The 114736-nt window shown below is 53.1% G+C and carries 106 protein-coding genes, 1 tRNA gene, 1 pseudogene and 2 riboswitches (2 of these 110 cut by a window edge); of the genes and pseudogenes, 58 read left to right on the forward strand and 50 right to left on the reverse strand.

The features are described 5' to 3' along the window. A protein-coding gene (gene repC / locus BSK21_RS01485; RefSeq protein ID WP_067550412.1) for a replication protein C, IncQ-type crosses the window boundary here: on the forward strand, positions 1-210 show its end. Its footprint begins 669 nt before the window's first position; only the last 210 of its 879 coding nucleotides appear in the window; its start codon lies off the left edge, out of view; its stop codon occupies positions 208-210. A gap of 290 nt (positions 211-500) precedes the next feature. On the opposite strand, the gene BSK21_RS01490 is transcribed toward repC, so the two are convergent. Next, positions 501-1427: a DNA-primase RepB domain-containing protein gene (locus BSK21_RS01490; protein WP_067550410.1), complete on the reverse strand. Its 927-nt coding sequence runs from the start codon at positions 1425-1427 to the stop codon at positions 501-503. A 122-nt stretch (positions 1428-1549) separates the two neighbouring features. Between BSK21_RS01490 and BSK21_RS01495 the strand changes: the two genes are divergently transcribed. Continuing rightward, on the forward strand, positions 1550-2416 hold the full coding sequence (locus tag BSK21_RS01495) for a hypothetical protein (protein ID WP_067550408.1): 867 nt from the start codon (positions 1550-1552) through the stop codon (positions 2414-2416). Between the two features lie 26 nt (positions 2417-2442). Here BSK21_RS01495 and BSK21_RS01500 read toward each other — a convergent pair whose 3' ends face one another. Beyond that, positions 2443-3723 (reverse strand): hypothetical protein, encoded by a 1281-nt coding sequence (locus tag BSK21_RS01500; RefSeq protein WP_067550406.1) that lies wholly within the window; start codon positions 3721-3723, stop codon positions 2443-2445. Further along, a complete protein-coding gene (mobC, locus tag BSK21_RS01505; RefSeq protein ID WP_156529584.1) occupies positions 3720-4055 on the reverse strand; it encodes a plasmid mobilization relaxosome protein MobC in 336 nt (111 codons plus the stop codon). Before mobC ends, BSK21_RS01500 begins: the two co-directional genes overlap by 4 nt. 225 nt (positions 4056-4280) lie before the next feature. On the opposite strand from mobC, the gene BSK21_RS01510 reads away from it, so the two are divergent. After that, positions 4281-5000: a hypothetical protein gene (locus BSK21_RS01510; RefSeq protein WP_067550402.1), complete on the forward strand. Its 720-nt coding sequence runs from the start codon at positions 4281-4283 to the stop codon at positions 4998-5000. A gap of 24 nt (positions 5001-5024) precedes the next feature. On the opposite strand, the gene BSK21_RS15810 is transcribed toward BSK21_RS01510, so the two are convergent. Together BSK21_RS15810 and BSK21_RS01520 are read right to left on the reverse strand one after the other, a co-directional pair. Next, on the reverse strand, positions 5025-5408 hold the full coding sequence (locus BSK21_RS15810; protein WP_156529583.1) for a hypothetical protein: 384 nt from the start codon (positions 5406-5408) through the stop codon (positions 5025-5027). Between the two features lie 216 nt (positions 5409-5624). Next, positions 5625-6581 carry a hypothetical protein gene (locus tag BSK21_RS01520; RefSeq protein ID WP_067550398.1) on the reverse strand — a complete coding sequence of 319 codons (957 nt, stop codon included), beginning with the start codon at positions 6579-6581 and terminating at the stop codon, positions 5625-5627. A gap of 363 nt (positions 6582-6944) precedes the next feature. On the opposite strand from BSK21_RS01520, the gene BSK21_RS01525 reads away from it, so the two are divergent. Beyond that, a complete protein-coding gene (locus BSK21_RS01525) occupies positions 6945-7919 on the forward strand; it encodes a tetratricopeptide repeat protein (RefSeq protein ID WP_074038940.1) in 975 nt (324 codons plus the stop codon). A gap of 59 nt (positions 7920-7978) precedes the next feature. Beyond that, positions 7979-8527, forward strand: coding sequence for a hypothetical protein (locus BSK21_RS01530; protein ID WP_067550392.1), 549 nt, complete (start codon positions 7979-7981; stop codon positions 8525-8527). Between the two features lie 42 nt (positions 8528-8569). On the opposite strand, the gene BSK21_RS01535 is transcribed toward BSK21_RS01530, so the two are convergent. The 5 genes from BSK21_RS01535 to BSK21_RS01555 all read right to left on the reverse strand — a co-directional run bounded on the left by BSK21_RS01535 (position 8570) and on the right by BSK21_RS01555 (position 13369). Then, positions 8570-9907, reverse strand: a complete 1338-nt coding sequence (locus BSK21_RS01535) for a VCBS repeat-containing protein (RefSeq protein WP_067550390.1) — start codon at positions 9905-9907, stop codon at positions 8570-8572. A gap of 140 nt (positions 9908-10047) precedes the next feature. Further along, positions 10048-10365, reverse strand: coding sequence for a hypothetical protein (locus BSK21_RS15815; RefSeq protein ID WP_067550388.1), 318 nt, complete (start codon positions 10363-10365; stop codon positions 10048-10050). Beyond that, complete coding sequence (locus BSK21_RS15760) at positions 10366-11775, reverse strand: ADP-ribosylglycohydrolase family protein (protein ID WP_197498181.1); 1410 nt, start codon at positions 11773-11775, stop codon at positions 10366-10368. Next, a complete protein-coding gene (locus BSK21_RS01550) occupies positions 11772-12344 on the reverse strand; it encodes a hypothetical protein (protein WP_067550386.1) in 573 nt (190 codons plus the stop codon). Before BSK21_RS01550 ends, BSK21_RS15760 begins: the two co-directional genes overlap by 4 nt. Next, on the reverse strand, positions 12341-13369 hold the full coding sequence (locus tag BSK21_RS01555; protein WP_067550384.1) for a hypothetical protein: 1029 nt from the start codon (positions 13367-13369) through the stop codon (positions 12341-12343). The genes BSK21_RS01550 and BSK21_RS01555 overlap by 4 nt, the downstream gene beginning before the upstream one ends. Positions 13370-13587: 218 nt before the next feature. After that, a riboswitch (SAM-I-IV-variant riboswitch) is annotated at positions 13588-13688 on the forward strand. A gap of 61 nt (positions 13689-13749) precedes the next feature. On the opposite strand from BSK21_RS01555, the gene BSK21_RS01560 reads away from it, so the two are divergent. Then, the gene (locus BSK21_RS01560) at positions 13750-14358 is read left to right on the forward strand and encodes a hypothetical protein (protein WP_156529580.1); all 609 of its coding nucleotides are present in this window, start codon (positions 13750-13752) and stop codon (positions 14356-14358) included. A gap of 87 nt (positions 14359-14445) precedes the next feature. Then, positions 14446-14811: a hypothetical protein gene (locus tag BSK21_RS01565; protein WP_067550380.1), complete on the forward strand. Its 366-nt coding sequence runs from the start codon at positions 14446-14448 to the stop codon at positions 14809-14811. Here BSK21_RS01565 and BSK21_RS01570 read toward each other — a convergent pair. From BSK21_RS01570 to BSK21_RS01635, 13 genes are all read right to left on the reverse strand, one after another. Continuing rightward, the gene (locus BSK21_RS01570) at positions 14808-15284 is read right to left on the reverse strand and encodes a hypothetical protein (protein WP_067550378.1); all 477 of its coding nucleotides are present in this window, start codon (positions 15282-15284) and stop codon (positions 14808-14810) included. The genes BSK21_RS01565 and BSK21_RS01570 overlap by 4 nt on opposite strands. Positions 15285-15345: 61 nt before the next feature. Beyond that, the gene (locus BSK21_RS01575) at positions 15346-15912 is read right to left on the reverse strand and encodes a hypothetical protein (protein WP_067550376.1); all 567 of its coding nucleotides are present in this window, start codon (positions 15910-15912) and stop codon (positions 15346-15348) included. A gap of 57 nt (positions 15913-15969) precedes the next feature. Then, the gene (locus BSK21_RS01580; protein ID WP_067550374.1) at positions 15970-16854 is read right to left on the reverse strand and encodes a hypothetical protein; all 885 of its coding nucleotides are present in this window, start codon (positions 16852-16854) and stop codon (positions 15970-15972) included. Between the two features lie 211 nt (positions 16855-17065). Continuing rightward, the gene (locus BSK21_RS01585) at positions 17066-17581 is read right to left on the reverse strand and encodes a hypothetical protein (protein ID WP_067550372.1); all 516 of its coding nucleotides are present in this window, start codon (positions 17579-17581) and stop codon (positions 17066-17068) included. After that, the gene (locus BSK21_RS01590; RefSeq protein ID WP_067550370.1) at positions 17578-17835 is read right to left on the reverse strand and encodes a hypothetical protein; all 258 of its coding nucleotides are present in this window, start codon (positions 17833-17835) and stop codon (positions 17578-17580) included. Before BSK21_RS01590 ends, BSK21_RS01585 begins: the two co-directional genes overlap by 4 nt. Before the next feature lie 17 nt (positions 17836-17852). Further along, positions 17853-23291: a DUF4011 domain-containing protein gene (locus BSK21_RS01595; protein ID WP_067550368.1), complete on the reverse strand. Its 5439-nt coding sequence runs from the start codon at positions 23289-23291 to the stop codon at positions 17853-17855. A 216-nt stretch (positions 23292-23507) separates the two neighbouring features. Continuing rightward, on the reverse strand, positions 23508-25595 hold the full coding sequence (gene brxL / locus BSK21_RS01605) for a BREX system Lon protease-like protein BrxL (protein ID WP_067550364.1): 2088 nt from the start codon (positions 25593-25595) through the stop codon (positions 23508-23510). An 11-nt stretch (positions 25596-25606) separates the two neighbouring features. Further along, a complete protein-coding gene (gene pglZ / locus BSK21_RS01610) occupies positions 25607-28108 on the reverse strand; it encodes a BREX-1 system phosphatase PglZ type A (protein ID WP_067550362.1) in 2502 nt (833 codons plus the stop codon). Positions 28109-28116: 8 nt separating this feature from the next. Next, complete coding sequence (gene pglX, locus BSK21_RS01615) at positions 28117-31578, reverse strand: BREX-1 system adenine-specific DNA-methyltransferase PglX (protein ID WP_067550360.1); 3462 nt, start codon at positions 31576-31578, stop codon at positions 28117-28119. After that, the gene (gene brxC / locus BSK21_RS01620) at positions 31578-35084 is read right to left on the reverse strand and encodes a BREX system P-loop protein BrxC (RefSeq protein ID WP_197498179.1); all 3507 of its coding nucleotides are present in this window, start codon (positions 35082-35084) and stop codon (positions 31578-31580) included. The genes pglX and brxC overlap by 1 nt, the downstream gene beginning before the upstream one ends. Continuing rightward, positions 35081-35713 (reverse strand): DUF1788 domain-containing protein, encoded by a 633-nt coding sequence (locus BSK21_RS01625; protein ID WP_067550358.1) that lies wholly within the window; start codon positions 35711-35713, stop codon positions 35081-35083. Before BSK21_RS01625 ends, brxC begins: the two co-directional genes overlap by 4 nt. Further along, positions 35710-36351, reverse strand: a complete 642-nt coding sequence (locus BSK21_RS01630; RefSeq protein ID WP_082959430.1) for a DUF1819 family protein — start codon at positions 36349-36351, stop codon at positions 35710-35712. The genes BSK21_RS01625 and BSK21_RS01630 overlap by 4 nt, the downstream gene beginning before the upstream one ends. Then, on the reverse strand, positions 36352-37212 hold the full coding sequence (locus BSK21_RS01635) for a WYL domain-containing protein (protein WP_082959429.1): 861 nt from the start codon (positions 37210-37212) through the stop codon (positions 36352-36354). A gap of 158 nt (positions 37213-37370) precedes the next feature. Between BSK21_RS01635 and BSK21_RS01640 the strand changes: the two genes are divergently transcribed. Continuing rightward, positions 37371-38456 (forward strand): hypothetical protein, encoded by a 1086-nt coding sequence (locus BSK21_RS01640; RefSeq protein WP_156529579.1) that lies wholly within the window; start codon positions 37371-37373, stop codon positions 38454-38456. A 502-nt stretch (positions 38457-38958) separates the two neighbouring features. On the opposite strand, the gene BSK21_RS01645 is transcribed toward BSK21_RS01640, so the two are convergent. After that, on the reverse strand, positions 38959-39945 hold the full coding sequence (locus BSK21_RS01645; protein WP_067550354.1) for an AAA family ATPase: 987 nt from the start codon (positions 39943-39945) through the stop codon (positions 38959-38961). Positions 39946-40397: 452 nt separating this feature from the next. Here BSK21_RS01645 and BSK21_RS01650 point away from each other — a divergent pair. Beyond that, positions 40398-41360: pseudogene (locus BSK21_RS01650) on the forward strand (SLAC1 anion channel family protein). Here the strand turns inward: BSK21_RS01650 and BSK21_RS01655 are convergent. Then, positions 41361-41437, reverse strand: a tRNA-Arg gene (locus BSK21_RS01655). Between the two features lie 135 nt (positions 41438-41572). After that, positions 41573-41702: riboswitch (FMN riboswitch) on the forward strand. 76 nt (positions 41703-41778) lie between these two features. On the opposite strand from BSK21_RS01655, the gene BSK21_RS01660 reads away from it, so the two are divergent. From BSK21_RS01660 to BSK21_RS01705, 10 genes are all read left to right on the forward strand, one after another. Beyond that, entirely contained in the window at positions 41779-42216 is a 438-nt protein-coding gene (locus tag BSK21_RS01660) for a 6,7-dimethyl-8-ribityllumazine synthase (RefSeq protein WP_067550352.1), read from the forward strand. A 378-nt stretch (positions 42217-42594) separates the two neighbouring features. Beyond that, the gene (locus BSK21_RS01665; protein WP_067550350.1) at positions 42595-42894 is read left to right on the forward strand and encodes an STAS domain-containing protein; all 300 of its coding nucleotides are present in this window, start codon (positions 42595-42597) and stop codon (positions 42892-42894) included. Positions 42895-42907: 13 nt separating this feature from the next. Next, positions 42908-43273: a response regulator gene (locus BSK21_RS01670; protein WP_067550348.1), complete on the forward strand. Its 366-nt coding sequence runs from the start codon at positions 42908-42910 to the stop codon at positions 43271-43273. Continuing rightward, positions 43273-45255 carry a chemotaxis protein CheA gene (locus BSK21_RS01675; RefSeq protein ID WP_231924793.1) on the forward strand — a complete coding sequence of 661 codons (1983 nt, stop codon included), beginning with the start codon at positions 43273-43275 and terminating at the stop codon, positions 45253-45255. Before BSK21_RS01670 ends, BSK21_RS01675 begins: the two co-directional genes overlap by 1 nt. Next, positions 45252-45734, forward strand: coding sequence for a chemotaxis protein CheW (locus BSK21_RS01680; RefSeq protein ID WP_067550344.1), 483 nt, complete (start codon positions 45252-45254; stop codon positions 45732-45734). The genes BSK21_RS01675 and BSK21_RS01680 overlap by 4 nt, the downstream gene beginning before the upstream one ends. Before the next feature lie 15 nt (positions 45735-45749). Then, the gene (locus tag BSK21_RS01685) at positions 45750-47420 is read left to right on the forward strand and encodes a methyl-accepting chemotaxis protein (protein WP_067550342.1); all 1671 of its coding nucleotides are present in this window, start codon (positions 45750-45752) and stop codon (positions 47418-47420) included. Positions 47421-47434: 14 nt separating this feature from the next. Beyond that, entirely contained in the window at positions 47435-47923 is a 489-nt protein-coding gene (locus BSK21_RS01690; RefSeq protein WP_067550340.1) for a chemotaxis protein CheW, read from the forward strand. Between the two features lie 16 nt (positions 47924-47939). Then, positions 47940-48779: a protein-glutamate O-methyltransferase CheR gene (locus tag BSK21_RS01695; RefSeq protein WP_067550338.1), complete on the forward strand. Its 840-nt coding sequence runs from the start codon at positions 47940-47942 to the stop codon at positions 48777-48779. Next, positions 48776-49900, forward strand: coding sequence for a chemotaxis response regulator protein-glutamate methylesterase (locus BSK21_RS01700; protein WP_067550336.1), 1125 nt, complete (start codon positions 48776-48778; stop codon positions 49898-49900). Before BSK21_RS01695 ends, BSK21_RS01700 begins: the two co-directional genes overlap by 4 nt. Then, the gene (locus BSK21_RS01705) at positions 49897-51597 is read left to right on the forward strand and encodes a hypothetical protein (RefSeq protein ID WP_067550334.1); all 1701 of its coding nucleotides are present in this window, start codon (positions 49897-49899) and stop codon (positions 51595-51597) included. Before BSK21_RS01700 ends, BSK21_RS01705 begins: the two co-directional genes overlap by 4 nt. Here the strand turns inward: BSK21_RS01705 and BSK21_RS01710 are convergent. Beyond that, entirely contained in the window at positions 51594-52757 is a 1164-nt protein-coding gene (locus BSK21_RS01710) for an acetate/propionate family kinase (protein ID WP_067550332.1), read from the reverse strand. The genes BSK21_RS01705 and BSK21_RS01710 overlap by 4 nt on opposite strands. After that, the gene (locus BSK21_RS01715) at positions 52754-54151 is read right to left on the reverse strand and encodes a bifunctional enoyl-CoA hydratase/phosphate acetyltransferase (protein WP_067550330.1); all 1398 of its coding nucleotides are present in this window, start codon (positions 54149-54151) and stop codon (positions 52754-52756) included. Before BSK21_RS01715 ends, BSK21_RS01710 begins: the two co-directional genes overlap by 4 nt. Before the next feature lie 429 nt (positions 54152-54580). Between BSK21_RS01715 and BSK21_RS01720 the strand changes: the two genes are divergently transcribed. Then, positions 54581-55159: a TRAP transporter small permease gene (locus tag BSK21_RS01720; protein WP_067550577.1), complete on the forward strand. Its 579-nt coding sequence runs from the start codon at positions 54581-54583 to the stop codon at positions 55157-55159. Continuing rightward, a complete protein-coding gene (locus BSK21_RS01725; protein WP_067550328.1) occupies positions 55156-56466 on the forward strand; it encodes a TRAP transporter large permease in 1311 nt (436 codons plus the stop codon). The genes BSK21_RS01720 and BSK21_RS01725 overlap by 4 nt, the downstream gene beginning before the upstream one ends. A gap of 48 nt (positions 56467-56514) precedes the next feature. Here the strand turns inward: BSK21_RS01725 and ilvD are convergent, their stop codons facing one another. Then, on the reverse strand, positions 56515-58350 hold the full coding sequence (gene ilvD, locus BSK21_RS01730; RefSeq protein ID WP_067550576.1) for a dihydroxy-acid dehydratase: 1836 nt from the start codon (positions 58348-58350) through the stop codon (positions 56515-56517). A gap of 128 nt (positions 58351-58478) precedes the next feature. Between ilvD and BSK21_RS01735 the strand changes: the two genes are divergently transcribed. The 15 genes from BSK21_RS01735 to BSK21_RS01805 all read left to right on the forward strand — a co-directional run bounded on the left by BSK21_RS01735 (position 58479) and on the right by BSK21_RS01805 (position 72050). Further along, entirely contained in the window at positions 58479-59156 is a 678-nt protein-coding gene (locus BSK21_RS01735; RefSeq protein WP_156529578.1) for a DUF882 domain-containing protein, read from the forward strand. Between the two features lie 74 nt (positions 59157-59230). Further along, a complete protein-coding gene (gene trpA, locus BSK21_RS01740) occupies positions 59231-60061 on the forward strand; it encodes a tryptophan synthase subunit alpha (protein ID WP_067550324.1) in 831 nt (276 codons plus the stop codon). Between the two features lie 83 nt (positions 60062-60144). Then, the gene (locus BSK21_RS01745) at positions 60145-61077 is read left to right on the forward strand and encodes an ABC transporter ATP-binding protein (RefSeq protein WP_067550322.1); all 933 of its coding nucleotides are present in this window, start codon (positions 60145-60147) and stop codon (positions 61075-61077) included. After that, positions 61074-61835, forward strand: a complete 762-nt coding sequence (locus BSK21_RS01750) for an ABC transporter permease (RefSeq protein WP_067550320.1) — start codon at positions 61074-61076, stop codon at positions 61833-61835. The genes BSK21_RS01745 and BSK21_RS01750 overlap by 4 nt, the downstream gene beginning before the upstream one ends. A gap of 43 nt (positions 61836-61878) precedes the next feature. Further along, a complete protein-coding gene (locus BSK21_RS01755) occupies positions 61879-62670 on the forward strand; it encodes a S49 family peptidase (protein ID WP_067550318.1) in 792 nt (263 codons plus the stop codon). Positions 62671-62838: 168 nt separating this feature from the next. Continuing rightward, positions 62839-63774, forward strand: coding sequence for a calcium/sodium antiporter (locus tag BSK21_RS01760; RefSeq protein WP_067550316.1), 936 nt, complete (start codon positions 62839-62841; stop codon positions 63772-63774). 13 nt (positions 63775-63787) lie between these two features. After that, entirely contained in the window at positions 63788-64567 is a 780-nt protein-coding gene (locus BSK21_RS01765; RefSeq protein ID WP_067550574.1) for an SDR family oxidoreductase, read from the forward strand. A 296-nt stretch (positions 64568-64863) separates the two neighbouring features. Further along, positions 64864-66726, forward strand: coding sequence for an excinuclease ABC subunit UvrC (gene uvrC / locus BSK21_RS01770; protein ID WP_067550314.1), 1863 nt, complete (start codon positions 64864-64866; stop codon positions 66724-66726). A gap of 83 nt (positions 66727-66809) precedes the next feature. Beyond that, positions 66810-67397, forward strand: coding sequence for a CDP-diacylglycerol--glycerol-3-phosphate 3-phosphatidyltransferase (gene pgsA / locus BSK21_RS01775; protein ID WP_067550312.1), 588 nt, complete (start codon positions 66810-66812; stop codon positions 67395-67397). A 4-nt stretch (positions 67398-67401) separates the two neighbouring features. Then, positions 67402-67650: a molybdopterin converting factor subunit 1 gene (gene moaD, locus BSK21_RS01780; RefSeq protein WP_067550310.1), complete on the forward strand. Its 249-nt coding sequence runs from the start codon at positions 67402-67404 to the stop codon at positions 67648-67650. Next, a complete protein-coding gene (locus tag BSK21_RS01785; RefSeq protein ID WP_067550308.1) occupies positions 67650-68090 on the forward strand; it encodes a molybdenum cofactor biosynthesis protein MoaE in 441 nt (146 codons plus the stop codon). Before moaD ends, BSK21_RS01785 begins: the two co-directional genes overlap by 1 nt. A gap of 91 nt (positions 68091-68181) precedes the next feature. After that, positions 68182-68958 carry an EAL domain-containing protein gene (locus tag BSK21_RS01790; RefSeq protein WP_231924792.1) on the forward strand — a complete coding sequence of 259 codons (777 nt, stop codon included), beginning with the start codon at positions 68182-68184 and terminating at the stop codon, positions 68956-68958. Between the two features lie 124 nt (positions 68959-69082). Then, positions 69083-70258 (forward strand): acetyl-CoA C-acetyltransferase, encoded by a 1176-nt coding sequence (locus tag BSK21_RS01795; protein WP_067550304.1) that lies wholly within the window; start codon positions 69083-69085, stop codon positions 70256-70258. Positions 70259-70403: 145 nt separating this feature from the next. Beyond that, complete coding sequence (gene phbB, locus BSK21_RS01800) at positions 70404-71126, forward strand: acetoacetyl-CoA reductase (protein WP_067550302.1); 723 nt, start codon at positions 70404-70406, stop codon at positions 71124-71126. 60 nt (positions 71127-71186) lie between these two features. After that, positions 71187-72050: a DMT family transporter gene (locus BSK21_RS01805; RefSeq protein ID WP_067550300.1), complete on the forward strand. Its 864-nt coding sequence runs from the start codon at positions 71187-71189 to the stop codon at positions 72048-72050. Here BSK21_RS01805 and BSK21_RS01810 read toward each other — a convergent pair. The 3 genes from BSK21_RS01810 to BSK21_RS01820 form a co-directional block, all read right to left on the reverse strand. Then, entirely contained in the window at positions 72047-72214 is a 168-nt protein-coding gene (locus BSK21_RS01810; RefSeq protein ID WP_067550298.1) for a YdcH family protein, read from the reverse strand. The genes BSK21_RS01805 and BSK21_RS01810 overlap by 4 nt on opposite strands. A 119-nt stretch (positions 72215-72333) precedes the next feature. Then, the gene (locus BSK21_RS01815; RefSeq protein ID WP_074038941.1) at positions 72334-73086 is read right to left on the reverse strand and encodes a tRNA1(Val) (adenine(37)-N6)-methyltransferase; all 753 of its coding nucleotides are present in this window, start codon (positions 73084-73086) and stop codon (positions 72334-72336) included. Continuing rightward, complete coding sequence (locus BSK21_RS01820) at positions 73083-73298, reverse strand: DUF2007 domain-containing protein (RefSeq protein ID WP_074038942.1); 216 nt, start codon at positions 73296-73298, stop codon at positions 73083-73085. The genes BSK21_RS01815 and BSK21_RS01820 overlap by 4 nt, the downstream gene beginning before the upstream one ends. Before the next feature lie 55 nt (positions 73299-73353). Between BSK21_RS01820 and BSK21_RS01825 the strand changes: the two genes are divergently transcribed. Then, positions 73354-74352, forward strand: a complete 999-nt coding sequence (locus BSK21_RS01825; RefSeq protein ID WP_067550570.1) for a polyprenyl synthetase family protein — start codon at positions 73354-73356, stop codon at positions 74350-74352. Here the strand turns inward: BSK21_RS01825 and BSK21_RS01830 are convergent. The 3 genes from BSK21_RS01830 to BSK21_RS01840 form a co-directional block, all read right to left on the reverse strand. Beyond that, positions 74345-75205 (reverse strand): 4-(cytidine 5'-diphospho)-2-C-methyl-D-erythritol kinase, encoded by an 861-nt coding sequence (locus BSK21_RS01830; protein ID WP_067550296.1) that lies wholly within the window; start codon positions 75203-75205, stop codon positions 74345-74347. The genes BSK21_RS01825 and BSK21_RS01830 overlap by 8 nt on opposite strands. After that, positions 75192-76931 carry a tetratricopeptide repeat protein gene (locus BSK21_RS01835; protein WP_067550294.1) on the reverse strand — a complete coding sequence of 580 codons (1740 nt, stop codon included), beginning with the start codon at positions 76929-76931 and terminating at the stop codon, positions 75192-75194. Before BSK21_RS01835 ends, BSK21_RS01830 begins: the two co-directional genes overlap by 14 nt. A gap of 69 nt (positions 76932-77000) precedes the next feature. Beyond that, entirely contained in the window at positions 77001-78647 is a 1647-nt protein-coding gene (locus BSK21_RS01840; protein WP_067550292.1) for an electron transfer flavoprotein-ubiquinone oxidoreductase, read from the reverse strand. Positions 78648-78968: 321 nt separating this feature from the next. Between BSK21_RS01840 and greA the strand changes: the two genes are divergently transcribed. The 4 genes from greA (at position 78969) to BSK21_RS01860 (ending at position 81579) form a co-directional block, all read left to right on the forward strand. Then, complete coding sequence (greA, locus tag BSK21_RS01845) at positions 78969-79439, forward strand: transcription elongation factor GreA (protein ID WP_067550290.1); 471 nt, start codon at positions 78969-78971, stop codon at positions 79437-79439. 19 nt (positions 79440-79458) lie between these two features. Then, a complete protein-coding gene (locus BSK21_RS01850; RefSeq protein WP_067550288.1) occupies positions 79459-80448 on the forward strand; it encodes a hypothetical protein in 990 nt (329 codons plus the stop codon). 85 nt (positions 80449-80533) lie between these two features. After that, positions 80534-81253 carry an AzlC family ABC transporter permease gene (locus BSK21_RS01855; RefSeq protein WP_067550286.1) on the forward strand — a complete coding sequence of 240 codons (720 nt, stop codon included), beginning with the start codon at positions 80534-80536 and terminating at the stop codon, positions 81251-81253. Beyond that, entirely contained in the window at positions 81244-81579 is a 336-nt protein-coding gene (locus BSK21_RS01860) for an AzlD domain-containing protein (protein ID WP_067550284.1), read from the forward strand. Before BSK21_RS01855 ends, BSK21_RS01860 begins: the two co-directional genes overlap by 10 nt. On the opposite strand, the gene BSK21_RS01865 is transcribed toward BSK21_RS01860, so the two are convergent. The 5 genes from BSK21_RS01865 to BSK21_RS01885 form a co-directional block, all read right to left on the reverse strand. Beyond that, positions 81563-82171: a hypothetical protein gene (locus BSK21_RS01865; RefSeq protein WP_067550282.1), complete on the reverse strand. Its 609-nt coding sequence runs from the start codon at positions 82169-82171 to the stop codon at positions 81563-81565. The genes BSK21_RS01860 and BSK21_RS01865 overlap by 17 nt on opposite strands. A gap of 39 nt (positions 82172-82210) precedes the next feature. Next, positions 82211-82345, reverse strand: coding sequence for an aa3-type cytochrome c oxidase subunit IV (locus tag BSK21_RS01870; protein ID WP_067550280.1), 135 nt, complete (start codon positions 82343-82345; stop codon positions 82211-82213). A gap of 81 nt (positions 82346-82426) precedes the next feature. After that, complete coding sequence (locus BSK21_RS01875) at positions 82427-82894, reverse strand: DUF6173 family protein (protein WP_067550278.1); 468 nt, start codon at positions 82892-82894, stop codon at positions 82427-82429. Positions 82895-82942: 48 nt separating this feature from the next. Beyond that, the gene (locus BSK21_RS01880) at positions 82943-83980 is read right to left on the reverse strand and encodes an MBL fold metallo-hydrolase (protein ID WP_067550277.1); all 1038 of its coding nucleotides are present in this window, start codon (positions 83978-83980) and stop codon (positions 82943-82945) included. Next, the gene (locus BSK21_RS01885) at positions 83980-85680 is read right to left on the reverse strand and encodes an acyl-CoA dehydrogenase (protein ID WP_067550275.1); all 1701 of its coding nucleotides are present in this window, start codon (positions 85678-85680) and stop codon (positions 83980-83982) included. The genes BSK21_RS01880 and BSK21_RS01885 overlap by 1 nt, the downstream gene beginning before the upstream one ends. Before the next feature lie 108 nt (positions 85681-85788). Between BSK21_RS01885 and BSK21_RS01890 the strand changes: the two genes are divergently transcribed. Beyond that, a complete protein-coding gene (locus BSK21_RS01890) occupies positions 85789-86736 on the forward strand; it encodes an L-threonylcarbamoyladenylate synthase (protein WP_067550273.1) in 948 nt (315 codons plus the stop codon). 7 nt (positions 86737-86743) lie between these two features. Here BSK21_RS01890 and BSK21_RS01895 read toward each other — a convergent pair whose 3' ends face one another. From BSK21_RS01895 to ubiA, 3 genes are read right to left on the reverse strand one after another with little or no spacing between them, the layout of a single operon-like run. Further along, the gene (locus BSK21_RS01895; RefSeq protein ID WP_067550271.1) at positions 86744-87070 is read right to left on the reverse strand and encodes a hypothetical protein; all 327 of its coding nucleotides are present in this window, start codon (positions 87068-87070) and stop codon (positions 86744-86746) included. A 10-nt stretch (positions 87071-87080) separates the two neighbouring features. Further along, positions 87081-88994, reverse strand: a complete 1914-nt coding sequence (locus BSK21_RS01900) for an OmpA family protein (RefSeq protein WP_067550269.1) — start codon at positions 88992-88994, stop codon at positions 87081-87083. Between the two features lie 60 nt (positions 88995-89054). Beyond that, positions 89055-90014: a 4-hydroxybenzoate octaprenyltransferase gene (ubiA, locus tag BSK21_RS01905; RefSeq protein ID WP_067550267.1), complete on the reverse strand. Its 960-nt coding sequence runs from the start codon at positions 90012-90014 to the stop codon at positions 89055-89057. Positions 90015-90026: 12 nt separating this feature from the next. On the opposite strand from ubiA, the gene BSK21_RS01910 reads away from it, so the two are divergent. The 3 genes from BSK21_RS01910 to BSK21_RS01920 all read left to right on the forward strand — a co-directional run bounded on the left by BSK21_RS01910 (position 90027) and on the right by BSK21_RS01920 (position 92728). After that, positions 90027-90746: a 16S rRNA (uracil(1498)-N(3))-methyltransferase gene (locus BSK21_RS01910; protein ID WP_067550265.1), complete on the forward strand. Its 720-nt coding sequence runs from the start codon at positions 90027-90029 to the stop codon at positions 90744-90746. 3 nt (positions 90747-90749) lie between these two features. Then, the gene (locus tag BSK21_RS01915) at positions 90750-91283 is read left to right on the forward strand and encodes a hypothetical protein (RefSeq protein WP_067550263.1); all 534 of its coding nucleotides are present in this window, start codon (positions 90750-90752) and stop codon (positions 91281-91283) included. Between the two features lie 74 nt (positions 91284-91357). Further along, positions 91358-92728, forward strand: a complete 1371-nt coding sequence (locus BSK21_RS01920; RefSeq protein ID WP_067550261.1) for a glutamate--cysteine ligase — start codon at positions 91358-91360, stop codon at positions 92726-92728. Here the strand turns inward: BSK21_RS01920 and plsY are convergent, their stop codons facing one another. The 4 genes from plsY to BSK21_RS01940 form a co-directional block, all read right to left on the reverse strand. Continuing rightward, positions 92729-93337, reverse strand: a complete 609-nt coding sequence (gene plsY / locus BSK21_RS01925; RefSeq protein ID WP_067550259.1) for a glycerol-3-phosphate 1-O-acyltransferase PlsY — start codon at positions 93335-93337, stop codon at positions 92729-92731. 3 nt (positions 93338-93340) lie between these two features. Next, entirely contained in the window at positions 93341-94618 is a 1278-nt protein-coding gene (pyrC, locus tag BSK21_RS01930) for a dihydroorotase (RefSeq protein WP_067550257.1), read from the reverse strand. 64 nt (positions 94619-94682) lie between these two features. After that, a complete protein-coding gene (locus BSK21_RS01935; RefSeq protein WP_082959426.1) occupies positions 94683-95162 on the reverse strand; it encodes a hypothetical protein in 480 nt (159 codons plus the stop codon). Positions 95163-95328: 166 nt separating this feature from the next. Continuing rightward, positions 95329-96288 (reverse strand): aspartate carbamoyltransferase catalytic subunit, encoded by a 960-nt coding sequence (locus BSK21_RS01940; protein WP_067550255.1) that lies wholly within the window; start codon positions 96286-96288, stop codon positions 95329-95331. Positions 96289-96407: 119 nt separating this feature from the next. Here BSK21_RS01940 and BSK21_RS01945 point away from each other — a divergent pair, with 119 nt between their 5' ends. From BSK21_RS01945 to BSK21_RS01960, 4 genes are all read left to right on the forward strand, one after another. After that, entirely contained in the window at positions 96408-97196 is a 789-nt protein-coding gene (locus tag BSK21_RS01945) for a uracil-DNA glycosylase family protein (RefSeq protein WP_067550253.1), read from the forward strand. After that, a complete protein-coding gene (moaB, locus tag BSK21_RS01950; RefSeq protein WP_067550251.1) occupies positions 97193-97732 on the forward strand; it encodes a molybdenum cofactor biosynthesis protein B in 540 nt (179 codons plus the stop codon). Before BSK21_RS01945 ends, moaB begins: the two co-directional genes overlap by 4 nt. 81 nt (positions 97733-97813) lie before the next feature. After that, on the forward strand, positions 97814-99265 hold the full coding sequence (locus BSK21_RS01955; RefSeq protein ID WP_067550249.1) for an efflux RND transporter periplasmic adaptor subunit: 1452 nt from the start codon (positions 97814-97816) through the stop codon (positions 99263-99265). A gap of 3 nt (positions 99266-99268) precedes the next feature. After that, on the forward strand, positions 99269-102637 hold the full coding sequence (locus BSK21_RS01960; protein WP_067550247.1) for an efflux RND transporter permease subunit: 3369 nt from the start codon (positions 99269-99271) through the stop codon (positions 102635-102637). Here BSK21_RS01960 and BSK21_RS01965 read toward each other — a convergent pair. Then, a complete protein-coding gene (locus BSK21_RS01965) occupies positions 102634-103413 on the reverse strand; it encodes a protein-disulfide reductase DsbD domain-containing protein (RefSeq protein WP_067550245.1) in 780 nt (259 codons plus the stop codon). The two genes, BSK21_RS01960 and BSK21_RS01965, sit on opposite strands and share 4 nt — an antisense overlap. A gap of 103 nt (positions 103414-103516) precedes the next feature. Here BSK21_RS01965 and BSK21_RS01970 point away from each other — a divergent pair, with 103 nt between their 5' ends. Further along, a complete protein-coding gene (locus tag BSK21_RS01970) occupies positions 103517-104086 on the forward strand; it encodes a YqgE/AlgH family protein (protein WP_067550243.1) in 570 nt (189 codons plus the stop codon). On the opposite strand, the gene BSK21_RS01975 is transcribed toward BSK21_RS01970, so the two are convergent. Then, positions 104087-104617: a TlpA disulfide reductase family protein gene (locus BSK21_RS01975; protein ID WP_067550241.1), complete on the reverse strand. Its 531-nt coding sequence runs from the start codon at positions 104615-104617 to the stop codon at positions 104087-104089. Between the two features lie 12 nt (positions 104618-104629). Between BSK21_RS01975 and argH the strand changes: the two genes are divergently transcribed. The 4 genes from argH to BSK21_RS01995 all read left to right on the forward strand — a co-directional run bounded on the left by argH (position 104630) and on the right by BSK21_RS01995 (position 110399). Then, on the forward strand, positions 104630-106018 hold the full coding sequence (gene argH, locus BSK21_RS01980; RefSeq protein WP_074038943.1) for an argininosuccinate lyase: 1389 nt from the start codon (positions 104630-104632) through the stop codon (positions 106016-106018). Positions 106019-106187: 169 nt separating this feature from the next. After that, the gene (locus BSK21_RS01985) at positions 106188-106505 is read left to right on the forward strand and encodes a DUF2834 domain-containing protein (RefSeq protein WP_067550239.1); all 318 of its coding nucleotides are present in this window, start codon (positions 106188-106190) and stop codon (positions 106503-106505) included. Positions 106506-106574: 69 nt separating this feature from the next. Continuing rightward, positions 106575-107840 carry a diaminopimelate decarboxylase gene (gene lysA, locus BSK21_RS01990; RefSeq protein WP_067550237.1) on the forward strand — a complete coding sequence of 422 codons (1266 nt, stop codon included), beginning with the start codon at positions 106575-106577 and terminating at the stop codon, positions 107838-107840. 48 nt (positions 107841-107888) lie between these two features. Then, positions 107889-110399, forward strand: coding sequence for a TIGR02302 family protein (locus tag BSK21_RS01995; RefSeq protein WP_231924791.1), 2511 nt, complete (start codon positions 107889-107891; stop codon positions 110397-110399). Positions 110400-110403: 4 nt separating this feature from the next. Here the strand turns inward: BSK21_RS01995 and BSK21_RS02000 are convergent, their stop codons facing one another. After that, positions 110404-111261 carry a zinc-ribbon domain-containing protein gene (locus tag BSK21_RS02000; protein ID WP_067550235.1) on the reverse strand — a complete coding sequence of 286 codons (858 nt, stop codon included), beginning with the start codon at positions 111259-111261 and terminating at the stop codon, positions 110404-110406. 171 nt (positions 111262-111432) lie between these two features. On the opposite strand from BSK21_RS02000, the gene BSK21_RS02005 reads away from it, so the two are divergent. Genes BSK21_RS02005 through BSK21_RS02020 form a run of 4 tightly spaced genes read left to right on the forward strand, consistent with a single transcriptional unit; the run spans position 111433 to position 114348 of the window. Further along, entirely contained in the window at positions 111433-112107 is a 675-nt protein-coding gene (locus BSK21_RS02005; protein WP_067550232.1) for a cell division ATP-binding protein FtsE, read from the forward strand. After that, a complete protein-coding gene (locus BSK21_RS02010; protein ID WP_067550230.1) occupies positions 112104-113009 on the forward strand; it encodes an ABC transporter permease in 906 nt (301 codons plus the stop codon). Before BSK21_RS02005 ends, BSK21_RS02010 begins: the two co-directional genes overlap by 4 nt. Beyond that, positions 113006-113743: a 1-acyl-sn-glycerol-3-phosphate acyltransferase gene (locus BSK21_RS02015; protein WP_067550228.1), complete on the forward strand. Its 738-nt coding sequence runs from the start codon at positions 113006-113008 to the stop codon at positions 113741-113743. Before BSK21_RS02010 ends, BSK21_RS02015 begins: the two co-directional genes overlap by 4 nt. Beyond that, a complete protein-coding gene (locus BSK21_RS02020) occupies positions 113740-114348 on the forward strand; it encodes a hypothetical protein (RefSeq protein WP_067550226.1) in 609 nt (202 codons plus the stop codon). Before BSK21_RS02015 ends, BSK21_RS02020 begins: the two co-directional genes overlap by 4 nt. Positions 114349-114409: 61 nt before the next feature. On the opposite strand, the gene BSK21_RS02025 is transcribed toward BSK21_RS02020, so the two are convergent. Continuing rightward, positions 114410-114736 carry the 3' end of an acetyl-CoA carboxylase carboxyltransferase subunit alpha gene (locus BSK21_RS02025; RefSeq protein WP_067550224.1) on the reverse strand. It continues 636 nt past the right edge of the window, so 327 of the gene's 963 nt are visible here — the last part of the coding sequence; its start codon lies off the right edge, out of view — the gene reads right to left on this strand; it ends in the stop codon at positions 114410-114412.

Below are 114736 nucleotides of genomic sequence, written 5' to 3' on the forward strand. Positions count from 1 at the left end.
GCTGAGATAGCCTTTGGTCCGTCAGAGACGCTCACAGTGGCCCGCAAACGAGTGCAGCTAATCCGTCCAGCAGTGCATGAGCTAGACCAAGCGGGCTGGGCTGTGTTTGAAGACCTCACAGGCAATCGTGCGGTTTCAATCATGCATCTTGATAAAGTAGATCCGAATAAATGGATCGAAATCGAAGCAAGACGGGCGAAAGTAGCGTGATTTCGACATATCGTTCACGATGTCAGACATATCGTTCACGCTGAGACACTGACAAAACCCCAAAAAAGTCAATAAAAATTGGGGTTTTGATACACTTCTGAAAATCCGTAATAAGATATTTACTATGAATAACATCACTCTGAAGAGTGACGGAGGTTATTCTAACACGCTCCTCCTCCCTGAGGAGGGGGGGATTGAATTGGTAATGTTTTCCCTTGGGGATACTTGCTGTGTTCAGGTTTCCGGGAAACTTGTTCTGGTGATGTTTTTAGCCTGACGGCTATCGTGGGTCATCTATAAGATTTATGGTGTTTATGGAACTCAACAAAGGCTTTCTGAGCTGTGTAGAAAGCATACTGTTCGGCTCCTTCTGTGCTTCCTTTGCGTTCCGAGATGTCTGGTGAAAACTGCATGATGCCTTGTGTGACCTGCATCACATCATATCCATGACGGAAAGCATGAAAACAGAAGTGCCAGTCGATTTCAGACTGACTTGTTCTTCCCGAACTCTGCACGGTCGAATAAATCGAAACCAAGTCTAAGTTGGAAGTTCTCGAACATTTCTCGAAGTTTAGATTTCGAACTCGAACATTCTCGAACTGTGTCGATTTCTGGTAGTTCGAGATTTCGGTGATGTTGAGTGTTACAGGGTTCTCGTAAGCATGAACAAGCTTTGCGTAAATCTTCTGATGTGCATATGAAGACTTAACATTGCGGTAGCCTGCCAAGCGTCCATTTTGCGTTGCTCCGTGTGCTCCAGAATCCAGCCCATATTTGCTGGAAAGATATCTCTGTGCGTTCAGAATATCGGATGCAGATAATCTATCAGCATCAAGTTGAACCCAGCCCTGCATGTTGCCTGGTGAGCTTTCAAGGAGGATAGCTGGCAAACAGTTATCTGCTGTCATCTGCTGCAATGTTTGCTGTGAGATGTCATCTACAAACACCAACGGGGAATAGCTACCATCTTTTTGTGGGGCTGGAGCAATGAAGACATTGAAACCTTCCATGTTACGTGCCCACCAAAATCCTAAGTGCTTTTCGACCTCATCCAGCGATAAAACTTTAGGCGGCATAGTCTTCGTGGACTTGGGTTCCCGCTTTGCATCTGCGGGTATGGCACCAAAGACCAACTGAGTCTTAAAGTGACTTACGCCAACTTCTTGCATTACTTTTAACTGCTTAAGCGCCTTTTCTTTATAAGTTTCTTTATTCATATGCCTGCTTTCCTTGTGGAAAACCATATAGCAAATATTTTTATACATTTAAAGAATTATTTATTGACATTTTAAAAGTATTTAATTATTAGGTTGATTTATAGATATGGAGAATATTTTAAATGACAAAAAGTAGCTATGAAGAACTTAAAGAAGCTGGGCGCATTGTGAAGAAATCCTACCGGCGGTGGAAGAATAAGCTCACCGTCAATGAACAGGCAGGCTATGATCTGTTCCTAAAACTCATTTTTACGGTTGCGGATTCAGAACGGTTTTTGATTGGAGCCAAGGCGTTAGAGGGTCAAATGCTTGAGACTTGGCAGAACCCAACTGACCCAGTGTTTGAAAGAAACCTCCAAGAGCTCGACTTTGATGCCTGTGCGGCATTTAGTGCTCAGGTCATTGAGCAGCCTTATTTTGAAATGTTCATGCACTTCGTGCCTAACATCGGAAGCTGTCCGGAAGTTCGAGTTTATGCACTGGACAGGGCTATTTTGACGAAGTCTATGACCTGTTTGGCATTCAAAAAATTCATGAGTGATTTTCAGCTCAACTACAGTGTTCTTAAGTCACGGGACAACAAAATCACTCTGACTTACTACGATATTGAAGAATCTGAACAGGAAGACCGGTTAGACTTTTTGGTGGATGCAGCGGCGGTAGTGTCTTCTATTATTCTGGAGAAACCGGACGCCAAGGAAGCGCAGCGGCGTGCACGGATTTCAGACTGTGACTATGTAAAAGGGCCGAACGGTCGCTACGAAGCGCAAAACTATTACACATACATCTGTGATCAGGCGGATGCTCAAAACTATCGCAATTCAGTACGTGAAAAGCGCCGAGCTTATGGTTTCACTGGGACGGGTGGCACCAAAGCATTTCACTATCGGCAAGCGCACTGGCGATACTATCGAGAGCTTGGCAAAGAAGTATTCGTAAGAGGCTTCTACGCAGGGCGAAAGAAGCCGGAAGTGAACGTTGTGAGATGATAAAGGCGGGCAATGCCCGCCTTTCCTTATGTTTGGTGGATCCCCAGATATCGGTTCTGTTCTGCCAAAATTCTAAACAGTTCAGGGTGGTCTAGCGGTGGGATGGCAAACACGAGGTTCACCGTATCCCTGTAGCCCTGAACAACCCTATCAAAATTCACGTCGACTTGGTGTTCGTGAACTTTTCGAGCTTGTCTGAGAATTCTCGCATTGCTGTGGCGAGATGGAACACTGACTCTTTCGTCTTGAAGCTGTCGTCTGTGATAGCTTGCAGCAACTCTTGATACTTGACCATATGATTGACGATTTCTCTGTGTGTATCCACGTGAGAAGTCTCCAGCTCTGCTATCGCCTCCACGAGCTTGTTGAACGGATGCTCTTCTGGTGGCGTGTCGTCCGGACTGTTCAAGTCTATCAGATTGTCTAAAATTCTGCTCAGCATCTCGCTGACCATTATCTTGAACTCTGCATCGTTCAGTTCTGTGTTTCGTGATATGTTTGTTGATGTATTCATGATTTAAATCCTTATTTTTGAATATTTTTCTAAGGTCAGCAATAATCTGGCCTTCTTTTTCGATGATGAGCACCTTGCGTGTGTCGCCTAATCGGACAGTGACTTCGTGCTCTTCCTCGATGTTTGCTAGCGCTTCTGCCAGCTGCTCAGGGTCTGAAATATCTCGTATTTGGTAGTAGATCCCCGGCAGGTCTACTTTCATGCGCTCTGCTCTTCTGAGCTGCTTGCTGCTGAATGCAGCTAAAGCTGGTGACCCATTAGTGAGGTCACGCAAGGCATCTGCTTCTGCAAGATAGCCGTTTTCTTCGAGATGCTTCACAACTGCTTTGTTGTGCTTACCTTTCGTCAGCGGATGCCCAAATTCGAGCTCACAAAGACGGGCGATTTTCTCGTTCTTGAGATACATCATCTGCTGATTGAGCTGATGACCTGCAGTGGTGCTCTCGTTGATAACCAGATGATAATGAGGCGCATCATGCAGCCCATCGTGGCGACGCTTATTATGCTGTATCAGTAAGTGATCATCACCGATGCCGCCCTGTGGATCCAACTCATCAAAAATCAGCGCAAGAACGAAATTTAGCTGTTCATCTGTGAGTGCGAACTGAGGGCTGATGACAATGTGTCTGTTGCCGTATTTGCGGTTATTCATGCGTGCGATGATGTCCCCATCCCTGGGGGCGCTGTCATTCCCGTGTAGGATGGTAACGAGATCATTGTCTGCCTCATTGGTGATGTGCGTCAACAAGCTGGCAGAACCGCCAACCTGCACTCTAGTTTGTTTCAGGATCACAGCTTCACAGCCTTTGCTATGTAGTCACGAACAGCTTGGATGTTCTGCTGAATCCGCTGAAAATCTTTCTCAGGCAGGTGCGCTGTCATCGGGCTCAAATTATATGCTCGTGCGATCTGATTGACGTTTGAGCCAATTTTGCCGAGCTCTCCCAACATGGCAGCCAGTGCTTTTCTGTCAGGGAACTTGTGTGCTGCTTCGGGCCCAATCATAGTAAAGCGAGCATAGTCAGTGAATGACAACCCGTGTTCATCTTTTCGCTGACGGATTTCTTCATATTCTTCTTCCGTGACCCGAATTTTTATATCTCTAAGCTTTTTCTTTTCTTCCATAATTTTCTCCAATTTATTTTTAAAAAGGGGTTTGCGGGATTTCCCCAACAAGTTTCATTCAGACAAAACCAAATGGTTGCAGTCGTGAAATGAACGGCTTGCTTAAATACTGCCAACTTTGGGGTGGTCGTATTTTGCCTTTCTGAGACCTTTAACTTTTTTGAAATCTACCCCCACTAAATCACTTTGTAACCGTTGGTTAAAATTAAGTTAAAGGATAAAAATATGGAGACAAAAGTAATGACAAACATGCTGCATGCCCTTGGAGGATACGACCCTGAACAGCTAGATAAAGAATTCTTCAATAAAGAAGTCCCCGAAAGAAATTGCTGGGATGATGACGAGGAGGATGAAGAACTTTTCGATCTCCCCAGCTTTGCGAAACGAGGTCGTAAATCGCAGTCAGATGATGACATTGAAATTTTGGTTTTACGACCAGGGCGTAATCAGGCGGAAAACAGCATGGACGTAAATGCACAAGATACGACCCTTGAAGTAGAGGACACTTTACGACCATCAGAGAAAAATAACTCATCCGAAAAGGATGACGTGGATGCTGTAGATCAGTTTCTGAAGAGTCTGACAGACGATGACGATGCTGGGTTTGAATTCGATGAAGACGACGAGGAAGAAGATCCTCTGATGTTTCGGTTATCTGGTATCGATGATGATGATTATTTCGCTGATGGCCCCTTCAAAGGGAACAGAACACTTGAGCTGATAGATCTCTTAGTTCGTATTGCTCTGTCATATGCGTCCAAGCATGGGCCTGTAGACCAAGAAGACTTCAAGAGACTTTATTATCGTATCGACTTTTTGAAGTTCAGCATGTTCAATGAAGTCACGCCGGATGACTTGTTGGGGTTCAAGTTCTTATCAGGGCTGATTTCTTACGACGAATATGATGAGCGGTTGAAGGATTGGGAACGCCTTCATAGAGAATGATACCAAATTTAAGCTTATACCATCTCAACTGCGCCCCAATGACCACACTTCTATTCTTTTTATTTCTTGTTCACAGTGCATCATTCTTGATTTTATAAAGCTTATCCTGTCTTGTGATAGTGAGTATTGTTTTATGAGCTTTTCATATTCTGCTCTGAGGTCTTCAACATATTCGTTAATCTCATCATCTGGCGCTACCTCAAGGTCAATGTTTTTTATCTGCATGTAAGAGATTATACTTTCTAGAAATTCTTGCTCACGGTTCATTTTTTCTAAGTCACAGTGTGGTGCTTCAGAAGCTTCTCCTTGTTTTAGCTGTGCTAGATGCGCAAGGCGATTGTTCGCATATTTTATTATGTGCAATGAGCTAAATTCTCGATCAAAGCAGCTACAACTTTCATTATTCACTTAAATTCTCCATATTAGATAAATCTATCTATATCAGAAAGTCTGCCATGATTTGGTAAATCTAGAGTTAAAATTTTCATTCGCTTTTACATCGATACTAACTGTTGTAATGTGAAATTTTAAAAATGAAAAAGGATGTGATTCTTTAGCTTTAGGGAGAATTCGTATTATCTTTCACAATATTAGACGAAGTTTAGTGTGTGTGATCAAAAGTACTTAAGTTACATCCCAATCGATTTTGCGGGGATTGAATGGCTCTTCAGCTGCTTTGTCCAGCTGTTTAAGGATGTAGCTGACAGGGGCGTCACTAAGAGGGGTCACAGGTCGTGACGGCTTCTCGTAGGGGTCATAATAGTGCTTGACCCGTTTCTTCTTGGGTTGGCTCCCTTTGGTCTTGCCCTCAGCAAGTACGCCGTCTTTTGGCTTCTTTTGTTTTTTTGCTTTCTTCTTGAGTGGTTTTGATTTCTCTCTCGCAGGTGGTACGCTCTTGGAATGTGTTGCGAGATAACGGGCTTTGAAGAATGTCCTGTAGTCAGGCTGGTTTTGTAGCCACTGTAGAGGGCTTCCTGCTGCCTTAATCTCATTGAGTAGTCGGCTATCGAGTATCGGAATTGTAATATTGCCGTTCCGAGCAATCATCTGATCAACGAGTGACCTCATTAGGTTGAAGCGCTTAGCCTCGTAAACGTCATCTTCTGTGAGTTCGTGTTTTTTTGGTTTCACGACTACAGCTGGTGGTTCTTTTTTCGTCGAGGTTCTTTCAGAGAACCCCATTGCTTCAGCTGACCTGCGGCGCTCTTTGCGCTTTAGTTTTTTGAGTTTTTGAGCCGTTAAGGCCTCATATTCAACTTGGTTTTCTGCCCAAGCAATCGGTCCCTTGGCTGTTGTGATAGCGTCTGCAAGTTGTTTGGAGAGGTTGCGAGGTATCTTAATGTGAACTCGTCCAGCCAACATTTGGTCGATAATAAGGTTCAGAAAGTTTTTTCGAGCAATCTCGTTAATGTCGGGAGATCTTTTAATTCGTCTACTTTTCTGCTGGGTTGGAGGTGTTGCGGGTTTCTCAGTTAGTTTGGCTTTTTTGCTACGGGTATGCTCAGCACTGTTGTCAGCAGGGTCGTAGGAAGGAAACCTCCCACCCTGGATTACTGTACTGCCACCGTAGAAATTACCCATCGTAGCTCTTTTACATTGAATGTGCTCTGCATGTTGAATGTCATAGACCTCGACGATCTATCTTCTCATACTGAGAGCCAGGAAAAGGTTGTGAAGACCTTGAGTCAAGAGAATATTCTGCTACTCGGCCTGATGGATGTGAGTGATTTCAAATGCGTATTTTGCAATTTCTGTCGCAAGCGACCTTGCTACTTTTGATTGTTGTTTTTGTCGCCTTTGGGGTCTTTGATCTCTTATTTTCAGATGAGTGCGATAGTGAAATGGGCTATCGAGAGGCTGGGGTTTGCATCTATGAATAGGCCTCTTTCAGAAGCGTTACGGGCTGTGTTAACAACAGCTTTCCTTATTTTGGGAGGTCCATCGATGGCACAGGAGACCACTTTAGATGCTTATCAAGCACTGCGTGCCGGTGATGTGGATAGAGCAACCTCGATATTACTCGTGCGAGTGGCTCAGAATGACCCGCAAGCGATGATGCTGCTGTCTGATATGTATATGTTTGGACAAGGGGTCGAGAGGGATATCAATCAAGCTGTGACACTCATCCAAGATAGCGCCAAGCTAGGTTACATCCCCGCTCAACATTCGATGGCATGGTTCTTTATTAAGGGTCAATTTTTTGATCAAAACTTGGAGCGGGGTCTCGAAATCCTGACTTATACTGCCGATGCAGGATATCCGCCGGCACAACATGATGTCGGGATGATGTATGCCTTTGGCGATTATTTTCCTGAAGATATATCACGTGGATTGGAATACCTGGAGAAAGCCGCCGAACAAGGTGTTTCAAATGCTTTGCTAACCTTAGCTGTGTTATATTCACAGGACTCCCGTGTTGGATCCGACGGCAACAAAGCACTGTTGTATAATCGAAGAGCCGCTGAAGGTGGTAATCCACGAGGATATTTCAATATCGGTGTAATGTACGACAAAGCTCAATCTGTTCCTATGGATTTAGGCGCTGCGGCCTACTGGTATGAAAAAGCTGCTGAGCTGGGCGTATTAGAAGCTGCGGTCAATTTAGGAGCGCTTTACTTCAATGGGCGAGGAGTGCCTCGTGACTTGGAAAAAACAAAGCACTGGTATCAGTTTGCCGCTGAGCGTGGAGATCCCATGGCGCTGAGTAATCTTGGACAAATGCACGCAAATGGTGACGGGTTTGAGAAAAACCTGAACGTTGCTCTGAAGCTCTACTTTCTTTCGCAAGCATCTGGTGGAACGGGTGTTGAAGGTGCAATTGAGAACCTTGTCGCTTCGCTACCTGCAGAAGCTGTGGAAAGAGCAAGAGAACAGGCGACTGAATGCCTAGAACGAAATTATCAGGGTTGCTTGAACTAGATTGGGGTGAGCGATTAACGCTATAATCTTCAAAATTAATAATCAAAAAGAAGAAATTAATGCCTGATTATTTTATATTTATAATAATTTTTCTCATTCTCGGGGTCATTGGCTTCCTGAACTTTCGGAGTAATGTATTAGCCGAGGAAGTTCGCAAAAAGCACATCATTGAAGAGCTGCCTCTGACGAAGCAGGACGTGAGTAGGCTTTTTTCAAAAAAGCAGTCGTCTCGATCTAAGTATAGAAACTCCTACCATCATCGGGGTGGAGGGATCGATTTTGCCAGTTTTGATGAGGTTTCTCCTCTAAAAATAATGGGCTACACTGTAGGCGCAAAAGGTCTCGGATTAGATGAGCGCACAAAGGTTTTAAACTATGCGCTCTTCGGTGACTTCCAGAGATACATGCCCGCAGGTATTCAATATGATTATCGATGGGGTGAGCCAGGGAGCCGCAAAAGATTTGGTGCGGTATTCAACCACATTCGTCGAGTGAAGGATCTTCGGAACAATCGATCAGGGATGGAGTTGGCTCGTCGGGATTGGAATGCAGACCTTCACTATATTCGGACACAGCAAGGTCTCATTTATCGGTTCCGTCTCTATTAATCAAAAAACGGAACCGAACCTGCTGCAGAAACTTCAGAGATGTCAGCGAATAAACGCCCCCGATGAAATCCGCTTAACTTGGTTGCCGGGTGCTCCGTAAGGTAGGTGTGAGAAGGTAAAGCCTCCTTCGTTTCTCAAGATAGCTCCTGCAACTTTATTCCCAGAGTTTCCTGTTTCATTGGCGATCAGCAGGATATCTAAGTCTGCATCGTTATCTTGGTCCAGAAAACGGATTGCTTGAACGAAGTTATTCCATTCATTGCCTTCTGAAACTGGACGATACCCTTCGGGGCCATCAAATAGCACAAAGAGCTGAGACCCAAATTGCCCATTACCAAGGTTTTCTTTGATCTCGATAGCCGTGCCAACATAGAGTTCACGGGACCTTGAGAGGACAATGTCCTGGTCTCCATCACCATCAAGGTCTGCTACCGAAAGCTCAGGCACTGTTCCCCATTCTGGGATTTCTGCGAGACGTTTCGTGCGTCCAAAGCTTCCTCGGCCGTTATTATAACTTATACCAGTTGCGGAGTTCGGTCCTCCCTCGAATTCATGTGCTGCGTGCACGATATCGAGCGCCCCATCGCCATTCATATCCGCAAGTTCAATAGCAAAGGCAAAGATATTCCCACAGCTGCGCTTCGTCATGTGCCCTGAACCTTGGTTCATCCAGCATGTGAGAGATCCGTCGAGGTTGGTATTCACGATGTCAATATCACCATCATTGTCGATATCGCCTGCCGTGCTTCCGTGGTCAAAGATGACATAATTGTCTTGGCTGAGGTGAGTGTTAGAACTCTCGACCCAGCTACCGTTGGGGTGGCTTAAAAAATAGCTATCTCTGAATCCGTTATGGGTTCCGACGCCATGGTCAGCGATAAAAAAGTCGTCTCGGCCGTCTTCATTAAAGTCGGCAACAAGAACTTGCCGTGCGGATGAGTGTCCTGAGGTGGGCCTATTATCTACAAGGAGGTTGCTGGCATCTCGTAAGGATCCATCTGCTCGCCCCAAGAAGAGAATTGGCTGAGCTAGTTCACCCTGGCAGGGACCACCGCCACAGATGCCCCCGGTGTTTTCAGCGATAACCGTATACTCTGCTTTCATTGTGCCAACGTACAAGGCGTCTAAGAAACCATCGCCATTAAAGTCGCCTTGGAAGGGCGCAAGGTTCCACCAGAAATCGTTTTGAACTTTGGAGTTTTGAAAAGGCACGAGCCTAAGGTTGTGAGTTCCACCTTCTTTGGCCACAAAACTAAAGGTCGGAAGAGTTTTTACAGCAGGCGCTTGCTCGGGCGTGTTTGAGATATTTTCTATTGTTGGTGTGCAAGCGAGTAAGCTGATGGAAGAGACAGAAATAAAGGCTAAAGATCTTGGACCCATGATGAACTCCGAGGTGATTAATCTGTCCGTTTTTTTAAGTGACTCTGATGCTAGAGGGTGGTTTGTAATCCGAGTACCTCTACGAAAGTATAAAACTGAGACAGATCCCTTGGCCTTTCTATGACAAAGGACGTGGCGCATTATTTTACGGTCATGCGATAGACGGACAATCCGTTCCATGTTTCGAGCTTTTGGATCCCGCACAAATAATCCCCTCTGACAATACTGGGATCACTGTAGAGACGTGCTTGTGAGGAGACCCAAGCTCGGCAGTCATCGACAGTTTGCAAGTCTTCCAAGAAAACGTAGCGACCTAACCGGTAACGGTCAGGATAATAATAAGCGTCTACTGTTTCCCATGGAGCGGCTTCAGTTTTCCATAGGATATTTGCGATATCTTTGAGGGGGCTTCCAATCACAGCCCAAGCAATGATTGCGATGACAATGATGAACGGCATCTATTGTAATGCTCTGTTATGGCGGGGAGCATAGCTTGGACATAAGAGTTGTGAGGTTACATAGATCCTGCGTTCGTCTACTAGGCCGGTCTTCAGTGGCTCAGGAACACCAGAATAGCCAAACATCGCCCCTGCAATTTGACCCGTAACGGCACCTGTCGTGTCAGCGTCGTCTCCCAAGTTAACGGCCCGTAAGACAGCTTCTTCGAACGTTTTGCTATTCTCAATGGACCACAAAGCGGCACGCAATGTGTCCAGAACAAAACCTCCAGAGCGGATAAGGCTTTCATCAACCTGGGCCAGGTCAACGTCTATCGCTTCCCGCAAATCGTATGACCATTCTGCCTGCAGAGCCTCAGACTTTGCGCCGTGATAAGTCTGACCGTTTAAGATTTTGCAGAGGAGCGAGGCTGTAAACTTACAACATTCTTCAGCGATGGGCGACGCATGGGTGGTTTTCGACTGTTGAGCGGCAAGCGAGATCGAATTGATTTCATCATCGCATGCGATGGAAGCAGCCGGTGACAGTCTCATCAATGAGCCGTTTCCATCCGACTTCGCACCAAAGGCTTCAGCTTCTAACCTACCGTGTCTGCGGTAATCACCGAGGGTACGCAACGTATTCTGTCCGATACCAACGGCGATGCCGGTGCTTGAGTTGTGACCGAACTCGGCCCAATTGCAGAACTTGGTAAGCAGGTCGGCAGCATCAAATGCTTCAGTCTCAATGAGACTGTCGGCGAGGCAAAGTGCCATAGCGGTATCATCAGTCCACGCCCCGGCGGGAAGGTTAAATCTTCCGCCTTCTCGATAGCATGTAACTAACGGGAAAGAGCCTCGTGGCGAAAACTCAACAGGTGCACCCAGGGCATCACCAATAGCGAGGCCAATTAGTGTCCCTGCAATTTTGTCATTCCGAGACGAAATCTGATGATCCCAAAATCCTCTCGCTTTCTCCATGAGGTCGTAACTTTGGCCTGCAAGGTCACGAACCTGGCCGTGAACCCAATTAGACAATTCAAGACTGTGAAGGATCCGCAAGCTATGAAGAATGCGAGTTATTCTGAGGTGGTTATGGTTGTAGCGTGCTTTCCAAGCGTCGGTATTCTTTAGAAATGTCAGAAATCTTACCGACATTTGTTCTAAGAATTCTTGTGTTTTGAGGTCTTGTGACAGCCACACGGCACTTCCAAGGTCGAGCAGTGGCGCACTGAAATTATGGTATGATTTTTCGGGCGTTGGAAATGCCCACTGGATGAACCCGTGATGTCGTTCAAACTCGGCATCGGACATAGTCAGTAAGCCGTTGCGGTCGTAACCGTTGGCGAGCTTTGTTCTTTCGCTATGAAAATCCTTTAAGCGAGGATCAACAGGCAATGCATCAGGCTTCGAGGTCGTCATCATTGTCATGGCATATCCGGATACCATTCCTGAATGGAACCGTCTGGCGAGATAAAAGTCGAAAGGCGTTCATTCCACATGAAAAGCGAATAACAAGAATCTGACCCCGATAAACTTTGGTCAGAAGCTGTGTCGCACGATCCACCGTGTTGAGGGTATATGATGACCACTTCTTCGTCTGTGTATGTGGGGATCGTAATCGAGCGAGGCTCATGGCTCACCCACTTTCGGTATGGGATGCCATCGACGATAATAAAGAAGCCGCATCCTCCTGTTCCGCACCAAGCGTAGCCGATATTTGTGCAGCGGAACTCAGGTACCAAAACGGTTGCGAGTTTTCCGTCTGTTGTAATCGGGATTTGATATATTTTGCTCTCACCCAATGTTAACTCGCCCCGGAGTGGAGCGTTCATATCGGCGTCGATATCACGGAAATGCCCTTGCTCTGCATCACACTGCTTTTGGAATTCAGCAGTGATTGCATCAATGGCAAGTTGATCTTCTGGAGGGATTGAAGCCGCTAGAACCTGTGACGTCGCAAAAAATATTGAAAAAAGTGAGATGAAGAGATGTTTCATTGGATGGGCCTCAAGCCTGCTTGCGCAACCGTTGTTTCGCAAAGTGAGCAAAAATAACCAAAGATGATCAGTGCTCGCACGATAGGATCTGATGTTGTGCGATCTGCATCAAAATCTCCGTAATGTTCGTTGAGAGCCTTAATAATAAGTGGTCGCTCATCAACGTCACTTTTGAAGGCGGGAAACAACGAAGTATTCTCGTAAGTCGCCGTTACTTCGATAATTTTATCGTAGAACGCTTGGAAGAATGCTTTGGCTCGATCATAACACCAGTTCATGAAATCGTAGATCGGCATCGCTTCAACTCCGGGGATAGGAAGCTGGTCTTTGAAGAGGATCCAAGACTGATAATACCAGCACAGCTGCCCAAACTCGCTGGGAGTGCCATTTAGAAAGACTTGCAACGGTATCTGTGTCGCAAGGTATCCTTCGCCATAAGCGTCTGGGTTGTATGATATGAAATCTGCTGCGTGAAATATCAGCGGCAGTTTTTTCCGGATATGCGCAACACTCCAGCGACTGGCCTCCACATCATACTGGCAACGTATATTTGCGAGGCACATTCCAGACTTGAACGCTTGAACCGGTCCAAATTCGGCCGCCTCCATGACAAGTCCGAACTGTCTCATGGCCTCAGAAAACAGATATTCACTGTCCCCTAGCTTCACGATTTTCTGGTCGTCATCGTCTAATAGATGGTAGTTTTTGAAATTGAACTCTGAAAGTTCAACGCCTTCGATGTTTGATATGTTTCTCGCCGTTATGTCTGTGTCGAGACGCCATACAAGTTCATCGTAAATATTGTGAACTCTCGCAAAGTCGATTTGCTCCAATAACCCCCGATATTCATTGTTAATATCGCAGTGAGGGTAGAGGTTGAGCCGCTTAATGATGTTGTCATGTGTCTCTTCTGGTCGGCCTACCAAAGAACTCCAACCTAAGAATAGAAAAAAACCCAGTCTCGTTGGCTTATCATAGCCAAAGCGAATGAGAATTCGGTCCACTTTCTCCATGACAGGGGTCATCAGAATTCATCTCCTACACATGGTGCGATGGACGGTTGCAGACATAAGTCGATGCTAATCCTTATGCTCCAGTGTGTGCACTATAAGTGGACAAAAACAAGTCATGGATATCTAACTTGGAGGGATATGAAGATGGCTCCGAGGGCAGAGGTTCTGTGGCTGTCATAGTAGAGCAAGAGTTGGTGTTGACGGCTCTGCTAAATGTCGTAACCTAAGGGCCTTAACATCAAGAGCCGGGCGAATGCCCGCACCAACCTGCTCACTCGGCAAGGTGGTTTCCAAAATGGGATGTGGCCAATGGGCAAAAATGAGTATTACCCCAGAAGTCTGTCGGTTTTGTTTGGATCCGGATTGCCGTTTCTGCTTTCGGAGTTCTGACAATGAAACGACGTTCTTTTCTTGCTGCCCCAGTTGCTATGGCAACTATGACTGAGGCTTTCGGAGAGCCCGCTTATGACGGGTGGATTGACCCAACCCCTAAGGTAAATGTGAAACGCACTCTGCATTTAGAGCAGAGCCACAAGGGGATGGTGCTGATTAAAACGGATGCGCCTGACAAGCCTCGGCACCTCATAAAGCCAGAGGTCATTGATAGTATTTGGGGTAGGGGTGCTTATGAAATAATGCCTCAGTCGCTACACTGGAAAATGATTGATAGTGGCTGGTTTGGTGAAGAGGATTTGTGGTTTCCTTTCGAGAAAAACTCACCGGAATACGAAGTTTGGTTTGGGTATTTTCAGCCCGCATGTGAGGCACACGACCTCATATCGAACCTACTTGGGGTCAATAATTTTTGGTTCATCGATCCCAAAGATGTAGGATACGGGCTAGAGTTCATGCTGCATCCTTCCACGCCGAGGTATGCCACCGTAAAACTTGAGGGACCGCAGTGGATCTCTGGTTTTAAAGAGTTGGTAGAGAGCAAGGCAGCGCATCTGACGGTGGAGACAGAAGTGCATCCTCAGCTCCATGCTAGGGAAGATAAGTAAACTACTTATATCCGTGATGTTTGTCTAAGATCTGCTTGGGACATTAAAACAGATAGCAGATTTTAGATCTCAGAAAGCGTATTTGAAATGTGTGAACCAACGACATTTATTCAGCTCTGCACCTGCTCAGAGGTAGGTGAAAATGAAACCAATATTTGGACGTTAGAGCGTCAAATCGATCCCGATTGCGACCTCGTCGGTTTGGTCATTTGCCCAGAGCAGCCCCTCGTGATTGAGCACTATCTGAGAGAGCATCTTTTAAATGACCTCAATAGTGGCAAGGCATTTGATCAGCCGCATCAGTTTCGTGAGAAAGATGTGCTGACTATTCGCCTGCATGACTTCGAGTTTGTCTTCACCTTCTTGGATGGCAAGTTCAGTTGGGAAGACTATCCGTGGCTTGGCCCATCAGAGGTTATTCTCAGGGGCCGCTTGGAGCCTCGAAACCGCTAGGAGCGACCCTCAGAGTTGATCGCAATGAGGTCCTCAATGTAGGCTTCAACTTCTTTGGTACTCTTGAAGCTTTCCTTGTCGCACCAATAGAAATTAGGCGATTTGTAGACTTCATATCCTTTATACTGGTAGTCGAGTTCACGTGATGTGAACTCAGCCTTTGCGGCTTTTGTGTTCATATCTGTCGAGCTCTTACTGAAGAGAAGCGTGTAAGCTCCTGCCGCCATGAAAGCAGCAACAAAGTAAAGCCATGTGCCCAGACCTACCAAGGCCAGCCCACCAAACATAATGGTGGAAAATAGGTAAAACGCACCGCCAAGTTTGAGCGACCAGTTCAGTGTGTAGTAGGCAATCACAAATCCAAAGATGACCCTTACTAGAGGGGTCATGGAGAAGCTCATTGCAAAATTGAACGCATCAATGATTGGGAATGCCCAAAGTGCATAAACGAATATCTTGACGGGCAGTGACATCGAAAATCTCCTACTGCGCTAGTTGTGTTTTTGGTATCAAAAATTGGCGGTTCTATCGCCGTTACGGCAATGCTTTACCGATAAATCGTGCTTTGAAGTCTTGGGACTGGTCGGAGCAGTTATCTACAATGCCGAAAGACGCTATGAGATTATCGCCATACAGCTGATAGCTGATGATTTGCGATTGATCTCCATGCCCCGCCCATTTGCTCCAGATGATTAGGTCCCCCTCGATGTCCCATGGCCAAAGGCCTGGTGCTAGTTCATCGACATTTTCTCTGTCGATAACGAGACCACCAATGCTCGACTGTATATCGAACGAAACATAGCTATTGATCATGACGGGGAAGTCCGAACCGCAGATTTCGGGAACGAGCTCCAGATCGGGTATTATAAATACTGTGGATCTTCTGGCGGTGCCGTTACAGATTTCAATAGTTAAACGGGACTGATAGGCGAGGCCTTCATTACCGATGAGTGCTTGAACGGTCATTTCATTCTTGAAGTCATAGAGCTCGATGAAATCATGAGTGTCATCCGCCTGAGCTCCGCCGCAAGAATACGAGTAAGCCTGTGCGCTAACTGGCAATGTCGTTATAAGTAAAGCTGATAAAAATATATTACGCACAGCGTGTTTCCTGTCTGGATTACTCTGTCGCTGGAGTGGCTTCAGTAGATGAAGGCATCAACGACAGCTACTTGAATGGGATTGAATATCGGCCAGAACCCGGCTCTGGGTGTGATACAAATACTTGATAGTAGCGCCTGCGTTGATCGCATCTGTATAGGTGATGCAATTGCCCGCTTGGACATTCGAAGTCCATTCTGGGTTGAGGCCTGTGATAGAGTTGTCGTTTATCGTGAAGTCATACGTTAAAACGCCATTCTGCGCAGTAATACTGGAGAGATCTGTGACGCCATCAATTGGCCCTACGCTATCCAAAGATGCCAAGTATTGTAGTCCACCATCCAGACCGTCTCTTTTTAGGTAAAACTCGAAATAAGCCTTTCCGATATCTGTAGCGGTTTGGGTGCCAGCGAACTCATTGACCTTTTGGAGGACCGCTTGTTCGAGCCCTGGAGCAGATCCTCGACCAATTCCAAAAGCAATGAGACCTATCACGACGGCGGGTGCTCCGACTGTTAGACCTGATCCAGATGTCTGAAAGACAGTGTCTTTGGGTCCTTTGAACAGAAGAACAAAGTTAGCAAGTGGGATGAAGGCAAGAGCGGCGTATCGAGAGTGACCAAAGGCATCATTAGAGCGAGCTTTACCAAACATGACCAGGAAATATCCTGCCGCTGCCCAACTTAAGAAATCGATAAGGGCGAGGATCCAAACGTAACCTCCCGCAGTCGCTTCTAGAGAAAAAAGCCAGATCGCTTGGATCAATCCGGACCCAAATGTCACCAAAGAGATGTTCAAGAAGTAAGTTGAACGAGGGAGGCGATATTCAGTCTTGTGCACAAGTCCAGTAATCAGGGCTGCCACCAAAACAATGAGGTATGCGTAGTAACCGCTCTCCGCCCAATCCACGTAGAGCATTCCAAAATATTGAAGAGTATTCATGTGCTTAGCCTCGAACTTGAGCTGTCAAAGAGATGAAATCCAAAAAGGGATCGAACGGCGTTTTTGGAGGTGTTCTTGTAAGTATTACCCTGAGACTTTCGTTCGAGAGACGTAAAGTCGTCAACTCTTAAACTTCATGCTTATGGAACAATCGAATTACCGCTTCTGCGCCCCGATGTGGCCTCTTTCGCAGAAGCGAGTGGAGTCTATCTTAACCAATGAGCGTAAAACGCCGATACATTTTGTGGTCGATTTCAATTGTGGTGCCGTTCCATATGCCCTCAGCATCAACGGCAGGTCCGACTGAATACCAGAAACTTTGTGCTACTATATCTTCTATCAGGTCTTCTATGTAGACCCTGTCGCCTGGTTGTATGCCTAAGGGCAAAATATATGCGCCCCAACCTTCCGACGCTGGTCTGTTGCGGGCATATCCGTTCACCTCATGGATCGTTTCCCAATCGTCTTCTGGATACTCAACGACGTTTGAGTACTGAACAAACATGGTGCGGTCTGAAACAAGAGAATATACGCCGGATGTACGGTTGCGGAGCAATAGACCCCGTAATTTTAGTTCCGGGCTTTCTTTGATTTGTAGAACAGAGACCTTATGGCCTTCTTGGATAGCTTCGTTGAGCTCATGGGCCTTGTAACAGGTCTTAACAACAGGAAGCCTAGAGTTGTTATTAAGGCGACATTCTTCGCCTGGATACAGGCCATCTGTCATGTTTGAACCTCAAATATTGGGTTTAGAATGCTGATTTTTAGACATGCTTGGGGATCGCCCTTCAGTAGAGCCACAATATCATTTTCTGACATAAAATCAGTGTTATGAATGACATGATCACACAGGCTGCACTGAAAAGTTTCGTCGGACACAACTTGCATATCCACCAGTCGTGCAGCTTTTGGGCAGTCGATTTTCTTTAGCCATTCGCCATTGTCAGCGTAAATGTGACCATCTCGGATTTTGAGTGTCATGTCGCATTTCCACCTGATCAATGCTGAGCGTGCTGCATATCGATGATTTGGACACGTATTTCATCGTCTCTAATGTTGAAGGATACGATATCATCCACTTGAGCCCCTTCGAGGGCCTCTCCCAGAGGACTGTCTGTTCCCACAGATTTGTATCCGTTAACCTCAAAATTGCGGTCATTTGTGGTCTTCTGGAACCAGAACTTAGCGACAACGCCTGCTCTAGGACCATTGAGATAACGGATTGATAGTTTGGTCCCGATGCGTACACCAGGAGCTTCTGCTTGTCGTACCGGTGTGTCACGCCTGACTTCTGTTCTGACGGGCGCAGCACTGGGTTGTGGTGCTCGTGTGGGTGCAGTGGTGGTGACTGACCTGCGTTCCGTCTGTGGTGTTGGAGCAATGACCCGCTTAGGTTCAACCACGGAGGGCTGAACAATTTTGGGCATCGACTTCACCATGGTTTCTAATCGTTGCGCCAAGTAACCTTTGAGAACTTCTCTGCAGCCGAGTGGGTCACGGAACCAGTCGGTGGACCAGATACGGTAGAGATCCCATCCAAGACGGTTAAGGACTTCTTCTCTCAAGCGATCACGGTCACGGGCACTCTTTGAGCTGTGATATGTCGCCCCATCACATTCGATACCGCAGATGTATCCCAGAGGGTATTTTGGATGCTTCACACCAATGTCGATGAAGTAGGAAGAAACGCCGACTTGTGGGACAGCCTCATAACCCAGTGACTTAACCGCTTCGATGACGTGTTCCTCGAATGGGCTATCAGTGTAGCCTGCACGGTCATGATTATGGGCAACTTCACCCAACCGTTTCGTGGCGGAGAATTCGAGCCATCTTCTCAGAAGCGTTGCACCCTCATTCGTGGGAGATGGATTGAATTCGCCCAGTGGTATCGAAGAGAAGGTAACGATTTGTTCCTTGGCTCGTGAGAAGAGCACGTTCAAACGGCGCTTACCTGCGGGCCCATTGATGGGACCAAAGCGTTGGTAAAACTTACCCAAGGGGTCACGACCGTAAACGGTGCCAACAAAGATCACATCACGCTCATCCCCCTGAACGTTTTCGAGGTTCTTTACGAAGAAGCGCTCAAGGCCCTGACGTGCCGTTGCCCAGTGGTCGAGGTATTTTGCGACTGCCTTGTTCGAGTCCGCTTCCCTCAAAACCAGGGCTTCAAGCTGTTCCATCTGGCTTTGGTTCATAACAGCAACGCCCAATGAACGGTTTGGAGTGTCCGTCATAAATTGAACAATTGCGTCCAGCATCACTTGAGCTTCAGCTGGGTTCACGCCTCGTTGGAATGTTCCATTTACCTCTACAAGACTAATCCCAAGACCTTTTGTGGTCGGGGTAGGCGAAGGGAAGATAACCAGCTCGTTGTCGTAGACATAGTGGTTGGAGAAGGCGATGAGATCTTCATGCTTTGAACGGTAGTGCCAAAGCAAACGGTGCTTGGGGTGAAACTGAATGTTCGCCAGTTCCAAAATCGACTCTTCGGTTGTACTCACATCCTCATCTTCTTCTTCGTCAACGGATAAGCCTTTGAAGAAGTTTGTTGGAGGAAGCTGGTTTGTGTCACCAGCGATGAAAGCATTCTTTGCACGCATCAGCGCACTAATGGAATTCTCCGGTGTCATCTGCGAGGCTTCGTCGATGATTACCAGATCAAAGTCTGTGCTCTTAGGGAGATGCTGTGCCACGGCAGATGGAACCATCATCCAGCAGGGGAAGAGTTCCATCAATGCTTTCTGAGAGCGCTTCAATATCTTGCGAGGTGGCGTTCTACGTTGCTTCTGTAGCTCATGCGCCAGCAGAGCAAGCTCAGTCCATTCTGACTTCTTGCCATAGGCGTTTCCGTAAGGCGGTTTGGCTCTTCCAATTGCGTTATTGGCAACCTCATGGCGTGAGATTTCGATAATCTTCCGATCTAGTTTTTGAATCCGAGACCGAGCTGCATTGAGTGATGTGCCATCGAATTGCATCAAGACTGAACCGAACTCATGTTGGATCTGGTCTTTGAGAGAGGCAGCTAAAGCGGCCTTTGCAATTTCTTTATAATCTTCTGAGACTTTCGCCTCTTCCATCTTGGTGACAAGATGAGCAAGACCTGCATTTTCGGCTTCTGCGAAGACCGAGCGTCGAGCGATTAGGCTATTTAAACCTGGTTGGTCAGACCGGTGTTGGTCGAGAGTGTCCAAGATTTTCGCTACGCTTATCGATGCTGCGACAACAGATTTATTCTTCGCCGCCATGAGCGTTGAGAAGCTCCTTTGGGCTGAATCTAGCGTAGGAAGGAGGTCTTTTATGACCGCCAGGGCTTGTTGCCCCTCTTCTTTAAAGATCAGATCTATAACATCGTCATGCAGTTCTGAGTAATCTTGATGAGCTTCAAGAAGTCGCTTGGCGAATGCCTCGTCTTTGAAATCAGTACCGAGTGTGTTGATGCATGTTTGTTTCTGTTCAGCCAGACGCAAAATATCGGCGCTTTGCGAAAGCAGAACGGGTAACTTGGTAGGTGAGACCTGCCCAATTCCAACCAAGAACCGTTCAGCTTCATTTAAGGCTGATAGTGACTCCTGAATTCTATTAATTCTTGCATCTATCAACGACGCTTCTGAGGCAATTTCGGACCAGCCGAGATTACCGGCCTCCAGATCCTTGATCAGCGAAATTATGGATTCCAGGTCATCGAGTGTCACGATTTGAAGTGCTGAATAGAGCGTTGTTCCAGCCCTGCTCACAACGACTTCAAGTTCGTCTAAGATAGATAATAGGGATGAGACTTCGTCTGCGGACGAGGATGCCGTGAGTTCAATGTGACCAGAGAGTTCAAGGCTCGTCCAATCCTTGATAAAGTCTTGCCCCTCGACAAGTTTGCTTAAAATCGTCGGTTTTGTGTTGGCTGTCACAAGGATGCGACTTGCGTCACGCATGGCCGCTTTAAAGTTCGACGATAAAAACGAGAATATACCGCTATTTTGAATGGTGGTTTGGAGTGCGCTCAGCTGGCTCGCTGACGGTAAGTCTTTAGTCGAAAAGATTTGTGTTCGATTGCGGATGAGTTGTTTGGCTTTACGCAGCTCACTCCGAGCGCCCTCAACCCCTACCTCTCGCAGATAGGATTTTGATTTCTGGAGCTGCTCTCGATATTGCAAGAGAGGCTCAAAGGCTAAGATTTGCTCCGTAGTAATGTGTGGAGATACTGGGGTGAGCGTGTCCGACTTGAATGACTGTAATTTCTGAAGGCTGGTTTTACGGCTAAGTAGCTCGTCTTTCTTTGATGTGACCGTGCCATGGCTGATATCTTGGATTTTATATTCTGTAATAAAATCTTTCAGAGGGACGAGCTTATCTTTGTTTTCAGCAACCTTCAGGAGCTTATCAGTTGGAAGACCAAGCTGCGTCTGCAAATCAGACAGTTTTCGATTGGTCTCGACAAGTTCGTTCAGAATTCGACCCGCTTCATCTTGGCCGAGCTCCATTGTAAGGTCGTGAGCCAGGATGAGGTCTTCGTCTTGGGCTAACTCTTCAACTTGATTTTCGATAACATTTAAAGGGTTTTTAAGGCAGTCATCGTATAGTTTTTTAGAGGCGGTGTTGAGTTTGGACACCGCCGTTTGGATTTCAATATTTGCACGTCCAGCATCTAGGAGTGCTGTGTTTACCATGTTGGTATCTAGGGTTTCAGCGAGCGCATCTGACCATGGGCTAGAGCTTGCTATTTTGCTGTTTTTCAGCCGTCCACACCAATCAGCAACCTGCGTAGCCATCGCTTCGATGTCTGATGGACCAAAGTCCTTCACAAGCCGCTCCGGATAAACTCGGATGCTTTGAAGTTCTAAAGGCAAACTCTTGATAAGTTCACTATTTGCGACAGCAACACCCAGAACCTGATGAACGGTCATACCAGTTCCGGTAACCGGCCGTGTCAGAATGTCGATGTAATCGGACAGTTTGTCCCTATCGCTTTCATACTGTGCCTTGAGATTGTCGAGGTCTCTGGATGAGGACGACGACTGCATCTCTAACCGTTCTTTCACAGCCTCATAGAATTCGTCTGTGCTGCCATGCCCACCCATCAGTGGAAGGACGAACTGATGAAGCCCAAGCGATTGCAAACGTGAGAGCACGACCTCAAGTGCTGTTACCTTCTGGGCAACGAACAGCACCTTTTTTCCAGAATAAATCGCATTTGCGATGGCGTTTACGATGGTTTGGCTCTTCCCGGAGCCAGGAGGACCTTCAAGGGCAACGTTTTCGTTATTTGCCACCTTTAGCAGCGAAATGAACTGTGACGAGTCCGCATCAAGAACGATATGCGGAACAAGGTTTTGACCCACGTGTGAGTCAACGTCCTCTTCAGAAAAGTCTGATGTGCGATGGCTGGGGTCTGAGCCCTTACCGACCATCAGCTCGGACACAATCGGAAACTCTGAAAAGTCCGCTCGCTGAGTGTCAAGGTCGTGGTAGAGTTCAATGCCTTGGAAGGGGTAGATACCGAAGGAAGCTTCTCGCAAAACGTTCCACTGCATGCTCCTCGGATTCAGTTCCTTAAATGCGTCAAATAGCTCCTCCACATCCAGGGTATCAGCGCTCAAGAGCGACTTCACACCTGACAAGTCGAGTTTGGCTTCAGTCGTTAATTTATGATCCAATGAAGGGTTTAGAATTGGATCTGAAAGTTTCGTAATAGAATAGGTTTCGCCGCCTGAAGACTTTTGCTTGGTCAGTGAAACTGGCAACAGGAGAATGGGTGATTTGAATTCATCAAGCTTCTCGGCGTTGGGAAGTGTCCATTTCAGATAACCCAGAACGATGTAGACAACATCAAGACCACGCTCTTCCTGATACATCCGAGCTTTACTCAGGATGCGAGAGAGCCTCGATTGAAATGTCTTGGGAAGCAGTAAGGTTTGAAGCTGGTTGTCATCATGGCGGTCATCACCTGCCACAGCAGATGGTAAGGGTAGGGTGCTTGAGGGGTTAATCCCGTGCGACTTGGCATGGTTGATGAGATCAGAGAACTGCTCTGACTTTGGGCGGGGTGGCATCTCCAAGGATTCACGCACACGATCCTTCAAAGCCCGGTCAGCATTTTCCTGTTTATCAAGAGCCTTCTCGTCATATTCGAAATCAATTTTCTCGATAGCCTTGATGTAGGCTTCATCGGTCGATTGAGCGTTCAAGAAGGCGTTTTTGAACTCCGTCGTATCTTCATCTGGCGGATCCATATCCACCGAAGGAAGCGGAGCCAGAACCATTTTCTGCTCTTTAACCACGATAAGATCGAAAATGCTTTGCGGCTTCTCATCAACGATGCGCAGGAAAGATGCTGACTTAGCGTTCAGCACATTATTGATGAGCGGGTTCCTTCGAGACGTATCCTGCAGTTTGCGGCGCATCGCCTCAATGCGTTCATTGATTAGGTTCGAAAACTGGTTCACTGAAATTACCTCATCCACCAAAAGTCATAATAAGCATCCACAAAAAACCGCCCCCACCTAAGATGACGGCTGCAACAGTTGTCATTGTGTTTACAATTTTCTGGGCTTTTTGATCTCGCTCGATTTCATAGCTTGTCTGCCAAGCGTGCTGAGATCGGTTGTAGTAACGTATTTGACCGTCTGACCCAATTTGGCCTCTAGTTTGATTTTTCGCCATTATTTTTCAGCTTTTACATATGTCACTTCGAATGCCTTACAGGCACGCTGTTCTTGAATCCGGTTTGCCAAACTGAAGGCATCGTTCATCTCGAAGCGTTGGAAAATATCCAGTCCACGGTCGAGTAGGATTTTCCAGCCTGTGTTCGTGATGATGTGGCGTGCATGTATGGTTCCGGTTCCATCAAACTCCCATGTGACACGGACCCCTGCAGCCTCAGCACTCTGCTGGACTTGTTCAAGATACTGAACTTGCTGCTCCATCCGTGTGTCATCGGGAGAAGTCAGGATATGGATGTTCACATCATCTTCCGGTGCCTTGAACTTGACTACGGTTTCGATGAATTCCATCAGGTTCCTCATCTGATGGAAGACCCGCAGATAGGGGTCTGTCAGCTTAATCTCCGTGGCACCTCTAAGATAGCTACCGAAGAGTTTGTCGAAGCTGATACCCTTCTGGTTTTCAGAAACCACAACGTGATCTTCGCTCGGAGTTGGCTCTGCTGGGGTGTTTACCTTTGGAGCTGCTCTGACGGTGTTATGAACGGAAGGTGAAGAAGTGGTTTCCGTTTGGGGCTGTTCTTCCAATACCGCCCCGTCATCTTCATCATCACTGAGCGACTTGTGATAGAAGGCTGGGAACTGGATCTCTTCAAGGGTCTGAACGCTGGTCTTCATCCCGCCTTTTGTCATGTAAGAGAACTCGACAACGGGATAGGTGGCATCAATGCGTTTCAGCTGGTCCTTCACCCGCTTCCGGCATTCGATGGCAAGCTTCAGAAGCTCCTCCACCTCTTCTTGGGTTTCTCCACCAGCAGGGAAGAGAAGCTTCATCAACCCAGACATGGTTTTATTGATAGCATCCCGGTCACGAGTTGAGATGCTGTCAGAGAGTGAAAAGAAGGCTTGGTGGCGGTTGGAAAGGTCATCTGACCGCAGATGGCGCAGGATTTCTGCCAGGTAGTCCACGATGAAGCCATAGCCGCTCGTGAACATCTCACCACGGATGACATCAACTTCCCACCCAGGCAGGTAAGCATGAATGCGGTCGATGAAGGCTGAATCGTGGAACTGGACAGGGAGTGCCTCGAAGAGGTCACTGTTCTTCAGCATGTAGGGCACGTTGTGGTCTGTGTTGCCCACGAAAGCGAAACTGGCCTCTGCGCCCATGGTTTGCACACCACGGGAGAAGGTCTTGTTCGCCATATAGTTCTTCATGATATCGACGAGGGCACGGTTGGCTGTCTTGTCTCGTCCTGCGAACTCATCGAAGGCCACCACATCCCAGAACCCGACCAGACCGATGCGACCGTTACTGTTGTTCACAAAGAGCTTTGCAACGGTGATTTCCCCACCAGAAATCAGCTGACCATGGGGGGAGAATTCTGAATAGATGTGGGATTTACCTGTACCTTTGGGTCCAAGTTCGATGATGTTGTAGTTGCGTTCCACATAGGGAATGAGACGCATCAACTGGAGCAGTTTGCTACGCCGACCGAAGGCTTCTGGGTTGAAGCCAATGGTCTGCATCAAGACATCAATCCACTCATCGAGCGTGAACTCTGCTCGTGCAGTCAAGAAAGCGTCGAAGTCATAGTTGGCGATCTGGATCGGTTTGAGATGTTCAAGGATCCAGGGCGAAATCCTGCTGTCTTCGGAAAACTCATACTGAACATCAGCAATGCACCAGATACCCGTTACCAAAAGCTTCGGATTTTCTTTCACCGTGACGCTATCGACGGCGACCTTCTTGATGCCGAGGTTCTCAAAAACTGCCTCATAGGCATCTGTTTTCTCGTTCAGGACCACACTGATGCGGTCGATAACCTTGTAACGGCCACGTTCCTTGATGTCTGACTGAATCTTGTTGGCTTCATTGCGATGCACATAATGCTTGCGCAGGATTTCCTTGACGGTCTCGATACCGCTTTCAATCGACGCTTCATCATCTGTCGCACAATATTGCCCAAGGAGATATTCAAGCACGTAGGTGGGAACGATGGCGTTGCCCTTGACCTGCTTTACGAGGTCTTTGCGCACCACAAGTCCAGGGAACTGGGAGTTAATCTTATCATCTAGTGCTGTCATATCCCGCTCCCTTAAAAGTCAAAATCGTTCGAGAACGACCGCTTAATTGTGTAACGAACGCTTCTGTATTCTTTGAAATGGCTCGTGCCTGCGTGCTGCTCATCAAGCCGTAGGACCACTTCCTTGTTGTTGTAGGCATCCGCCGTCTTACTCAGAAGGATCTGGGCCTTCTGCTCACGGTCACGGGGATTGCTTGAGGTCATGTCAAACATCAGCTCATGCGTGTCGGACAGCAGTGTGCCATCCAAAGCGTAGAGACCCAGACGAAGCTTTCTTGGGTGAACCTTTTCAGTGATGGCTTCTTCCTGATAGAGGCGCACGCTGAGCTGACCTGTCGTGATGGTCTTGGTCGCCCCTGTCAGGATGGTCACATCCACCTGTGCCGTATCGTTTTGACGACCCTTGTTGATGCGCAGAACGGGAATGACCACTTCCTGAAGGCTTGCGCCTCCATGAACATATTTTGCCCCAGAACCCTTGCGACGAAGCCTGTTGATCGATTTTGGAATAAGAACTTCGATATCGCCATCCAGCCCAAGGTCTGATGCCGTGAACTTCTTGAAGCTGGAATGTTCGACGAGTCCTCGACCCAAGATGAAACGGCGGTCTTCAAAGGCGATTTCTGCCCCTTCAGGCTTGGCATTCAGATAATCACTCTCCTGAAGGTCACGGTTTTGGTAAATGAACCCGTGGTCTGCCGTCACAAAAATGTGGCTCGCATTTGCCGAGGTGAGCTTGCGCACAAGGGACACAAGTTCCTCTAAGACCGTTTCTGCAGCCTCGAACACCTTTTCATCAGATTTATGTCCAACAGCATCGATTACATTATGGTAGATGTAGATAACGTCGTGATCTCGGATGATCTCTTTCGCATCTGAGGATCTCAGTTCCATGAAATCAACCGCCTGCCAAGCAACTGTCCTATCGCCCTGCGGATTGCTTGCCAGAACCTTCTTCCGGTTTTCCAAGCCAGCAGTGGGGTTCCCGTTGATGGAGACAACCGCCTTCTCCGCATCAGAGATCGCCAGCTGTGCATGCGGCAGGAGCGATGCCATGCCTAACTGAGTGTAGCTGGGCAAGCTTGAAAGCATGGGTTCGATTTGTGCATCAAACCTGTCCTGCTCACGGATCCTGCGCAGCAGTTCTTCACCAACCTCGTAGCGCATGGCATCCGAGATAACGACAACGGCTTTTGTGTCCTTATCCCGCAACTGCCTCACAAAACGACTGTAGAAATCCTTTTGGGATGGGACAACCCCGCTCCTCCAGGTGGTGGTGCGGTCAACATGGGTTTGCCACGCATCGTTCAGTCTCAGGAGGTAGTCGTTCTCGTAACGGTTCTCGATCACCTCGGCGATGTCACCCAAGAGGGTGGGCTGGTTGGATTTGCGCAGATGGTGGATGAACTTGCGATAAAGCTGGTCGATTTTGAACCATGTCTTCGAGTAGCGAGAGATCGCATCATCAAACCCGTCCATGCCAAGGCTAACTTGCGAGATTTCGTTCAAGAATTCTGACGCATAGAACAGCGCTTCATAAACATGGCGGTAAGTATCATACCAATGGTGCTTGCGGCGGGTTCTGACCCAGTTTTCAACATCGGCACGCTTGAGATGTTGTCCGGCAAGCTCGTTTGCCATGGAGCGCAAAATGAACCTGTCGATCTGCTCAAAGTGGTCAACATCGATGATTTTCCGGAAATCGATATCAGCCAAAGCGGACTTGATATCGAGGACCTCTTCGAACTCCTTGGAAAGGCTCTCGAATGTCTCTGAGTTATTCTTGTCGTTCTTCCAACGGCGGAAGAGAACCTGAGCTTCGCTGTTCAGCTTGGCTGTTCCACCCAGTGCCATCAGGAAGCAGGATTTGAAGAGTTCGAGGGCAAAATCACTGACCGAGGGCTTATCCGTCTGATAGCCATAGCGCCGTTCCAACTGGTCCCAGAGGAACTCTTCGAGATTACACCGCTTCAGGAGGCGTTGGATTTCATCCTGTTGGGTTGCACGCTCCTCAAAGAGCGCCCCGATGACGCCTTCAATGTCTTGGTCTGATCCTGTGCAGATAAGGAGCATTTTGAACCTGAGAGCCAAGCGGTCATCTTCAGGTTTCAGGATAGCTTTCAGGTCTTCTGTCCGCTTCTTCGAGCGGAAGAATTCTTCATGAGCAGCAAGGGTATCCGCAAAGCCAAGATCCAGCCCAAGGTCAGCCAGCAACATCTGCGTTTGCGTTGCCTGGAACACGCCATGGGCCAGCTGAACATCCAACAGCCAGTTATCGGTCAGCTTTTCAGGTTCGGGCCCATGCTTATAGATCAGGAACTTCTGTTCAGGTTCCTGCCGCAAAACACGGTGCTTGATTGAGAACTCATCATTCTGGATCTCGATCTTGGTCACATCAGGCAGTGCGACCTCAGTAAACGCCTCTCTCAGCTCCTGCTTGGCATCATACCAAAACACGATGCGGTGTCGTTCAAACTGTGCCTGTAGGCCCCGTGAGATATGTTCTTCAGTCAAACCACACCTCAAATACCGATAGATTTCAGGGCGGTGCCGAACTTGGGATAGTTGGCTTTCACACCATCATCCAAGTCGATCTCGATACGCTGACTGGCCAGTGGGAAGATCACATCACGCTCCCAAGCATCCAGTTCCTCGATGATGCTGTTGATCTTCTGGATTTCCTTGATGGCCTTGGTCTTCTCCCCCTGTGAGGCATCTGAGCTGATCTCAACACGTTCATAGGCGGATTTCTGAGCGCTCAGCTTCACCTTGAATTCACGCACATAACGGTCAAGGAGCACGGAAACTGTGTCCCGATTATAGCGGTGCAGATAGATGAGGGCGTTAAAGCTGCCCTTGGGGCTGGAGAACATCCAGTAGATCGGGCGCTTTTTGTAACGCTTCACATGATCGCCGTAGAAATCCTTGGTGAAGTATTTTCGGATATCTTTTCCAAGAGCCGTCTCGATGAAGCGCAGGTTTTCTTGGAACTTTTCTTCGCCAAAGGTGACCCTTAGGAACTTCCGGAAACGCTCTGTGATGTCATCAGAGAACCAGTCCCCATCCAGCATGGGGATGACATTATCCTCGTCAGGTTCAAATGTGGGCTCTGGCACCTGCGCCAGATAGTCCGCAAGTGTTTCACCTTGGTTGGCAAGCACAAGACCGGGTTTATCGAGGCTATAGCGCCCGAACATGCACCCAACGGCATAAGACAAGAATTCTGCCATCGTGTCTGACAGAAGGCGTGCCTCACGCTCTTCATTGGTCATGTTCCCGCCATAGCGATAATGCGGGTTACAGGTCAGAGTGATCTCATCAATCGGAACCTCTGGTGTCAGCTCGTCCTGCAAACCATAGGCATCGATAAAGATCTTGTTATTCTCTTCCTCCAACCGCTGCATCTCGTCGGTCATTGACTGCCAATGCGAACGCAGTTTGGCATAGGTCTCAGCTATGTTTGCGCCACGATGGTCAGATGACAACAGGGGAAGCGTTGTGAACTCCCAAGAGGTTTCGTAGGCGTCCCAGTCTGATTTTGAGAGATTGACAGATTGTTGACTGGATATGTTGCTCTCTAAGCACGCCGGAAGAAACAGTGCTGTGCCAATATCTCCAGGTTGAAAATTAAGTGTTGGTGATAGAAACTCCAAGTAGCGTGACATTACGGTAGAATTAAGAAACGCACCGAGTTTTAAAAGGTTTTGGTCGGCAAATAACGTGCATCCACCGTTATCAAAAAGCGAGTCTGCGGGGGTGTATCTTGCAGAGAACCCCCCCGATGAAATGGTTGTCCAAGTAAAGCCTTCTCGACGAAAAAAGGCTTCATTTCTTATAGTTGGCTTCCTTGACTTCCAGCCAAGTCTCGCCTTTATTTCTTGCCCCTCATTTTCCCAATCAACTACCCATTCTCTATTGCCATACCAACGACGGAATTCTCCACCTTTGTTATATGGGGTCCACTTCTCCCCACCAAAAGACGTAAACCTATGAATCGGCGTCTCAAACCATAACCGCAGAAATTGTGCATTTTCACCCGTGTCTATTCCCTTACGGGGCATCGCTGTTTTGGCCAGTAGGTGTCCACTACTGTATAGTTGGCGTTCATTTTGACTCACCCAATAAGCAATCGGACTCCCTGGAATCTTCTCAAAATCATTTGCAGAGGCCCGATAGAACCAGCCGCAGTTTGGATTTTGGACCGCTTCCAAGGTTTTTGGTGCTTGGTTTTTTGCACCACGGAAATCTGACAAGCGCACATAACCACCCCTGAACTCAGGGCAGTGTTTGTTTTCAATGGTGAACGTGCAGATCGGGACTGTTGCACCATCAAAGCCAGAATATTCGAGCTGGATAAGGCTAGTGATCGTTTTCTGTTCTAGCAGGAAGATGCGTAGCTTTTCGTAAGATGAAATGAACATCCAAACGAAGGGTGTCATAAATCCAAGCTGACCACCTTTCACCGCAAGGTATGTATTGCGAACCATGAAGGCTGAAAACACATCTGACTTAACGTCTTTGTATTCGTTCTTAAGAAAGTCTCCGAGTTGCCCGTTGAGTCCCTTGCCACCCATGTAAGGCGGGTTCGCTACCACAACATGATACTTGGACGAGAGTGCCTCAGACATCCGAAGAACTGTCAGCAACCGTTCCCGCAACTTTGCACGGAACATGTCACCACCAAGATCCTGTGCCTCGATAACACGCAGGCATTCCTGAGGGTCTTTAAGTTTCGGGATGATGAGAGAGCCGAAGTTCTTGGCTTGCTCGAACTGGGTTAGGGTTGCCCGTAGGTCCGCTGTGAACAGGCTACGCCCAACCATGGCTTCGATGTCTTGCAACTCTGATGGCTCAAAGCTGACATTCTGCAACACGCAGATTTCGGGCTTGGTTTCCATCCGCAGGAAACGACGACGACCAAGCTTTTCTGCTGCCTTCATGGCGAGAGCAAAGGAGGCAAGCGAACCTGCACGTTCATCAATCTCGATGCCCGTCAGGTTATGCTCAAGGATGAATTCCGGAATATCCTTGGGGTCGAACCCTTCTTCTTCATAGATCGCATGCAGCAGGTCGAAGGCATAGGTCAGCATGTGACCAGACCCACAGGCGGGGTCACATATCTTCAACTCTTGGGGCTTACCGATCTTAATGAAATCCGTCTCAGGCTCTTCGGGCTTGATGTAATATTCCATCTGTTCCGCCAGCTTGGACTGCGGGCGGTTCAGCATCCAAAGGCGACCCAAAGAATTCTCAACGAGGTAGCGCACAATCCAATGTGGCGTGAACAGCTGGGTGGCAGCAGGAATGTTCTCAGGCGTGATCTTCTGGTTCTTCTTTAGACCAGCAAAGACATCATCTTTCTTTTCCGAGATGTAGAACTGATAGAGCCAGCCAATCACCTCAACATCTTTGCACACATCCTCTGTCATCACCTCCCGCAGGCTGGTCAGGATAGAGGTGGCAGACAGAAGGTCTTCCGGCATCAAGAGTTCGGTGAAGTCGAGGATTTTTTCGAACATGTAAGGCATGGATTTATGCCAGTAGTTACATGCGGAAACCACAAGATGACGGTAGGCTTCATTCTCAGGGTCGTTGCTGGCTGAACGCCCATCCAGAAGACCAGAGACCACGTTCTTTGTGTTCTCGGATACGAGATCTTCGTTGAAAATGCCGGCCGTGGCTTCTGATAGGATTTCAGGACGGGTTTGCCCCTCAGCGGGTGCAATGACACGCACACGGTTGTAGCCGTTCATGTCCATGTATTGCAGAGCGGTAAAACGGTTGAACCAGGTATAAGCAACCTGTTCGATGACCTGTGCCTTGCCCAACTCACGGATCTTGTTTTCCAGATCACGCACAGCGGCAGGCCGTTCACGGCGTGCGGCACTATCCTCGGCCAAGACCAGATCGAGCTTGGTCTTAACCCGTCCCATCAGAACACGACGAGCTTCTTGGGCGAACTTCTTGAGCTTATTCGTGTCCATTACACAGTGATCCTCTTACCGTCTTTGAGTTCTTTTACGAGTGCATCCCGCAAGGCCGAGAGATACGCATCCACGTCTTCTTCGGTATTCAGAACAGACTTCGCAGATGTGACCGAAACGCTCTTAGCAGAGACAAAAGAGGGCTTCGGAGTAGGGGGGGGAGTGCTGTCATCCCCTGTCTGGGTAGGCTGCGGTGCAGGTGTGAGACCACCAAGGACGCTTGGATATTGATCAGACGTAAAGCGATCTACGGAGACCTGAATAAGGGCGATGATGCTCTGGTTCTGGATCTCTTGGCGGATGCTTTCAAATGCCTGGTCGGCCCGTGATTGATGTGCCGCATCGGCAGACTGATACTCAGAAAGTTGCTGCATATCTGATTGAATCTTTTCCAAGCGTTCCGTTGCAGCCTGTCTGGCTTCCATCAAGGCTTGGTCGATCTGCAGTCTCAGCTCATGCAAGAGACGGTTGGCGTCTTGCATCTTGTTGCCTTTGTAGCATTCCTCATCAATGAGGATCGCATTTACGTCTTTGGCTCTATCAGCCCCTGCATGGCTAAGATTGTTCTGGTTATCCTTTAGATACTGATTTGCCTTCTCAAAGATCTGACGCTGTGGCCCTTCCATGAAGGTGAAGATCGGATCCAAAACATCATCTTTCTGGTCAAGTAGGTCATCTGCCATCTTGGGCAGCTCCTCGATGAACCAATCCACATCCTTCTTGGCGTAGCCTTCGAGCGCCACCTGGATAGCGGGCAGCTGTTCGAGGAAGGGGAACGTGGCGACAGACCGATGAAGGTCAGCGAGCTTACTTGCCAGCCTTTCGAACTCAGTTGCCGTTTCTTTGCTGAGTCCACGTGCATCATTTGCTGCAGGCTGATGGGTGAAGAATTCCGTGTAGAATTCTCTCAGTTCTTTGATCTTGGAGGCAGAGTATTCGACCTGCGGTTCCAGAACGATATTCTGATGGTCCCGATTGCTCTTGAAGGTCTTAATCAGTGTATCGTTTTCAAGGATGGTCCCGTCAGCCCGTGCTTCGATTTTACCTGCACCACAGAGTGCTGAAGTGTTTGCAAGCACGGCATAACTAGGCCAACCAAAGGGCTTACGCTCAAACTTCTCTTCGACTGACTTCAGGGTTACCCGCAGGCTCTGACGGGTCTGGCTCTGCACGTAGTTGAAGATCTGCTGTTGTGCCTCTGTAAGAGGTGCAGCTTCCCCACCCATAATGCCGTCCTTGGCATCGGTGTGGTATTTGGCGATGTCAGTCTCAGAATAGGTGATGTTCCGCAACATCTGCAGGTTGCTGTAAACCTTATCGATCAAGAGCTGGAACGCACGCTCGATACGAGCTTTTGCATTCGCCTCACGAAGCTCAAGGTCATCCCCACGCATAAGAAGCTTGGCTTCTGCCAGCATCATATCGATGCGGGTTTTCAGTGTCTTGAAGCGTTCAGAGTTCTGGGTGCCTTTTTCCTGAAGGATGCGGGCCTTAACCTCTTCACTGCTGGAACGCTGGTTCTGACGGACATATTTTTCCGTTTTCTTGAACAAAAGCAGGTCAGACATGAAGCGTGCGTTCTGCGGAAGCACCACCATAAGCTCATCGCTGTTCATGGACGCAAGCGACAGGGATGAAAGATTTTCCGAATGCTCGTGGAATGGTGTGATCACATTGATTGCAAGTTCGGCATCTCTTCCTTGTAGCTCATCATCGATCTTGCAGGCAAAGCTGTAGTCTGTCTTCGTCTGATTATGACGGATCTTTGTGGAACCGATTACCTGCTGGAAGATGATACCGTTGATTTCCTTTGAAATCTCGGTGCGGTCCACCTCCGTATTCTTGATTTCTTCCTCGATGTCTTTTTCTTCATCGGTCAGGAAATCGTAAACATCGCCGTTTCGCTGGATGTAGGTCTCACTCTCCAAGCGGTTCAGCGCCCCTTCTACCCGCTTACGAAGACCAGTCAGATCCTGATGGAAATGTTCCAGCATCAGAACGCTGAGGTTATGCAGCGTGGGCTTGAACTGGCGGTAGTATTTGACGAGGAACAGCGCCTTGAGAACCCTGACGGCGAATTCATCATCAAGGTTGCCTTCAGCCACCTGTATCGAGGTCTGCACAGAGCCTTTCAGAGCGGTGCGGATGCCTTCGAACATACGGTCGAAGGTTGCAAGCTGACCCACTTCTAGGTCAGCAATCCCGATAGCCACTTCACGGAACACGCCCAACATGGAGCGTTCCCCGACAGAGCTATGGCGACCTTCAAAGACGTTGTGTTCAGACAGCCCTTTGATGCACTGGCGGAACAGTTCGTACTGATAGGGGACAAAGGGGTAGCTTGCGATGAAATGGTCCTTGTCCCTGAAGTTCTTCAAGGTCACGGAACCATCTGAGAAGTTGAATAGCGTGCCGAAGTTGCTGTTCTCGCTTTCATAGAGATTGGCGAGTGTGCCTTCAGCCTCAGCTTTCTTTTTCAGAAGGCGCTTCTGGATGACCTCAGCAACGTTTTGGCTGGTGAGCGGCATGCGAGTGCCGAAACGAGCCATGATCTTTGAAAAGTCGTTTGCTTGACGGGCATTAATGTCGCCCACGACTTTATCGAGAGCCTCCTGGGCAGTCACGACAAGCCACGCCTGACCTTTACAGATGGTGTTCAGGCTTTCCGCAATCGTCTGAAGGTTGGTCATCAGCTTGACGTTATCAGCGATATACTGACCGACTTCATCGACGAAGAACGTCAGACGGAAGCCTTTTTCCTGCTTGTCGATGTAGCGTTTGACCTGTTGAGCAAAGCTCTCAATGGAAACATTATAGGTCTTGGCATATTGGTCGAGGATGTTCTGGCTGGCGACGTCACTTTGACCTGTTGCTACAGCAAAGGCTTTTGCAATCGCATCCGCTTCGAAGTTCGCCTGTTCACGACCTTCTTCCCAAGAAATATTTCCGAAGGAGTGTTTCTGGAATTCTTCTTTGAAGCTTACAAACTGACCTCGCTCATCAAGGTCTCGCTCAAGTTTGGCGATATAGCCTTCACGATAGTAGCCACAGCTCTCATCAAAAACTGACTGGAACACTGCCAGCAGGGCATCAATCTGATCCTTGCTGATAATGGTGGCTTTCTGGTCGATATTGAACAGAATGCTTTTGGAGGGGATGCGAACAGCCTTATCCAGCTCCCCCTTCAAAATGGCATCATGAGCGCATTTCTCACTGAAAATGTCAGCTGCATACTTCCCCTCGATCTCTCGGTTTTCGAGAACGAGTGAGAGCATTTTAAGGAGGTGAGATTTACCCGAACCGAAGAAACCAGAAATCCACACGCCGTTGATATGTGAATAATTATTATATTCGTGCAGGAACCTGCTGAGGTTTTTCTCAACCTCATTCGTGACCACATATTCTTCCAGCTCCATCAGGAGGCTGGCTTCATCGTCTGCCTTGATAACCCCATCAATGGGTCGGTCTACGGGCTTAACAAAAAGGGATTTTAATTGCATGGTCATGCGGCAGCTTTCATCGTGAGAATATTGTAGGCACGGTAATATTTGTCGTCCTGGAGCTTTCCAAAGAGATCTAGGGATGCCCCTGTTGCCAGCTGGTGCTGGTAGCTTCCTGGGAAGAACATCACTGTAGGCTGGTCTTTGGCAGCGCTCTGAAGATTATTCAGGACGTTATGCGAGCGAATGTATGGAAAAACCTCACCCACACCGGAGAGGAACATTACATCAAAGGATGCATCCTTTGCACGCTCTGCGATGGCAGGAATGAGGTGGCGCTCTGGATCCAGAACACCTTGTAGGGTTTCCTTGATCTTCGACTTGGGCATGCTGCCTTCGGCTTGCAGTATACGACCGAGCAGCTTGCGTCCCTCCAGAAGTTCGAGAGCAAGGTCGTAGAGATTGATTTCGAGAATTCTTACAGACTTCTGCGCTAGGCGTTTGACGAGCTGGGCCCGTAACACCTCCATCTCCACCGCATCTTCTGGTCGGTAGGGACAAATGAAGAAGGGAACCTCGTTGTTCAGACCCTGCTTCTCGATAAAGCGCTGATTTGAGATTACGCTTTCAAGATGTTCAAGCAGTTCACGAGACTGCGGACCTCGGAGTTCGGCACATGCGGTGTTAATCGTCATAGAGAGGCTCCCGGCACAAAAAGGGGCAGATCACGTTCACCGTGTTCGTTGATATCCTTCAGAGATTGTGAGGCGATGCCTGCAATGATGCGGTTGTCATCGCTGAGAATTCCAGCTTCACGCATCATGCGAAACAGGATTTGCCGAAGCTTCTTGCGAGTGCTTTCGGTCACTTCTTCAAGCTCAGGGTGAAACTGTGCTTGTTCCTCACAGAAGAAATCGAAGGCAGCATAATCAAGATCGAGCTTGTAGCTGGCAAAGTTTTCCAGAAGCACCTGGGTCGCAAAATCACCGATAAACTCATAGGTCCGACAGCAAGCCAGCCAGCAAATGAGTGACTGGTCATAAGGATCTGCAGTTTGGAAGAAATCCATCTCCTGAGGCGTCAGGTTTTTCAAACGAGTGCAGATTTCTCTCACAGCACGGCGAGTTGACTGTGTGGATTTGAACTGGAGGAGATTATCCTCAACCGCTTTTTCGATCACTTCAGCCCAGTCATCGAGTTCGCTAAACGACTGGATGAGTTGGGTGCTTTCCGTAACATAGAGACCACCCGTGCCGAAGGAGAGGCGATAATCGTCTGTGGGCACGATAGGTGAATGTTTGTTGGTCATCTGAGTTACGTCTTCTTGGATCATTTACATAATTTCTTCTCGATTCAGGAGCACAATCTGCTGATCTTGCGGTCTGCGTGCAGCTGGGTCTGTATCGAGACCTAACCGTTTCAACGCATAATAAAGCATTGCCCTGCGAACTTTGATTTCGGTCACTCCCTCTTCCATCCCGTAATCAAGGCCAATCACATATTTTTGGGCATCTGAGAGGTCAGGATGTGGCCCGATTTTTAGAGTGACCTCAGTGTTCCATGCATCATCATTCTCGATAGAATTCGTGGCTTCATCAAAAGCCTCGATGCCGATAATTCGGCTCAAGAGGAAATCCTTGAACATGTTATCGTTTCGGCAGAACGCACGAGCATGCCAACGGAACCCGTCAAATGCGAAACTATGTGGCTCAATCCAACGCCAGCCCGGCTCAGGTCTGCTGAAAGATTGATAGGAGACATGAAGAGCTAAGCGGTCTCTGATTGCGACGTAAGTATCCCTAAGAACTTCCGCCGATACACCCCTTACAGGAGTAGGGGGCGCTCCATAGCTCGGCAAAGGATTTACCCAGCTCTTCCCTTCATCGAGCAGCCCCTGATCGACCGCTTGGAGTTGCGAGAAGAATTCGTTCGCATCAGGGGTCAAGAAGCGTGGCCGAAAGTTCTTGCCACGCACGTAAGTCCGCAAGCTCTTGTCATAGGTGAGATTGCTCTTGCGACCCTCGATGTAGCTCGCAAGATCATTTGAGGCTTGCTGTTTTGAGATGCCAAACACTTCGATCAGATCGCTCCGATTGATGTATCCTGACCAAAAAAGGCGAAACTCTATAAACTGATACCGCTGCTCGACGGTCCAGTTTTTTTTGCGTTTCTGCGATGTTCGAGTCATGCTCATGAGCACACTCTAGACCGGAAAAATATGCGGGTCTACTTTTTAGAACGTCTTAGAAGTTGTTTTATTAAGTGATTTGTGGGCAGGATGGAGGCGAGCGTTACTGGAGCTGCGAAATAATGTACCAAAATGATAATAGACTTGGCCAGTATGCGCTCTCAATGCTGACATTGATTGCGTTCTTCGTCTGGACCGAGACTGCTCTAGCGGAAGACCGTATGGCAACGGAGGAAATCCGGACCTCAGAATGTATGCTGCGTATCGATGGTGTTATTTATGACGCCAATCCGTGCAACCTTGATGAGGTCGCTGAGGGTGTCATTCGCTTCGGACATTTTGATGAAGATAAGGCTGAAGGGTTTTGGGCTTATCTCATTGAGCGAGAGCGGGGCGGTTTTGATGCCTATTGGAATGAAGAATATGGAGCATCTCACGCACACACCCGCCTTGGGGTTTTAACCAAATCAGAGTTCAGCTCAGCGGATTGCTACTCAAGAGACAAGACGGTTCTGTGTCGCAATATTCAGCCAGATGTCCCTGTTTACTATATCGATTATCGGAATGCGGATGCTGGAAACAACGCTCTGATGGCGTATCTGAACGGCGTTGAATATGAGTTACCACATCCAAATTGGGAATACGTCTATCCCTACTCGGTTGATGATAGTGCTGACTTCGACGGCGATGGCCAGCTTGAGACCATTATTCGAGTTGGTCACGGGGGCAACTGTTGTCCCGCTGATATTTCGATTGTGTCATATAGAGGGGATGGATTTTTCAACTATTTAGATGAAGCTCCAATTCCTGGAGGCTGGGGTGGTCCAGAAATTGTTGAAGAACAGGGGCAAAAGTTAATACGCATCTACGACATACCTGCTGGAGCTGGATCAACTGACTGGCAACGGTCTCAGCGAGATTACGTGATACATAACGGAAGACCTGAAGAGGTCGTTGAGCGCATCGAAGTTGGAGTTCCGACTGCAATCCTTGGTTTTACCCAAGAGGATATTCGTAACACCGATAATCAGGAGGCCAGCATCGACTTTGATATTGATAATGATGGCGCACTTGACGAGCTGTATTGCACATATTGGGAACGGTGGGGGGTGCTAAATTGTGAAGCAAACATCTCCAGCCTTACGGATCCACTAGAACTGCAGTGCAGGCAGGTGTCGATTTCACCGATTGTGTATGGCCCTATGCAATCTCATAGGCTGATTTGTGACGGTAAACTGGTGGACTACTGAGGTGTCATTGATACTTTTGAAGGAAAAAGTATCTGGTCTGGTTGCAATTGAACTCTCGGAAAGTCGAGGTTTAACGATTTGTTAATCTTCTCCGACAATATACGAGATATCTCCTTTGAGGGATTATTTCTGAATCCAGCCCCCATCAGCAATGGTGGGGGTTGTTGCCTGCATGGGCACAACGAAACCCTTAAACTTGTGTTACCCATGGCCACTTACATATAAGTCACGGAAACATTCTTCTGTTTTGATGAGTTTCCGTTGAAGAGGGGGCTATCACGGGGGTGGCTCCCTTTTTATATGTAACGCACAAATGAAAAAAGAGGGGCGTTATGCTCCCCTCTCTTCATCCGCCTGAGCGGTTGCTTGCATGTGTAACTTTAAATATTAAGTACTCGTCATAATTTTTAAATATCATATTAAAAATATCAGGTCAAGTGTTAATTTAAGTATTTTGCAATTATTTTTAAAAACATTTATCTGCATGCGTAAACCCCTTTATTTACTGCAATGTAAGCTCTCGAAGTGACAAGATCTCTTTCACTTGTCTTTTAAGTACTCGGATGGATTTGTGCTGTGCGTAGCTGTTGATGAGTGCAGTCCTTTCGGCTTCATCGAAGCTTGGGATAAATCTTGGATCCAATCCATCATCGAGAGCTAAGTCTGTTCGGATAGTATTCAAAATTTGCGGGATGTGTTCGACTGCAGGTGTGGGCATGCGCATGATGTGACAACGACTTTTCAGGGGCTCATTAATGGTGCTCAGCGTGTTTGCAGTCATCAGCCAGCCGACATAGTAGAGGTTTACCGGAGCTTGCAGATACGGCTCATGCCAGTTCATTGCTTCGTCTTTTTCCAGTAAGCCGAGGAGCTTGTGCTGAACGTTCGCAAACTTACTCTCTTGCGCTTTGTCGATTTCATCCAAGATGAACACAGGGTTGCCGATTTCTTTGTCATGAATGACAGTTGACATGATTGAGGGCATGGCTGTGGCATAGCCCTTAGGGACGCCAAAAATCTGATCATCCTGCATGCCTGCGACAGAGATCTTGCGATGATAGATATCGAGCTCTTCCAGAAGACGTGACAGCAGCCTTGTTTTACCAAGGCCTGGTTCCCCCACGAGGATGGTGGGCTCGAAAACGATGCCTTCTTTGCCGGCACTCATTCGACGAAAAGTGGGCTTCAACAAGTTGTCGATGATATGGACTGCGTAGGGGAACTCTTTGACGAGCGCTCGTCTCACTTCAACGAGCTCGTCTCGATGAAAGAGGGGAATGCCCACACCTTGTAGGCGTGCAAATTTATCGTGGGCAGTTTTGCTTTCTTTGTTGAAGCTTTCAGGTAGCTTCTCTAAAAAGATCACTTTGTTAAACGGGATGTCAGGGTTCAGAAGTTCATCGTCTGAACTCTTGAAAAGCTCTTCTACGATTTCTTCAACCGATTCTTGGGATGCTGGGGCGGGCTGCTTTGTGGATGCTTTGGGCATGCGAATTCATATCCTTAGAGAGATTTACAGAGATGTTGCGGGTCATCTCGAAGGATATGAAAAAGAGATTGTTCATAGATTCTGACTATCACGAATTGGTATAAGGTCCAAGCGTCTGAGGCGTGCTTTCCGCAGAGAAGGAAGGCGTTACTTAAGCCAATATTGAATTGTCCGAAAGAGTATTGGGACTGGACTGATGGTAGAGCTTTCCGAGTTGCTGTATTTTGCTACACATTTTGCTACACAGGGCCGAAGTGTTATGCCTTATAAATATATGATAAATAATAATAAAATTTTTTCCATTTTGCTTTGTGGCGCTTCCCCAGTCCGCCATTAACTCCCCTTACATAAAACAAGTTTCAGCGTGAAATCCGCTGCGGCGGTTCTGTTTTGTTTGCTGGTCAAAACATTTTATTTTATTTATGTTTTGACATCACATTTCAGAGGCTGACATGACCGATACTGCTTCCCCACAACTCCGTCATTATCCGGTAACGCTCTTTGCTATTGGCATGGGGATGCTTGGTCTAACCTTGGCCATTCACGCAGCTGAGCTTACCTACGCGACCGAGGCACACTATTCGGCCTATGTTCTCTGGGTGAGCGTCGCCTTGCTGGCGGTCGTTAGCATTGGGTATCTGGCAAAAATCATCCGTCATCCTGATGCGGTAAAAGCCGAGTGGAACCACCCCGTTCGAATCGCCTTTTTCCCAGCGATTTCAATTTCTCTTCTGCTCTTGTCCGCAGCGCTACTCACGGACCACAAGGCCATTGCGGGTCCTCTGTGGTGGATCGGAATGGCATTGCAGGGTGTGCTTGCGCTCTCAGTGATTTCGGCGTGGATTGGGCATCGTAGTTTCGCGCCAGTTCACGTCAGCCCCGCATGGTTCATCCCTGCGGTTGGTAACGTAATTGTTCCTCTCGCTGGTGTGCCATTGGGGCACACAGAACTTTCGTGGCTGTTCTTTTCCGCCGGTGTGATGTTCTGGATCGTATTGCTGACGCTGGTGATCAATAGGCTCATGTTCCATGATCCCTTGCCGGGTCGCCTCGTGCCAACCCTCGTCATCCTCATTGCGCCGCCATCGGTCGCGTTTATCGCATAGACGCGACTATCTGGAGGTGTCGATTCCTTCGGCCATATTCTGTTGAGCCTCGCCTACGTCTTTACCCTGATCGTCTTGACCCAAGCGCCAAAATTTATGCGCTTACCATTCGCATTGTCGTGGTGGGCGCTTTCGTTCCCGATTGCAGCGCTGTCGACCGCATCGTTCCTCTATGGTCGAGAGTTGCAATCACAGAGCCACATTGTGATCGGCACAGGGCTATTGGTGCTTTTGCTGATCATTGTGGGGGGATTGCTCGCTCGAACGGCCTTAGCCGTGCGACGAGGTCAAATCTGTCAGCCAGAGTGATGGCGATCCCACGAGGACTCGAACCCCGAACCTGCTGATTAGAAGTCAGCTGCTCTATCCAGTTGAGCTATGGGACCGCTGGATGCTCTTTAACTTTGGCGCGCCATGACGTGCAAGCGAAACTCTAAGGCCGTTTTGGCTTTGGTGACGTAATGGTTAAGTGATCTGTCGCAGTCGGCCCTTGAAAAGCGTGGGGAAGGCGGGCATTAAAACTGTGTTCTCAGGGCGGGGTGAAATTCCCCACCGGCGGTTAAAGCCCGCGAGCGCCCATCAAAAGTGGGGTCAGCAGATCCGGTGAAATTCCGGGGCCGACGGTTAAAGTCCGGATGAAAGAGAACGTTCGGGGCAGCGCAGCAGTGCGTCTGTTTTCGGGCGGCTGCGCCTTGGGACCATTTTGGTAAGACAAAGGAATGGTTCCATGACTGACAAACTAAACATCGCCTTCATTAAGGCCCGCTGGCATGCGGAAATCGTCGATCAGGCTTTGGTCGGCTTTGAAAAAGGTATGGCTGACGCTGGCCGTGCCGTAGACATCACATCCTTCGATGTTCCAGGGGCATTTGAAATGCCACTTCTGGCGAAAAAGCTGGGCGCGTCGGGGAAATACGACGCAATCGTCTGCGCCGCGCTGGTTGTTGATGGTGGCATATACCGGCACGATTTCGTCGCGTCGGCAGTTGTTGATGGCCTGATGCAAGCGCAGATGGAAACAGGTGTGCCGACTTATTCGGTGTCCCTGACACCACATCATTTCCAGCCGACCGAAGAGCACATCGGGTTCTATCACGCACACTTCGTCAAAAAGGGCGAAGAGGCTGCATCGGCAGTTCGAATGATCGCTGATCTCGATATCTGATTTTTGAAAACGGGCCGCCATAGTGCGGCCCGTTCTGCTTTGCTAAGCAAAGATCTTAACCAATTGAGACTGTTGGTTTTCAAAACCCGTAAAGTCTCGTTCGGCTTTATTTTCCTCTGATGTCCAGCAGTTCACAACGCGGCAGTTCCTGTCGTGCGCTCTCCTTTGTCCAGGTGGCACGAAACTTGCGACTAATCCCCGCCTGATACCTTCGCATTTTGGCAGTTCGGCGACGGACCCTAATGGGCGTCTGCCAATACGAAAGAGATGCGCTGGCCCGTCAGGGAGAAGTAAAGTTTTTGCCTCGTCGACCGTTACCGACACATGAGCCAACTAAAATCAGTCCGTTTCGGGGCGTGTTGAGGAGAAGAATTGTACATGTCTGACGTCGAGATTTCTTTGTCAGGAGAACTGTTCCACTCGGACGCAGCTGAGCTGCTCGAGTGTCTCAAGGATGCCTTGGACGAAGGCGGATGCATCGTTGACGTGGCTGAGCTGGAAAAGATCGAATTCGGTCCGCTTCAGGTTCTTGTCGCAACAGCGGCAGCGGCACGCGCGCGTCAGATCGGTTTTGAGGTTCGTATGTCACCTGACAACACAACAGTCCTCAATGCTTTGGCGGCCCATGCGCTCAGCGCTGAAATGATTGCCGGCTCCATGTCTGGCGCACAAGAATAACTCGGATATCGATATGACTAAAACTGTACTGACCGTTGATGATAGCCCGTCGATCCGCCGGATGATCGCCCTGACGCTGCGCGAAGCGGGGTATAGCGTCCTTGAGGCGTCCGATGGTCAAGACGGTTTGGAAAAAGCGACCACCACGCGCGTCGATGCCATCATTACCGACCAGAACATGCCGCGCATGGATGGGATATCCATGATCAAGGCGCTGCGCCAGCACCCGAACGGGCGTGGCGTGCCGATCGTCGTTCTATCGACAGATTCCGCGGACACGCTGAAATCTCAAGCACGCGAAGCGGGCGCTCTGGGTTGGATGGTTAAGCCCTTCACCCAAGACAAACTCCTCGCAGTTGTGAAAAAGGTATTGGGCTGATGTCTGATGATCTGATTGCAGTCTTTCAGGAAGAGCTCGCAGAGCTGCTTGAGAGCCTCGAAAGGGGCTTGGTCGATCTTCAGGAGAGCCCTGAGGATGCGGGACTGATCAATCAGGTCTTCCGTGATCTTCATACCGTTAAGGGAAGCGGCGCGATGTTCGGGTTCACCGAACTTGCGGCGTTTATCCATGATTTTGAAACCGCCTTTGAAAAAGTCCGCGCTGGCGCAGTTCCTGTAACGCCTGAGTTGGTGCGTCTTGGTCTTGCGGCACGTGACCAAATTCCGGGTCTGGTGAACGGTGACGCTGATCCAGACGGTGATCGCGTTGCGATTTTGAATGCCTTGCGTGATCTGACATCGGGCGGCGGTGTTGAGATTGTCGATATCGAGGAGGAGATCGAGGCTGAGGTGGTTACATCCAATTCGCCCGCGACCCTACGGTTCAAGTTGTCCGAGGATGCCCTCGCGCTGGGCGCACGCCCCGATATTTTGCTGTCGGAGTTGAAAGACCTTGGCGCAACCCAAATTATTGCCGATCTATCGGACATTCCAGCACTGGACGACCTGAATGCGGATCAGTGTTATGTGGCGTGGCAGATGCAGCTGCCTGCGGGCGTTTCAGAAGGCGACGTTGAAGACGTATTCATGTTTGCGGACGCTGAATGGACGCTGACAGCTTCTGAGGTCAACGAGGTTATTGAACGGGACGAGATTGATGATCTCTTGTCCGATGCGCCCGCCCTCGACACCCCAGCCCCGCAACAGCAAGCGCCCTCTGAAAAAGCGCCTGCCGCATCTGAACCTGCGGCTTCTATTCGTGTGCCTGCTGCTCGTCTCGACGCTCTGATGGACTCGGTTGGGGAATTGGTGACCGTTGAGGCGCGTTTGACCGAACTCGCGCGTCACAGCCGTGATCCCGCTCTTCTTTCGACCGCAGAAGAAGTCACACGCCTTGCCGCGCGTTTGCGGGATGCGACGATGACTATGCGCATGGTTCCGATGCGGACCTTGGTGTCGCGCTTCCGCCGTTTGATCCTAGGCCTTTCGTCTGATTTGGGCAAACCCGTTGAATTTGTAGTCGACGGTGAAGATACCGAACTCGATAAAACGGTGATTGAAAAGCTCGCTGATCCGCTAGTGCATATCCTACGAAATGCCATTGACCATGGCATGGAAGACCCCGCTGCCAGAGCGCAGACGAATAAGGATCAGGTTGGGCGTATTGAACTGTCCGCCACCCATGTCGGCGGCGAAGTGCATATCGTTGTTCGCGACGATGGGCGTGGCATGAGCGCCGACAAAATCCGCGCGAAGGCGATTGAGCGTGGCTTGATCACCGCTGAAGCGCAACTGACAGCAGGTCAGGTGTTCGCGCTGGTTCTCGAACCTGGGTTCTCGACCGCCGAAACGATCACAGAGCTGTCCGGTCGTGGCGTCGGCATGGATGTTGTCCGCCGCACCATCGAAGGACTGCGTGGTGTCATCGAAATCGACAGCAAACTCGGTCAAGGGACGACAGTTACTCTGCGCCTTCCACTGACCCTCGCGATCATCGACGGTTTGCTGATTGAGATTGCCGATGAGCGCTACACGTTGCCGATGTCGTCTGTGAAAGAGATTTTCGAACTGCCGTTGGACAAACGCATTGCATCACGCAACGGCGATTACCTCGATATTCGGGGGCAGTTCGTGCCATTCGTTCGGTTGCGTCATCTGTTTGACTGCGAAGGTGAACCGCCGACTGAACAGAACGTCGTGGTGGTGGAGTCTGGAGATGCCCGAATGGGGGTTGTTGTCGATCGGATTATCGGCACGAACCAAACGGTGATCAAGCAGGTCTCTAAACTCCAGCAAGGTGCACGCGCGATTTCTGGTGCGACCATTCTCGGGGATGGCACCGTGTCTCTCATAGTCGATGTAGCACAACTTCTCGCGATGTCGGGGCCATTAATCGAACCTAAGAAAGAGGTGGCCGCATGACACTCGCTGCATCTCATCAAATCGTAATCACCTTTTCGATTGGTCCTCAGCGCCTCGCTATCCCAGCGACCGATCTGCGCGAGATCATCGACCCGCTTCCGACGACCCGTGTTCCGGGTGCAGGTGATTTTGCGCCATGGGTGGTTAATGTCCGTGGAGCTGTTTTGCCACTGGGCGACCTGCGTTTACCTTTGGGGATTAATGACCCCAATCCAGCCGAACGTCCCGAGGATGCACGTCGTTTCCTCGTCCTGGAAGCCGTCATCGGCGGTGAACCGACAACAGTCGCTGTGATGGCCGACATCGTCCATGAGGTCGCGACCATCCCATCGACATCCATCGAACCACTACCCGCCACGTCAATGTGGCCCTCTGAATTTGTCGAAGGCCTTTTCAAAGGCCCAGAGGGCGAATTCGTCCTCATCCCCGACCTATCCGCAATCTTTTCAGCAATGGCGCAGCGCGCCGCTGTTGCCTAACTTGGGAACTGTGACATGCGTCTGAGCATCAAAGTCAAACTCGCCGCCACCTTTTTGTTCGTGTTTATCCTCTCGTCGATTTCGATGTGGATAGCTATTCGTGATCTCGACAAAGTTAACCACAACTATGACGCCGTTGTCGCTGAAGAAGTGCCGGTTTTGCTTCTGCTCGAAGATCTGACCCGTATTAAATTGATGGTCCGTACGACCGTTGCCGAAATTCTAATCGGCCTTCCAGATGCGCCACCTAACCACATTCCGGACCTTCGTGCGCGCCTGAATGAATTGAACGAGTCAGCTAGGCAGTTTTCGGGCGAAATTCGCGCTGTTGCGATGCCAGAGATGATCCCAATGCTCGACAAATTTGATGAATTGGATGCCGAAGCGCTTTCGACGGCCCAGCGCGTTATCGCTTTTGAACTCTCTGGTCAGGGCGACCCTGCCAATACAATTTTCCACGGCAAATTGCTCGACGAAACGGTGGAGTTGCAAAACATCCTTGAAGAGATGCACGAACTTATCCATGGGCGCCTTGAGGCCAATGTGGCGGCAGACGCTGCACAGTTTGTCGCTGACCGTCGCAATTTGATCATCATCGTTGCTGCTACGATGGTTTTGGGTGCAATTTCTGCGATTGTTATCGTCTTGAGCATTTCGCGTCGCTTGGCTGTTGCATCTGCGATGGCGCGCAGCGTCGCCAAAGGTGATCTTCGTAAAACGATCGACGTTCAGGGTCGTGACGAGATCGGTAATCTGCAGACTGCAATCAATGACATGGTGGTTAAGCTGCGTGATATCGTCGGTGAAGTGACGCATTCGGTGCGCAACGTGAACAACGGTGCAACCCAGATGGCTGCGACGTCCGAAGAGCTGTCGCAGGGCGCAACTGAGCAGGCGTCGTCGACCGAAGAAGCGTCGGCTGCTGTTGAGCAGATGGCTGCGAACATCAAACAGACCGCTGAAAACGCGAGCATCACTGAACAGATGGCGACCAAGTCTGCGGAAGATGCGCGCAATAGTGGCAAGGCTGTGACCCAAGCGGTCGATGCGATGCAGACCATTGCTGAACGCATCATGATCGTTCAGGAAATCGCACGTCAGACTGACCTTCTAGCGCTGAACGCCGCTGTTGAGGCGGCACGTGCGGGTGAACATGGACGTGGCTTTGCGGTTGTTGCGGCTGAAGTTCGTAAACTCGCAGAACGTAGCCAGACTGCAGCGACTGAAATTTCGTCGCTCTCTGCGTCGACTGTTCAGACGGCGGCAAGCGCTGGTGAAATGCTTCAGGGTCTGGTCCCTGACATCGAACGCACATCGTCGCTGGTCACTGAAATTTCGGTGGCTGCGCGTGAACTGGCAACAGGCTCGTCCCAGATCAACATGTCGATCCAGCAGCTCGACCGCGTGACCCAAGAGAACACCTCGGCGTCCGAGCAACTGTCGGCAAGCGCTGTTGAACTGGCTGATATGTCCTCTGAGTTGGAGCGTATCGTTGGGTTCTTTGAGATGGATGGCGCTACGGCCGAAAAGCCTGCACCGCGCAAATCGGCTCCTGCTGCGAATGCTGCCAAGAAACCGATGCGCCCGTCGCGTCCACAGAAAGCTGATGGTGGGTTCGATTTCGATCTGGGAGATGACGATCTGGACTCGCTCGACGATCAGTTTGCTCGCAGCAAATCCTACTGATCCGGAGCGGATGTATGTCGACTTGCACTGACATCGTCACCTTCACAATCGACCGCGCCATTTATGGTGTCGCGGTCGATCGGGTTCGAGAGATTCTAGACATTCGTCCTGTCGCACCGTTGCCGAAGGCGCCGAAATATCTGATGGGCATCATTGATTTGCGCGGAGAAAACATCCCCGTCGTCGATCTACGGAGTTTGCTGAACCTAGAGCCGTTAGAGGACACACCCAATACCCGTATCCTCGTGACATTGATGGACTATGGCACTGGGTCGGGCGTCGTTGGCGTGCGGACAGACCGCGTCATCGAGGTCACCCGTATGGACGACGACGAAATGCGTCCGCTGACCGAAGCTGAACTGCTGCGTTGGGACGGTGCTGCCATCGCGGGGATCGGGCGCCGCAACGGTGAAATCGTCAGCGTTCTCGACCTCGATCATCTGTTTGGTGATCCTGCAATCCTTGCAGGGGTATCGAACTCTGCTGCGTTTGACGCGGCCTGAGGACTCCACCGTGGTCATGACATCATTGCAAACTGATACCAGCGAAAGGTTCCGGCATATCATCCGGACCCTCACTGGCATCAGCTTGCCGGCGTCAAAGGCCCCAATGATCGAACAGCGCCTACGTAAACGAATGGTCATGTGGCAGCTTCCCGATGTGAACAGCTACCTTCAGGCTCTCGTCAACGGACAGTTGCCCGAAGATGAACTGCGTCAGGTCATTGATCTCATCACCACAAATACGACGAGCTTTTTCCGCGAAAAGGAACACTTCGATTTCCTGAGAAGCCATATCGTTCCCGAGATAATCGCGAACGCGGGTGTGAAAAAGGCACGCATGAAGGTTTGGAGCGCCGCGAGTTCCGAGGGCGCCGAAGCCTATACAATCGCGATGGTTCTGTCAGAGGCTTGCCGCACAGGTGTGCGATTTGATTGGGGCGTTCTGGGCACCGATATCTCGCATCGTATGATCAAAAAGGCGACGATTGGCGTCTACGATCAAGAACAGATTGCGACCGTCGCACCTGATTTAGCGCGGCGCTACATCATGACCGCCCAGACTCCGCGTATGGATGGTAAAGTGCGCATCGTCCCCGAGCTACGTCAGCGCGTTCGGTTCCGTCACATGAACCTGATCGATTTGTCTTACCCCGTCGACCGCGATGTATCTGTGATTTTTCTGCGCAATATCCTGATCTACTTCGATGCGCCTGACAAAGCAGCTGTCGTGCAAAGGCTGGCAGATCACTTGCAGATAGGCGGCTATCTGATCGTGGGTCACGCCGAAAGTATGGTCGTTCGATGTGACAGCCTCGAACAAGTGAAACCAACAATTTTTAAGAAGATCGCAAAATGACCAGTGCTGAAATTGACCCAATCAAAGTTCTGATCGTGGACGATTCATCGTCAGCGCGCGTCATGATGCGGAAAATCGTTGAGAGCGATCCAGCGTTGAGCGTGCAGGCCATGGCGCAGGATGCTTATTCCGCAGCACGTTTGATGAAAGAAGCGTTGCCAGATGTCATCTTACTAGACCTTGAAATGCCGGGCGTCGACGGGATCACTTTCCTAAAGAAGATCATGGCGCAGCGGCCGTTGCCCGTCATCATCTGTTCCTCGCTTACGCAGAGTGGATCCCTGCGTAGTGTTGAAGCTATGGAGGCGGGTGCCGTCGATGTCATCCTCAAGCCGTCGATGGCAGACGCGAAGGTGTTCCAAGAGGCGTCGGCCAGAATTTGTGACGCGATCCATGCCGCTGCTCAGAGCAATCGCGTACCGGGGCGCAGGCTCCCGCGTCGTGCGGCAACGCCAATCCAGCCGACTGCCAAACTTTCTGCGGATGTTATTCTACCGCCGCCCAATTTCTCGCGACCGATCCCAAAGACCGAACCAATCGTTTGCATCGGGGCGTCGACGGGGGGGACTGAGGCTTTGCGCGAAGTGCTTTGCGCTTTGCCTGCGGATGCACCAGGGGTCGTCGTTGTCCAGCACATGCCCAAAGGATTTACCAAAGCCTTTGCTGATCGTTTGAATAGCCTCGCTCAGATCGAAATTTGCGAAGCCGAAGATGGAATGACCGTCACACAAGGACGCTGCATCATTGCGGCAGGTGACCGCCATATGCTGCTGCGCCGTGGACCATCTGGGTACCGGGTCCAAGTGGTGGAAGGTGAAAGTGTCAGTCGTCATCGCCCCTCTGCCGATGTGCTGTTCCGCTCTGGGGCCGCTGCAGGTGGCGCGAATATCCTAGGTATCATAATGACGGGCATGGGCGATGACGGTGCTCAGTGTTTGGGTGAAATCAAACGGGCTGGCGGCCACACCATCGCCCAAGACGAGGCCACCTGTGTCGTCTACGGAATGCCGCGCGAAGCGGTGAACCTCGGTCACGCAAAGCAGGTTCTGCCTCTGGGCCGGCTTGCACTTTCAATAACTACATTTGCCCGTATGCACGGGTATCAAGGGGCCGGATCATGACGCATTTTACCCCTATCCAATCTCCCATTCGCGCGACGATTGACCACTTTGTTCGGCTGAGATCAGAAATTGAAACGACCTTTGTATCTGCAAGCGCCAGCCTCGAAGGCGCTCTGGATCGGCTTGGACACTTGTCGACGGTGTTTGCCGAATTGCGCGAGGGACTTGGTGCTGAAACCGAAGCGCAATTGTCCGCCTTAATCGATACCGTCAACGCGCATCTTTCGACGCTTCAGGCCAACTGCGGCAGCTTTACAACGGCGTCGTCTGAACTGCATAAATCGGTGCGACTGATTTCGTCCGAAGTCCATGAATTGGACCGTGTCGTTCGGACCATCGCTAATATTTCGATTAACGCGCGTATTCAGGGTAACAGCCTTGTTCTTGCCCGTCCGCAAGTGACTGCTTTTATCGACAGGCTCGCTGCTATGTCAGAAGAGTCAGAAAACATCCTGAGTGAAATCAACGACTCTATGGCTGAGATTGCCTATGACGTCAGAGCGATGGACTACGAGCAGCGGTTGATGCTGGGCGAATTGCGCCAGAACGTTATGCCGTCTATTGCCGCGTTCTCGACCATGTCGACCAAGATTCGCGACGGTCAGGCAGGCATGGTTTCTGCCGCGCAAGACATGGATGAACAGGCCAATCAGATTGCGTCAGAAGTCGGGCGCATCATCGTTGCGCTTCAAACCGGCGATTCCGCGCGTCAGCGTATTGAGCGGGTCGAAGAAACACTGGCGATTGCAGAAACTGTTGATGGCCGCGATGCGTCCCGACTGGCTGACCTCGCGATCGCGCTGTCAGAGCGTATGAAGCTTCGGACGCAAGACGACATCCAAACGGCGATTGCCTCTTTGCGGGCCGTTCAGGAACGCGGCGAACAGGCCATTCTCGCAGCGTCTCGCACGACCTTGGGTGGGTCGGGACTTTCGTCGACGACGGGCGGCAAGGAACACAAGAAGCTCGAACAGAGCTTGCGCGGCAACGGTGAACATTTCGCCGCCATGAAGGGCCGTGCCGAATCCGTTCACAACCGTTTGGCCGTCATTCTCAAACATGAAGCGACGCTGCGCGGCATCGCGCATCAGATCCGTCTGTCTGGTATCAACGCCGTGATCATCTGCGCAAAACTCGGCACCGAAGGTCGCGCACTTCGCGAGCTGGCGCACTGGCTCCGTGATTTGACGGATGAGAGCGACCTCATCATAGCGCGACTGCAGTCGATTTTGGCCGATACGCGTGAAACGATCCGTGTCTTGACCGAAGACCGCATCGGCGGCCTCGAAAGCTGCCTGTCGGATTTCTCAAACGACGGCCAGTCGCTGTTCAATATGATTGAGACAGCAAACGGGCTGATGGTTCGCACAAGTTCTGGCTTTGACGCAGCGGCCTCGTCCCTGCCTATTCAGATCGCGTCAGCCACGGGTGAGCTGGAACGCTTTAGTGAACGACTTGACCGCCTCGGATCGCATTTGATGGGGCTGCAATTGTTCAAGGATACTGTTGCCGACCAAGGCGCGAGTGACCCTGATCGGATGACCGACATTTTGTCGTCACTGAGAACGAAGTACACGATGGAAGGCGAACGGATCATCCATGATGAACTGTTCGGTGGTGATGTCGTGGCGCTCGACGCTGTTGCGAATGCTGCACCCGACGCTGGGTCGGATGACTTGGATGATATCCTCTTTTAAACGCCTGTGAATTCGCGAGCGGCGCGGGCGATCACGAGTTCTTCGTTTGTTGGGATAACCATGACAGTTGTGCGGGACATCTCGGTCGAGATGACCTGTGCGTGGTCGTCGTTCTTATTGTGGTCGATTTCAATGCCCATCCATGCAGTTCGCTCGCAGACGCGATCACGGATAAAGGCTGAATTTTCACCAATCCCGCCACAGAACACTAACGCATCAACCCCGCCCATTGCGGCCGCCATGCCGCCTAGTTCGCGCTGAATGCGGAAGACAAAATAGTCGATCGCCTGACGGGCCTCGATGCTATCCGAGGCCTCTAACGCCCTCATGTCGTTTGACAAATCAGACAGGCCGAGAAGGCCAGATTTCTTGTAGAGCATGTCTGAAATGTCGGTGGCCGAAAGACCCTCTTGGTCCATCAGATAGAGAACGACACCCGCGTCGAGTTGCCCGCATCTGGTTCCCATCGGTAACCCATCGAGCGCCGAAAACCCCATGGTCGATGCGACTGACTTGCCGTCTTGAATCGCGCACATTGATGCACCGTTCCCAAGGTGGGCGACGACCACACGACCGTGGGCGATTGTCGGCGCGATGCGGCGCAACTCGCCAGAAATGTAATCATATGACAGCCCATGAAACCCATACCGCCTCACGCCTTTGTCGTAATAGGCGCGTGGTATCGCGAAGGTATCGTTTACATAGGGGTGGTGACGATGAAACGCTGTGTCGAAACAGGCGATCTGAGGCGCGTTAGGGAACGCGGCTTTGGCTGCCTTGATGCCACTTAGGTTGTGCGGTTGGTGAAGGGGCGCAAACGGTTCGAGCGTGGTCAACCGCTCGATCACCTCATCCGTGACCTGCACTGGCGCGTCGTACCACTGCCCACCATGAACGACGCGATGCCCTACCACATCAATGGTCTTTCCATCCAGTTCTGGCTCGATTGCCGAAAGCACAGTGTTGAGCGCTTCTTGATGCGTGCTCAGACCGTCAGTCTTCGTTGGTAGGTCGAACCCCCGTTGATCCTTTAGTTTCAACGTTGCATTCGCCCCGATCCGGTCTACCAGCCCCGTGACCATGGGGTGATCGCTATCTGAAGAGTAGACCGCAAATTTCAGCGATGAAGACCCCGCGTTCAGCGTTAGAACGGTCGTCATTTCACGTCACCTGCTTTGAGGCCATTGAGCCGAGCATCATGGAGTGCAGCAACAGCGCACGATGCAAGGCGCGACATTTTGCTGTCAGACCGCGAGTTTAGGATTACTGGAACTTTCGCACCTAGAACGAGGCCAGCCCCTTCGGCGTGGCTTATAAAGGCGAGCTGTTTGGCCAACATATTCCCCGCATCGAGGTTTGGAACGACAAGGATATTCGCGTGACCAGCCACATCGCCGCTTAGCCCCTTTGTTCGGGCAGCACCAATGTCGACTGCGTTGTCCATCGCAAGCGGGCCGTCCACCTTGCCGCCCGTGATTTGTCCGCGCTCGGCCATCTTGGACAAAAGCGCTGCGTCGATTGACGACGGGATAGACGGATTGATTGTCTCAACCGCAGACAGGACGGCGGCAAGAGGTTCTTCGGAGTCAATGGAAATCGCGAGGTCGATTGCGTTCTGAACAATGTCGACCTTGGTATCGAGGTCGGGCGCAATGTTGATCGCGGCGTCTGTGACCATCACAGGGTGCCGCATTCCCGGAACGTCCATGACAAAGACATGGGTAAACCGTCGACCAACCCGCAGACCGTTTTGTTTGTCGAGCATCGGGCGCAACAGATCGTCCGTATGTAGATGCCCCTTCATCACGGCAGCGGCTTTTCCGTCATGGACAAGCTTGCACGCGATCGATCCAGCAGAGTGATGGTCGGCCTCGATGATTTCAAAGGCGGAAATATCTTCGTTCAGTTCGTCTGCCGCGGCTTTGATCTTGGCGGGATTGCCGATCAGGATTGGCGTGATGATGCTTTCCTGCGCCGCAAGTAGCGCGCCGCCCAAGGATTTAACTTCCTCGGGGCAGACGACCGCTGTCGCGAGTGGGGGCAGGGGTTTTGCCTTTTCTAATAGCGCTTCAAAATGCCGATGCCGTTCAACGACAAGGCGCGGCACGTCTACGTTGTCTTTGTCAAATTTGACGGTTGGGGCATGGACCTGCGCCTCACCACGCAACACGAGGCCGCCAGTGTCGGCTCGGGTGATATCGGTGGATAGAGTGACGATCCCATCCTCATCTTTGGCGGTGACAGTGACCGTGCAGATGATTTCTTCGCCAGCGTGAACGCGGTCAAAAAATTCGAGCGTCTGGCGACGATAGAGCGTTCCGGGGCCCGGGAGGCAGGTTCCTAACACTGCTGAAATCAGCGATGCGATATACATTCCAGGTGCGACGCTTTCGACCGCACCATCGCCGTCGCCATCATGACGCGGTAGATGCATTGGGTTGTAGTTCCCAGATACGTTGGCGAACACATACAGGTCGTCTGCCGTCACCAATCGGCGAAGGGATTCGGTCTGGCCGATTCTGAGTTCATCGAATGTTTTGTTAACAAGATGCATGGTGGCCCGATGGCTCCCTTGAGTTGGTGTCCGGTCGTTCCCCCCGATTAGGTCACTAGCTGTCACCACGGGCTTTCGCTTTGACCTTAATCATAAAATTATGAAACTGGCTCGACAGTTCAATGGCTCAATCGAGAATGTGGAAAAATGCTGCGCAGCAGCATAAAAGTCTCAAAAGTATAGGTTGTATTTGCACTATTTGACATCAGGCTGACCTGCCGTCACGTTGGCGCTTGAAACACAGGTTTCACTTTGATGCAGGTCCCTATGCTTTGGAGGAGGGATATGGACTAGCATTAATACCCCTGATCTGATCGCCCAAAAGGCTGAGCGGATCGGGGGTTTTATATTTCAAGCCCCCTAGAATCTCGACTTTCAGGACCTTTGCGCATATCGCTGCAAGCAAAGGGGCACGTGAACGTGGGTGGGATGTTCAGAGTTTTATTTTGGTTGGCAAAAGGCTGCGCGATTGTGGGCGGATTGGTTCTGTCCGCGCTCATCGTGATGGTTTGCTTGTCGATTATGGGCAAAATTACCGCCGATCTCGCACATGCGATGGTTGAATTTGCTCCAGCCTTGTCCGGCTCGATATTGGCGCTGGGCATTGGGCCCGTGCGCGGTGATTTCGAACTGGTTGAGCTGGGCATGGCAGTAACGATTTGCCTATTCTTACCTCTATGTCAGATGACGGCAGGACATGCGCGCGTCGACCTCTTTACTCAAAACATGCCAGTGACAGTTTTGCGTGTACTCCAAGCTTTGGTCGACGTGTTGGTTGCCGCCGTGCTGGTAGTGATCGTTTGGAAACTGTTCGAGGGTTTAGAGGCAAAACACCGTGCAGGCACGCGGACGACATTGCTGCAGATCCCGCTTTGGTGGGCGTATTTGATCGGTCTATCAGGGCTGGGGCTCACGGCGCTTTGCAGCCTCTACACGGCGACCGTTCGAATTGCGGAGGCAGTTTCGGGGCGGTCGTTCCTGCCTGTTGGTGAAGGGGCGGTTCATTGAGCAACCTCGAAATTGGCCTTTGGTCGTTCCCAGCACTTCTCGGCCTTATCTTCCTGCGCGTACCTATAGGCATTTCGATGTTCTGCGCGGGATTCGGTGGACTTTGGCTGATGATGGGGAACCCCAACCTTGCTCTGGCCAAATTAAAGACTGAGACCTTCACCACATTTTCCGATTACTCCATGTCAATCGTGCCAATGTTCCTTCTGATGGGGCATTTCGCATCTATTGGCGGCATGTCGCGTGCCTTGTTCAAAGCAGCAGAAAGCTGGATCGGCCATCGTCGCGGAGGCGTTGCAATGGCCGCGGTCGGGGCTTGCGCCGGCTTTGGTGCGATCTGCGGGTCCTCGCTGGCAACGGCGGCCACGATGAGCAAGGTCGCTCTGCCTGAGCTCAAGCGCGCTGGCTACGCAGGTGGGTTTTCGACGGCAACGCTGGCAGCGGGCGGAACGTTGGGCATCCTTATTCCCCCGTCTTTGATCCTTGTGGTCTATGCGATCCTGACCGAGCAAAACATCGCGAAGCTGTTCCTTGCGGCCTTCCTCCCCGGTCTTTTAGCGGCAGTTGGTTACGCCATCACCATTTCGCTCTATGTGCGGCGATATCCTGATCAAGCGGGTACGCGTCCTCCTGTGTCTTATGCGGATCGCATGCACGAGTTGGTCAAAGTCTGGCCAGTGCTCGCTGTGTTCGCAACGGTCGTTGGGGGTATCTACACTGGCCTCTTTACCCCAACCCAAGGGGCTGCAGTTGGTGCGGCAGGGACGGGGATCGTGGCTGCGCTGAACGGAACCCTGGGGCGGAACGCTATCGTTGAGGCGTTCTTGGCGACGGCAAAATCATCCGCAATGATCTATCTGATCGTGTTTGGCGCCAAGTACTACAACGGCTTTCTGGCCCGATCAGGTGCGCCGCAAGAGGTGTCGGAATGGCTCTTGTCCCAAGGCTACGCCCCCATCGTTATCCTGATCGCTATCCTTGTATTCTATCTCATCATGGGCTGCGTGATGGACAGTCTGTCGATGATCCTGCTGACGGTCCCAATCTTTTTCCCTGCGTTGAAAATGATGGAATGGGGTATGACAACCGAAGAACTGGCGATCTGGTTCGGGGTGCTCGTTTTGATCGTGGTTGAGGTGGGATTGATAACGCCGCCTGTAGGAATGAACCTGTTTATCATCAACTCGATGGATCGTGAAACCCCTATGCCAGAGACCTATCGTGCGGTCATTTGGTTCGTCGGCTCTGATTTGATCCGCGTGGCGATCTTGCTTTTGTTCCCGTCGATCACGCTCTTTCTGATATGAAAAAGGCCGCCCGATTGGGGCGGCCTTTGAATGTAGCGAGGCGCGATCTTATTCTGGAAGAATACGAACGCCGCCCTTTGCTGCCGACGATGCCAGCATCGCGTAGGCCTTTAGCGCGGTCGAAACCTGACGCTTGCGCGGCTCTGCTGGTTTCCATGGAAGCGGACCTTTGGCGTCACGACGGGCTGCCAGAGTTGCTTCGTCAACGGCGAGGTTGATGGTGCGGTTCGGGATGTCGATCTCGATAGTATCGCCGGTTTCGACCAGACCGATCAGGCCACCTTCTTCTGCTTCTGGGGAAACGTGGCCGATAGATAGGCCCGAAGTGCCGCCTGAAAAACGACCGTCCGTCAGAAGCGCGCACGATTTGCCCAAGCCTTTGGATTTCAGGTAGGACGTCGGGTAGAGCATTTCTTGCATGCCTGGACCGCCACGCGGACCTTCGTAGCGAATAACGACGACTTCGCCTTCGACCACTTTGCCAGTCAGGATGCCATTCACAGCATCGTCTTGGCTTTCGTAAACCTTGGCTTTGCCTGTGAACTTTAGGATCGAGTCATCTACGCCAGCTGTTTTTACGATACAGCCGTCCAGCGCAACGTTGCCATAGAGAACAGCAAGACCACCATCTTTGGAGAACGCATTTTCGACAGAGCGGATCACGCCACCTTTGCGGTCACGGTCGAGCTCTTTGTAGCGGTTCTGGGTCGAAAACGCTTCTGTCGTGCGAACGCCACCCGGTGCAGCGCGGAAGAATTCGTCCACTTTCGGATCGTTCGTGGTCATCACGTCCCACTTCGCAATGGCTTCGGCCATGGTAGGGGTGTGAACGGTGCTGACGTCGCCATGCAGCAGGCCGCCACGATGCAGTTCGCCAAGGATCGCCATGATGCCACCAGCACGGTGCACGTCTTCCATGTGAACATCTGCTTTTGCAGGGGCAACTTTGGACAGGCACGGAACCTTGCGCGACAGACGATCCATGTCCGCCATGGTAAAGTTCACTTCGCCCTCATGAGCGATAGCGAGAAGGTGGAGAACGGTGTTAGTTGAACCACCCATCGCAATGTCGAGCGACATTGCGTTTTCAAACGCTTCAAATGTCGCGATGTCGCGCGGCAGAAGACCCGGTTTCTCTTCTTCATAATGCGCTTTGGTGATCTCAACGATCTTACGACCCGCTTCGAGGAAGAGTTCCTTTCGGTCAGCGTGTGTTGCGAGAACCGAACCGTTACCCGGCAGCGCGAGGCCGAGCGCCTCAGCAAGACAGTTCATCGAGTTCGCGGTGAACATTCCCGAGCACGAGCCACAGGTCGGGCAGGCGGCTTTCTCAATCGCGTCAACTTCTTCGTCAGTATATTTGTCGTCAGCCGCGGCAACCATTGCGTCGACGAGGTCGAGCGCGTGTTCCAGATCGCCGATCTGAACTTTGCCAGCTTCCATCGGGCCGCCAGACACAAAGATCACTGGGATGTTCAAGCGCATTGCCGCCATCATCATACCTGGGGTGATCTTGTCACAGTTCGAGATACAAACCATCGCGTCTGCGCAGTGAGCGTTCACCATGTACTCGACCGAGTCAGCAATGATTTCGCGGCTCGGGAGCGAATAGAGCATCCCGTCGTGGCCCATCGCGATGCCGTCATCGACAGCAATCGTATTGAATTCTTTTGCAACGCCACCTGCTTTTTCGATTTCGCGAGCGACCATTTGACCGAGGTCTTTGAGGTGCACGTGACCCGGAACGAACTGGGTGAACGAGTTCACGACTGCGATAATCGGCTTACCAAAATCGCCATCGGTCATGCCTGTGGCACGCCAAAGACCGCGGGCACCTGCCATGTTGCGGCCATGGGTGGATTTACGAGAACGGTAATAGGGCATTGGGACATCCATCTGTTGCGCGTTGACTAGATATAACGTCACAAAGCCGATGAACAGGGTTTCGCGGCGATTTCCTGTTTGGCCCAGAACTTGCAGTTTCATTGGCTGACTAGGTCAAAGGGAAATGCGTGCAACGTCGTGATGTCATAACAGGATTGATAGCCGGTCTAGCGATGCCATTCGTCGCGCGCCCTGCTGTAGCGATCACGGGGAGCATTCTGGCGCGCGGCGCTGGGCCGTTGATTGACCTCGACACAGGCGCGAGCCTTTACGAAATGTATGACCCAGAGCCTGAACCGCTGCAGGAAGGGCCAATGGGTCAATCGCCTCAGGTCGATTTTGCTGCGGGAACGCCCGTTCTCAATATGTGGAATATCCACACGGACGAACGCATCGCTGTGCGCCCAGTTCAGGCGACGGGTGTCGATCATGCCGCGCTGGATCAAGTGAACCGCTTTATGCGGGACTGGCGTAGAAACGAAGTCAAACCGATTGATGCAAACGCTATAGTCGGCCTGCTCGAAATCCAAGAGCAAGCCCGTCGCCAAGGGTTTTCGGGCGATTTGCGTTTTCTTTCTGGCTACCGCAGTCGCGCAACCAACGACGCTATCCGCGCGGCGGGGGCCAACGCTGCGCGCAATTCTCTCCACATTCAGGCGAAAGCTATTGATTTTAGTCTCCCTGGTGTGTCGATCCGCGATACGATCCAACTCGCCAAAGGACTGCGAATGGGTGGGGTCGGGGGCTACGATACATTTGTGCACGTCGACACAGGTCGGGTGAGGTTTTGGGGCGCGGCCGTCTAACGTGGTGCCACGCCCCGTTTGCAACCTCGCGCTTTCCTGCTAAAGCCGTTTTGCTCACGGCCAAGGAGACTATCATGACCGCCCGTATCGACGCCTGCTTTGCGAAAGCCCGTGCCGAAAATCGTCCTGTTCTGGTGACTTACACCATGGCGGGTGATCCGGATGCGGAAACCTCTCTCGCTATTCTCAAGAACGTTGCGGCGTCTGGCGCGGATATCGTCGAATTTGGTCTGCCCTTCACCGATCCAGTTGCCGACGGTCCTGCCATTCAGGCGTCGGGCCTTCGCGCTCTCGATGCTGGCCAAACGACCGTTAAGACGCTCGATCTGGTGCGTGAATTCCGCAAGGATTTCCCAGATACTCCGGTCATCTTGATGGGCTACTACAACCCGATTTATTCCTACGGTCCCGAGAAATTCGTCCTCGATGCCAAAGAAGCGGGCGTTGACGGCATGATCGTTGTGGATGTCCCTGCTGAAGAAGATGACGAACTGTGCATCCCCGCGATGAAACAGGGGCTGGCTTTCATTCGCCTCGTTCCGCCGACTGCCGACGACAAACGTCTTCCTGTCATTCTGAAGAATTCTTCGGGCTTTGTTTACCACGTGTCGATCAACGGCATTACGGGCGCTGCGACCCCTGACTACTCCGTTGTGTCGACCGCACTGGAACGTATCCGCAAATATACTGACCTGCCGATCGTGGTTGGCTTCGGTGTTAAGACGGGGGAACACGCTGCGGCGCTGGGCGAACATGCCGATGGCGTGGTTGTGGGCACCGCACTTGTAAACCAAATCGCGTCGACCTTTGGTGAAGGCGACACCGCAACGGCTGCGACGGCAACCGCTGTAAATGACATGGTTGCTGATCTTGCCGCTGGTGTGCGTCGCGCCAAAAGCAACTGATCTGCGCACAGCCGCACATAATTATCAGTAGCCCGTAGCAGTGCTGCGGGCTATTTCTTTGCCCGACTAGGGGGGATTTCCGAATGGCACCGATCGTACGGGTCAATGACCTGCGCAAAAGCTACGCTTCAGGGTTTGAGGCTCTCAAAGGCGTGACGCTTGATATCGAAGAGGGAGAAATTCTCGCGCTTCTCGGGCCGAATGGTGCGGGTAAGACCACGCTGATCTCGACGATTTGCGGGATTACAATGCCATCGTCGGGGACTGTCACGGTTGGTGGCAATGACATCCTCAAGGACTATCGTGCTGCGCGGTCGATGATCGGACTAGTGCCTCAAGAGCTGAGCCTCGAAGCGTTCGAGACCGTTTTCAACGCGGTTAGTTTCTCGCGCGGCCTCTTTGGTAAATCGCGCAATGACGCCTTGGTAACAGACATACTGCGCCAACTCGGATTGATCGACAAAAAAGACACCAAGATTATGGCGCTATCGGGCGGCATGAAGCGCCGCGTTCTCATTGCCAAAGCGCTGGCCCATGAACCGCGGGTTCTGTTCTTAGATGAACCGACCGCGGGTGTGGACGTTGAGTTGCGCAAAGACATGTGGGCGGTTGTAGATCGGCTTCGTCAGGATGGCGTGACGATCATTTTGACCACCCACTACATCGAAGAGGCCGAAGCTATGGCCGACCGCGTCGCCGTGATCGACAAGGGCCAGATTATGCTTGTGCAGGACAAAGATGCATTGATGAGCCACATGGGGCAGAAAGAACTGATTATTCAGCTAGATCAGCCTTTGATGGGTGATCTTCCCGACGCTCTCGGCAAATACGGGCTAGAGGTAATCGATGAGGGCGCCCGCCTTCGCTACGTCTATGACACAAAGGCCGACCGCACAGGCATCACCGCGCTTTTGAACGACCTCCAACTAGCGGGGCTTCAAATGGTGGATATGGAAACACGGCAAAGCAGCCTCGAAGAGATTTTCGTCGGTCTGGTCAAAGGAGACGCAGCATGAACTATCAAGCAATGCGTGCGATCTACATTTTCGAAATGTCGCGCTTTTTCCGCACCTATCGGCAGAGCTTCCTCGCGCCTGTTATCTCAACTTCGCTGTATTTCATCGTGTTCGGCGCGGCCATCGGTAGCCGTATCGATCAGGTAGAGGGCGTCAGCTATGGCGCCTTCATCGTACCGGGTCTGATTATGTTGTCCGTCATGACCCAAGCGACGTCTAACGCGTCTTTCGGGATATATTTCCCCAAATTCACGGGCTCGATCTACGAACTCCTCTCGGCGCCCATCAACTTCCTTGAGGCGACAGTGGGGTATGTCGGGGCGGCGGCGTCAAAGGCCCTCATTATCGGCGCTATCATCTTTGCAACCTCGTTTTTCTTTGTAGACGTGCAGGTGATGCACCCCTTGGCGATGGTCGCGTTTTTGATCCTGACCTGTCTGTCGTTTTCCCTGGTGGGCTTCATCATTGGAATCTGGGCCGGAAATTTTGAACAACTGCAGATTATTCCGCTGCTTATCATCACGCCGTTGGTGTTCCTCGGGGGTAGCTTCTATTCGACCACCATGTTGCCTCCGTTCTGGCAGGCCGTGACCCTTTTGAACCCAGTTCACTACCTGATTTCTGGGTTCCGCTGGTCGTTCTTTGAACAGGCAGATGTCCCTGTCGGCGTGTCACTCCTGGCGATTGCGGCGTTCACCGCCCTGTGCCTCGGTGCGATTGCGTGGATATTCCGCACGGGTTGGCGCATTCGGTCGTGACGGCGGCTTGTTACGGCTGGTCCTCATGCCTATCTGTCATTGCATGAAACGCTGGATCCCCTTTGTGAAATCAGGCCCCCGTGTCGCCGTCATTCGGCTTCAGGGGCAAATCTCCAATTCGTCGCGCGGGCTTGATGACGTCAGCCTCGCGCCTGTGATCGAAAAGGCATTTCGCGGCAAGCCCGACGCGGTTGCGCTGCAGATCAACTCACCCGGCGGATCACCTGTTCAGTCGTCGTTGATCGCGGGACGTATTCGTCGTTTGTCCGAAGAGAAGGGCATTCCCGTTTTCGCTTTTGTCGAGGACGTCGCGGCATCGGGCGGCTATTGGCTGGCCTGCGCTGCGGATGAGATTTTTGTTGATCGTGGTTCGATCGTTGGGTCCATCGGTGTGATCTCCGCAGGCTTTGGTTTTAGCGATCTTATCGGCAAATATGGCGTCGAAAGGCGTGTCCATACGGCTGGTAAGTCCAAATCTCAGCTCGACCCGTTCAAGCCCGAAAACCCCGAAGACATCGAACGTCTGCGCGGCTGGCTGGATGACCTGCATGTCTATTTCATCGACTATGTCAAATCGCGTCGTGCGGGAAAATTGGCTGACGGCACGGATCACTTTACGGGCGAGATTTGGATCGGCCAACGCGCCGTGGATAACGGTCTAGCGGATGGCATCGGGCACTTGGTGTCAGTTATGAAAGACCGTTTCGGCGACAAGGTCACGTTCCGTCGCTATGAACAGCGCCGTTCGCTGTTTCAACGGTTCGGCGCCCAAGCGGCACAGGATATGATTGCGGGCGTTGAAGAACGTGCATCCTTTGCGCGGTTTGGTTTGTAAATGTTGGTGCGCGCCGTCTTTTTCTTTCTGATTTTCATGGTTGTTTTGGCCATGTTCGGAAAGTGGCGCTTCCCTGGGCAGGATCGCATTGCGTCTGCCAAATGCCCGCGTTGCGGAAAGTTTCGCATCGGCAAATCCCGATGTGGCTGCAAAAAGGACTAAGATTTTATGGATTGGGTGCTGACGTTTGCAGGTTTGATTATCCTGCTGCTGGCGGGCGATGCTTTGGTCAAAGGGGCAGTGAATCTGTCCTTGCGACTAGGGGTGCCTGCGCTCGTCGTCTCGTTGACGATTGTGGCCTTTGGCACCTCTGCCCCTGAATTGCTGATCTCGGTTCAGGCCATCTTGGATGGTGTACCAGAGCTCGCATTGGGGAATGTCGTAGGGTCGAATACGGCGAATATTCTGATCGTTCTGGGCATCCCTGCGATGATCGCGCTCATGCACACAAGCCACTACGATACCCGCGCCAGCTATCTTCAAATGCTCGCAGGCACCGCGTTGTTTATCGGACTATGTTTTACGGGGCCGATAACTTGGGTCAAAGGTCTGATCCTCATCGCTGCTTTGGCTTTGATCTTGGGTCATACCCTTTTGGAGACGCTCAAGCACCGTTCTAAATCGTCCGAGGATGAGGCCGTCGAGGGCGCTGACCCAAGTATGACTTGGAAGAAGATCATCGCGTTCTTAGCTGTCGGGCTCGTTGGTCTTCCCTTGGGCGCGAACCTCTTGGTCGAAGGTGCGACGAATATCGCCGTTCGTTATGGGGTCAGTGATGCTGTGATTGGCCTTACACTTGTGGCAGTTGGGACATCTTTGCCTGAACTTGCCACGACCGTTATGGCATCCTTGCGGCGTCAGGCGGATGTTGCGCTGGGCAACGTCATTGGGTCGAACATGTTTAACCTTTTGGCAATTATCGGGCTTTCGAGCTTTTTTGGCGACATCCCAGTGCCGACAGAATTCATGACCCGTGACTTGTGGGCTATGGCCGCCGCGTCTCTTTTGTTGATCCCATTCGTCTTTTTCAAACGTGATCTTGGTCGGATTGCAGGCATTGCCTTGACCGCGCTGTATCTGGCCTATCTCTTTGTCCTGTTGTGACAGGAGTTTGATGATGAAACGCGCATTGGTAACCGGAGCGGGTGCTCGTTTGGGTCGTGATATGGCCCTCTATTTGGCAGAGCGCGGCTATGACGTTGCTGTTCATTATGCGAGCAGCAAAGAAGGTGCCGAAGAGACAGCATCGGCTATTCGGGCAATGGGTCGATCCGCGGTGACGCTCCAAGCTGACTTGCTGGTTGAAGCTGAAGTGCAAGACTTGTTGCCAAATGCAGCAGAGGCACTGGGCGGCCCGATCACCTGTTTGGTGAACAACGCGTCAATCTTTGAATACGACAACATCCATACTGCGACTCGTACTGGTTGGGATCGGCATATTGAGTCAAACCTCCGCGCGCCCTATGTCCTGACACAAGCCTTGGCCGCGCAGGCCCCTGATCCGATCATGGACGAGATGGGGGAACCTGTCGCGCAATGCTTGGTGGTCAATATGATCGATCAGCGTGTCCGGAAATTGACGCCAGAATTTTCGACCTACACCATTGCCAAAATGGGGCTTTGGGCACTGACCCAAACGGCGGCGCAAGGTCTCGCCCCGAAGGTCCGCGTAAATGCGATCGGACCTGGTCCGACGTTGCAGGGCGGTCGGCAGACCCTAGATCACTTCCAGCGGCAACGACGTTCTACGATTTTGGAGCGTGGATCGAACCCAAAAGACATATGTGCGGCGTTGGGTTTTCTGGTCGACTCAATCGCTGTGACGGGCCAATTGATCTGCGTCGACGGCGGTCAGCACCTGGGTTGGAAAACGCAAGATATACTTGGGGTCGAGTAACAATCTCAAAGGTTGCGCGACAAGTTGTGCACTTTGTCAAAATACCGACATGAAACTGTTACTTAATCCTGTGTTTTCAGGTGTTTGAACGGGCGGAAAATTTTTTATCGTTTGATTTCAGGTGTTTATTATATTGATTAAAAATTAGGCAAACTAAGGAGTGAGCCGAAAAATAAGGATTTTTTCCATCTGTGCGGTATCACTCCACAGAGTTATCCACAGTTTCAGTGGATGCCTTTCCCCTTGCCGACGGGGATGTAAAATTGCAGCGAACCAAAGAATCACAGGCTTGTGAAGTGAACGACAACAGTGACGCCCCTCTGACCGGATACGACCGCATCGCGGCCTATTTGAAAACGCTCGATGGTTCACCGGGCGTGTATCGGATGTTGGATGAAGAAAGTCGCGTTTTGTATGTGGGAAAAGCGCGAAACCTACGTAATCGGGTGTCGAACTATGCGCGTCCCGGTAATCACTCAGGCCGTATCGCGCGAATGATTTCGGAAACGGCGTCGATGATGTTTCTGACCACGCGGACGGAAACAGAGGCTCTCCTTCTTGAACAAAACCTGATCAAGCAACTCAAGCCGCGCTACAACGTTCTGCTGCGTGACGATAAATCGTTCCCAAATGTATTGGTGACGGACCATGCGTTTCCGATGGTCAAGAAACACCGTGGCGCGAAGAAAGAGAAGGGTCAGTATTTCGGTCCTTTCGCGAGTGCTGGGGCGGTAAATCGCACCCTTAGTCAGCTTCAAAGAGTCTTTTTGCTGCGCAACTGCACCGATAGCCAGTTTGAGGGACGCACCCGCCCGTGTCTGCAATATCAGATCAAACGTTGCACGGCGCCTTGTGTAGGCTACATCACCGAGGCTGAATATCGGAAATCCGTCAAAGACGCGGCTGATTTCCTTTCTGGCAAAACGGCCCAGATCCAAGAGAGCCTCGCCGCTGATATGATGGTGGCGTCCGAGGCGATGGAGTTCGAACGCGCCGCTTCCTTGCGGGATCGGATCAAGGCGCTGACCCAAGTCCAAACGGCCCAAGGCATCAACCCTCGGACGGTGGCAGAAGCTGACATCATCGCCCTCCATACTGAAAACGGGCAAGCCTGTGTGCAGGTATTCTTTATCCGCGCGAACCAAAACTGGGGTAATTTTGACTTTTACCCGCGGATCAGCGGGGACGAAGATTTGTCGGAGGTTATGGAGGCTTTCGTCGGTCAGTTCTATTCAGACCGCGAACCTCCTAAGGCGCTCGTCTTGTCCCATGGCCTCGACAACGAAGACCTGATGGCGGAAGCGTTGGCCGAGAGAGCAGGACGCAAAGTCGAGATCACGGTCCCGCAGCGTGGCGAAAAGGCCGAACTGGTTAGCAATGCACTGCGCAACGCCAAAGAGAGCCTTGCGCGCAAAATGTCCGAAAGTGCGACGCAGATGAAATTGCTGCGTGGCATTGCTGAAGCGTTCGATCTTGACGCGCCGCCTGAGCGGATAGAGGTTTACGACAACTCCCATATTCAGGGGACCAATGCCGTTGGTGCTATGATCGTGGCAGGGCCTGACGGGTTCATGAAATCCCAATACCGCAAGTTCAATATTCGGGGCGATAGCATCACACCGGGTGATGACTTTGGCATGATGAAAGAAGTGCTTACTCGTCGGTTTGCGCGCCTTCAAAAAGAAGACCCTGATCGGACTTCGGGCAACTGGCCTGACCTTCTGCTGATTGACGGCGGTGCGGGGCAGGTGTCCGCGGTGCAGGAGATCATGGACCAAATGGGCGTCACCGATGTCGCGATGGTTGGTGTCGCAAAAGGCGTTGATCGGGATCATGGTAAGGAAGAGTTCTACCGCACAGGTCAGCGTCCCTTTGCCTTGCAGCGCAATGATCCTGTCCTCTATTTTATCCAACGCATGCGCGATGAAGCGCACCGTTTCACCATCGGCACGCACCGCGCTAAACGGTCCAAAGCGATCAGCGTGACGACCTTGGACGATATTCCAGGTGTTGGGGCGACGCGTAAACGCGCTTTGCTTGCGCACTTTGGTAGCGCCAAAGCTGTTCGGGGGGCAAATCTGTCGGATTTGCTGGCCGTTGACGGTATTTCGAGTGCGATGGCCGAGACAATTTATGCCTACTTTCACGAAAATGGCTGAACAACCTTACGGTGGGTTAATGTGGGGGCTGTTCGCCGTCGCGGCCGCCCGTTAAGAAGAGACATGGGACGAAAGGGGCGATTATGAAGTGGACCTTGCCGAATACCTTGACCGTGTTGCGCCTGTTGGCTGCGCCGGGTGTGGCATTGATGTTCCTATACTTCGCCCGTCCATGGGCTGACTGGTTCGCTCTGGTCCTGTTCGTGCTGGCCGCGGTTACCGATTTTCTCGATGGCTACCTCGCCCGCGCGTGGAAACAAGAAAGCAAAATCGGCGCGATGCTCGATCCTATTGCGGATAAGGCGATGGTCGTGATCGCGCTCATGGTCATCACAGGCTTCTCTGGCATGAATCCGTGGTTCCTGTTGCCTGCGACGATCATCATGTTCCGCGAAGTCTTTGTCTCGGGTCTGCGCGAATACCTTGGTGATACGGCGGGTCTTTTGAAAGTGACCAAGCTGGCCAAATGGAAAACGACCGCACAGATGGTTGCGATTTCGATCCTGTTTTCCACAGGCGCATTCGAACATCACGCGCTGCGCGATGTGGCCTTTTTGGACTATGCACGACACAGTTGGTATCTGGGCGTCGCCATTTTGTGGGTCGCTTCTATCCTGACGTTTATCACCGGTTTGGACTATTTCCGAAAAGCTCTGCCGTATCTAAAGTAGTCTCATGATTGATGTCCTTTACTTTGCATGGGTCCGTGAACGGATCGGAGTGCCCCGCGAACAAGTCGCAACTAATGCGGCAACCGTTGCCGAGCTAATCGAAGAGCTCAAAGCCCGTGAAGAGCGGTATGCTCTCGCGTTTTCTGACCTCCGCGCGCTGCGCGTTGCTGTTGATCAAGAACTGACAGATTTCGATGCCTCGTTGGTGGGTGCGCGTGAAGTCGCTTTTTTCCCGCCGATGACAGGTGGATGATGACCGTTCGCATCCAAACCGAAAGCTTTGACGCGGGCGCGGAACTGAACGCGTTTACTGACACTGCTGCAGGTGCGGGCGCGGTCGTGAGCTTCACTGGCGTGGTACGCGATGTGGACGGTGGCCTCGTCGCGATGGAGATCGAACACTATCCAGGCATGACCGAAAAGGCGATTGCTACGATTGTGTCAGAGGCGCAGACGCGTTGGGATTTGGCAGGGGCCTTGGTGATCCATCGTCATGGTCGTTTGACTGCTGGCGATCAGATTATGATGGTCGCAACGGCATCGCGTCACAGGGTGGATGCGTTTCAAGCTGCCGAATTCCTAATGGACTATTTGAAATCGCGAGCGCCGTTCTGGAAAAAAGAGATGACCCAATCTGGTAATGGCTGGGTAGAAGCGCGGGACGAAGACGAAGCCGCTCTCGATCGCTGGTAAGAAATACCTCAAATTCTAATCAATTCCGTTTCCTTTACCGCGTTTTAGGTATCGGTCGGCCAACCTCTATCCGTCGCAAAGGATGGACTATATGGCTGCCGCAGAACCTCAGACTCCGCTTGATTACGCTGTGTATGCGCGGGACAGGGACGTGATGAATATGGTGCGCAAGTCTCTCGCTGCGGGGCAGGCACAATTGGCCTTTCAGCCGGTCATTGCAGCGGCGGATGGCACGAGTGTCGCCTTTTATGAGGGGCTGATCCGCCTTCGCGACAGTACGGGCCGCATCATCCCTGCAGGGCAGTTTATGGGTGAGGTCGAAGAAACCGTACTGGGTCGGGAAATCGACTGCGCCTCTTTGCGGCTCGGCCTTGAGGTTCTGCGCAATAATCCGACAATACGTTTGGCGGTCAACATGTCGGCGCGGTCGTTGGCAGATGGGAAATGGCGCCGAACGTTGACGGCGGGCCTTAATCGAGGGCGGGATATCGGGCCGCGGCTGATCCTTGAAATCAGTGAAACCTCTGCGATGCAGCTTCATGAGGTGTTGATCCGCTTTATGGAAGACATGCAGCCTCACGGCGTGAATTTTTCACTCGATGATTTCGGTGCGGGTTTGATTGCGTTTCAACGGCTAAAAGATTTCTACTTCGATATGGTGAAAATTGATCGCTGTTTTATCCATAACATCCAGGACTCGCCTGATAATCAGGTCATGGCTGAGGCATTGATCGCCGTGGCCCAGCAGTTCGAAATGTTTGCTGTGGCCGAAGGCGTAGAAACAGCAGCAGAGGCGGAATTGCTCTGTAACATGGGAATCGATTGCTTGCAGGGCTATCATTTCGGTGCGCCGCGACTCTCAATCTAAAGTCTATCTATATTAGCTGCGGCGCAGCGAAATAATGTTGCGCCAAGCGGCCATAATTTGTACATAGATGCCGATGGTGATCAGCTAATTGCCGTTTTTTTGAGCCTTAGAGGAGAGGATTCTCATGACCAATATCGTAATCGCGTCTGCCGCACGGACTGCAGTAGGCAGCTTTGGCGGTTCCTTTGCCAATGTTCCTGCGCATGAACTGGGTGCTGCGGTGCTCGAAGCGGTTGTCGCGCGCGCTGGAATCGAAAAAGGCGAAGTGGATGAGACCATCCTTGGTCAGGTTCTTACCGCTGGGCAGGGTCAAAACCCAGCACGTCAGGCCCACATCGCGGCTGGCCTCCCGATTGAATCCGCTGCTTGGGGTCTTAACCAAGTTTGTGGTTCGGGTCTTCGCGCGGTCGCTCTTGCTGCACAGCACATCATGCTTGGCGATGCTTCGATCGTTGCTGCTGGCGGTCAAGAAAACATGTCCCTCTCGGCTCACTGCGCTCACATGCGCAATGGTACCAAAATGGGCGACATGAAGCTGATCGACACCATGATCAAAGACGGCCTGTGGGACGCATTCAACGGCTACCACATGGGTCAAACTGCTGAAAACGTTGCAAACCAGTGGGGCATCACCCGCGAGATGCAGGACGAATTTGCACTTGCGTCGCAGAACAAAGCTGAAGCTGCGCAGAAGGCGGGCAAATTCGACGACGAAGTCATCGCTTACACCGTAAAGGGCCGTAAGGGCGACACCATCGTCGACAAAGACGAGTACATCCGCCACGGCGCGACCCTCGAAAGCATGCAGAAACTGCGCCCAGCTTTCACAAAAGACGGCTCTGTCACTGCAGGTAACGCATCTGGCCTGAACGACGGCGCTGCAGCAGTTCTGCTGATGACCGAAGAAGAGGCCGTTCGTCGTGGGCTTACACCGCTGGCACGCATCGCGTCTTACGCGACCGCTGGCCTCGATCCGTCGATCATGGGTTGTGGTCCGATCCCGTCGTCGAAGAAGGCACTGGCTAAAGCTGGCTGGTCGGTTGGCGATCTGGACCTCGTCGAGGCAAACGAAGCCTTTGCTGCACAGGCTTGTGCAGTGAACAAGGACATGGGCTGGGATCCGGCAATTGTGAACGTCAATGGTGGCGCAATTGCAATTGGTCACCCGATCGGTGCATCTGGCTGCCGTGTTCTGAATACCCTGCTGTTCGAACTTCAGCGCCGCGACGCGAAAAAGGGTCTTGCTACTCTTTGCATCGGCGGTGGCATGGGCGTCGCAATGTGTGTTGAACGCCTGTAACATTCGGCGTTTACTCTACGTCAAAGGGGTTCAGCGCGCTGGACCCCTTTTTTGTTCGATGCGGCATTGCAGCGCAATAATGTTGCGTGTATATCTCGTTTAGAATAATAACGTTACGAATAGAATTTCTTAGGAGGAGAATCAAATGTCCCGTGTAGCTCTTGTAACTGGTGGTTCCCGCGGCATCGGCGCTGCGATTTCTAAAACCCTTAAAGACGCTGGTTATACTGTAGCTGCGACCTATGCGGGGAATGACGAAAAAGCCGCTGCGTTTACTGCTGAAACAGGCATTAAGACTTACAAATGGAACGTTGGCAGCTACGACGAAAGCGCCGCTGGTCTTGCGCAGGTTGAAGCGGACCTTGGCCCGATCGACATCGTTGTGGCAAACGCTGGCATCACTCGCGATGCGCCGTTCCACAAAATGACCCGCGAACAGTGGCAGGAAGTGATCGACACCAACCTCACGGGCGTGTTCAACACCGTTCACCCGATTTGGCCAGGTATGCGCGAACGCAAGTTTGGCCGCATTGTGGTTATCTCTTCGATCAACGGTCAAAAAGGTCAGTTCGGTCAGGTGAACTATGCCGCGACCAAAGCAGGTGACCTTGGCATTGTGAAATCACTGGCCCAAGAAGGCGCGCGTTTCGGCATCACAGCAAACGCAATTTGCCCAGGTTACATCGCGACCGAAATGGTTATGGCTGTTCCGGAAAAAGTGCGTGAAGCCATCATCGGTCAAATCCCGACAGGTCGTCTGGGCGAGCCAGAAGAAATTGCGCGTTGCGTGAAATTCCTCGTTGAAGACGACGCAGGCTTTGTAAACGGCTCGACTATTTCCGCGAACGGTGGGCAGTTCTTCGTCTAATCGCTTGCGCGTCTGATTTTATCAGTCATTTTGGGCCGGTCACACTGATCGGCCCTTTTCATGTCTAAAGCCTCCTACACAGCTGTTGGTTTCATCGCGGTCCTTTTGTGGGCGCTACTCGCGTTGTTCACCGTCGGATCGGCCCCAGTACCGCCGTTTCTGTTGAACGCGCTCTGCTTTGCGATCGGCGGGGGGATTGGTGTCATCTGGTTGCTTGCGACGGGCGGGTTGTCGCAACTTCGCAGCGTACCGCTCAGGGTCTATCTGATCGGAACGGCGGGCCTTTTCGGCTATCACTTCTTGTATTTCTCGGCGCTACGAATAGCCCCCGCTGCCGAAGCGGGACTGATCGCATACCTTTGGCCGCTCTTGATCGTCTTGTTCTCTGGTCTTTTGCCAGGAGAGCACTTGAAACGCGGCCACATTATCGGAGCACTGATCGGATTTTCGGGCGCTGTTTTGATCGTTGCGCAAGGTATGACGGGGTTCAATGCTGACGCATTGCCCGGATACGGATTGGCGTTTCTATGCGCGCTCACATGGTCGGGATATTCCGTTGTGTCCCGTAGTTTTGGGGCGGTTCCGACGGCATCGGTAGTTGTGTTCTGCCTTGCCACCGCAATCCTGTCAGGGGGCGCGCACGTCGTATTGGAAGAGACAATCTGGCCGACCACCGCGCTCGGATGGCTGTCGGTCGTCGGCCTCGGCGTTGGCCCAGTCGGGATCGCGTTCTTTGTCTGGGATGTGGGCGTGAAAAAAGGCGACATCCAATTGCTTGGTGTCGCCTCCTATGCTGCGCCTGTTCTCTCCACCTTGGCGCTTGTTGTCGCGGGGATCGCAGCCCCGACTTGGACTTTGCTACTTGCCGCAGTCCTCATCACTGGAGGCGCGGCGCTGGCCGCACAAGCGAGCCGTAGGCGTTAGTGGGTTGTCAGGCGCGTAATTTCCTCTTTGACCATCAATTTCTGTTTTTTGAGACGGCTAATCTCTGATGCGTCAATTGCCGGACTGCGCTGTGCACTTTCTACGGCCGCAGAGAGGTTCTGGTGTTTCTTCCTCAGTTCCTCGATGTGCGAACTTAGGCTCATAGTCGTCTCCTCTATTGTGATGGTTACGACTCGATTGCAGCATAGTTTTACAAAACTGTCACGCGGCACTGCGGCATTTTTCCAGATCGGTCGTTTTTTGCCGATCGTGCGTAATTAAATTAACAATTTATGCTCAATTCAGCGCCATCACGTAAAATAGCGGAAGCTTCGGACGTATAGCTTTCACCGTCGGTTGTATGGCTCTCTCCAACATGCATGACAAAGGGCGCTGCGAGCTGGAAGGCCGCCCGCCCATTTTTTCGCGCCTGAACGATAAAGAGGCCTGCGCTGCGACCGTTACGAGCTGCGATAGGTTGGACGATGACCGAGCCCAGACAGGTCTGAACCGCGCTCAGCACTTCGGGCAAACGGTCTATTCGTTGGATAAGGGTAAGATAGCCCTTCGGCGCGAGTCGTTTTGCGCCGATCATCACCCAATCCGCCAAAGGGGTATCCCCGCCGAGTGCAGTATCCCGACCGAGGTCAGACGCGGCAGTAGATGCCGCGCGATCATAGTAGGGTGGGTTCATTATGATGTGATCGAATTGCTGATTTCTTAGGTCCGCAGGTAGGGTACGAAGGTCTGCGGTTATCACATGAAATGGCGCGTTGTTATCAACGGCATTCTTGCGTGCCAGTTCCGCATAGTCGGGCTGTAATTCGACGCCAGTGATCGCCAGTTCTGGAACCCGTGCGGACAGACACAGGCTCGCCGTGCCTACACCACAGCCAAGCTCCAATACGGTTTGGCCTGATTTTGCCGGAACAGCGGCGGCTAGCAGGACGGGATCAACGCCAGCGCGGTAGCCGTTGATCGGCTGCCAGACCCGAACCTTACCATTCAGAAAGTTATCACAGCTCAGGTCAGTCACAGGCCCAGATCGATTTCATTGTCGCGTAAAACAGCAGTTGCGATGAAATGATCAGCATCGCGCACTATTATGCGGCGCGGCAAAATGCCGAGGCTTCCGTCGAGGACGCTCATATTTACGTCAAACTCGAAGCAGTCTATACCCTCACCGTCTAAGAGCACCTTTGCAAAGGCGATCACAGTGGGGTCGGTTGTGCGCAAAAGCTCTTTCATACCCGAAGACGTAAGGCGGGAAACCGACTTTGCCAATAGCGCCGTGGAGCCTGTGATGAGCCTCGATGTAACTGCCACCAAACCGCATGAACGTTTGGCAGAGGCGCTGGCGCCTGAAATGGAAGCCGTGAACCTGATGATCCGTGAACGGATGTCGTCGGAACACGCCCCTCGTATTCCCGAAGTGACGGCGCACTTGATCGAAGCTGGCGGAAAACGCCTGCGCCCGATGCTGACGCTCGCTGCGGCGAAACTTTGTGGCTACGAGGGTCCGTATCACATCCATTTGGCGACAACGGTCGAATTCATTCACACAGCGACTTTGCTGCACGATGACGTTGTGGACGAAAGCGATCAGCGTCGCGGGCGTCCGACCGCGAACCTATTGTGGGATAACCAGTCGTCCGTTCTGGTCGGGGATTACCTGTTCTCTCGCTCGTTCCAGATCATGGTAGAAACGGGATCGATCCGCGTTTTAGGCATCCTTGCTGACGCATCCGCGACGATTGCAGAGGGCGAAGTTCTTCAGCTCACCGCAGCGCGTGATTTGTCCACGACCGAAGACACTTATCTAAAGGTGATCCGTGGCAAAACGGCGGCGCTGTTCTCTGCTGCCACGCAGGTCGGCGCGGTGATCGCTGGTGCGGATGAGAGCGTCGAGAAAGCGCTCTACGATTATGGCGATGCGTTGGGGATTGCCTTCCAAATGGTTGACGATTTGCTCGACTACGGAGGAACTGAAGCAATTGGTAAGAACATCGGCGATGACTTCCGCGAACGGAAATTGTCGTTGCCGTTGATCAAAGCGGTTGCGAAATCGGATGCGGAAGAGATGGCGTTCTGGACGCGCACCATCGCGAAGGGCAAGCAGGCCGAAGGCGACCTGGAGGCCGCACTCGACATTATGCGCAAGCATGGTGCTCTCGATGATACTCGGGTTGAGGCATTGCAGTGGGCAGCAAAGGCCAAGGCGTGTCTGGCTGAGGTGCCTTCACACGACATCCGCGATATGCTGTCCGATATCGCAGACTACGTGGTTGCGCGGATCAGCTAAGAAGCGGGGTGGGGACAACCCACCAACTTTGTTCTCGAATTTGGATCATGCGGGCGACCTGACGGGCGGCCCCCATATCCTTGACCACCGCCACGCAAGTTGCACCAGACCCTGACATGCCTGCCCAAAGAACGGCACGTTGCTGGCGCATCATGGTGAGCGCTTTGTCAATTTCAGGGGCAACTGCAGCAGCAGGTTTATGAAGATCGTTGCGCTGCTCATGCAGCCAATCCGTAAACCCATTGAGCGTAACACCAACTGGCAGTTCACCCATCGGCGGGTTTGTTTTCTGCGTTAGTCCACGAAATGCTTCGGGCGTCGGCACCTCTACATTTGGATTTACGAGGACAAGTGCCGCGCGGGGCAGGGCGGAAAAATCGCTCAGCTCTTCACCGATCCCGGCCATGCGACAGGGTGTCGGTGCGCGTAGGCAAACAGGAACATCGGCACCAAGGGCAAGGACCGCAGGGTCGTTATGCGCCAACGGTTCAACATCCCACAACTCGGCCAAAAGTTTCAGCGTTGCAGCCGCATCAGACGACCCGCCACCAATACCAGCCGCATGAGGGAGGTTCTTCTCGAGATGGAGGTGCGCACCCATCGTCACGCCGCGCTTGCGGCGGAGGGCTTCCGCAGCTTTCAGAACGAGGTTGCTTCTATCGATGGGCACACCTTCGGCAAAATGGCCTGTTACCGTCAGCCGCATATCGACGGCGCGTGTGGCCGAGATAACGTCGCCGACCTCGGCAAAAACGACCAAACTATCGAGCAAATGATACCCGTCGTCCCGCTGTCCAGTGACGTGCAGGGTCAGGTTTATCTTCGCGGGTGCTGTTGTCTTAATTGTCGCCACGGGCCACCGATAATGGGTCTTTGCCTTCCTCAATCATCACTGCATCCAAACCTATCGCTATTTTTCGGCGGATACGTGTAGCTTCGTCTTCTTCGGGATCAAAGGACAGCGCACGCTGCCACTGGAATTGCGCTTCGAGTTTGCGACCTACAACCCAAAGTGCATCGCCCAAGTGATCGTTCACCACAGGATCGGTGGCTTCTAGTTCGCTCCCTCGTTCGAGCACGGGGACAGCTTCTTCGAAACGTCCAAGCTTGAACAAGGCCCAGCCAAGGCTGTCGATGATCGCGCCATTGTTGGGTTGTGCTGCAACGGCTTGTTCGATGAGTGATAAGGCCTCGTCGAGTTTCTCGCCGCGATCGACGAGCGAATAGCCGAGGTAATTCAGCACTGATGGATGACCGGGGCGCAATTCGAGCGCGGCGCGAAAATCACTTTCGGCATCATCCCAGCGGTTCAACCGTTCCCGCGAAATCCCGCGTGCGAAATAGATGAACCACGCGCTGGACGCATCGTCGCCGTAAAGGTCGAGTGCAGTCGTATAGACGCTGTCGGCCTGTTTGTAGTCCTCAACCCGACGCAAAGAGTCGCCCAAGGTCGTAGCGACATAGCCAGACTCTGGATATGTGCGAGCCAATTGCTGCAACACCTCTATGGCGGCGTCGTTGCGTCCGTCCGCTTCGAGCACAGCCGCGCGGCCGATCTCGGCATCGAGGAACGCAGGGTCTTCGGGTGAGATCATCGCGAAAGTCGCGCTGGACAAGTCATAGCGTCCCAAGGCGTCGTAAAGTTCCGCCGTGGTCAGGATTGCGTCTGAACGGGTCGGGGCCAGTTCATGTGCAGCCCAAGAATAAGCGAGGGTGTAGGCCTCGGGTGCTTCGTCTTGGATCGCCACGGCGACTGTCAGGAACACTTCAGCGAGGCCTTCTTTGGGGTTGGTGATCCCGTCGAAAGGCACCGTTTCGCCTGCGGTGAGACGCGCCAAGAGGCTTTGTATCGCGGTGTCGCTGCTCAATGGGTCGGCGCGAGATAATAGCGCAATGGCATCATCGGTGCGGCCCAACTGTCCCAACACCTGTCCTTGCGCGATCAATGCGCGGGTGTTTCGCAACATGCTGGTGTTTGCGGGATCGCCGAACAGGTCTTCGGCCCCTTCGAAATCACCGACATAGGCCAACGCGAGCGCTTTTTGGTAGGATCCAAAGGCGGATAGCCCTTCAGTTGCGATAATTGCATCGAAACCTTCAATCGCATCGCCCACGTTTCCTTGGGCCAATGCGCCCCAAGCTTGAACGGCTCCGTCGATCATATCGCTGACGGCCAAGCCCGCCTCGAGGTCCGACTGCACCTTTGCCCAACGGTCCGCTTTGATATGGTCAAGCATCACGACCATATTCGCGATTTGGCTCACGTTTCCTTGGCTTGTCAGGAGTTGCGCAAACGGCAGCGCTGCTTCGAAATCACCAAGCGCCACGAGGGAAGACATCGCGCTATCCGCCATCCCGATATTCTCTGGGTCGATTGCCAATACGCGTTGATAATATTCCGCCGCCTGTTCGAAATCGCCTGCCGCAAAGGCCCGCTGCGCCGCGAGGTAGGGGCCTGACAAGCTATCTGCCTGAGACGACAGAGGTGCCAAACCGATATTTGCCACAGTGAGCAGCATCAGACCGAACGTGCGAATTTTCACGAAACAGCGCCCCTTATCCAGAAGTTTCAAAGACATCGTAAAGAAATGGCCCGCCGCCTGCAATCAGACGACGGGCCAAATGGGCGTGATCTCGCGGATGTGAGATTACATATTCGGGTAGTTCGGTCCGTCGCCGCCCTGTGGGACGGTCCAGTTGATGTTCTGAGACGGGTCTTTGATGTCGCAGGTTTTGCAGTGGACACAGTTCTGGAAGTTCACTTGGAACTTCGGACCGTCTTCGCCCTCAAGGACCTCATAGACCCCTGCAGGGCAATAGCGCTGCGCAGGTTCATCGAACTTTGGCAAGTTGACCGAGATCGGCACCGAGGCGTCTTTGAGCTGAAGGTGGCAAGGCTGCGACTCTTCGTGGTTAGTAAAGCTGAACGAAACGTTGGTCAGGCGGTCAAACGATAGAACGCCATCGGGTTTCGGATAGTCGATCTTCTGGTGCTTCGACGCTTCTTCGGTCGAGGCTGCGTCGGTTTTGCCGTGGCGCAGAGTGCCAAAGAACGAGAAGCCGAGCGTGTTGGTCCACATGTCCAGACCACCCAGCGCAAGACCACCCAAAAGACCGTATTTCGACCACATCGGTTTCACGTTGCGGACCTTCTTGAGGTCGTTGCCAATCACGCCTTCGCGGACGCGAGTGTCGTAGTCAGCCAGCACATCGCCCGAACGACCCGCTTGGATTGCAGCAAATGCGGATTCCGCCGCTTCGATGCCCGAATGCATCGCGTTATGGTTACCCTTAATGCGCGGCACGTTGACGAGGCCTGCCGAACAACCCAGTAGCGCACCACCGGGGAACGCGGTCTGCGGGATCGACTGATAGCCGCCTTCAGAAATCGCACGCGCACCATAAGCTACGCGTTTGCCGCCTTTGAGCAGTTCGGCCACCATCGGGTGGTGCTTGAACCGCTGGAATTCCATGTAGGGGAACAGGTGCGGGTTTTTGTAGTTCAGGTGAACCACGAAGCCGACGTAAACTTGGTTGTTGTCGAGGTGGTAGATGAATGAACCGCCGCCAGCTTCGGACCCCAGAGGCCAACCCATTGTATGGGTCACAGTGCCCTCTTTGTGCTTGGCGGGATCGATCTCCCAAATCTCTTTCATGCCGATGCCGAACTTTTGTGGGCAGTGGCCTTTGGATAGGTCGTATTTCGCCATAACCTCTTTGGAGAGCGAGCCGCGCACACCTTCAGAGAGGAAAACATATTTGCCACGCAGCTCCATCCCCGGCTCGGTGTTCGGGCCGTAAGAACCGTCAGCCTCAAGCCCAAAGACACCGGCAACAACGCCAGCAACTTCGCCGTTTTCGCCGTAGACTAGCTCCGAACAGGACATGCCCGGGAAAATCTCGACGCCCAGTTCTTCGGCCTGTTCTGCCATCCAGCGACAGACGTTCGCCATCGATACGATGTAGTTGCCGTGGTTGTTCATCAGCGGCGGCATCGCAGCGTTCGGCAGGCGGATACCGCCCGCTTCGCCGAGGAAGTAGAAGTTGTCTTCTTTAACTTCTGTTTTGATCGGCGCGCCTTTGGCTTTCCAGTCGGGCATCAAGCGATCAAGGCCAGAGGTGTCCAGAACCGCACCCGACAAGATGTGCGCTCCAACCTCAGAGCCCTTTTCTAGCACGACGACGCTCAGGTCGGCATCCAGTTGTTTCAGACGGATCGCAGCCGAAAGCCCAGCAGGGCCGGCACCGACGATCACAACATCATAGTCCATTGCTTCGCGTTCGATGGCGGTCATGGCATTTCCTTTTGTTCTCAGCGCGTCGCGCTTGGGTAACATTCTTTCGCAAAAGGACTAAACTAGACGCAACCCTTGGGCAATCACGACACGGCGTTATTTTGCTGCATTGCGACATTTGGACGAGGTATCGGCGTTAAAATATCGTGGGCGTTTCTCCGTCTTAAGGTAGAGCGCTGCGATATATCGGTCCGTTATCCCCTTAAACGCCTTGGCTTATTGATTTCTTGTAGCTTTAATCGATATGCGGGGCTATTGACTTTTGACCTGCCCGATAGGTTATGGGCAAGAGAACACGACAGACGTGCGACGGAGTAAAATATGGAAAAGATCCCGCTGACTCGGGCCGGTTTTGACAAGATTGACGCTGAACTCAAACACCTTAAATCGGTGGAACGTCCTGCGATCATTCAGGCCATTGCTGAAGCGCGTGCGCTGGGCGATCTTTCCGAGAACGCTGAGTATCACTCTGCGAAAGAAAAACAGTCGTTTATCGAGGGCCGTATTAAAGAACTCGAAGGCGTTCTGTCCCTTGCTGAAGTTATTGATCCGTCGAAATTGTCTGGCACAATCAAATTCGGCGCAACGGTTGAACTGGTCGATGAAGACACCGACGAAGAGAAGAAATATCAGATCGTTGGTGAATACGAAGCGGATCTCGAGAACGGCAAGCTGAACATCAAATCGCCGCTCGCGCGTGCTTTGATCGGTAAGGACGAAGGTGACAGCGTCGAAGTGCGCACACCTGGCGGCGACCGTAGCTACGAAATTCTGTCGGTCCTCTTCGTTTAACGCTGGAAGGCGGCACGCCATGGGCACTGGTCTAGGCAAAGCTAAAGAAACCCAAGACGAACCTCGCTCTCTCTCGAGTGCGGAGCTTATTGGCTATTCGGTTACGTTCATTTGGCTCGTTGGTGCGGGCGCATTTTTCTATTTTGCGCCGTCGTCTGGCGATGGGTCAATGGACAGCCTGCGCTTTGTCATGACGCTTGTTGCACTGTTTTTGCCTGTGGCAGTGATTTGGGTCGCCGCCAGCGCAGCACGAACCGCGCGTATCTATCGCGAAGAAACGGAACGCCTGCGTAGCTCAATCGATGACATGCGGCAGGCGCTGTTTGCCGAGCGCGAGGCGAAGTCCAAAGCGATCACGGGACAAGTCGAAGAAAAGCTGGCTGCAATTGCGCAATCTGCGCAGAAGACAGAGACAGTTTTGGCGACGTTTTCGTCGGCCCGCCAACAAGGCCGTGTGCAACTGCCCTTGGCCAAGCCCGAACCATCAGACGGTCAGCCGAGCCTCGCCTTGGGGACCACAGCCGAAGAGCTACAGCCGCCGCTTTCGAATGCAATATTGATCCGCGCGATCAATTTTCCAGAATCGGATCAGGATGCAGATGGGTTTGCTGCCCTTCGTGCCGCACTCAAGGACCGCCAAGCCCGCCAGTTGGTTCAGGCGAGCCAAGATGTCCTTACGCTCTTGTCCCAAGACGGCATCTATATGGACGACATGCGGCCCGACCGTGCCCGTCCAGAAATTTGGCGTCGCTTTGCGAAGGGTGAACGCGGGCGTGCAACGGCGGTTCTGGGTGGGATTCGAGATCGGTCCTGTTTGGCTCTGACCTCGGCTCGAATGCGCGAGGATGCTATTTTCCGCGATGCTGCGCACCATTTCCTACGTCGTTTTGATCAGATGCTCGTGGCCTTCGAACCGCAGGCCACGGACGAGGAAATCGCCGCGTTGTCAGAAACCAGAACTGCGCGGGCCTTTATGCTTGTGGGCCGTGTGACTGGCGCGTTTGACTGATCAATTTCGTGATCGTCGAGGGGTTGTCAAACATCGAGTTTGAATAAATGATCAAATTCGACGTTTCATATTCTGGTTGATCATTATGCCCTCCTCTTCGCGTGCGTTGGCCTATCGCCAAGGTTTGACTGGCGGTTTGCCATTCATGTTCGTCGTCGTTCCGTTTGGCCTCTTGTTTGGCGTTGTTGCGATGGATGCAGGGCTGACTCTGACGCAAACCATGGGCATGACAATGCTTGTGATCGCGGGGGCCGCTCAGTTCACGGCGTTGCAGATGATGGTTGATAACGCGGGGCTTTGGTTGATCATCGCCGCTGCGTTGGCGGTAAATCTGCGGATGGCGATGTATTCCGCCGCACTGGTGCCGCATCTTGGCAAGGCCCCGCTGTGGCAGCGCGCGCTGATCGCCTACATGAATTTTGATCAAACCTATGCGGTTGCCAGCATTGCCTACGAGCAAAATTCAGATTGGCCCGTTGAACGCAAGGTTACCTTCTTTTTCGGTGTCGCCACTCCCATTGTGCCGACTTGGATTGCGGCGACATTAGTTGGGGCGTTGATTGGCAAATCTATTCCCACGGACCTTGGTATCGATTTCATTCTGCCGATCACCTTTATCGCGCTGGTTGGGCCAATGCTAAGAACGGTGCCGCAGATGATTGCGGCCTCGGTGTCAGTCGCGGTTGGTCTTATACTCTCTGGTTTGCCGTCGGGCATGGGACTTTTGATTGCTGCGGCCTGCGCCATGGCAGCAGGGGCCGCAGTGGAAATTTGGCAAGAAAAACGGAGCGCGACATGGCAGTAGATGCAATGCTGGTTTGGACGGTCATCGTCATTTTGGCCGTCGGGACATTCCTGATCCGATTTTCATTCTTGGGATTGATTGGGGATCGTCCCTTGCCGCCCATTGTCGTTCGTTTGTTACGGTTCACGCCAGTGGCTGTGCTGCCCGCACTCGTCGCGCCACAGGTGCTTTGGCCGAATGCGACCAATGGCCAGACCGATCCCGTTCGACTGCTTGCAGCGTTGACCACGCTGGCGGTAGGGATGATGACGCGTAAGGTTCTTCCTGCGATTGTCGCGGGGAGTGCGGTGCTGATTATCGGATTGCAGCTTAGCGCAGTGGGCTAACCTGAATCTGGTAGAGCACCTGCGCGTTGTCGTCGGAATCATCCTCACGCACTTCACGGGTCCGAACGCCGGGCAATTTGCCGAATTGCGTTTCCAATGTTTCCGGAAAGAACGTGACGCGGATATGTTCAAACCCCGGTAGGGATTTCAAGATGGCCGAGGTCGACCGTGCGCAATTGGCTTTCTGCACGGCACCATGTGACATCACAGCCCGAAGCGCACGTTCCGCAACATCGGCAGAGACATCGAGCTCTTGGACGACAGTGTAGAACGTCGCACGGGAATGGTAAGAGATATAGTATTCTTCGATCTGTGGCGTGACACCGATGATGACATCGTTACGTTCAGGGATCGAAGGATGTTTGAACGATCCGGCGGGGTCCCAAATGACCCGTTCGGAAGCGTTGACCATGAGGCTCGTATGGGCGCCGCGGCCAGAGCCTACGTTGCGCATGGTCATAAGGGTAAGGCGCGGCGGGCCATCGTGATGATAGCGCATGCTGGCGACCTGATTGTCAGGTGCCCAGACGGGTTCGGCGGCGCAGCCAGCCAATGCCAGCGGCGCACCTATTAAGAATGATCGCCGATCCATCAATGCGCGCCCCCAAGCGCGAAATTTGTGACTTGCTGATTAGCCGTTAATCAGAGCAAGCAACACCAGTGCGACAATACAGATTGTCGCGACACGGGATGAGAATTTTACGAAGCCTTCAAAGGTTGCTTCGTGTGTGCTGGCGTCCATGGTGCCGTGCTTATGTTCAGCCATGTGAGGCTCCTTCTCGAATTCTGTTCGCTTTGCGCGTGGATAGACGATTCAATTCTGTCTGTCACGATGTCAAAATGTCCATCATGCTATCGTTTCGAGGTCTTTCGCCAATTCAAACCCGATCCGCGTGGGCTCTGCTTGCTCTGTTGGTTTTGGAAGGGCCATCAACATCACGTTTAGCTGCGCCACGTGCTGAATCAATTGGGTGCGGGTGCCCGTGTCGGTGCTCCCGTAGAACGTCACGATATCGGGGTCGAAATACCCCAAACCTTCTATCCGCATTACGCCCGCGTCCGAGCCAGTAAAGCCCATGGCGACCTCTTGGTCTGCGTTCAGCTGCTTTTCAAAATTTTGAATATACAGGATCAGGCGTTCATAGGCCCACCGCGCAGCGCTTTTCTCTTCACCGTTATCTTGAAGGTTTGACGGAATATGTGTCGGTGCTGCGGACTGTGCATGAGGACTCAGGTGAACCTCATGAAGTGCGGGTAGGACTGCGTTCTCGGCGTATTCCGCCGAGGTTTCGATAGTGTCGGAAAGTTCGCTCATTGGTGCCCCCATGGTCTGGGATAACACTAGCCTTCTCTGCCCAGAGGTCTAGACCCGTTGCCAGAGCCACGCGCCATCTGGTCCCATTACACGAGTCACGCGACCCTGTTTTAAAAGGTGATTGAGATGGGCAACCGTTTCGACAAAGGCCAACCCGTATTGATCACCAGTAATCTCGCGTTTGAACAGCGGGATAAAGCAGTCACCACCAACACGAGGTGTCGATAGGTGCTCTTCGATGCGGTTAAGCGCACCTTCATGGTTTTCGATTAATTGCTGAAGTCGAGTTGGTAGCCCGTAGTAGGGCAGTTTGTGTCCGCCCAGAACGAAATGCTCATGGCTGGCGATCTGGGCGAACTGACGGCAGGACCACAGCCATTCGCCCAATGGATCGCCTTCTGGTTCTGTCGGGTAGACGCCGATATTCGGGCTGATGGACGGCAGCAGCTGATCGCCGCCCAAAACAAGGGCGTCATCGCGGCTCCAGAATGTTGCGTGTTCTGGCGCATGGCCGTCGCCCATCCGTATGTCCCACGTGCGCCCACCCATGGTGATCGTCTCACCGTCGCAAATGCGCGTGTAGCCCGCAGGGAGCGGCAAAACGCAGTCGGCAAAATTAAACGGACGTTCCGTTTCGCGCTGCTTAAGAACCTCGGCCGCCATGCCATTGCGCCGGTAGAAGGCAAGGTTATGGGCCGAGTAATTGGGTTGCTCATCCATGGTGAGCATGCGCGTCAAAAGGTAAGCCGTACGGGGCATCACCAGTTCCGCCCCAAGGTCTGTCAACCACCCAGCCAAACCCACATGGTCGGGGTGGTGGTGGGTTAAAACAACCCGCTTGATCGGCTTGCCAGCCAGAGGCCCCGCCATCGCGGTTTCCATCGCGGCACGGCATTTCCGCGTGTTAATGCCAGCGTCAATCAGGGTCCAGCCATCGCCGTCGTCCAGCGCGTAGACATTCACATGGTCAAGCGCCATAGGCAGCGGAAGGCGGATCCATAGGACGCCTTCCGCTATTTCGATGGCCGCACCATTTTCTGGCGGTGTTTCATGCGGGTAGCGGATCAGGCTTTTGCTGCCGTCCATCACGCTGCCAGATCGTCAGGCGAGATTGCCATAAGATCTTCGCTACCTTCGCGCACGTGAGCGCAGAGGCTGACATGTTCGGGCAGCAGGCGTTTGATGTAGAATGCCGCCAGTTTCTCGCGAGTTTCGTCGCCTTTGAGTGCCGCTGTCAGGTGGTAGTGGCCACCCAGAACACGTGCGAACGCACGCAAATATGGAACGGACACAGCAAAGCGATCGGTCATGTCTTGGCCGACCAGCCATTCCGTCGTCTCACGCAGGGTTTCTGCGGATTGCCAGACGGCTTCGGCAAGCTCGGGCAGGCTCGCTTTTGCGGCGTCTGCACCTGCTTCAACTTCGTCGAGCAGGCGATAGGCTGCGTCGCCGCCGTCCATCATTTTACGCCCAACAAGGTCCATCGCTTGAATGCCGTTTGTGCCTTCGTAAATCGCGGTCACACGAACATCGCGCAAATACTGGGCTGCGCCTGTTTCTTCGACAAAACCCATGCCGCCGTGAACTTGGATGCCCGTATTGGCCACATCAATGCCAACATCTGTGCCGAACGCTTTTGCTATCGGGGTGAGTAGTGCCGCGCGGGCTTTCCATTTCTCGTCATTCGTCGCGATGCCCATGTCAATCGCGGTGCCACACGCCAGCGCAATCGTGCGTGCGGTAAAGATTTCGGCCTTCATCGTTGCCAGCATCCGGCGCACATCGGGGTGTTCAACGATGGTGCCAGTGCCGCCAACTTTACCCTGTTTGCGGTCCATCGCGTAGGCCAAAGCGGCTTGATAGGCGGCTTCGGCGATTCCGATCCCTTGGGTGCCGACACCCAAACGAGCATTATTCATCATGGTGAACATCGCGGCCATGCCACCGTTTTCGGGGCCGACCAGCCAGCCACGCGCACCTTCATAGCTCATTACAGCAGTTGGCGAACCGTGAAGGCCGAGTTTATGTTCGAGGCTCACAACACGCAGGTTATTTCGTTCGCCCAAAGTGCCGTCTGCGTTCGGTATGAATTTGGGAACGATAAAGAGACTGATGCCTTTTGTGCCAGGAACACCATCGGGCAAGCGGGCCAAAACAAGGTGGCAGATGTTTTCGCTAAAATCGCTATCACCCCAAGTGATGTAGATTTTCTGCCCCGTGATCGCAAAACTGCCGTCGCCCAGAGGTTCCGCTTTGGATGACAGCGCGCCAACGTCCGAACCAGCTTGCGGTTCGGTCAGGTTCATCGTCCCTGTCCATTCGCCCGAAATCAGTTTGGGCAAGTACAGTTTTTTGATCTCATCGCTTGCGTGATGTTCCAGCGCTTCAATCTGGCCTTGAGTCAGCAGCGGATTGAGGTGGAGAGACAGGCATGCACCGGACAGCATGTCATTGATTGCTGTGCCGATCGCAACAGGAAGCCCCATGCCGCCGTGTTCAGGGTTCGCGCAAACGCCAATCCAGCCCCCTTCGGCGATGGCAGAAAAGGCCTCAGCGAAACCAGGGGACGTGCGAACGATGCCGTTCTCCAGCTTTGCAGGGTGCAGATCACCATTGCGCTGGACGGGATAAATGACCTCATCGCAGAGCTTGCCCGCTTCGCCTAGGATAGCGTCGACCAGATCAGGTGTGGCCTCTTCGTATTTGTCTGTTTGCGCGACGGCGTCAAAATCGACAATATGATCCATGATGAACCGAAAATCGGAAACGGGGCTACGATACGGCATCTTATGTCCTTCACTTCACGGGATTGGCCAAAGAATGGTCAGTCTATTCCACTTTATCAAAGAGTAGGGTAGCCATGCCCTCCGACCCCGCAACTGAAACGCAGCGTCATGACCACCGTGAAGACCATACTACTTTCGTCCAAAAGTGATGATTTGATCCGTGCCGCCCAGATTTGGCGTGACGGAGGGCTGGTCGCGTTCCCAACGGAAACGGTATACGGGCTGGGCGCAGATGCGCGAAACGATCACGCTGTTGCGCAGATCTACGCGGCCAAAGGGCGCCCATCGTTTAATCCATTGATTGTGCATGTTCCTGATGTGAAGACGGCCCGCCGCTATGTGATATTCTCGGCCGAAGCCGAAGTTCTGGCAGCGCAATTTTGGCCTGGTGCGTTGACCTTGGTCCTACCGTTGCGGGCGGATGCAGGTATTTCTCCGCTCGTGACCGCGGGCCTTGAAACGTTAGCGATCCGCGTGCCTCAAGGTCATATTGCACAGGATGTTTTGCGTAGCTTTGACGGACCCGTTGCAGCACCGTCAGCGAACCCATCGGGCCGTGTGAGTCCCACATCGGCGTCCCACGTCATCGCTGGATTGTCGGGCCGCATTGATGCCGTCATCGACGGTGGTCAGTGCGGCGTTGGCGTCGAGTCTACAATTGTCGGCTGCGTGGGTGAACCCGCGCTGTTGCGATTGGGCGGTGTCCCTGCTGAGGCTATCGAGACCGCTCTGGGCGGTCCGTTGGTCTCCGCAGGAGAAGGAATTGTCGCACCAGGGCAACTCGCGTCACATTATGCGCCAGAAGGCACCATGCGTTTGAACGTAACCGACCCACAATCGGACGAAACCCTTCTGGGATTCGGCCCAGTTGAGGGCGCGGCACTGTCGTTGTCCGAAACAGGTGATTTGGTCGAAGCCGCGGCCAACCTCTTTGAGTGCCTTCATCAACTGAACGCACTAGGGGCCGCAAAAATCGCGGTGTCACCTGTACCTGACGTTGGGCTGGGTCGCGCGATCAATGATCGCCTCGCCCGTGCTGCTGCCCCACGGGACTAACGCAATCTCAGCCGAGGTTATTCTTTTCGATATACATCCGAAGCTCTTCGGCTTCGTGACGGGCGTCGCGTAGACCGTCCATGGCTGCACGCAACTCTGCCTCTGTCTGCGCCAATTGGTTGGTGATCTCTGCCTCACGTTGTTGCAGATATGTGATCGCTTGATCGCGTGTCTCTTCGGCTTCGTGCAGGGCTTGCGCCATGCGGTCCAATTCACCGATTTCGGCTTTGGTCACACGGGTAAAGCGGTTGATCAGCCAGCTTGCGAACCATCCCAAAGAGAAGGCCACAAACAGGATGACTGCCGTTGCAAAGATAAGCTCGGTTCTGTTCATGACGTGTCCCTTATTCGGAGGCTGGTTCGGCGGGCGCGTCCTCGGTCACGGGCGCGGTTTCGTCGGTTGGAGTTTCGGTCGCATCAGGTTCTGGTGCCGCGTCCTCGGTCGGTTCGGGTTGAACCAAGTGGAATTCGATACGGCGGTTTGCTTCGCGGCCTTCTTCTGTGTCGTTATCGGCGATCGGATCGGCCTCACCATATCCCTTGGCGGTGAAGCTAGAGGTGATGATGCGGCGCATACGAAGCGCTGAAACCACAGATTCGGCGCGATTCTGGCTGAGTCGAGCGTTCATCTCTTCGCTGCCTTGGCTATCGGTATAGCCCGCGATTTCGAGCTCTATATCGACGCATTGGCTGAGGATTTCTGCAATGTCGTCCATCACAGGAAGCGTGTCAGTGGTGAGCGTCGCTGACCCGGGATCAAAGGTGATTTTGCGGTCTTCGGTGACGACATTGATTTGGGCAACGCAATCTTCGGACGACGGGGTTTCCACGACGAGGTCGAGCTGCGGAACATATTCGACATCGACGCTAAAAGTCGCATCCGATCCAAACTTCTCGACAAGTAGGCCTGAAATATTGGCTGAGGCTTCTTCGTCACCAGTTTGGCCAGTGATCAATATTGTATCGGATTGGATCGTCACGGTGCCGTTCGACAGGTTCGACAATGCATCGAGGCCAGCCAGAACGCGGACTTGCCATCCAGCAGGTAGACCTTCGCTGTCGACCAATGTGCCCATGACAACCTCGTCACCAGCGAATTTCGCCCGCGCATAGTTTTCGATAACCATGTTTGTAAGGTCATCTGGCACGCGGCCGCTGAGGTCCAGTTTGGAGTCTTCGCTCAGCGTCGCAATGAACTGCTCGGGACCATCTGCGCCATTCTCGGTCGTTGTTGGCAGATGCGCAGTGAGCGCGAAAAGTTCGGGCAGAGCATTGTCCAAACGACCGATGACGTCGTCAAACGTTGCTTGATCCGTATTCACTGGCGCGGTCACTGTGACGTCGGCGTCCGAAACGGTCAGTGTCCCGCCGCCCAGTTCGCCCAACGCATTGATCGATTGCGATACCGCATCGCCCCACGTGCGCGATGGAACTCCCAAAGCCAAGGTGCACGAATCGCGTCCCTCGTAGCCGTTCGCATGGGCTGCGGTCAGGATTTTGTCGCGCGAGGCTGCCGTATCTGCGGTGCAGGCCTCAAACCGCGCGCCGTTTTCGTCGATGATGAAACGCGTAATGTAGGGCGACACAACTGGACGCGGCGCGGTGATTGTCAGAGCAAGCGCGACATTGTCCGGCTTTAACGACCTGATCCGTTGTTCTAGATCACGGCGTTGGTCGCCACTGTCAGCACTTGCGTTGATCGTCACCGACCCAGCACTGACCGAGATTTTAGAGCGAGGAAGAACTTCAAGGGCCCGCAGAGCAAAGTTTACAGCGCTCCGCCAGCCCTCTGGCACAGGATAATCAGCCCCCTCAAGGAGGTCGGTCACCGTGCTGCCCTTTGCGGCGGTCGCAATTCGACCATTCAGGTTTTGCCGATCAGTAGACGCGGGGATAAGCCCAATCAGCGATACACCGCTGTCATTGCGGAGAATTTCGATGGCAAAGTCAGGGGCTTCGATGCCGGTCTGATTGGCAACGCCCATGTTGCTAATAACGCGACTTGCATCGACCACACCGCCTGCCGCGTTCACAGCCCGCAGGCGGAACACTTCGTCAGGGGCCTCGCCTTCGAGCACGACCTGAAGGCCATCTCCGATCACTCGAACCCAACCCAGATCAGCGTCGAGCAGGGCTTCTTGAACAGCGAGCTTGGATTTGTCTTCGAGAAGGTGCACGGCACTCTGCGCGCCCAAGGTTGCAATCAGTGCAGCCACTCCAAAGGTGCCGACGCGAATGAAAACCGAGGATAGACGCATATGTAGGGCGGCTCTTTTTTGAATTTCGTATTGTCTAGGCCCTACAGCCCAAAGGTGCAATCAAAGTAAAACCGCACAGGCGAAAAACAGCACAGGAATGAGCCCAGTATCGCGGTTAGATCTGAAAAGTTTCAACAAAATGGCGTTGTCGTCGGAATTGAACCGCGTGAGTTGCCACATCAAATGCCAGCCCATCGCCCACACGCCACAAACGGCTACCACCAGAGATAGCATTGAGCGGTCGATCGTGGCCAGAACGGCAGCAGAGCCCAGCAGCGCAACAGTCGTGATCAGGAACCACCTTAGCCACATCGCAGAGCGATCCCCAAAAAGACGAGCGGTCGATTTCACGCCGATCAGAGCATCGTCTTCGGTGTCTTGATGGGCGTAGATCGTGTCATAGAAAAGTGTCCATGCTATGCCGCCTAAGTAGAGTAGGACAGGCGGCCAACCCAGTGATCCCGTGTGCGCGGCCCAGCCCATGAGTGCGCCCCAGTTGAATGCGATGCCAAGGAACACCTGCGGCCACCACGTGAACCGTTTTGCGAATGGATAGATCAGCACGGGAATGATTGACACCGCGCCGAGGACAATCGTGAAGGCGTTAAAGGTTACGAGGATGCCGAGGGAAATGAGTGCCTGAAGCCCCATCCATAGGGCTGCCTTCTTCGGGGTGACTTGCCCTGACGGGATCGGACGGGAGCGTGTTCGTGCAACTGCCGCGTCAAAGTCCCGATCCGTGATGTCATTCCACGTGCAGCCCGCACCGCGCATTAAGAACGCACCGACCGCACAACTGACGGCGATCCAGAGATCGAATAGGCCGATGCTGTTTGTGTGCAGAATGGCGAGGGCAAGGCTCCACCAACACGGCAAGAGCAAGAGCCATGTTCCGATGGGCCGATCCGCGCGGGATAGCCTGAGGTAGGGGCGGGTCCATGCAGGCGCCAGCGTGTCGACCCAATTGCCTTTAACCGCATCGGCTACTGTGCCCTCTGGCATTTGGTCGGTGTCGCTCATATTGTCCGCCCCATGGCATCTAAAGTTCGGCTCTATGTAGAACAGGCCCTTGGTGAAGGGCAAACCGTCTCTCTTGAAAAAGAGCAGGCTCATTACCTTTTTGGCGTGATGCGTTTGACCGAAGGCACTGTCGTATCTCTGTTCAATGGTCGAGACGGCGAATGGGACGCAGAGGTTGCACAGGCCGGCAAAAAGGCGGGAACGCTTGTGTGCGTGGCGCAGACAAAGCCACTGCAAATGCCGCCTGACCTCTGGTTCTATTTTGCGCCGATCAAAAAAGACCGCACAGATTTCATAGTTGAAAAAGCGGCAGAAATGGGCGCGGCGCGGATCATCCCTGTGCAAACCGATTTCACCAACTCTGGGCGTGTGAATGTAGAACGCCTTCAAGCCCACGCGCTTGAGGCGGCAGAGCAGTGCGGCGGCACATATGTTCCCGAAGTCGGGGAGATGGAGAAGCTGGCCAAGGTGCTCGACCATTGGGACGAAAGCCGACAGTTGATGTTCTGTGACGAGGCGTTGGTTGGTGCCCAAGAGGTTTTGACGGGTGCTGGCAAAGGCCCGTGGGCGATCTTGATCGGACCAGAAGGCGGGTTTTCCGAGGCAGAACGTGTACGTCTGAAATCTAAACCCTATGCCCATTCCGTCAGCCTTGGTCCGCGTATCCTTCGCGCCGATACAGCTGCCGTTGCCGCACTTACGGTATGGCAGCAGCTTTTGGGCGATTGGTAAGACATGGCAAACCTGATCCGGCCTGAAGCCAAAGCGGCGCTGCTACGTCATCAGCAGACCATCATGGGCGGCGCAATCGTTGCGCTTGGCCTGTGGCTCGCGTCTTTTAGCTTTGGGATCGTCCTTTGGTTCGCTTATGCGGTCACTCTTGTCGGTTTCGTTGTGGCTATCGATGGGCTGCGTCGGGCAAGGTTTGCCAAAGCGGCCTCAGGTGACGGTCCGGGGATCGTCGAAATTGACGAACGCCGGATTTCTTGGATGTCGGCGCATTTTGGCGGGGCCGTAGATATGGATCTGCTGAAAATGGTTGAGGTTCAAGTGACTGCGGGCGCAAAGGCGCTTTGGATTTTCACCCAGATGGACGGCCAGAGATTGGCGGTACCGTCAGCGGCTCAGGGCGCTGAGAAACTAGTCGATGCGCTTGCGGCGCTAAAAGGGTTCGATTTCGCAACGGCCCTAAAGGCGCTGGAGGCGAAAAAAGAGCAACGTTTTGTGCTGTGGCGCGCAGGTGATTTGCACGTGGAAAAACAGGTCTGACCATCCCTTGACTTGACCCGCTAACAAGTCCACCTCAAAGCTTCATTACCAATTCAACAGATCGAGGCGACCCCATGTCTATACCACAATCCGGCGGAGGCCCGATCGAAAGCCATAACCAGCTGGCGGAATACCTAGCCTCTGGGTGCAAACCCAAAGAAGATTGGCGCATTGGCACTGAACACGAAAAGTTCGGATACTGCCGTGATAGCCTACGCCCGATCCCATACGAGGGTGAGCGGTCGGTCAAAGCGATGCTCGAAGGGCTGCGTGATCGCTATGGTTGGGATCCCGTTCTCGAAGCTGGGCAACTGATCGGTCTGACTCGCAATGGCGCCAATGTAAGCCTCGAACCGGGTGGGCAGTTGGAACTTTCGGGTGCGCCTCTCGAATCCATCCATCAGACCTGTGATGAGGTGAACGAACATCTTCGTGAAGTGCACTCGATCGCGGATGAAGTAGGCGTAAGCTTTATCGGTCTGGGTGCCGCGCCGATTTGGAAGCACGAAGACATGCCCGTGATGCCCAAGGGGCGTTACAAGCTGATGACCGAATACATGGGCCGTGTTGGCACAAGCGGCACGCAAATGATGTATCGGACCTGCACGGTTCAGGTGAATCTCGACTTTGCGTCTGAGGCTGACATGGTGCAGAAATTCCGCGTGGCTCTGGCGCTTCAGCCTGTCGCAACGGCACTGTTTGCGAACTCGCCCTTCTTTGAAGGCAAGTTGAACGGTCACAAATCGTGGCGTTCGCAGATTTGGCGGCACCTTGATGACAGCCGCACGGGTATGCTGCCTTTCGTGTTCGAAGGCGGCATGGGCTTCGAACGCTACGTGGATTACGCGCTAGATGTGCCGATGTATTTTGTCTACCGCGATGGCAAATATATCAACGCGCTGGGCCAATCGTTCCGCGATTTCATGAAAGGCCAGTTGCCCGCATTGCCAGGTGAAACCCCGACTTTGTCAGATTGGGCAGACCACCTGACCACGGCATTCCCCGAGGCGCGTATTAAGAAATACATGGAAATGCGTGGTGCTGATGGTGGCCCATGGCGTCGCCTGTGCGCGCTGCCTGCGCTTTGGGTTGGGATGATGTATGATCAATCCGCGCTCGACGCCGCATGGGATTTGGCTAAAGGGTTTGATGCTGAAACACGCGAAGCTCTGCGTGTTGCTGCGTCGGTCGACGGTCTGCATGCACAGGTCGGCAACATCAAAATGATGGACCTCGCCAAAGAAGTCGTTGCCATTTCCGAAGCTGGTTTGAAAGCCCGTGCCAAAGTAGGCGCGAATGGCCTGATTCCGGATGAGACCCATTTCCTAAATGCCCTCAAAGAGAGCCTTGAATCGGGTCAAGCTCCAGCAGACGAACTGATTGCCCGTTATAATGGCGATTGGAATGGCGATCTGACTAAAATTTATGGCGAATATAGCTACTAATCAGCCCTTTTGGCCGATCTTTCCCTCAGTTCCGCTGCGCAGTCTCTGAATGTTGGCCCAGTGGCGCCAGTAAATCAGGACTGCCAGTAGAACGCAGAGCAAGAACAGGTCATGGCGTCCGATCAGGGCGGCATAGACGGGCGACAGGCCAGACGCCAAGAGCGCAGACAGTGACGAATAACGGCTGATCACTGCGGTCAAAAGCCATGTCGCGCACACCATCAGGCCGATAGGCCAAGAGATGGCGAGCATGATGCCTATGAAGGTCGCGACACCTTTTCCGCCCTTAAAACCCAGCCAAACAGGGAAACAGTGACCAAAGAACGCAAAGAGCGCGGCCGCCTGTGCGGCACCTTCGCCAGCGAAAGCGCGAGCGAGTAGAACAGCCACAGCACCCTTGCCACCATCAAAGATCAGCGTCAGCGCAGCGGCTTTTTTGTTACCCGTCCGCAGAACGTTGGTCGCACCGATGTTACCCGACCCGATTTTACGCAGATCGCCAAGGTTCATCGCTTTGGCGAGGATCATGCCAAAGGGAACGGACCCCAAAAGATAGCCGATTACGGCCCAAAGGATAACGACGGTCGGGGCGTGGCTGAAGTCGGGCATCGGTTACTCCTGATCGACGCGGCGACCCGCGACCCATGTGCCCGCGACTGTGCCTTGAAGACGAGCGCCATCAAAGGGGGTATTTTTGGATTTCGAGCGGAGTTTCGAGCGATCGAGGATAAACGGCGCATCTGGGTCGAACAAAACGAGATCCGCTGGCGCATCAGCGATCAACCGACCACAGTCGAGGCCGAGGCGACGCGCAGGGTTCAGAGACAGAGCGCGGAACAGTTTTGGCAGCGTAATATGCCCAGCATGTACTAGCCGGAGCGAGGCGGGCAGCAAGGTTTCAAGCCCGACCGCACCGCTTGCCGCATCCTCAAATGGCAAACGTTTGGATTCTTCGTCTTGCGGGGTGTGCATCGAGCAGATCACATCGATCAATCCGCTCTCAACAGCTTGAATAACGGCGATCCGATCTTCTTCGCTGCGCAGAGGCGGTTTGAATTTAAAGAACGTCCGATAGTCCGCGACATCGAATTCGTTCAGTGTCAGGTGATGGATGCCGACCCCTGCAGTGACGTCCAAACCATTGCGCTTTGCTCGCTCTAGTGCAGGCAAGGCGCGGGCGGTTGTGATTTGGTCCACGTGATACCGTGCACCTGTCATTTCGATCAGCGAAATATCGCGGTCGAGGCCCATACGCTCGGCAATCGGGTTGACCCCTGGTAGGCCGCGTAGGGAGGCAAATTTACCAGATGTGACCGACGAACCGGCGGAAAGCGTTGGTTCTTGGACGTGACCAATGACCAGTGCGCCAAGGCTTTTGGCATAGGTCAGTGCGCGGCTGTAAATCTTAGCATCGGTGACGACGTGATCACCATCGGTAAAGGCGACGGCCCCCGCATCCAAAAGGAACCCGATCTCTGTCATCTCGCGGCCATCGCGACCTTTGGTCAGCGCGGCCATATGGCAAACGTTGACCTTTGCATCAGCCTGCGCACGACGCGCGACGAATTCGAGCGTTTCAGGGGTATCAATCGCAGCCGTGGTGTCGGGGCGGGTGACAATGGTTGTTACGCCACCGGCCGCAGCGGCGCGGCCCGCAGTTCGGTAGGACTCTTTGTGACGCTCTCCAGGTTCGCCGACTTTAACGCCCATGTCCACAATGCCGGGCGCGAGGCAAAGCCCACCGCAATCAATCGTTTCTTTAGCTGGACGCGTTTCGCCTTTTTCGAGGATGGCGGTGATTTTGCCATCTTTGACCGTGATCGCCCCTAGGCTATCAGTCAATGTGACCGGATCAATCAGTCGTGCGTTGTGAAAAAGAATATCGTCCATGTCCGTCCCTCAGGCCGCCTTTGGTCTTTGGGTATAAGCGAACAAGCGCAGGGCGCAAGCGGTGTCAGTGGGAAGTGCCCTGTGCAGCCTCAATCGCGTCTTTCACAGCATCGGGATCGGCCTGATAGCGGATCAGATGTTTATCACCGTTCAGGGTCACAACTTGGACGGCGGTCCAGATCACGTTGACCTTGGTGATGTTGTCCAAGGTTGTGACCTTGTTTTGTGGGCCCATCATGCGCTGATTGGTCAGAACCCAGACGGATTTGCGTTCGTCGGGGCCGAGATAAAGTGCCCGAACCCCAATCGCCAAAACAGCCCCAACGGTTGCAGTCCACCAGTGTGGATTGCCGATGCCGATCAAAATGCCCGCGCCCACGACCGAGAAAAACAGCGCCATCCACGCCTGTGATCGCCAAAATGTGACGGTATCTGCCGTCATGCGCATGATCTCTTCTTCGCCCACGTCGAGAGGGAGCGTCGGGACGAAGTTTCGGTTCATGCCCAAAATGGCATTGTCGGGTTGGTGTTCGCGATTTGCCATCAGCCAGCTATTACGACCATGATCACTACCAAAAGCGCCATCACGACGAGTGCGGCCATTGCCACCATGCCGCCCATTCGCGCGTCTGATTTCCGTTTGTCACTCATCGGTCGTTCCTTTCAAAAACCGCAGTATCGCAGTTTTGCGCCACTCGGTTTGTTTCAGGTCAAACGGCGACGTTGGTTTGAGCTGCGCGTTTTGCCCGCAAATTCCGAGCTAAGAGGTCCATTGCCGCCATTCGAACTGCCACACCCATTTCGACCTGTGTCTGGATCACAGAGCGGTTGATGTCGTCCGCAATGGTACCGTCGATTTCAACGCCGCGGTTCATCGGGCCAGGGTGCATAACGATTGCGTCGTCCTTGGCATAGGACAGTTTTTCCGCATCGAGACCGTAGCGGTGGAAGTACTCGCGCTCGGACGGGATAAACCCGCCGTCCATGCGTTCCTTTTGAAGGCGCAGCATCATGACGACATCCACGTCCTGCAGGCCTTCACGCATGTCTTCGAACACTTCGACGCCAAACTCTTGCATGCCAGATGGCATCAACGTCGGCGGAGCGATCAGGCGCACACGGTTTTCCATCTTGCCCAAAAGCATGATGTTCGATCGAGCAACGCGGCTGTGCGCGATATCGCCGCAAATCGCGATCGACAGGCGGTGGAGGCGGCCTTTGGCGCGGCGGATGGTCAACGCATCCAAGAGTGCTTGGGTCGGGTGTTCGTGGCGTCCGTCACCAGCGTTCAGCACGGCACAATTGACCTTTTGGGCGAGGAGGTCGACCGCACCCGATGCCCCGTGGCGCACCACCAGAAGGTCGGGATGCATCGCGTTGAGAGTCAGCGCTGTGTCAATCAGCGTTTCGCCCTTCTTCACGCTCGACGTGGCCATAGACATGTTCATCACATCCGCGCCCAAGCGTTTTCCTGCAAGCTCAAAACTCGATTGGGTACGGGTCGAGTTCTCAAAGAACATGTTGATCTGAGTGAGCCCTGCCAAAACGTCTTTGTGCTGAATGCCCTGACGGCTTTCTTCGGCGTAACGATCCGCCAAGTCCAAGAGCGTGGTGATTTCTGTCGGGTGGAGGTGTTCGATCCCCAGCAGGTGCGCGGCATTGAATGTCATGAAATCCTCCGGTCGAGCCTTGGGTTGCTTATAGGTAACGTGCGGACAGGCGGCAAGGGAGCCTAGCGCCTTGAGATTACCTCTGCACATCTGGCGCAGAAGGCATTAGGGTCTGCCCCATGGAATCTGCACAAGACTATTGGACGGCACATGCCCTGCTTGAATGGCAGGTCGAAATGGGAGCGGACGAGGCAATTCTCGACGCACCAATGAACCGGTATGAGCTTGTCGATGAAAAGCCTGCGGCCAAAGTGTCGCCCTTGGGCAAAGCTGCGCCGCCGCCGATTCCAGTTAAAGAAAAAGTTGATCCTGTCGAGATAGCCAAAGCCGCCGCTAAATCGGCAGAGACGCTGGAATCACTCGCGGGTGCGATGCGGGCGTTTGAACATTGTGAGCTGAAGAAAGGTGCGCGGAACTTTGTCTTTGGTGACGGGGCCGCGAACGCAAATGTGATGATCATCGGAGAAGCGCCGAACCGCGATGATGACCAACATGGCAAACCCTTTGCAGGGCCAGTTGGTGAGCTGTTTGATAAGATGGTCGGAGCCATTGGACTGAGCCGAAGCCATCCTGATCCTGCGTCGTCGGTTTATGTGACAACAGTCCTCCCGTGGCGCCCTCCTGCGAACCGCGTGCCCGAAGCGGCAGAACTCGCGATGATGCTGCCGTTCTTGACTCGCCATATCGAACTTGTTGACCCTGCGATCATTGTTCTGATGGGTAATAGCCCCTGTCAGGCCTTGCTCGGTAAAGCCGGCATTTCGAGGCTGCGTGGGCAATGGACCACTTTTTTGGGTAAGCCTGTTCTGCCTCTGGCGCACCCTGAACAATTGATGAAAAACCCTACGGCCAAGCGTGATGCTTGGGCGGATTTACTTGACCTCAAAGCACGGCTGTCAAACCCATGACCCAAACCAACGTTCGCGAATTCATACCAGTTCGAATTGCTGTGTTGACGGTGAGCGACACGCGAACGCTGGCCGAAGATAAGTCGGGTGATACCCTTGTCGCACGCATCGCTGATGCGGGTCATATTCTGGCGGATCGAAAAATCATTCGTGACGACCGCGACGATATCGCTACGATTTTGCGAGAGTGGTGCGAAAGCAAAGACGTCGATGTGATCATCTCGACAGGTGGCACGGGTTTGACGGGGCGGGATGTGACCGTCGAGGCCCATCGCGATGTTTACGAGAAAGAGATCGACGCGTTCTCAACGGTCTTCACCATAGTATCGATGCAAAAGATAGGCACCTCAGCGATCCAGAGCCGTGCGACCGCGGGCGTGGCGATGGGGACATATCTCTTTGCGCTCCCCGGTAGCACGGGCGCTTGCAAGGATGCTTGGGATGAAATCCTCGTGAAGCAACTCGACTATCGGCACATGCCTTGTAACTTTGTCGAGATTTTCCCGCGTCTCGAAGAACATAAGCGACGGAAATAGGATCGACGTCCGTTAGACTTATGTTGTGGACCTTCGTGGGGTTTGCACTAAAACATGTCTGAACTTTAATGGGACGCGAGCATGCGCTTTTTACGCCGGAGCCTCACGGGTGTTTTTCTTCTTGGTTTGACGCTGGCTCTGCTCGCGATCGCTGGCAATACAGTGCGGAGCGCGATCCAAGCGCGACTGTCCCAAGAAGCGCCGAACTATGGGCAGCGAGAGCGCATTGCGTCGGTAAATGTCATCACCGTTCAGGCCGCAACCCTTCAACCCGAGATTACGGTGTTCGGTGAGGTCCGCAGTCAGAGAACACTCGTTCTGCGCAGTCCCGTTGGCGGCAACGTGATCAGCGCCGATCCTGTTTTTGTTGAGGGCGGTTCGGTAAAGGAGGGGCAGACGCTCCTGCAGATCGATCCGACCGAAGCTCAGACGAGCCTTGCCCTTGCTCAAGCCGATCTAAAGGATGCTGAGGCAGAACTGCGCGAAGCCGAAGGCGCACTAGAGATTGCCCGCGACAGCCTTACCGAAGCGCAAGCACAGGCGAGCCTTCGCCAAGCTGCTCTTGAACGGTCCCGCGCTTTGCGCGAACGCGGAACAGTTACGGCGTCAGACGTTGAAACGGCAGAACTCGCCGTGGCCTCTGCTAATAGTTCGGTCCTGAGCCAGCGCCAGTCTTTGGCTCAAGCCGAGGCGCGTGTTGATCAGGCAGGCACAAGCCTCGACCGTGTGCGTTTGTCGGTGTCGGATGCAGAGCGGACATTGAGCGACACCACGATTACGGCCAGCTTTGACGGAACCTTGTCGGACGTGTCAGTCGTCGAAGGTGGGCGCGTGACGGCGAACGAACAGATCGCGCAGCTTATTGACCCGTCAGCATTGGAAGTCGCGTTTCGTGTGTCCACGGCCCAATACGCGCGTCTGATTGATACGAACGGTGATCTTCTCGACCTGCCCGTTCAGGCAACGCTGGATGTGTCCGGATTTACACTCGAAGCCCAAGGCCGCGTGACCCGCGAAAGCCCGACTGTCGCAGATGGCCAAACAGGGCGCTTGCTTTATGCGTCGATTGATTCTGCCCCGGGCCTGCGGCCTGGGGATTTTGTCATGGTCCTTATAGTGGAACCTTCGCTCCACAATGTCGTGCTTGCCCCCGCAACGGCGGTTGGCTCCGATGGTGCTGTTTTGGCCTTGGACGACGAAGACCGCCTAGCGACTGTTCCTGTCAGTGTTCTGCGCCGTCAGGGGGATGACGTCATCCTCGCTGTTGGCGATTTGAATGGCCGTCGAATCGTGGCCGAACGCTCGCCGCTCCTCGGTGCCGGGATTAAGGTGAACCCCTTGGGTGAAGCGGGCGCCGAAACCGCAGCGCCAGAGATGATCGAACTCGATGCTGAACGTCGCGAGAAACTGGTGAGTTTTGTGACTGGCAGCCAAATGCCCGATGAGGTCAAGGCCCGCCTAATCGCCCAGCTTGAACAAGACACGGTCCCAGCCGAAACGGTGCAGCGGATCGAATCTCGGATGGGGAGCTAAGCCATGTCGCGCACGCTTCTAGATCGAGGGGCAGGCGGGATTTTGTCCTATTTCACACGCCACCGCACTGCCGCGAATTTGTTGATGGTCATTATGGTCATCGCGGGACTTGTCGCGTTTCCAAAGATGCGGGCCCAGTTCTTTCCGGATGTCGTCTCGGAAACCATCCGCGTCAGTGTGGCGTGGGATGGAGCAGGGGCCGAAGATGTTGATCGGGCCGTGGTTCAGGTTCTCGAACCCGTTCTCCTCGGTGTTGAAGGCGTTACGTCGAGCGAAAGCCGGTCCTCCGAAGGGTCTGCACGGATCGATCTGGAGTTTGAGACTGATTATGACCTCGATCAGGCTGAGAAAGATATTGATGCCGCGTTAAGCGCGATTAGCTCTTTGCCTGAAGAGGCCGATGACCCTGTGATCCGCCGCGCAGGCTGGTCGGATGGTGTGAGCGATGTGATCATCACCGGGCCTGTGGGCGTCGACCAACTTTCACGCTTTGCGGATGAGATGGTGGCACGTCTCTTTGCTGCAGGTGTGACACGGACCACGATCCGAGGAGTCGCGGCGCCTGAGACGTTGATCGAAGTGACATCGCTGTCTTTGATCCAGCACGATGTGACGATCAGTGAAATAGCTGCTGCGATTGCGGCTGAGGTCAATGCCGATCCGGTGGGCGATATCGGCGGTGCATCGCGCGTTCGGGCAGGCACCGAAAAACGCAGTGCAGACGCCCTATCGGCCATCGTTCTGCGCACGAATGACGACAATTCAGAACTCACCATCGGCGATGTTGCGACGATCACGGTCGAAGGCCCAGATCGCGACCGCGCCTATTTCGTTGGTGAAAATCCTGCGGTTCAAATCGCGGTCGTGCGGTCGGCATCTGGCGACGCCATCGGCCTGCAGCGCTCTGTCGAAGAAGTCGCTGCCGAGATGCGGTCGACCTTGCCCGAAGGCGTGAGCGTCGATCTAATCAACACCCGTGCTGAAATGATAACGGGCCGCTTGAATATCCTGATGGAGAACGGTGCGCAGGGCTTGGCCCTAGTGCTTCTGCTGTTGTTTTTATTCCTGAACGCACGCACGGCGGTTTGGGTGGCGATGGGCATCCCCGTCTCAATGCTCGCCGCGATTTCGCTGATGTATATGTCTGGCATCACGATCAATATGATTTCGCTCTTTGCGCTGATCATCACCTTGGGCATCGTGGTAGATGACGCAATTGTTGTGGGCGAACACGCAGATTTTCGGGCCCGACGGTTGGGCGAAACGGGGGCGGTGGCCGCAGAGAACGCGGCGCGTCGTATGTTCAGTCCGGTGTTTTCGGCTACCATTACAACGAACATCGCGTTCTTCGGGCTCTTAGTGATTGGCGGCCGTTTTGGGAACATGATTGCGGACATCCCGTTTACCGTGATCGTTGTGCTCACGGCGAGCTTGGTTGAATGCTTTGTGATCCTGCCGAACCACTTGTCCCATTCAGTCGGCACAGCGTTAAGGCAGCATTGGTATGACGCCCCATCGCGGGTCGTGAACCGTGGCTTTGGCTGGGTGCGAGATCGGGTTTTCCGCCCGTTGATGTCTCTGATCGTTAAGGCACGATACGCAGTGTTGGCGGGTGCATTGGTGATCCTCGCTGGCCAAGTATCGCTTTTTATCCGCGGGGATGTTCAGTGGCGTTTCTTCTCGTCGCCAGAGCAAGGTCAGGTCAGTGGCAATATCGCCATGCTGCCTGCCGCAACGCGCCAAGATACTCTGGCGATGCTCGATGAGTTGGAGCGTGCGACCAATGTCGTGGCTGCGCGTTATGAGGCCGAGGATGGCGTCAATCCGGTGAACTATGTTGTGACGCAGATTGGCGGTAATTCGGGCCGTGGATTGTCTGGTGCAGATACCAAAGAGAGCTATCAGCTCGGTGCGATTACGATTGAGCTAATCGATGCCGACCTTCGGTCAATATCCTCGAGTGCATTTGTATCGGCTGTTCAGCAAGAAGTCGTTCAAACGCCGATGACCGAAACGCTCTCGTTCCGGTCGTGGGGCGCCGGGCCTGGTGGTAACTCGCTTGAGGTGCAGATTTATGGCGCGGATGCAGATATGCTGAAGGCGGCGGCGGAAGCTTTAAAAACTGAGCTTGCGCGTTTCCCAGAGATATCAGGGCTCGAAGACTCGCTGTCCTACGATAAGGAAGAGTTGATCCTTGAATTGACGCCGCAGGGTCAGGCACTGGGCTTTACGATTGATACGCTCGGGACCGAACTGCGCCGCCGGCTTGCAGGGGTTGAGGCAGCGACTTATCCAGACGGCACCCGTAGCGCATCGATCCGCGTTGAAATCCCCGAAGAAGAACTCACTGCGGACTTCCTCGATCGTATGTTGCTGCGGTCGACTGCTGGGGTCTATGTGCCGCTGGCTGACATTGTGACGGTCGAACGGGAAACTGGGTTTAGCACCGTGCGGCGTGAAAATGGCATCATGCTCATTTCTGTGACGGGTGATCTGGATGACGAAGACGCGGATCGCGCGGCTGAGGTCAAACTTTCGATCAACGAAGATATCCTTCCGGATTTAGAGAGCCGCTACGGCGTGTCGACTGATCTGGGCGGATTGAGCGAACAGGAAAACGCGTTTCTGGACGATGCAAAGGCGGGCTTGGCCTTTATCCTTGTCGGAATTTACCTGACGCTTGCGTGGATTTTCGCGAGCTGGACACGCCCGCTCGTTGTGATGTCGATTATTCCCTTTGCTTTGGTGGGCACGATTTACGGCCACAATGCATGGGGCATCCCGATGAGCATGTTCACCGTAGTGGGGCTTTTGGGAATGGTCGGTATCGTAATCAACGACTCGATTGTTCTGGTCACGACCATCGACGACTACGCCAAAGAACGCGGTTTGATCCCTGCGATTATTGACGGGACGGCTGACCGTTTGCGAGCTGTAATGCTGACGACAGCGACGACGGTTTTGGGCCTATTGCCGCTCCTGTACGAAGGCTCCAGTCAGGCAGAGTTCCTAAAGCCGACGGTCGTGACGCTCGTCTATGGCCTGTCCTTTGGTATGGTGATGGTGTTGGTCGTTGTGCCGTCGCTTATTGCCGTTCAGGCCGATATCGGAGGGCTGTTCACTGCGGCACGTCGGGGCGCAGTTGCGCGAGCAAACTCTATTCGTGTGCCCGTCGGTGTCGCCCTCGTTGCAATGGTCGCGGCCTTTGGCGTGGTAGTGCTGCCCCTGATCGTATCTGGCGCACCATTGATTGTTGCGTTGCCTGCAAGTCTGGGCGCTGCCTTTGCGGTTTATGCAGGTGTCTTGGCTGTTGGGACGCTCGCCATTTATGCGGTGTCGGGGATTATGATCGGGCGTGCACGGCGGGCTTAACCCGTACAGCCCTGAATATCGACGGCACGACCTGCGCCCAATACGGTTAGCCGAATTTGGGATCGGTCGAGCATGTATCCTTGGACCATCGGCACCACATCCACGGTCGCTGTTAGGACACCGCCATCGCGGGTGCTGTGGGATTCTGAAACCCACGCGCCCGGTGCTTCAACCACGACGAACTCGTTGTCATCGAAAGTGGGCATTTCGATTGAAGCCGTCAGGCGGAGGCCGTCACGAATAGGCACTGCTGAGCATTGAACCTTTGAAACGTTCGCGCGATCTGCCGTCATGGGTTGGTCGATGAGCGCACCCGCAATGGCGGCGTTTGGTCCGCCCTTATCGGCTAATAGAGCGTCAAAGTTCAGGGACACAGGCACGCAGATGTCATTGCAGACACCCATATCAATCTCGCCACTGAGGTACATGGTATCTCCATCTCCCGTGAGTTCGATCGGGATCACCACGGTCCCGTGATATCCGATTGTCACCGCGCCGTTCGTATCGAAAAGTTCGGGTGTGGGCCAATGGAAGGCGGCGCCGGAGATATTTTCTGAGCCGGTCCATTCGAACTGCGGTGGGATGCCCGCGTCACCGGGTGCCCGCCAATAGGTTTTCCAACCGTCGGCCAATGTGATCTTCAACCCAACCATCCGCGTTCCGGATGGCGTCTGCCAACCGGGGATAATATCAATGGTGGCCACGCCCTGCGGCGCCTCGGCAAAGGCAGGGGAGGAAATTCCGAATAACGCGATGATGGCTGCTGCGACTCTCATTGAGCCTAAATTACGGACAATGTGTGTAATGGGAAGTCACGATCAGGCGAGTCCTTGTAGCAGAGGGCTTGAACCTGCCTAATTCGCGACCCATCATTCCCTTATGGATTTTGCATCTACCAATTTGTCGGGAAAGCTCCTGATTGCGATGCCCGACATGGGCGATCCGCGTTTCGAACACGCGGTAATATATATGTGTGCGCATTCTGATGAGGGGGCGATGGGCCTGATCGTCAATAAACCTGCGCCAGACATTCGGTTCCGTGATCTGCTGTCGCAGCTCGAAATTCCGACGGGCGATAGTGTGCGCGACATTCGCGTCCATTTTGGCGGTCCTGTAGAACACGGTCGTGGGTTTGTCCTTCATTCGTCGGACTACGCGTCAGAGACGGGCACGCTTGAGGTGGATGGCCATACGTCGATGACGGCGACGACAGATGTTCTACGCGATTTGGCGAGCGGTGGTGGCCCGTCGATGTCACTGCTGGCTTTGGGTTATGCGGGCTGGGGGCCAGGGCAGTTGGAAGCAGAAATTGCCCACAATGGTTGGCTTACATGCGATCCAAAGGACGACATTTTGTTCGGCCGCGCCCACGAACTGAAATGGACTGCCGCGCTCAAACAATTAGGGATCGATCCGATCACGCTTTCGTCGATCGCTGGGCACGCTTGATTACTGCGCAATCACGCCTTTGATCAGCTCGACCGCCTCAGTACTGTGCCAATCCGCGCCACCTGTAAGACGCGCGATTTCCTGACCGTCCCGATTGATCAGAACCGTCACAGGCAGTCCTGCGACCATCATGGAGCGTGCAAACCGCATGTTGGCGTCGTTGTGTTTTGGCAGGTTCGTGACCCCGATCTCTTCAAAGAATCGGTCGATGGCGGGCGCGGGATTGCGGCCCGTCGCTATGGTCAGGACCTCGAACGTTTCGCCGCCCAGTTCGTCTTGGAGGGCTGACAACGCTGGCATCTCTTCGCGGCAGGGAATGCACCACGTGGCCCAGAAGTTCACGAGCAGTACCTTTCCACGATAAGGCTCCAACGTTGTTTCCGCGCCGTCTTCGGTCACAAAACTCGCATCTGAGCTTTGCATGGGGCTATCGTGCCAGATCAATTTGTCCGAAACGCTGTCTTCGGCGAGGGCTGCATTTGCAACGCAGGCAAACGCCGTATAAAGCAACGCTGACACAAGTTTCCGCATGGGGCCTCCAATATGACCAAGACTTCGAACGCGATGTGGGGCGGACGTTTTTCCGCCGGACCGGACGCCATCATGGAGGCAATTAACGCCTCGATCGATTTTGACAAGCGCCTCGCCCAGCAGGATATCGAAGGATCCCGCGCCCACGCTGCGATGCTCGCCGCGACTGGTATCATTACCGATAAAGATGCAGAGGCCATTCGTGAAGGCCTGCTCACCGTTTTGTCAGAGATCGAAAGCGGAAACTTCGCATTTTCAAAATCGCTCGAAGACATTCACATGAACGTCGAAGCGCGTCTGAAAGAAATCGTAGGTGAGCCTGCAGGCCGTCTGCACACGGCACGCAGCCGTAACGATCAGGTTGCCGTCGATTTCCGCCTGTGGGTCCGTGACCAATGCGACGCGGTTGATGGTGCGATTGATGCGTTGATGAAAGCCCTGCTCGGTCAGGCTGAAGCTGGCGCTGACTGGGTCATGCCGGGCTTTACCCACCTTCAGGTCGCGCAGCCTGTGACATGGGGCCATCATATGCTGGCCTATGTTGAAATGCTGAACCGTGACCGTTCGCGTTTCGCTGATGCGCGCAAGCGGATGAATGAAAGCCCGTTGGGTGCGGCGGCTCTTGCAGGCACAGGTTTCCCGATTGATCGCCATATGACGGCAGGGGCACTGCGCTTTGATCGTCCGACGGCAAATAGCCTCGATTCGACATCGGATCGTGACTTTGCGCTCGAATTCCTCGCTGCGGCGTCGATCTGTGCGATGCACCTTTCCCGTTTCGCCGAAGAACTGGTGATCTGGTCCTCGGCCCAGTTCCGCTTTGTGTCGATGTCCGATCAATGGTCGACGGGTTCGTCGATCATGCCGCAGAAGAAGAACCCAGATGCGGCAGAGTTGATCCGTGCAAAAATTGGCCGAATCTTTGGTGCGAACGTTGCGCTGATGACCGTGATGAAGGGCTTGCCGCTGACCTATTCGAAGGACATGCAAGAAGATAAAGAGCAAGTCTTTGACGCGGCGGATAACCTCATGCTGGCGATTGCTGCGATGACGGGCATGGTCGAAACCATGACTCCGATGAAAGACAATCTGCGCGCGGCTGCGGCGAGTGGTTTCTCGACTGCAACAGATTTGGCGGACTGGTTGGTGCGTGAGCTGAACCTTCCATTCCGTGATGCGCACCACGTGACGGGTGCTCTGGTCGCGATGGCTGAGAAAAAAGGATGTGATCTCCCTGATCTTAGCCTTGCCGACATGCAGAGCGTGCATCAGGGTATTACAGATGGCGTCTTTGGTGTGCTGACCGTCGAAGCATCGGTCATGTCACGTCAAAGTTATGGCGGCACCTCGCCGGTGCGTGTGCGCGAACAAATTGCGCTTTGGAAAGAGGCTCTTTCGTGAAAAAAGCGGTCGTTTTGGCGGTTTTAGTTTTGTCGGGATGTGGCGCGGATGGATTTCCGCTGCGACCCATAGCGAACCTTGGGTTCAATGTGAACGAACAAGGTCAAGTTGTTCGGAATTGTCAGGTGGGCGGCGCGAATGAAACCGTCCAAATTAATGTGAACTGCTAATGTCATTCCTCCGTCTTCTTTATCTCGCGCTGGCGATTTGGGGCACCATCAAACCGATGTCCCATTTCCTTGCCTATATGGAAGAGACGGGTACCGGACTGAGCGGATTGATTGATGCGTGGTATGTCAATCAATCCACGGTCGGCCTCACATGGGACCTGACCATTGCCGCTATTGCACTGACGGTCTGGATTATTGCAGAAACGGCTGTCCGCCGAAATTGGTCGGCCCTGATCGCCATTCCAGCGACATTTTGCATTGGGGTGAGCTGCGGTTTACCTCTGTACCTTTTTCTGCGCACTCGGCCCGCGCGGTAAATTCGCAATAAGGGCTTGGGGTTTTGCGCGGATTTGGTATGACGCCCTGACCCGAGACCGGAGGCCGCAATGGATCATTTCATTTATCGTGACGGTGTTTTGCACGCCGAAGACGTTCCCCTGACCGAAATTGCGGCGCAGGTTGGAACACCGTTTTACGTATATTCTGCGGCAACACTGCTGCGTCACTTCCAAGTGTTCGATGAATCGCTTGCGTGGGGTGAGCACCTTGTTTGTTTCGCGATGAAGTCGTTATCCAACGTCGCTGTCCTGAAAATGCTGGGGCAAGCGGGCGCCGGAATCGACGTGGTTTCTATTGGGGAATACCTCCGCGCCAAAGCTGCGGGCGTATCGGGTGATAAGATCGTTTTTTCCGGCGTTGCTAAAACGCGAGAGGAAATGATGATCGCGTTGGAAGGTGGTATTCGTCAGTTCAACGTCGAATCTGAGCCAGAAATGGAAGTCCTGTCCGAGGTCGCATTGTCATTGGGCAAGGTCGCGCCGATCACAGTGCGCGTGAACCCTGACGTGGATGCCAAAACCCATGCGAAAATCGCGACGGGTAAGAAGGAAAACAAATTCGGCATTCCGATCAGTCGTGCTCGCGAGGTGTATGCGCGTGCCGCTGAGCTTAAAGGTCTCGATGTCGTTGGTATTGACGTGCACATCGGTAGCCAGCTGACCGATCTTGAGCCGTTCCGCCTCGCCTATCGCAAGGTTGCTGAGCTGACCGAAGTATTGCGCGAAGACGGTCACAACATCCGCCGCCTCGACCTCGGTGGTGGCTTGGGTATTCCTTACACCCGCTCGAATGAGGCGCCCCCACTGCCTGTTGAGTTGGGGCAAGTGATCCGTGAGGAAGTTGGCCATTTGGGTTGTGAGGTCGAAATTGAACCCGGTCGTCTGATTGCGGGCAACGCAGGTCAGCTTGTGTCTGAAGTGATCTACGTGAAAGAAGGTGAGGACCGTAAGTTCCTTATCCTTGATGCTGCGATGAACGATCTCGTCCGTCCGTCGATGTATGATGCGCACCACGACATCGACCCAGTGATCGAGGCTGAACCGGGTGTTGAGCCAGAAACCTATGACGTGGTCGGCGGTATCTGTGAGACGGGCGATACCTTTGCCAAAGGGCGGAACCTGCCACCGCTGACGGCTGGCGATCTAGTGTCCTTCCGATCTGCTGGGGCATATGGCGCTGTGATGGCGAGCGAATACAACTCGCGCCCCTTGGTGCCCGAAGTGCTCGTTCAGGGTGATAAATTTGCGGTTATCCGCCGACGTCCCACCTATGAAGAGATGATTGCCCGCGATATCGTTCCCGAGTGGCTCTGAGCACGTTAAGGTCAGGGCACGACACATAGGAGTGAACAGCTGGCCGACGTGACCGATAGCTTGCCGCATCTACGGTTTCCAATCCTCGCAACCTTTGCGGGGATCGTGGCCGAGCGTTTGGTGCGTGCATTTTGGCCCGTTTGGACGATCCTGTTCTTCATGCTCGCGCCGCTTTTGCTGGGCGTTCACGATGACATGCCATTGGAACTAGTCTGGACCATAGCGGTTGCGGGGCTGATCGGCATTGCCGTGTTCACATGGCGCGGGTGGTGGCGTTTCCGCTGGCCGCTGCGGGCTGAGGCTCTTGCCCGTGTCGATGCGCGTTTGCCAGGTCGGCCAATTTCCGCGCTTGGCGATGCCCAAGCGGTCGGCGCTGGCGATCCAGCGTCGGAGGCCGTTTGGTCGGCTCACTTGCAGCGGATGCAAGATCGAACCAAGGCAGCGCGTTATGTTGCGCCCGACCTGCGTTTGGCCCAAGCTGACCCGTTCGGCCTCCGTTATATTGCGCTGTTGTTCCTGATGGTTGGAGTCTTGTTCGGTTCCGTCACACGTGTCGGAACTGTGGCTCAGGCCTCGCCCGTCGGGTCCGCTACTACCACAGCAACGGGGCCGACGTGGGAGGGTTGGATCGAGCCGCCAGCCTACACAGGCAAGCCAACGCTCTATCTACCTGATCTGGGCGAAGATCGGATCGAAGTACCTGAAGGGTCACGATTTACCGTTCGGTTCTACGGCGACATTGGCGCGTTGACCTTGTCAGAGACCGTGTCGGGACGTCGTGCTGACGAACTGCCGCCTGCGTCGGATCAGCATCAGCTGTTTGAGGCGCTGCAGCAGGGCGCTTTGCGCATTGATGGATCGGGCGGTCAGGCGTGGGACGTTTCCATCGTGATGGATGGGATGCCTTCGGTCGAATTGACTGGGCCCGCTCTTTCGAATGCCGAAGGCCAAATGACCCTGCCGTTTCGCGCGGCTGACGACTATGGTGTCACAGGTGGGTCTGCGACTGTGGCGATTGACTTAGCACAGATTGATCGACGCCATGGCTTAGCGATCGACCCAGACCCGATTGCGCCTTTGATCGTCGATCTACCTATCCCGATTACTGGCGACAGGGCGGCCTTTGATGAGGCTTTGATTGATAATTTTAGCCAATCAGTCATGGCGAACCTCCCCGTGAAGGTCCGTCTGGAAGTGACAGACGCAAAGGGGCAGACAGGACAGTCCGCCGAGACTCAGATGGTTCTACCGGGGCGTCGTTTCTTTCAGCCTGTCGCCCGCGCGATCATCGAACAGCGCCGCGATCTGCTCTGGTCGACGGCCAACGCACCGCGTGTCGCGCAGTTGTTGCGTGCGATTTCAAACCGACCCGATGGGTTCTTTCGAAACGAGGCGCATTTCCCGATGGTGCGCGGTGTCGTTGAAGCGCTCGAAGCGAAATACGAGGGCGGTTTGACAGATGAAGAGCGCGATGAGGTTGCAGCGCTCATGTGGGAACTCGCGATTGAGTTCGAAGAGGGTGCGCTTGCCGATGCGCGCGAACGGCTCCAGCGGGCTCAAGATCGTTTGGCCGAAGCGATGCGCAACGGTGCGAGTGCCGCCGAAATTCAAGAACTGATGGACGAGCTTCGCGACGCAACCAACGATTACATGCAGATGCTTGCCGATCAGATGGACCCGAATGAGAATTCTACGGATCAGCCAGATGGTGGCGGCGAAACCATGCAGTTTACGCAGGACGAACTGAACGCCCTCATGGACCGTATCCAAGAGCTGATGGAAGAAGGCCGTATGGCCGAAGCTGCGGTCCTGATGGAGCAGCTCAATCAACTCATGGAAAACATGAAAATGACCCAAGGCGAAGGGCAGGGCGGTCCTCGGTCTCCGGGTCAGAAATCCATGGAAGATCTGGGCGAAACTCTTCGCGATCAACAGCAACTGTCCGACGATGCCTTCCGCGATCTTCAAGATCAGTTCAACGGTGGTCAGCAAGAGACGGAGCAACGACCCGGTGAAACCCCGCGTGACGGTGACGGTACGAATGGCGATCCAGGTCAGCAGAACCTAGCTGACCGTCAAGAAGCCTTGCGGCAGATGCTAGAAGAACAGCGCCGCAATTTGCCGAACCTGTCGGGTGATGAAGCCGAAGCAGCGCGTCGCGCCATCGAACAGGCAGAGCGGTCGATGGACCGTGCCGAGGACGCTTTACGCCGCGGTGATATGGCAGAAGCGATCGACCGTCAGGCCGAAGCGATGGATGCCTTACGCGAAGGGCTGCGCGAACTTGGGCGCGCGATTGCTCAGTCTGAGCGGGATGAAAGCGGGCAAGGTCAACAGCAGGGGGACCAAACAGCACAAGCGGCCCCTCGTCAGAGTGACCCATTGGGACGGCAACTGGGCACGGAAGGGCAATCCGGCACAGACCAGAACCTTTTGCAGGGTGAAGATATCTATCGTCGTGCAGGTGAACTCTTGGACGAAATTCGCCGTCGTTCAGCAGAACTGGATCGCCCAGAGGACGAACGTAACTATCTGCGGCGGCTTTTAGATCGGTTCTGATCGATTAATCGTTGCCGAGATTGGCAAGCATACCCTGCACAGTTTCATCCAGCGCAATCCGTTGCCCATCAACCCAGGTAACGTATGTTTCTAAGGCGGGCTGAGTTTGAGGAACTATCGCTGCGATGCGATCGGCGAATACATAGCCGCCAGCGCTTACAACCGCGATCAATAGTACGCCAAGGAAACCTGTTTTGAACCCGCTCTTGCGGCGAACGACCTGCGCAGTTTGGGCTACGGCATTGTCAGGACGCTCTGACGCCGACCGCAGGGTGGAGTTGATCTCGTCGATGTCAGGGAGGCGGTCGCTCCGTGGTCCGGCATCGTTAAGCTCAGTTTCCCCTTTGAGCAGCGACATACGACGTCGTGCTTCTTCCGCGCGCTTCGCTTCGGGGCTCGGCGGTTCGTCGAGACCCAGATCGGGCTGGCTTTCCATCGGGTCTTGCTGCGACTCCCGACGGCGTTCCTCGGCTCGGTCTGCTTCTTCTTGCAGAATGCTGGCGATTTCTGGGTCAATGGTCCGACGAGGTCGGCGCGGCGACAGTGTTGGCGGCGGAAGGTCGTCCTCATAGTCTTCGTCGTAGTCGTCCGATGACCCAAATACAGGAGCTGGCTCTGGACCAAAGTCTGGCTCGGGCATCACCAAATCGTCGTCTTCTTGAACGTCTTCGGGCGCTGAATCGGCCTGCGCGACGGGGATGTCAGTCGTGAAAACCGCATCGTTTTCTTCGCGGTCAGAGTCACCGGGTCGTTCAAACCACGTTGAACCACAGTTCGAACATTGCACGTCACGTCCCGCCTCCGGAATGACGTCATCTGGGACTTCGTATTGGGCGCCGCAATTGGGGCAGATCAGCCGCATTATACCATCTCCGCCGTCCGGTTTGTCCGAACAGTAAGTCTTTGTTCGAGTATTAGTAACAATCTGAGAGGAAATGGAAAAGCAAAAGCACGCCCATGCCCGTCAAGTGCGATTGAATTCTGCGAGTGTTTTCGGCAGAACACAGCGGTGGGGGCGTGAAAGGATCTTTCTGTGATCGAATTAGACCGTGTGGCCTATTCCTACGGCGGGGGCGAACTGTTTTCAGACGTTTCACTCAACCTCGCGCCGGGGTCGTTCCAATTTTTGACCGGCCCATCGGGTGCGGGTAAGACAACTTTGCTCAAGCTCTGCTACGGTGAGCTGCGGGCGACCTCTGGGCACGTGCGCCTGTTCGGTCAAAACGCTCGCGAAATGGGGCGCGATGAGGTCGCATTGGCGCGACGTAAGATCGGCGTCGTGCATCAGGACTGCCAATTCTTGGATCACCTCCCCGTGGCGGAAAACATCGCCTTGCCGCTTACGGTTGCGGGTCGTGCGCAGGAAGCAGGTGACTACCTCGAAGACCTGCTGCGCTGGGTTGGCCTTGCGCATCAGGCTGGACAATTGCCACCGGAACTGTCGGGCGGTGAACGCCAGCGTGCCGCTTTGGCGCGGGCTGTGATCATTTCGCCAGACGTTATCATAGCGGACGAGCCGACAGGGAACATCGATTGGGAAATGTCGCAGCGGCTTTTGCGGTTGCTGATCGAGCTGAACAAGATGGGCAAGGCCGTGCTGATCGCAACCCACGATATGAACCTTATTCGTGCCGCAAAAACGCAGGTGCAATCGCGTGTTCTGCGTCTCAACAATCGCCGCCTGCAAGCAGCGGGGGTCGATCTATGATCACCGCATTTGGACGTTTTATCGCTATGCTTGCCGGCGATCCGCTTGCGGATCGTTCTGTGCCGCCGACGGGCTATACCGCGCGCCTGACCTTGTTCACCTCGGGTGCTATGGCGTTTCTGGCGGTGTTCGCTTTGGCGCTATCCTTGGCCACGGGACGTCTGGCTGACCGTTGGTCTGCGGAACTGGCGCGGACCTCGACCCTTCGGATTTCGGCGCCCGCAGATCAATTGGATGCTCAACAGGCCGCCGCGATTAAGTTGTTGGAAACCACACCAGGTGTCGCCTCTGCCCGTGCATTGAGTACCGAAGAACAGCAAGAGCTTCTCGAGCCGTGGTTTGGTCCTGACATCCCGATTGCCAGCCTTCCGATCCCTCGCCTCATCGAAATCATCGAAGAAGGTGAAGGCTATGACCCAACGGGGCTTCGTGCGCGCCTTCAGGCTGAGGTGCCAGGTGCGATCTTGGACGACCACACGCGCTGGCGGGAGCCTTTGATTGATGCGGCTGGCCGGCTACGGTTACTGGCAGTGACGGCTATCTTGCTGATTGTAGCAGCGATGGGGGCGATGATCACGCTGGCCGCTCAGGCGGCATTGTCGGCGAATGCGCAAGTTATTCGCGTGATGCGTCTTGTTGGTGCGCGTGACCTCTATATCGCGGGCGCCTTTGTCCGTCGCTTTACTATTCGCGCCTTTGCGGGGGCGGCCGCAGGGTCTATCGTGGGTATGCTGGCCGTTTTATTGTTGCCCAGCACCGAAGTTGCGGGTGGCTTCCTCACAGGGCTCGGTTTTCAAGGGGCCGGGTGGTTTGCTCCGCTGTGTATTCCTGTGCTTGCGGCGGTTGTCGCGTTTTTTGCAACCCGTGCAGCGGCGCTGCGCACACTAAGGACCCAGTCATGAAACAGTCGATCCAGTGGGTCCGTTCCGTCATCTTCCTCGGTTTGATCTATTTCAACCTATTGGTCGTGGGGATTGTGTTCCTGCCATGGGCGTTGGTTTCGCGTTCGGGTGCGTTTGCTGCGGCCCATACGTGGTGTCGGTCTACGATGTGGCTCGCGGGTTGGATGGTTGGCATTAAGACAGAGGTCCGTGGCACGCCACCAACGGGTGAGGTTATCGTCGCGGCCAAACACCAGTCATTCCTAGACATCATTATGATTTATGCCTCGCTTCCGCGTGGCAAATTCATCATGAAAAAAGAACTGATCTACACGCCTGTTATCGGGATTTACGGGCTGCGGATGGGTTGTGTTCCAGTGGATCGCGGTAAACGTGGTGCAGCGATCCGCAAAATGGTTGCCCAAGTTGTTGCTGGGATCGGCAACCCCGGTCAGCTGATCATCTTTGCCCAAGGGACGCGCGTCCCGCCGACTGAAAAGCTGCCCTATAAAATCGGCGCAGGCATTCTGTATAAAGAACTCAAGCAAGACTGCGTACCGGTTGCGGTGAACGTCGGTGCGTTTTGGCCGGCACATGGGATTATGCGGACGCCAGGCACTGCCGTGATCGAATTTTTGCCGACCATCCCAGCAGGAAAATCCCTGAGCGATTTCATGGAAGAACTCGAAAATGTGGTCGAAACGCGATCAGAAGAATTGCTGGTCGAGTCTGGATATTACGAACGCCAAAAATGATCCGCTTGGTTCAAAATCCACTGCATCCTGAATCGGCTTTTGTCGATGAGGATGTGTTGGTGGTGGGTGATGATCTGGATGAACTAGGCGTTCCTGATGGCTATAAACGAGTGCGGTTGATCCTGCCTGTAGGGTCCGAACTGGGTCCACAAAACTGGCAGGTTGTGCGGCGCACTGCTGTGTTCGAATTACCCCCACAACATGACCTTTGCCCTAATGCGGTTCTCGTGCAGCCTGCAGGGTGGGCTGCGTGGTTTGAGGCGCACTGGGAGTATTACCTCGATTGTCATTCAGACAATCCTCCGGCCCGACCCGTAGATCTGCGTCGTGCATTTGGAGAGGCGATTGAGGACGGAACCGCGGCCTTCATCGGATCAGGCTTTGCCTCTTTGCGTGGTATGAAGGCAGGGGTAAGCGAGGTGGGCTGGATTGGTGGAAACAAGGCCGAGGTCGAAGAAGGTATCCGATGGTGCCGCGCCAAAGCCCATGAGATCGGCGCAAAATCGGTCAGGTTCGATGCTGACGATACCGATCCGTTCCTTTGGTCTGCCTTGCATAAACTGGCAGATCCGATTGAAGTCTTTGAGACCTTTGACTTGTCCTAAACGAAAAAGGCAGCATGGTTTCCCACGCTGCTTTTTCGGACCGATATCGCAGTCACGCTGATTAGGCGGCCAATCCTTTGGCGCCCATTGCAAGGAATTTCTTGCGACGATTGTTGCGGACTTCTTCGCCCGTCTGACCAGAAAGATCGTCGAGCATTTTTTCGATTGCAGCCCCGACAGCTTTGATCGCGGTTTTTGGATCGCGATGCGCGCCACCAAGCGGCTCTTTGATGATTTTATCAATGATGCCGAGTTCGTTCAGGTCTTGGGCGGTCAAACGCAGGGCCTCCGCAGCTTCGCGCATTTTTTCGGCGTCTTTCCACAGGATTGATGCGCAGCCCTCGGGCGAAATCACCGAATAGATCGAGTGTTCGAGCATCGCGACACG

It is taken from the genome of Marivivens sp. JLT3646 (assembly GCF_001908835.1).
In the GTDB taxonomy this organism is placed as follows: Bacteria; Pseudomonadota; Alphaproteobacteria; order Rhodobacterales; family Rhodobacteraceae; genus Marivivens; species Marivivens geojensis.

Excerpts from the sequence above, each read along its gene's own strand:
- ubiA (WP_067550267.1), bottom strand. The coding sequence starts at position 90,014 with ATGAGCGACACCGACCAAATGCCAGAGGGCACAGTAGCCGATGCGGTT.
- BSK21_RS01920 (WP_067550261.1), top strand. The coding sequence starts at position 91,358 with ATGTCTATACCACAATCCGGCGGAGGCCCGATCGAAAGCCATAACCAG.
- BSK21_RS01495 (WP_067550408.1), top strand. The coding sequence starts at position 1,550 with ATGACAAAAAGTAGCTATGAAGAACTTAAAGAAGCTGGGCGCATTGTG.
- BSK21_RS01525 (WP_074038940.1), top strand. The coding sequence starts at position 6,945 with ATGGCACAGGAGACCACTTTAGATGCTTATCAAGCACTGCGTGCCGGT.
- BSK21_RS01865 (WP_067550282.1), bottom strand. The coding sequence starts at position 82,171 with ATGGATCGGCGATCATTCTTAATAGGTGCGCCGCTGGCATTGGCTGGC.
- BSK21_RS01900 (WP_067550269.1), bottom strand. The coding sequence starts at position 88,994 with ATGCGTCTATCCTCGGTTTTCATTCGCGTCGGCACCTTTGGAGTGGCT.
- BSK21_RS01710 (WP_067550332.1), bottom strand. The coding sequence starts at position 52,757 with ATGACGACCGTTCTAACGCTGAACGCGGGGTCTTCATCGCTGAAATTT.
- BSK21_RS01625 (WP_067550358.1), bottom strand. The coding sequence starts at position 35,713 with ATGACGATTAACACCGCATGTGCCGAACTCCGAGGTCCGCAGTCTCGT.
- BSK21_RS01585 (WP_067550372.1), bottom strand. The coding sequence starts at position 17,581 with ATGACAGATGGCCTGTATCCAGGCGAAGAATGTCGCCTTAATAACAAC.
- BSK21_RS01880 (WP_067550277.1), bottom strand. The coding sequence starts at position 83,980 with ATGGACGGCAGCAAAAGCCTGATCCGCTACCCGCATGAAACACCGCCA.
- BSK21_RS01510 (WP_067550402.1), top strand. The coding sequence starts at position 4,281 with ATGGAGACAAAAGTAATGACAAACATGCTGCATGCCCTTGGAGGATAC.
- pyrC (WP_067550257.1), bottom strand. The coding sequence starts at position 94,618 with ATGGACGATATTCTTTTTCACAACGCACGACTGATTGATCCGGTCACA.
- BSK21_RS01870 (WP_067550280.1), bottom strand. The coding sequence starts at position 82,345 with ATGGCTGAACATAAGCACGGCACCATGGACGCCAGCACACACGAAGCA.
- BSK21_RS01670 (WP_067550348.1), top strand. The coding sequence starts at position 42,908 with ATGACTAAAACTGTACTGACCGTTGATGATAGCCCGTCGATCCGCCGG.
- BSK21_RS01640 (WP_156529579.1), top strand. The coding sequence starts at position 37,371 with ATGCTGACATTGATTGCGTTCTTCGTCTGGACCGAGACTGCTCTAGCG.
- BSK21_RS01490 (WP_067550410.1), bottom strand. The coding sequence starts at position 1,427 with ATGAATAAAGAAACTTATAAAGAAAAGGCGCTTAAGCAGTTAAAAGTA.
- BSK21_RS01965 (WP_067550245.1), bottom strand. The coding sequence starts at position 103,413 with ATGAGAGTCGCAGCAGCCATCATCGCGTTATTCGGAATTTCCTCCCCT.
- phbB (WP_067550302.1), top strand. The coding sequence starts at position 70,404 with ATGTCCCGTGTAGCTCTTGTAACTGGTGGTTCCCGCGGCATCGGCGCT.
- BSK21_RS01535 (WP_067550390.1), bottom strand. The coding sequence starts at position 9,907 with ATGGGTCCAAGATCTTTAGCCTTTATTTCTGTCTCTTCCATCAGCTTA.
- BSK21_RS01915 (WP_067550263.1), top strand. The coding sequence starts at position 90,750 with ATGGCAAACCTGATCCGGCCTGAAGCCAAAGCGGCGCTGCTACGTCAT.
- BSK21_RS01820 (WP_074038942.1), bottom strand. The coding sequence starts at position 73,298 with ATGAAAGAGCTTTTGCGCACAACCGACCCCACTGTGATCGCCTTTGCA.
- BSK21_RS01720 (WP_067550577.1), top strand. The coding sequence starts at position 54,581 with ATGTTCAGAGTTTTATTTTGGTTGGCAAAAGGCTGCGCGATTGTGGGC.
- moaB (WP_067550251.1), top strand. The coding sequence starts at position 97,193 with ATGACCCAAACCAACGTTCGCGAATTCATACCAGTTCGAATTGCTGTG.
- BSK21_RS01550 (WP_067550386.1), bottom strand. The coding sequence starts at position 12,344 with ATGAAACATCTCTTCATCTCACTTTTTTCAATATTTTTTGCGACGTCA.
- BSK21_RS15760 (WP_197498181.1), bottom strand. The coding sequence starts at position 11,775 with ATGACAATGATGACGACCTCGAAGCCTGATGCATTGCCTGTTGATCCT.
- BSK21_RS01560 (WP_156529580.1), top strand. The coding sequence starts at position 13,750 with ATGAAACGACGTTCTTTTCTTGCTGCCCCAGTTGCTATGGCAACTATG.
- BSK21_RS01685 (WP_067550342.1), top strand. The coding sequence starts at position 45,750 with ATGCGTCTGAGCATCAAAGTCAAACTCGCCGCCACCTTTTTGTTCGTG.
- BSK21_RS01520 (WP_067550398.1), bottom strand. The coding sequence starts at position 6,581 with ATGGGTAATTTCTACGGTGGCAGTACAGTAATCCAGGGTGGGAGGTTT.
- BSK21_RS01890 (WP_067550273.1), top strand. The coding sequence starts at position 85,789 with ATGACCACCGTGAAGACCATACTACTTTCGTCCAAAAGTGATGATTTG.
- BSK21_RS01680 (WP_067550344.1), top strand. The coding sequence starts at position 45,252 with ATGACACTCGCTGCATCTCATCAAATCGTAATCACCTTTTCGATTGGT.
- BSK21_RS01885 (WP_067550275.1), bottom strand. The coding sequence starts at position 85,680 with ATGCCGTATCGTAGCCCCGTTTCCGATTTTCGGTTCATCATGGATCAT.
- BSK21_RS01945 (WP_067550253.1), top strand. The coding sequence starts at position 96,408 with ATGGAATCTGCACAAGACTATTGGACGGCACATGCCCTGCTTGAATGG.
- BSK21_RS01630 (WP_082959430.1), bottom strand. The coding sequence starts at position 36,351 with ATGATCCAAGAAGACGTAACTCAGATGACCAACAAACATTCACCTATC.
- BSK21_RS01850 (WP_067550288.1), top strand. The coding sequence starts at position 79,459 with ATGGGCACTGGTCTAGGCAAAGCTAAAGAAACCCAAGACGAACCTCGC.
- BSK21_RS01645 (WP_067550354.1), bottom strand. The coding sequence starts at position 39,945 with ATGCCCAAAGCATCCACAAAGCAGCCCGCCCCAGCATCCCAAGAATCG.
- BSK21_RS01635 (WP_082959429.1), bottom strand. The coding sequence starts at position 37,212 with ATGAGCATGACTCGAACATCGCAGAAACGCAAAAAAAACTGGACCGTC.
- BSK21_RS01955 (WP_067550249.1), top strand. The coding sequence starts at position 97,814 with ATGCGCTTTTTACGCCGGAGCCTCACGGGTGTTTTTCTTCTTGGTTTG.
- BSK21_RS02000 (WP_067550235.1), bottom strand. The coding sequence starts at position 111,261 with ATGCGGCTGATCTGCCCCAATTGCGGCGCCCAATACGAAGTCCCAGAT.
- BSK21_RS01805 (WP_067550300.1), top strand. The coding sequence starts at position 71,187 with ATGTCTAAAGCCTCCTACACAGCTGTTGGTTTCATCGCGGTCCTTTTG.
- BSK21_RS01675 (WP_231924793.1), top strand. The coding sequence starts at position 43,273 with ATGTCTGATGATCTGATTGCAGTCTTTCAGGAAGAGCTCGCAGAGCTG.
- BSK21_RS01835 (WP_067550294.1), bottom strand. The coding sequence starts at position 76,931 with ATGTCTTTGAAACTTCTGGATAAGGGGCGCTGTTTCGTGAAAATTCGC.
- BSK21_RS01590 (WP_067550370.1), bottom strand. The coding sequence starts at position 17,835 with ATGACACTCAAAATCCGAGATGGTCACATTTACGCTGACAATGGCGAA.
- BSK21_RS01750 (WP_067550320.1), top strand. The coding sequence starts at position 61,074 with ATGAACTATCAAGCAATGCGTGCGATCTACATTTTCGAAATGTCGCGC.
- BSK21_RS01895 (WP_067550271.1), bottom strand. The coding sequence starts at position 87,070 with ATGAACAGAACCGAGCTTATCTTTGCAACGGCAGTCATCCTGTTTGTG.
- BSK21_RS01825 (WP_067550570.1), top strand. The coding sequence starts at position 73,354 with ATGAGCCTCGATGTAACTGCCACCAAACCGCATGAACGTTTGGCAGAG.
- BSK21_RS01715 (WP_067550330.1), bottom strand. The coding sequence starts at position 54,151 with ATGCATCTTGTTAACAAAACATTCGATGAACTCAGAATCGGCCAGACC.
- BSK21_RS01745 (WP_067550322.1), top strand. The coding sequence starts at position 60,145 with ATGGCACCGATCGTACGGGTCAATGACCTGCGCAAAAGCTACGCTTCA.
- BSK21_RS01555 (WP_067550384.1), bottom strand. The coding sequence starts at position 13,369 with ATGACCCCTGTCATGGAGAAAGTGGACCGAATTCTCATTCGCTTTGGC.
- BSK21_RS01985 (WP_067550239.1), top strand. The coding sequence starts at position 106,188 with ATGTCATTCCTCCGTCTTCTTTATCTCGCGCTGGCGATTTGGGGCACC.
- plsY (WP_067550259.1), bottom strand. The coding sequence starts at position 93,337 with ATGCCCGACTTCAGCCACGCCCCGACCGTCGTTATCCTTTGGGCCGTA.
- BSK21_RS01660 (WP_067550352.1), top strand. The coding sequence starts at position 41,779 with ATGACTGACAAACTAAACATCGCCTTCATTAAGGCCCGCTGGCATGCG.
- BSK21_RS01855 (WP_067550286.1), top strand. The coding sequence starts at position 80,534 with ATGCCCTCCTCTTCGCGTGCGTTGGCCTATCGCCAAGGTTTGACTGGC.
- mobC (WP_156529584.1), bottom strand. The coding sequence starts at position 4,055 with ATGGAAGAAAAGAAAAAGCTTAGAGATATAAAAATTCGGGTCACGGAA.
- BSK21_RS01565 (WP_067550380.1), top strand. The coding sequence starts at position 14,446 with ATGTGTGAACCAACGACATTTATTCAGCTCTGCACCTGCTCAGAGGTA.
- BSK21_RS01705 (WP_067550334.1), top strand. The coding sequence starts at position 49,897 with ATGACGCATTTTACCCCTATCCAATCTCCCATTCGCGCGACGATTGAC.
- BSK21_RS02020 (WP_067550226.1), top strand. The coding sequence starts at position 113,740 with ATGATCCGCTTGGTTCAAAATCCACTGCATCCTGAATCGGCTTTTGTC.
- brxC (WP_197498179.1), bottom strand. The coding sequence starts at position 35,084 with ATGACCATGCAATTAAAATCCCTTTTTGTTAAGCCCGTAGACCGACCC.
- trpA (WP_067550324.1), top strand. The coding sequence starts at position 59,231 with ATGACCGCCCGTATCGACGCCTGCTTTGCGAAAGCCCGTGCCGAAAAT.
- BSK21_RS01580 (WP_067550374.1), bottom strand. The coding sequence starts at position 16,854 with ATGAATACTCTTCAATATTTTGGAATGCTCTACGTGGATTGGGCGGAG.
- pgsA (WP_067550312.1), top strand. The coding sequence starts at position 66,810 with ATGAAGTGGACCTTGCCGAATACCTTGACCGTGTTGCGCCTGTTGGCT.
- BSK21_RS01530 (WP_067550392.1), top strand. The coding sequence starts at position 7,979 with ATGCCTGATTATTTTATATTTATAATAATTTTTCTCATTCTCGGGGTC.
- BSK21_RS01700 (WP_067550336.1), top strand. The coding sequence starts at position 48,776 with ATGACCAGTGCTGAAATTGACCCAATCAAAGTTCTGATCGTGGACGAT.
- BSK21_RS01795 (WP_067550304.1), top strand. The coding sequence starts at position 69,083 with ATGACCAATATCGTAATCGCGTCTGCCGCACGGACTGCAGTAGGCAGC.
- BSK21_RS01840 (WP_067550292.1), bottom strand. The coding sequence starts at position 78,647 with ATGACCGCCATCGAACGCGAAGCAATGGACTATGATGTTGTGATCGTC.
- BSK21_RS01755 (WP_067550318.1), top strand. The coding sequence starts at position 61,879 with ATGAAACGCTGGATCCCCTTTGTGAAATCAGGCCCCCGTGTCGCCGTC.
- BSK21_RS01665 (WP_067550350.1), top strand. The coding sequence starts at position 42,595 with ATGTCTGACGTCGAGATTTCTTTGTCAGGAGAACTGTTCCACTCGGAC.
- BSK21_RS01940 (WP_067550255.1), bottom strand. The coding sequence starts at position 96,288 with ATGACATTCAATGCCGCGCACCTGCTGGGGATCGAACACCTCCACCCG.
- BSK21_RS01860 (WP_067550284.1), top strand. The coding sequence starts at position 81,244 with ATGGCAGTAGATGCAATGCTGGTTTGGACGGTCATCGTCATTTTGGCC.
- BSK21_RS01695 (WP_067550338.1), top strand. The coding sequence starts at position 47,940 with ATGACATCATTGCAAACTGATACCAGCGAAAGGTTCCGGCATATCATC.
- greA (WP_067550290.1), top strand. The coding sequence starts at position 78,969 with ATGGAAAAGATCCCGCTGACTCGGGCCGGTTTTGACAAGATTGACGCT.
- pglX (WP_067550360.1), bottom strand. The coding sequence starts at position 31,578 with ATGGACACGAATAAGCTCAAGAAGTTCGCCCAAGAAGCTCGTCGTGTT.
- BSK21_RS01570 (WP_067550378.1), bottom strand. The coding sequence starts at position 15,284 with ATGTCACTGCCCGTCAAGATATTCGTTTATGCACTTTGGGCATTCCCA.
- BSK21_RS01960 (WP_067550247.1), top strand. The coding sequence starts at position 99,269 with ATGTCGCGCACGCTTCTAGATCGAGGGGCAGGCGGGATTTTGTCCTAT.
- BSK21_RS01975 (WP_067550241.1), bottom strand. The coding sequence starts at position 104,617 with ATGCGGAAACTTGTGTCAGCGTTGCTTTATACGGCGTTTGCCTGCGTT.
- BSK21_RS01970 (WP_067550243.1), top strand. The coding sequence starts at position 103,517 with ATGGATTTTGCATCTACCAATTTGTCGGGAAAGCTCCTGATTGCGATG.
- BSK21_RS15815 (WP_067550388.1), bottom strand. The coding sequence starts at position 10,365 with ATGCCGTTCATCATTGTCATCGCAATCATTGCTTGGGCTGTGATTGGA.
- argH (WP_074038943.1), top strand. The coding sequence starts at position 104,630 with ATGACCAAGACTTCGAACGCGATGTGGGGCGGACGTTTTTCCGCCGGA.
- ilvD (WP_067550576.1), bottom strand. The coding sequence starts at position 58,350 with ATGCCCTATTACCGTTCTCGTAAATCCACCCATGGCCGCAACATGGCA.
- BSK21_RS01910 (WP_067550265.1), top strand. The coding sequence starts at position 90,027 with ATGGCATCTAAAGTTCGGCTCTATGTAGAACAGGCCCTTGGTGAAGGG.
- lysA (WP_067550237.1), top strand. The coding sequence starts at position 106,575 with ATGGATCATTTCATTTATCGTGACGGTGTTTTGCACGCCGAAGACGTT.
- BSK21_RS02010 (WP_067550230.1), top strand. The coding sequence starts at position 112,104 with ATGATCACCGCATTTGGACGTTTTATCGCTATGCTTGCCGGCGATCCG.
- BSK21_RS02015 (WP_067550228.1), top strand. The coding sequence starts at position 113,006 with ATGAAACAGTCGATCCAGTGGGTCCGTTCCGTCATCTTCCTCGGTTTG.
- BSK21_RS01765 (WP_067550574.1), top strand. The coding sequence starts at position 63,788 with ATGAAACGCGCATTGGTAACCGGAGCGGGTGCTCGTTTGGGTCGTGAT.
- BSK21_RS01760 (WP_067550316.1), top strand. The coding sequence starts at position 62,839 with ATGGATTGGGTGCTGACGTTTGCAGGTTTGATTATCCTGCTGCTGGCG.
- moaD (WP_067550310.1), top strand. The coding sequence starts at position 67,402 with ATGATTGATGTCCTTTACTTTGCATGGGTCCGTGAACGGATCGGAGTG.
- BSK21_RS01790 (WP_231924792.1), top strand. The coding sequence starts at position 68,182 with ATGGCTGCCGCAGAACCTCAGACTCCGCTTGATTACGCTGTGTATGCG.
- brxL (WP_067550364.1), bottom strand. The coding sequence starts at position 25,595 with ATGACAGCACTAGATGATAAGATTAACTCCCAGTTCCCTGGACTTGTG.
- BSK21_RS01690 (WP_067550340.1), top strand. The coding sequence starts at position 47,435 with ATGTCGACTTGCACTGACATCGTCACCTTCACAATCGACCGCGCCATT.
- BSK21_RS01810 (WP_067550298.1), bottom strand. The coding sequence starts at position 72,214 with ATGAGCCTAAGTTCGCACATCGAGGAACTGAGGAAGAAACACCAGAAC.
- BSK21_RS01875 (WP_067550278.1), bottom strand. The coding sequence starts at position 82,894 with ATGAGCGAACTTTCCGACACTATCGAAACCTCGGCGGAATACGCCGAG.
- BSK21_RS01935 (WP_082959426.1), bottom strand. The coding sequence starts at position 95,162 with ATGGCAAATCGCGAACACCAACCCGACAATGCCATTTTGGGCATGAAC.
- BSK21_RS01785 (WP_067550308.1), top strand. The coding sequence starts at position 67,650 with ATGACCGTTCGCATCCAAACCGAAAGCTTTGACGCGGGCGCGGAACTG.